This is a genomic window from Sphingomonas epibiotica (assembly GCF_039615155.1).
In the GTDB taxonomy this organism is placed as follows: Bacteria; Pseudomonadota; Alphaproteobacteria; order Sphingomonadales; family Sphingomonadaceae; genus Sphingomonas.
On record NZ_JBDGHY010000010.1, the window covers coordinates 1 to 87,671 of the forward strand.

The window sequence follows — 87,671 nt, forward strand, 5'->3', positions numbered from 1 at the left end:
GGTCTGAGCGTTATCTTCCGCGGGCTCCCGTCACTGCAGCGCCTCCGTCCAATCACTTCAGCCTGGAGCCACCGTCAGCATGCTCCTGTCGGGAAGGCTCTCAAGAAGGTCCGCTTCGGCTCGGTTCGGACCGCTTACGACGCTATTCACGCCTGCAACGCCGGTCCGAGCTTCCCGCATGCCTGCCCTGCCGCGCTGGTTCACGCAGCCCGCTCCTGCAAGCCGCAGGAGGTGCAGGCCGGGAGGTCGGCCATGAGCTCCAAACATTGATTGCGGTCTGATCGAGGAAGGACCGACGGAACAGAACGAAACGACGAGATTAGAATCCCTCACCGTGCCTGAACGAGGCACGGCAGGACGAGGACGAACCTGATGAACGAGAACAACCTGAAGAAGCTGGTCGCGCAAGGATTGTCCGCGATGCAGGCCGGCAGCGACGTCGCCGCCAAGGCGACCGACGAGATCAACAACGACGCGCGCCACCCGGCGCTGCGATCCGCGCTCGAAGAGGGCAACCGGACTTCCCGCCAATGGGCGGACCGCATCCGTCGCGCCGCCGAGCAGGCGGGCCCGGCCGATCAGCAGGACAACCCTGTGCTCGAAGCGCATTACGAGGTGAGCCGCAGGATCCGCGAAGCGGCACCGGACGATGCCTCACGCGACCTCGGCATCATCGCCAGCGGGCAGCTCGCGCTTCATTACTGGATCGCTTCGTTCGGGACCATGGCCAATTACTGCCGGCAGACCGGCATGGACGATGCGGCGCGCGACATGAAGGCGTGCGCGGACGAGGCCAAGCAGGCCGACGAAAAGCACAGCCAGCTCGCCGAGCAGTTGCTGTCTGAAGGCTGAACCGGTGCCGGCCCGCCTTGCTACCGACGACTGGCCAACCGGCATGATCTTACAACAGGAGATAATTGGTGCTTGAGCAACGAAAGCTGGGCGACGGGCTGCGCGTATCTGCGCTGGGCCTCGGTTGCATGGGCATGTCCGAATTCTATGGGCAGGCCGACGAAGCCGAGGCGGTCGCGACCATTCAGCGCGCGATCGATCTCGGCGTGACGTTTCTGGACACCGCCGACATGTACGGGGTAGGCCGTAACGAGGAGTTGGTCGGGCGTGCGATCCGCGATCGCCGCGACGCGGTGGTTCTCGCCACCAAGTTCGGCAACGTTCGCGGCGAGGACGGCACCTTCAAGGGCGTGTGCGGGCGCCCGGATTACGTCCGCTCCGCCTGCGAGGCGAGCCTGCGACGGCTCGGCGTCGAGACGATCGACCTCTACTATCAGCACCGCGTCGACCCCGACACGCCGATCGAGGACACGGTGGGCGCGATGGCCGGGCTGGTCCGCGAGGGCAAGGTGCGCCACCTCGGCCTCTCCGAAGCGGCGCCCGCCACGGTCAGGCGCGCGCACGCCGTGCATCCGATCGCGGCGCTGCAGACCGAATATTCGCTGTGGAGCCGCGATCCCGAGGGCGAGATCCTCGACACGATGCGCGAGCTCGGCATCGGCTTCGTGCCGTACAGCCCGCTCGGCCGCGGTTTCCTGACCGGCGCGATCCGGCGGGTGGAGGATCTCGCGCCTGACGACTATCGCCGGCACAGCCCCCGCTTCCAGGGCGAGAACTTCCAGCGCAATCTCGATCTCGTCGCGGCGGTCGAGGCGATGTCGCGGGAGAAGGGCTGCACCCCTTCCCAGCTGGCGCTCGCCTGGGTGCTGGCGCAGGGCGAAGACATCGTGCCGATCCCGGGCACCAAGCGCCGCGGCTACCTGGAGGAGAATGTCGGCGCGCTCGACGTGACGCTCACCCGAGGCGAACTGGAGCGGCTCGACCGCGCGGCGCCGAAGGGGGCAACGGCGGGCGAGCGCTACGCCGCGCCGCAGATGCAGGCGCTGAACCGATGAGCGGGAGCGACGGACACGGCCTTGCCGGCCGCGTCGCGATCGTGACGGGCGGCGGTCGCGGGCTGGGCCGCGCGATGACGCTCGGGCTGGCGCAGGCCGGCGTGCGGGTCGTCGCCACCGCCGCGCGCGAACTCGCCGAGGTCGAAGCGGTCGCACGGGAGGCAGAGCGGGCATGCGGCGACGATCGGGTGCGGCCGCTGCTCGCCGACGTGACGCGGGCGGAGGATTGTGCCGCAGTCGTGCGCGCGGCGCTCGTGCGCTTCGGCCGGCTCGACATCCTGGTCAACAATGCCGGGCGCGGCATGAAGTATGTGAGCGACACCTTCCTGACAGAACCGACCCGGTTTTGGGAGGTCGCCCCCGACACTTGGCGCATGGTGACCGACACCAACGTCAACGGCCCGTTCCTGATGGCGCGCGCCGCCGTCCCCGCCATGCTGGAGGCGGGATGGGGCCGAATCGTCAACATCTCGATGAACCGCGAGACGATGCGACGGCGCGGCTTCTCGCCCTACGGCCCGTCCAAGGCGGCGCTGGAATCGGAGACCGCGATCTGGGCGCAGGACCTTGCGGACAGCGGCATCACGGTGAACGCGCTCCTGCCGGGGGGCGCGACGCTGACCGGCATGATTCCCGAAGGACTGCCGGATAGTGCACGCGACGGACTGCTGTCGCCCGAGATCGTGGTGCCGCCCTTGCTCTGGCTCTGCTCTGACGCTGCCGCGGCGGTGACGGGTAAGCGCCTGGATGCCCGGCGGTGGATGGGAGAGCAGCCCGGAAGTCAGCGCACAAATGACACGCTGGAGGATGTAGGCTGTTAGGGCAGACCACAGGACATATCCGCTCGGCCAGCCGTGGTCTCTTCGTCCTTTTGTGCGATATCCCTAGCGACAGGTCTTCTGCTAACCGAGACGGTAAAGGACCTGAAATTGGCCGCACGAAGCCGGGATCAAGAGATCCCGGCCCACTCAGCCTACCAAACAGCGGTCGGCCGCACGCTTCGTCCGCCAGCTTTGCAGCAGCTCGATCTGTCTCTCGTGCACCTCGTCGATAACTGGTGGCTCGGCCTGACAGGTTGCACCGGCCGCCACGACCTGAGATTCCGTTTTGTATCCCTTATCGCTGTTCATGTGATCTAGGAGTGCGCGCAGCATCTGCCGCCCTCTTACCACGCGGCTCTTGATTGTGCCGACGGGAACCTGCTCGATAGTGGCTGTCTCCTCATAGCTCAATCCCTCGATCCCGATGAAATTGATGCACCGCTGCTGCTCAGGCGTCAGGCGCGGCCATAGACGGCGAACATCGCTCAGCGTCACAACGGATTCCTGGTTCGACGCCACCGGAATGTCGGCGAGTTCGGCGGTCTCGCTAACTTGTACCGTGCCTCGACGGCGTACCTGCGAAAGAAATGAGTTGCGAAGGATCCGGAAGGTCCACGCCTTCATATTTGTACCGGCTTCGAAGGATGCGCGGCTGCTCCAGGCTTTCAGCACGGTTTCCTGAACAAGGTCCTGTGCAGTATCGGGATTCCTGGCCAGCGATCGCGCATAGCGCGCCAGACTAGGCATAAGCGCGCTGAGCTCGGCACCGAAGTCCGACCAGCCCTCAGATGGCAGATGCGGCTCGTCAACCGTTTGTTCGGACACGCGGAACCCCTCGCTCAATCGAACCGGTCAGCTGCTTTGGTACCAACCGGTTTACTTTCGGAAAACGCCAAGCCGATTGGTTCGTTCCGCTCGTCGGAGATGAAATATCAGTAGCGAAACAATCGCGCGCGACTGGGTACATGAAAGGCTGACAACAAGAGGTCAGCGCCGCTGCCTGTTCGCGTACCAAGCGCAGCCGGCAAGGAGTATCGCAGAAGCCATCAGGATTGCTCCAACAACATCATGGTCGTGCTGGAGGATCGCGCCGGCGACCAGCAGGCCGGCGGACAGGACGTTGGGATCTGCGCCCCGGGGCAATGCCGGTGGTGAGGAGACGGCACCTTTCTGCAACTCGATCGGCAGCGCACCCGACCGCGCAACCCGCTCGGCGAAGGCCACCAGCTCGGGCGAGGCGGCGGCCAGACGGCCAAGGCTCGTCGCCAGCCGGCGTCCGCCACGCTTGAGGCCGGCCGGGCCGATCCGCTCCCGCAGCAGTTCGCGCGCGATCGGTGCGGCGCGCGCGGTGATGTCAAAGCCGGGATCGAGCCGTCGCACGAACCCTTCGGCGATCAGCAAGGTGCGCAGCAGCAGGGCGAGGTCCGGCGGCAGCGCCAGACGATAGGTTCGAAGCAGCGCGAACACGCGGCCGAAGATGTCGGCGAGCTCGATCTGCTGGAGTACCGCCCCGCGGAACTGGCCGATCAGCGCGTCGAGGTCGCGGGTCAGCGCCTGGCGATCGACATCGGTCTCGCCCGACCATTGCAGCAGTACGTCCGTCACCGATCGTGTGTCCTCACCCGCGATGGCAAGGACGAGCGTGACAACCTCGTTCCGCCGGGCGGGACTGAGCACGCCGACCGCCCCGAAGTCGATGAACGCCAGCGACCCGTCGGCCAGAACAAAGACGTTGCCGGGATGGGGGTCCGCGTGGAACCGACCGTTGAAGATGATCATCCGCAGCACCGCATCGGCATATCTGCCGGCGACGTCAGCACCGCCCTCACCCGCCACGTCAAGAACCTCGCGGACGGGCATGCCGTCAAGCCGCTCCTGCACGTTGATCCGGCGGCCGACCTGATCCCAGTAGAAGGCCGGCGTCCGGACGCCGAGCGGCTGCAGGAACGCGCCGATGCTCTCGCAGGCTGCCGCTTCTGCGCTGAGGTCCATTTCCTGCGACAAGCTCTCCGCGAAAAACCGCAGCAGTTCGTCGGGCTTGAGGCGGCGGATCTCCGGTGAGTGCCGGGCCGCGAGCCGCGCGATGCGGCGGAGCAGCCGTAGGTCGGCATCGACGCGTTCCGCGATCCCCGGCCGGCGTACCTTGACCACGACCTCGGTTCCGTCGCGCAAGGTTGCAGCATGAACCTGCGCAATCGACGCCGCCGCGATCGGCTCGCGGTTGAAGTTCGCGAACACATCAGCGATCGGGGAGCCGAGCGCGGCCAGGATCGTCGGCTCCAGCGCCTCGAACGGCAGCGGGGTCACGCGATCCTGCAGCGTCGACAGCGCCCGCACCCATTCCGGCCCGAGCAGGTCCTCGCGGGTGGCTAGCACTTGCCCCAGCTTGACTGCGACAGGTCCAAGGTCCCGCAGCAGCGCGACGACCCGCTCGGGCGTACCGACGTCCGCTGGCTGCTCCGAGCGACCGGGCAGCAGGCCCAGGCGCGAGGCGAGCCCGTTCAGCCCATGGCGCCCCATGATCTGCATGAGCTCGGCCAGCCGCGTGCGCTCACCGATCTGAGGCTCCTCGTCGGTGGTGGACATCAGTCGCTGCAACCATCCGCCTCGCGCGGACGGCAGCCATTGAGGAACAGGTCGATACCGCGCGAGATACGATCGCGTGCGGCATCGTCGTACGCGGGAGGAGAAAGCCCGAGCGCTGCACGGCGCATGGGTGCGACCACTACGAGGGTGACGAACTGCTCGGCAGCGAACACCGGGTCTGCCAGCGATAGCTCACCCTTTGCATCGGCATGGGCGAGGATCGACGCTACCCATTGGACGGCCCGCTGGTAACCGAAGTCGTGGATGTTCGCCGCAAGCGCTGGAAAGCGCACGGCTTGCGCGATGACGACGCGTTCCATGGAGGTGATCCGCGGCGTCAGCAGCCACTCGAGCAGGCGATCGGCGATTACGCGAAGCCGCTTTCGGATGTCGGGTTCGTCGCTGCCGGAAGGTTCGAGCGCGCGCAGCTGCGTATCGATCTCGTCGAGGATCACCGCCTCGAACACGCGCGCCTTGCTGCCGAAGCGGGCGTACAGGGTCCGCTTCGAGATGCGGGCCTGCTCGGCGATCATGTCGGCACTGGCGCCCTCGAAGCCGTGTTCGAAGAACAGCTCGCGAGCGCTTTTTAGGATGTGCGAGGTAAGGCGGAGCGCGTCCTCGGTGGTCGGTCTGCCCATTTTCCTGGGGCGCCGGCTCTTCTTTTCGTCATCGCTCAATCTCGTTCTCCTGGATCGAGAGTAGCGCGATCCGGACCGGTTGACGAGAAATCACGCCGAGAAGGTCGGTTGCTCGCCTGCCAGCTCGATCTCAGCCAAAGGCTGTTCTTTTGTATCGCCGTCGCTCAATCCTGTGACGTTGGCTTGTAGATGGGAAGGGACGGAGCCCCCACGCCCAGTCCCTCCTGATCGATGCGAACGGCCGCATCCCTGACAGCACCGACCTTGTTCCTCGCTGAACGAACCGTTTCACGCAGTTGGGCCTGTTTGGCGGCCGTGCCGCGTATCGTGGGTCGAATAGCCTCTAGCCGAGCCGTGAATCGATCGGCACCGTCTCGGGCTTTCAACAATGTTCGGTTCGCTCTCGCGAGGACGGTCGCGCGGCGTTCGTCCGCTGCCGCTCTCAGCTGTTGGGCGCTGTCGCCGGATCGCTGCAAGGCGTCTCCCACGGCAATCACGCGGCCGCGCGCACCGGTGAGAGCATCGGACGCTGCTCCGGCTTTGTCAGCCCAACCAGCGGAACTCTCCGCGAGCGCCGCCAGCCGATCGCTGGCCCGCTGCTGCTGAGCGGCGTCGAGGTTGCGCGAGACAGAGTCCACGGTGCGGCTGATCTTCTCGACCAGTGCGACGGGGTCCCCTCCGCCGCCAAGGAGCCCGCCTTCCTTGGTGGGGATGACGGGAAGCTCCCCGTCGTTCGCCGCAACGATCGGGGGCGCGCCAGAGGTTGCACCGTCGAGGCTGATGTTCGCGGTGCCGGCCAGTGCCGATCTTGCGATCGACGCTTTCACGCCTGCGACGATGGGGATCCGCGGTTCAAGGCTGACGGTGACGAGAACCGCTGACGGGTCCTGCTTGTCGAGCCGTATCGACGTGACATGACCGGCCGGCACGCCCGAGAAGGTCACCGACGATCCATTTTGGAGACCGGCAACGCTTCCGGTGAAGCGGATCATGTAGGGATTGCCGTCTCCATCGCGTGCATCGAACAGCCACAGGGTGAAGATCAGGAGCGTACCCAGCAGAACGCCTGTAACCGAGAGCACCAGAAATTTATTCGACCGCGTTTCCATGCGAGACCATAACCATTAGGAAGCCGGACCAGATTTGTAAACCGTACCGTTTCCAAGGTTGCAAGGCCTGATCAGGACGAGGATGGAATCGTGGCTGGAGACTGGAGCCTGCAACCAGGCGACATACCGTGGGGCAACAGGCTTGGCCTGGAGTTGGTTTCGATCGGCGATGGCCTCAGCTCGCTACGTGTCGGTTGGCGTGAGGAGCTGGCCGACGAGGACGAGACTTTAGCAACGGGCGTGTTGACGAGCCTTATCGATCAGGCCTGCGGCGTTGCCGTAATGTCCCGACTGGGAAGGCGATTGGCAATCTCGACCCTCAACCTGAAGGTGGACCATGTGCGGTCCCCCGAGGCGAGATGCTCCGCGACAGCGTGGGCGCATTGTTACGACGCTACCGAGCGCCGTGCGTTCGTACGGACCGAAGTCTGGGATACCGATCCTTCTCACCTGATCGCGACTGCCCAAGGCGTCTTTTCGATCAATCGGGCTGTCGGGCCATGACCGGCTTCGCGCAGCTGCTAGGCTCCATGATTTCAGAGAGCGGTGACGCCTTTGTTTTGACGCCAGTGGAATACATGATCGGCAACCCTCTCCTTCCCGCCTTGCATGGCGGAGCTGTGGCATCCTTTCTCGAAGTGGCAGCGAAGCGTGCCCTTGCACGCAAACTTCCCCCCGGGCACTTCCCGAAGCTCATCAGCGTGAACCTCCAGTTCCTTGCCTCTGCTCGGCTGGATGCACTTGTCACGACGCCGAAGGTCAGGCGTGTCGGACGTCGGATCGCAGTCGTTCACGCCGAAGCATTCCGCCGCGAAGATCCAGCGGCTGTTTGTTTCGCGCAGCTTGAGTTTGCTGTGCACGAGCCCATCAGAGTGGGTGGCAATGCCGATCGCCACATACTATGATACGGTCCGGTTTACATACGATAGCGTTGCTGAGTGGCTGACGAGCATGCTGAAGATCGAGGCGGCGATGCGCCGCATGACGACCGGAATGCGCATTCCCAGCCAGAAGCTAGGTCGAAGGACGGTGTCGAGGAGAACGACGGCGTAAGAAGCCCTCGCTTCTCGCGCGCTATCCGATCATCCGCTACGTCCTCATCGCCGCGCTCGTTGCGGGCATCGTCGCGGCGGTCGTCTGGTACATGAACTACCGCGCGAGCGGCCAATACCTGCAGTCGACCAACAACGCCTATGTGCGCGCGGACTTCGTGACGGTCTCTCCGAAGGTTGGCGGCTATGTCGAGCGTGTGCTCGTCGCTGACAACCAGCCTGTCCGCCGCGGCCAGCTGCTCGCCGTGCTCGATCCCCGCGACTACCGCGCCAACGTCGAACAGGCGCAAGCCCAGATCGCCGCGGCCGGCGCCAACATCACGACCGCGCGCCGGACGCTTGACGAGCAGCAGGCCACTGTCGCTCAGGCCGCCGCCCAGGTTGCGAGCGCCGAGGCTGCCGCGGCAGCGGCAGAAAACGAGGTAAGACGTTACGAACCGCTCACTCGGACAGGGGCGGAATCGCGTGAGCGCCTCGCAAACCTGGTCCTTCAGCGTGATCGAGCCGCCGCAGAGCTGCGCGCGCAGCGCGCCGCCTACCTCGCCGCCCGTCGCAGTGTCGCCACACAAGCGGCTCGCATCGGCCAGGCGGAGGCGGAGCGCGACACCGCGCAGGCGCAGCTTGCGCGCGCCTCGACCGACCTCGGCGCCGTCGAGATCCGCAGCAGCATCGACGGCGTTGTTGCCGACAAGGCGGTCCGGGCCGGGCAATATGTCCAGCCGGCGACCCGGCTGATGTCGGTGGTGCCGGTCGATCAACTCTACATCGAGGCCAATTTCAAGGAGACCCAGGTCGCGCTGATGCGCGTCGGGCAACCCGTGACCGTCAAGGTGGATGCACTGGACGGCGCCGAACTGCGCGGCCGGGTTGCGAGCTTCTCGCCAGGCACGGGCGCGCAGTTCTCGCTCATCCCGCCCGAGAACGCGACCGGGAACTTTACCAAGATCGTTCAGCGAGTGCCCGTGCGCATCAGCATTGAAGCGGGACCGGAGGCGCGCCGGGTGCTGCGTCCCGGCCTGTCGGTCGAGGTTACGGTCGACACGATCAGCGCAAAGGGAAGTCGTGACCGGATCGAGCAGGAAACCGAGCGGCTGAAGCGCGGCGAGACGCAGGGCGCGCGCTGATGGCGGCCGAACGCGCCGGCCTGCGCGACTGGCTCGCCGTCGCCGCGGGCACGATCGGGTCGTTCATGGCGCTGCTCGACATCTCGATCGTCAATGCGGCCTTGCCCACCATCCAGGGCGAGATCGGCGCGAGCGGAACGGAGGGCACCTGGGTCGCGACCTCCTATCTAGTGGCGGAGATCGTCATGATCCCGCTCAGCCCCTTTCTCGTGCGCCTGTTCGGCCTGCGCAACTTCCTTCTGGGTGCGGCGGTCAGCTTCACCGGTTTCTCGATCGTGTGCGGGATTTCGACGACGTTGCCGATGATGATCGCCGGGCGTGTAGGGCAAGGCTTCACCGGCGGTGCGCTGATCCCGACCGCGATGACCATCATCGCGACACGGCTGCCGCCATCGCAGCAGCCGATCGGCACCGCCGCGTTCGGCGGCACCGCGATCCTCGGTCCGGTGCTCGGGCCGATCATCGGCGGCTGGCTCACCGATAATTACAGCTGGCACTACGCCTTCTTCCTGAACGTGCCGGTCTGTGCCGGGCTCGTCCTGCTCCTGCTGTTCGGGCTCAAGCATGAGCGTCTGCGGCTCGACCAGCTGCGCCATGCCGACTGGTTCGGGATCGCAGGGCTCGCAATCGGCTTGGGTGCGCTCACCGTCATGCTCGAGGAGGGGCAGCGCGAGATGCGGTTCGAATCCGCCATGATCGTGAAACTCGCGATCGCCACGGTCTTCGGCTTCGCGCTCATCACGATCGGACAGGTCCGCTCCGCGCATCCGGTGCTCAAGCTGTCGCTGATCTTCAGCCGCTCCTTCGGCAGCGTTTTCGTCCTCAGCCTCATCATCGGCGTCGTGCTCTACGGGGTGACCTTCCTCATCCCCCAGTTTCTCTCGTCGATGGCGGATTACAGCGCGCTGCAATCGGGCAAGGTGGTCTTCGTCTCCGGCATCCCCGCCCTGATGCTGATGCCGTTTCTGCCGCTCGCGTTCAAATATCTCGACGTTCGCCTGGCGGTCTTTGCCGGCATGACGCTGATCGGCGTCAGTTGCGCCATGGACTGGCACCTGACCGCGCAGTCGGCCGGGGGCGACCTGACGGATTCACAGCTCGTCCGTGGCTTCGGGCAGATCTTCGCCATGATGTTCCTCAACCAGGCCGCGATCAGCGCTGTGGCACCCGAGGATGCCGGCGATGCGTCCGCGCTGTTCAACGCGGGGCGCAACCTCGGCGGATCGATCGGCCTCGCCCTGATGGCGACCCTCCAGGACCGGCAGACTTTCCTCCATTTCAACCGGCTGGGTGAGACGGTGTCGGCCAATGCGGCCACCACGCAGGAATGGTTCGCTAAAGCCATGGTCATGCCGTCCGGCGAAGCCGGCGCGTATCGGCAGCTCGCCGGTCAACTTCTCGAACAGGCTACCGTCATGGCCTATAACGACCTGTTTTTTGCGCTGGGCGTCGCGATCGCGATCACGACGCCGCTGGCGCTGTTCCTCCGCCCGATCTCCTCCGACACGCAGATGGCGATGCACTGATGAAGCGACTTGGCTGGGCCATTCTCCCCGCACTCCTGACCGGATGCGTCGTCGGCCCCAACTATGGAGGCCCGCCGGGCGTTGCGAGCGGCGAGCGCGCCGGATCGACATTTCGCCGCGCGGATCAGGCCGTCACGTCACCGCAGACCCCTGTCGCACGCTGGTGGGAAGGCATGGGCGACGCGCAGCTCACGATGCTGATCGACCGGGCGCTTGCCTCCAATCCGGACGTGGCGATCGCCGAGGCGCGCATCCGCAAGGCGCGCGCCAGCTTGCGCGAACAGCGCGCGAACCAGCTTCCCACCGTCTCGGCGTCAGGCACTGCGATCGTCGCCGATCTTCCCGCAGGCTCGCTGGCGCTGCCGACGCAAGGCGAGCAATCCGATCGTATCAGGGCCGAGTTCTATAACGCCGGCCTCGACGCATCGTGGGAGATCGATCTGTTCGGCGCGCGACGCCGCGCCGCCGAAGGTGCCGAGGCCCAGGCTCAGGCGGCCGAAGCCAATAGAGCTGATGCGCAGGTTCGTCTGTCGGCGGAGGTTGCCCAGAACTATGTGACGCTGCGCGAACTTCAGCAGCGCCTGATCCTGGCCCGCCGCTCCGCGCAGCTTCAACAGCGATCACTCGCCCTGCTTCAACAGCGTGAACAACGCGGTGCATCGTCGCGCGACGAGGTGGTTCGGCTGAAGACCGAGCTGACCCGCACGGAGGCCGGGCTGTTGCCGCTCGAGGGACAGATCGCGACCACGCTCGACCAGCTTGCCCTGCTCACCGGCGACGAGCCCGGAGCACACGATGTTTTGCTGTCCACCCCTGCTCCGATCCCGATGATCCCAAGGACGGTCGCGATAGGCGATCCGGCCGCCATGCTGCGACGCCGGCCTGACATTCGCGCGGCCGAGCGGCAGCTGGCGGCATCGAACGCGCAGATCGGAGTCAACGTCGCCCGGCAGTTCCCATCGGTCAGCATCATGGGCATCATCGGCCTGGGTGGTCCCAATATTGCCGATGTGGTCGATCCTGGCAGCGTCGCGGGCCTTCTCCTGCCGCGGATCAGCTGGAGTTTCCTCGACTTCGGTCGTAATCGTGCCCGGGTGGAGCAGGCGCGCGCCGACCGCGACGAGGCGGAAGCGCAATATCGCAAGGCTGTTCTCGGCGCGCTGTCGGATGCGGAAACCAGCCTGACCCGCTTCGGCAATCAGCGCCGTAACCTCGTTTCGAGTATTGCGAGCCGGGACGGTGCCAGGCAGTCGGCGATCTACGCCGAGCAGCGATACGAGCAGGGGGCGATACCGCTGACCACGTCCATTGATGCCGAACGCGCGGCGCTGGCTGCTGATCAGTCGGTACTGGAAGCGACGGGTGAACTTGATCGTGCGTTCATCGCCTTGCAGAAGACGATGGGACTTGGATGGAGCCAGCAGTGACGGTCTACCGGATCGTGATGCAGCATCTCATGCGCGGCGAAGCAGGGAAGCAATTCCGCCGGCTGCACTCCCGGCAATAATCGCCGCAAACAAGTGCCGGACCAGGTCGAAGGGGGGCTTCATCGACCTGGCCCGGCGGGTATCACCTATCCTGCAAGCCCGGAGGGGGTAAGCGACTTGCCGGTGGTGAGCTCGTTCTCCAGCACCGGGACCGCGGTACCGGCGACCTGCTGCAGCGCCGGATCGGTCCCGTCCTGCGCGTAACCCTTGTGCACAGCCCAGGCAGCCTGCTGGACCTGCGCGGACTGCGTCAGATACAAATTGTCGAAGGCGCTCTTGGGCGCCTTCTGGAGTAGCTTGAGCAGGGCAGCACGGTCGGCGGACAGGCTTGAGGAAGGGGCCTTGATCGTGCGCTGATCGTTCTTCAGCGCCGCCAGAAGCGCCTTGTGGCTGCTCTGAGTCTCGGCCAGCACCCGCTTCGCATAAGCCTTGACGTCATCCCGCTGCGCGCGCGTCGCGGCGAGCTGCGCGGCCTTGATCTGATAGAGGTTGGCGTCGGCCGCCGCGAGCACGTAATTGGGCCCGCTCTGGCTCGCGATCGGCGAGACGCCGACGTCGGCGCTGGTCATTGTTCCCGAAGTGGCGGGCGAAACGGCCTGCGCCAATACTGGAACCGGCGCCAAGGTGAGCAGCGCAGCGACAATCGCAATCTTCATCGAAATCCTCCGTTGGTGTTGTTAGGCATTGACCGAAATCAACGGGCCGAACGATAAAGAAACGGGACGGTTCCCTTTTGCGAAACTGATTTGGCAAACCTATGGGATGGTGGCCGCTCGGACGGCTGGAGGTGCGCGGCGATGAAGAACACGACCGCTCGGGCAACCGTCTCAACGCCGAGTCGGTCGATAGCTGAAGCGGCAGGCCAGATTGCCGGGGCTTTTTTTCGCGAGAACGAACTCTCGAGTGTCTCGATCGTGTCCGCCCTGCTCTGCGTTGCATGCCTTAGTGGCTGCGACCGGACTCCTCGCGAGGCGCCTCCGCGAGCGACGGACACCATCAGCGTGCCCCCGCAGACTTCTACCATGAATGTCCCGATTGTTGCAGACATGGACAAGCTGGCGGCCAGCCTCGAACAGGCGGTTCCGCGTCGCCTCTGGTCGATCGACAAGCCGGGGCAGACCTGCCTCCCGCCGAAAAAGGTCAAGATCCTCTTCGCGAAGATCAAGACGCCCGCCATCCAGTGCCGCATCACCGGCACCGTCGTCCGAGGGCCGCTGGTGCTGGAGGGCTCGGGCAAAACGATCATTGTCACCATGCCGCTTCACGCCGCGATCAGCGCCCGCGACGTGGGCGGCGTGCTCAGCCGGGAAACGGCGGAGGCGGACGCCCGCGTCCGGGCCGTGGTCAGGCTCGACATCGCCCGCGACTGGTCGCCGCGCGCAACGGTGTCGATCGCCTACGACTGGACCGACGAGCCGCACGTCGACTTCCTCGGCCAGCGAATCGAGTTCACCAGCAAGGCCGACGCCAAGCTCGCCGGCGTCGTCGAGCGCCTGGAGCGCTCGCTGCCGCAGGAGCTCGGCAGATTGCAGCTGCGCGAGCAGATCGCGCAGGTCTGGGGGTCGGCGTTCACCTCCGTCCAACTGAACCGGGCGAACCCGCCGGTGTGGATGCGGATCACGCCCCGGCAGTTGAGCTACGGAGGCTACACCATTTCGCGCAACCGGGTGAACCTGGCGCTAGGGATGACGGCGGGGACGGAGACTTTTGTCGGCGATCGGCCGCCTGATCCGCAGCGCCAGCCGCTCCCCGCCATGTCGCGCACGCAGCCCGGACCCGGCCGCATCCTGTTCGCCATCCCCGTCATCGCCGACTATCGTCAGCTGGAGCCGGTTCTCGCCAAGGCATTGGTGAAGCGTTCCCGCCGCCCCTTCGAGGTGCCTGGTGTCGGGGCCGTGCGCGCGCAGTTTCACCAGGTGACCGTCTACGGCACCACGGGTGACAAGATCGCGGTCGGGCTTCGCTTCAGTGCGGCAGCCGAAGGTGGGGAGCCTGCGCAAGGCACGATCTGGCTTACCGCCACGCCGCGCAACGCCGTCAACGATCGCCGTGTAGCGTTCGACGATCTCACTGTCGCCGGTGTGGCCGACTCGGTCGGGACAAGCCTGCTCCTGAAGCTCGCCAACACTCCCGGCATATCAGGCACTGTGTCAGCCGCGCTGACCCAGAACTTCGAAAAGGATTTCGACAAGCTAATCGGCAAGATCACCCGTGCGATCGACGAAAAGCGGATTGGCGACATAATCGTGCGTGCCCGTGTGACGGACGTGCGGACGGGCCAGTTGAAGGCGGCGGGGCAAGGCGTCTACCTACCGGTATGGGGGCGCGGCACGGCCACGATTAGCCTTGCGCCAGTACGGGCCAGAAATTGAGATCTCGCTGCAGCCTTCACGGCTGCTTGACCGTCCCAGCGGCAACGCTGCCGCCTCTTTCCATCCTAGCAGAATTATTCAGAGGTCGAATTGAGTCCGGCTCTATCTCACGGTATCGTCGGACACGCATCGCTCTGCTTGGTCGCCCGGTGGAGGGCTGTAACGCGCTTGACTTGTGCGATGCTGCAGCCCGCTAGCGCCGCCGTTTTCGCTATGCTCATCCCTGCCTCACGAAGTGAGACAATGCGGCGATGATGGGCCAAGTCTGGTTTTCGACCGGTATAGCGTCCCTCCCGCTTGGCGATCGCTATGCCCTCCCGCTGCCGCTCGCGGCGCAGTTCGTAATCATCGCGAGCGGTCTGAAGCGCAACCCTCAACAACATGTCTTGAACGGCCTCTAGGACGATGCGCGTCACCCCGCCATTGTCCTCAGCAAGATCGGTAAGGTCCACAATTCCTGGTACGGCTAGCCTCGCTCCCTTGTCGCGGATAGCGGTGACGAGCCTCTCCGCCTCAGCCAACGGCAGGCGGCTGATCCGATCGATCTTTTCGGCGATAACGACTTCGCCCATTTGCAGGTCGGCTATCATGCGAAGCAACTCGGGCCGGTCAGGACGCGCGCCGGAAGCCTTCTCGCGATAAACAGCTGCGACATAATACCCCGCGGTACGCGAGGACACGACCATCGCCTCTTGGCGTTCAAGATCCTGCTCATCGGTGCTGACGCGCAGGTACACGCGAGCAGCGCGGGTCGTACTCATGTTGGCTCCGTTGGGTACACCCATAGGAGCCACTGCTGGAGCAGCTGGCTCGGAATGGCAAGTTGCGATCCTGTCGAGCCTAGCTCAGCAAGCCAGGCCTAAGTAGCTATTGAGCACGGATATGAACGAGGACTGATCACCAACCGCGACGTAGTGCCGTCCTTGGCGCTAGGCATAAGCGGTGGAAGGCGGTACATTCCAGAGATTGGGTCAGCCAAGCGAGTTCAGTGCAGATGGAAGCGCAAAGGGTCAAGATCGTGGATGGTGGTAAGCTGGTGATCCCGGCGGCTATGCGCCGTGAGCTCGGGATCGCCACGGGTGACATCGTTCTCGTCGATGTGGACGATGGCGAGTTGCGGGTACGTTCCGTGCCTAGAGCACTTGAGCGTGCTCGTGCGATTCTGCGCAAGTATGTGCCCGAAGGCGTCGGCTTGGCTGACGAGCTGATCGCAGAGCGCCGGCGCGAGGCGGAGCGTGAGTAGCAAGGTCGTACTCGACGCCTCCGCCCTGCTCTGCCTGTTGAACGACGAGCCCGGGGCGGATCGGGTAGTCGACGTCCTGACCCGCAGCATTATCGGAACGACCAACCTCGCCGAGGTCGTCTCCAAGCTTCGGGACCGAGGATTGCCGCTCGACAAGGTGCGTGAGGCGCTTGGCGGGCTGCAGCTAGATGTCCGGCCGCTCTCTCCTGCCCAAGCGCTCATCATAGGGGACCTGCGACCGTCGACGAAGGCGCTTGGTCTTTCGCTTGGTGACCGAGCGTGTCTTGCCTTGGCGATCGACCTGCAAGCGGAGATGTTCACGACGGACGCTCCGCTGGCGAGCGCTGAGGTCGGCGTCACCATCACCAACGTGCGGCCGCTCGCGGAGTAGCCGCACATTCGTGCTTTTGGGTGCGGCAGGCTCAGGCGGATGGTGGGCGGCGGACCAGTGCGCCTGACGTCCACTGTTTCGGGCGCAGATCCACTCTTTCAGGGTGCTGCTGTAGGACGGATTGCGTCCACCATTTCAGGAAAACCTACAGATCATGCAACGGTTCGGACGGCCAACCTTCGTGGCCCAAATGTCGGTTTCTCTGAAATAGTGGACATTTCGCCTTCGTTGGAGTGTTCCTGAAATAGTAGCTTCGCAGCTTAAACATAGGACGGTCCGGCTCATGCTTGAGCCGGAAAAAGCCGGTGCGAGGGAGTGCTCAGGTCCGCACGCGGGAGAGCACTCGGGCCGCAACGCCGCTCTGGGCCTGAAGCCGGCGGCCATAGCGCAGCGCCGTGGATGGCGACGACCAGCGCAGTGTCAGCGCGATGCCGGCGCCGTCCTCACCCGCCGCGAACAGGTCCTGCGTCAGTCCGACCCGCAGCGAGTGCGTGGAAAGCGCCGCGATTGCCGCTTCGAGTTCGCCGGCCGGCAGTTCGACTAATCCCGCCCGGGCGGCCGCGAGTGCAATCCGCCGATAGATGCCGGTGATACCCTGGCGGCTGAGAGGCGCGTCCCCGACCGTGTAGGTCACCAGCAGCGCTGCAGCCTCGGCGTCCTCGTCGCCCCAGCGCGCGTCCGCCAGTTCCTTCGACCGCTGCCGACGCCGATCGACGCCAACGCGCCGAAACAGCACGCCGTCGCCAATCATCGCTTCGGCGCGCCATGCGGCGACGCGGCGCATCGTGTCGGCGGACAGCCACGCCCAGGCCCCGATCCCTTCCTGGTCGGTCTTGGAGCGCGGCAGGTGAAGCAACCCGGTGCCGTCCGACTGCGGTCTGAGGTCGGCAACCGCGACGGCGATCAGTTCGCTGACCCGCAGGCCGGCGTCGTAGCCGAGTGATAGCAGCGCTGCATCGCGCAGGCCCTGGGCATCGCCGGTACAGGCGGCGAGCAGCGCCGACAAAGTGAAGCCACCCGCCTCACCGAGCCCGCCGCCAAAGCGGAGCGGGGCGGCCTGGCGTTGCGCCGCGCCCTGGCGCCGGCGGTTGCCGCGCAGCGCGTTGCGGACCATCGGCGCCGACGTCGGCAAGGCGTCGCTGCCGAGGCCGAGCAGCCGGTGCACCGTCGCAAGGCTGGCGATGCGGCGAGATAGCGTTGCGGGCTTCTTGCCGTCGGCTTCGAGCGCGCGCAGGTAGCGCACCAAGTCCTCGGGATCGGCGGGACACGGGCGCCGGTGCTCGCCGGCGCACCAGTCGAGCCAGCAGTCGAGGTCGGCCGCGACCGCAAGCTTGGAGGCGTCGGCCATCGCCTCGAGCGCGGTCTCGACGCCGAGCGCGCTAACCGGGGGCAGGCCGGCGGGTGCGGCGCGGCCGAGCACGGTCAGCAACCGCGCGTCGGGTGTGGCGGCATCGTCGCCGCCGGCGCGCCGCGAGCGGCGCGTCGGCAGCACGGCGTGGGTCCGGACGAGCAGCAGCGTGGTCGGCACGGCTTGTTCGCTGGTGGCCGACATGATGGTGTCACTTGTGTCTTTAGATCCCGGTTGTGGCACGTCGCCGACCGTGAGACTCAAAGGATCTCGCTTGCCCTGATCGGGCGCGCTCGGCGCTGGTGTATTGCTACCTTCGTACACCACCCTGCCCCGCTATCCTGTTCTGAGCAATAACGCGCCTGTACATACCATAAGTCGCGATTATGGAAAGTGCCCGTGTGTGGCGTGGCGCAGGGAAGGGGGCGTGTCACGCTTCTGCACGTGTGGCACGGCATCACCGACGTTGAGGGTCGGCAATGATGCGCCTATACTGTCCCCAGCGACACACCGAGCAACAGGCTGCCACCATGACCGTCCAAGTCAACATCACGCCCAACGGCCGCATGAGCCTGCCGGCCGACATCCGCAAGCGGCTTGGGCTCACCGGCGGCGGTGCGGTTTATCTCGACGAGACGGCCGATGGCGTCGTGCTGCGCACCGTGCCGCAGATCGTGGCGCAGGCGCAGGCGCTCGCGCGCCGTTACCGCGACGCCCCCGGCTCCAGCGTCGACGACTTCCTCGCCACCCGCGCCGCGGAGAACGGCGAATGAGCGTCGTGCTCGACGCCTCGGCGCTGCTCGCGCTGCTGCGCGGCGAGGCTGGCGCCAAGAAGGTCGAGGGCGCGCTCGCCGGCGCGCGCATGTCGGTGGTCAACATGGCTGAGGTTGCCACTCACTACCACAAGCTCGGCATGCCCGACGAGGAGGTCGACGCCATGCTGCGGCCGCTGCCGGTCGAGCTCGTCCCGGCCGATGCGGCGCTTGCGCGCGAGGCCGCGCGGCTGCGGCGCCACACCGTCGAAGGCGGGCTGTCGCTCGGCGATCGCTTCTGCCTCGCGCTCGCCAAGCGCGAAGGTCTGCCCGCCTGGACCTCCGACCGTAAGTGGAAGGAGATCGCGGCTGCGGCCGAGGTCAAGGTGGTGGCGATCCGCTGACTGCACGAGTTCGTGCTATCGAGTAGGATATCGAGGACGCCCGCGTGCAGGACCTGATTGAACAGCCGGCGCGCTATCTCGCGACCGTCGAGGAAATGCTGATCGCCGAACGCATGACCCAGGCGGCCAACGTCGTGCGCGCGGCCACCCCGCGGATCGAGCGGACCGGCTACGACAACTGGAACGGCGGCACTGAGCAGTGGACGGTGTTCCTCTCGATTGATCCGGCCGAGTATGCGCTGCTAGGCGGCGCCAAGGACGGGGTCGAAGAGCAGATCACCCAACGCCTTAAGGCCGTGCTCGAACCCTTCACCCAGGATTGGTACAGCGCCAAGCTCGTGCCGCGGCTCGCGGCGCCAAGTGCTCCCGCCCGGCCGAACGACCGGGTCCGCCGACAGACGCGACAGAACATCATCGATGGCCTACGGATCGACCAGGTTGCGTGGTGCGGCACGCTAGACGACGTCGACTTTCTGGCCCGGCTCTACAGCCTCGACACGCTGCCGTCCTATGACTCGCGTTACAAGGATGCCGCCGGCGACATCTACCAGCACCGCGTTAACAATTTCGATTGGGGCGAGGACTGGGTCTATGACGACGCCCGCTTCGGGCTGTCGAGTGGACCGGACGAGGTCTTCCTGCGCTTCCTCTGCGAAACGGTCCACCCCGTGGTTCGTCCCGACAAGGACGAGGCGATCCGGCTGGTGGCGCAGTACAACGACCAGCTGCGCCAGGACGGCTGGGAGCTGGTTGAGGAGGAGCGGATCGCGGGGCGGCCGCGCTTCGTGGCCCGGCGCGCGGGGCTCGCCGGCGGTCGATCGGTCTCCCGCGCGCGAACGGTCGCGGACGCGCTCGATGCGGGCTGGATGCAGAAGGAGATCGAGCGGCTCGAAGTCGCGGTCGAGGCCGATCCCGCGCTTGCGATCGGCACCGCCAAGGATCTGGTCGAGACCTGCTGCAAGTCGATCCTCACCCGGCAGGGGGTCACCTTCTCCAAGACGGTGACGCTGCCCGAACTGACGAAACTGCTCACCAAGGAACTGAAGCTCGTTCCCGAGGGCATCCCTGACGAGGCCAAGGGCGCTGAGGCGATCCGGCTGCTGCTGCGCAATCTGACCACGATCACCCAGTACCTCTCGGAGATCCGCAGCCTGTACGGCTCAGGCCACGGCCGCGACGGCCGTCACCGCGGGCTCGAGCCGCGCCATGCCCGCCTCGCCGTCGGCGCGGCCGTCGCGTTTATCGACTTTGTCTCCGACACCTATCACCAGCGCATCCTGCCTGGTGCGGCCCCCTCACCATCGCTCACCGACGCGCGCAGCGCGCGGCAGGGCTGACGATCATTACTCAAGAGGCTTTCGCGTGTTCGATCATCCAATGAGCGACCAGGATCGACAATATCTGATCCGGCTCGCCCGTATCGCGGTCGCCAACTTCAACGCCGGCGACTGGAAGGAGCTCGGCGTTCATCTCGGCGCGCTCGACGTCATCACCGGCCACGATCGCCTACTGCGCAGCCTCAGCTTCGCGGATCCCGACTATTCGGGACACGCACATGGCGTGCTGTTCTCGCTGGCGGAGCGCAACCCGCACAACCTCGCCACGATCGCTTCCTTTATCCGCGATAAATACGGTGACGACGGCGAGCTGGTGTCGACCAGCGGCGGGCGGTCGCGCACCGTGGTGTTCACTCCCAGCGTGTTCGATCTGCCCGACGGCGGCGTCGAAGCGGACCTGATCGCGGTGATGACGCCGTTCGCGCCTGAGTTCGAGCCGGTGTTTCAGGCGATCGGCCATGCGGCCGCCCAAGCCGGCTATCGGACGCTGCGCGCCAAGGACATCTGGCAGCACTCAGCGGTGATCCAGGACGTGTTCGCACTGATCTTCCGGGCCCATATCGTCGTGTGCGACTTCACGGGGCGCAATCCGAACGTCTTCTACGAGGCCGGCATCGCGCACACCCTGGGCAAGCACGTTGTGCCGATCACGCAATCAGCAGGCGACATCCCGTTCGATCTGCAACACCATCGCTACCTCGCCTACCTCAACAACAACGAGGGGCGGCAGTCGCTCGCCGCTAGCCTGCAGACCCGTTTCGCCGCACTGCGAGGCTGACGACAACCATGACACGCGACATCCCTGCCAGATCAGCGCGGTGAGGACGATCGAACCTGCTCGCTACATGCGGCGTTGCGGACAGAGATGGCGCCGCGGAGGTGCCGATGGAAGGACGAGGCCGAGCCATGGCGAAAATGCCGCAGAAGGTGGATCGGGCCGCCTTCATCGCAAGTAACCCGCGGTGTTGCTACTGCGCCGGAAGGCGGCCGACGACGGAGATCGATCACGCCCCTGCTCGCATCGTCTTCATCAAGAAACATGGGCCCGAAGGCTTCCTGTTTCCGTCCTGCTCGGAGTGCAACCGGATCGCGGGGGTAAGCGAGCAAGTGATGGCGTTCTACATCCGCAGCTTCGACCGGTCCGCTTGCGGACTCGACGAAGCCGAGTTTGAGAAACTGGTATCAGGCCTAGTCAACAACGCGCCTGAAGCGGTGCCTCGCATGCCGCCCCGGCCGTCTTCGGGTCTGGCCCTACTTACCCATGGCATCTACGAAGCCGATCGAACGACGATCGTGCCCCCCGCCGCGAAGGCTCATATCGAACTGTTCGGCCTCAAGGTGCTCTACGCCCTGTACTACCGGGTGACGGACCGCTTTGCAGGCTCAAGCACTCGCTACCTCCTCAACTGGGCGCAGGACGGCACGGATGCAGCCCGCTTGATGCGCGCCACCGCCGACAAGTGGTTCGACGAGCACGAGGTCGGGCAGCGTCGCAATGTCGATCTGGGAGATCAGTTTAGCTTCCAATATGGCTACCATGAGGCCCACGGATTTTTTGGCGTGCGGATGAGCTTCGCAGGGGCGTTCGTGATGTTCGGCGTCATCGGTCCGGCTCGACCGATGGCAAAGCTCAAGAACCGCGATCCACTTTGCCCGTCGATTTACGAAATGGGAAAAAGGATCAAGAAACAATGGGGCAAGCGCCGCCGCGGCCCCGCGCCAGCGCTCTCCGGTTAGAAGTGGGTGCAGGGCTGCACGTCGACTGACGCATCCGCCCCGCTGATCCTTCTTTCTTCAATGCCCGACGATGGTCTGTACCCGCGCCTGGATCGCGGCAGCGAGGCCTTCTCGCCCCTCGCCGTTATTCAGGTACGGGATATAGCGTAGGTGGCGGAGGTCGAACGGAATGTCCTGGCCGTTCTGCGTGATCAGGATCACCTCGCGACCAAGCGTATGCGCAATCCCCGCCTCGTAGAAGACGTTCGGGTTGCGGCCGGTGCAGTCGCAGATCACCACCCGTGATCTGTCGATCAGCGATACCACGTCCTGGATAATGGCCGGGTTTTCCCAGATGTCATCGGCACGTCGGCACCGCAGTCCCGCTGCCTCGGTCGCCTGACGAATGCTTTCGTACACAGGCGTGAAAGCCGCATCGAACGGCATCATCGCGGAGGCGAGTTGCGGCTCGATGTTTTCGTGATCGGGAAGCTGGAAGACGCTCGGCCGCTGCCGTCCCGGGCGCACGTTGCGCATCAGAAAGCGGTAGAGGTCGACATCCTTGACCGCCCAGTGATTGCGCGAGAACTCGAAGTCGTGCGGCATGTCGAGCTGACGGCGACCGGCGAAGATCGTCGCGTTGGTGAGCGGCGGCACCTCGCGATCGAGAACGAAATCGAAATGGACCTCGCCGTTAGCCACACGGGCACGGGTAATTGTGCCAACGTGGCAGACCTCGTCGCCCGTGCCCTCGCCCATAAACAGGCAGGGGAGCCGGGATAGCCGATCCACGAGGGGTAGCCGCTCCTGCCGGAACTGCTCTGCTACGTGGTCCTCGGTGTACTCGAACATGCGGCCGACAGGCATGGTGCCGACGCCATCGGCCCAGTCGAACCAGCGCATGATAAGATTGAACATTCTGGCAGCACCTGGGTCTGTGTAATGGTTGCACCGGCGAGGACACCCTCGTCACGGGTTTAAAAATCGGAGAAGTCCAAAGCCACGAGCGGCTTGTTTAGATTGATGCCTTTCGCCTCGGCATAGTCGACAAAGATCATGTGAAAGTTCGTGCCCCAGCCTGGGATCATTAGGCGCCAGTAGGGCGCTTTACCGTCTCCCCAATCGGTATAGTCAATCAGGCCGGCGTGATCGAGCAACTGCAAGTCTTCGGGCAGATCCTCCCGAGGATAGATGCGGCGAAGGGTGGCGTCGTGAATGAAGAAGTGCTCCGAGTAGGCGGTGTCTGGGCGCCTCCTCTGGAGCATCAGTCGGAAGACCTCGCGTGTTTGCCGCGGCAGCGGTGACAGCATCTCCGACAGCGCCTTGATGCTGTCAGCCGCATCCTTCTGGTCGAAATCCAGTCTCGCCTGCACGTAGTAAGCATTCATTTTGGCTGCATCTGACAGGGTCGGCTTCGGCAGCGCTTCGACATAAGCGTCAATCGAGCTTTGCGTGATGCCGTTCTCGTCAGGTATTTCGAGCTCGACGATGACCCGCCGCAGTTCATCCCGGACGTACCTGGCAAGGCTCATCAGGGCGGGCAGCCCTAAGGGCATCAGCGCTGCGCAGAGATCATCGAAGTCGAGGATATTATCTTTGCTAAAGCCGAAGCCGGCGAACGGCTCGCCGTCGAGCGTGTAAGAGCCCTGCTTCTCACCGATGACGAAGACACGAATGGTGTCATAGGCCGCCTTGTCGGCAGCGGTGACCTTCTTCAGCGTCTCCTTCATCTTGTTTGTGGACCGATCCGCGGTGACCTGGAACGCGATCCGCTTAGCCTTGTCGCCCAGGTCGAGCCCGGGATGGTTCAAGCTGTCCTTGTTCAGGTTGACCAGTTCGAGCCCGTAGATGCGGTTGAGCACCTCGCAGACGAAATCCTCCACATAGGTGTGGATGTCGAACAGGTGGATCTTGCCACGTTGCCGCGCCTGTGCGGCAACGCTTGCAAAATCATCGACGAGCTGACCAATCAGATGCCCTCGCGTCAGCATGGTAATCCTTTGCGTCGATCGGCCTGTCATCCGGCCGGTGTTCGGATGTAGCGCTTGGCCGAGAGGCTTCGCGCTGGCGGCAGATCGCTCCGACCCTCATGGTCAGATTGGCGGTGGTTCGTACTCGTCGCGTCTTCGGGCTCGTTCGACATCGAAGACGAAGGACCTCCAAGCCTTAGTCGGCTGAACGACGCGGTCGCCGACGCGTCGGGCAAGCTCGTTCCGGATCTTAGCCGCGTCGGCTCGGAGGTCAGGCCCTGCCGACCTCCACGCCCACCAGCGCACGCCGAGCGCGATCGGCGCCGCGCCGAGGATTGCGGTCATGAAGAGGTGGCCGGATAGATGGCCGGCGCCGAAGATGAACGCCGACGCAAGGAAGGCGGGAACGCCCATCAGCAGGCTGGCGAGCGCGGTGGTGACCGGTCGCAGCCGGAACAGCATCGGCAGACGCCACAAGGCCACGATCGCCCCGTGGACGGGCCATAGCGCGACCAGCGCGATCAGCGCGGCCAGGATTAGACCGACCAGTTCGCTGAGGGCTATGCTCCAGGTCACGCGGCCGCCTCGCCGTCGCCTTCATCGGCGATCGCGTCGAGCAAGCTTTGCGCGATGCTATGGACGACCACGTTGGAGATCACGCGGGCGTCGAGCTGCACAACCCCGCCGACATACTCCTTCCCGTGCAGGGTGAATCCGGTCGCAGGGTCCGTTTCCCTCTCCTCGTCGTGCGACCAAGGGAGTCTGAAGCGCGGAGCCTTGGGGAAGGCACCGATCTCGAACAGAAAGCGCTCAGGACGAGCGAGAGTGATCGCAACCAGCTCGCCATTGGCACCCTGCCGAGCGTCGATCACCACGCCCTTGTACGCGACCCCGTGGCCGTTGTTCATCGTCGAAGTGAAGACGTGCCCAATGGGTGCGTACCCGTTCTCCGCTGGCCTAGTGATGTGCTGGAAGACCCAGCCTTGGCCGTTCCAGTCTAGACGGTCCATGATGAGCTCGAACGAGTCACCCGTCACGAAACCCAGGACAGCAAACACCTCGAGTGCCAGCAAGGCGGCGACGGCGATCGCGCTTGGCCCCGACAACGCGGTGCCGTTCGTCACCGCAGCGTAGTAGGCACCAACCGGGTTGGGGACGGCTGGGCCGAGATCGATCGCGGGATAGGCTTCGTGCACCGCCAATGCGGCGTCGATAGCGCCGGCCGCGACCAGCCAGCCCACATAGTGGGTCATCACCGAGATGATGACCGACGCGACCAGCGCATTGACCGCAGTCAGCTGCAGGTCCGGGCGGCGGGCGCCGGCGCGGCCGGTTCTGAAATTGAATGCTGCCAGTGCAACAAGGCCGGGCAACAGCACAAGGACGCTGGCCAGGAACCCCAGCGTCAACGGCATGGCTTACTTCTTCGGCGTCTTCGTCGGCGAGAAGGAGTAGCGACCGCTGGTCGTATCGCGAACGACGTGGCCCTGCCCCTTGGCCTTGCGACGCTCGGTCTCGAGCCGAATGAGCTCGGAATAGCCACCAACCTTCCGAGCCGCTTCTCCGGCGCGGCGCTGTTCGCCAATGGTCATGATCGTCGCCATGCGACCGATGTAGGATGTCGAGGTCGGCACGTCTAGCCGGGCGTTCTTGGCGCCCGTTGACGATCGTGACCGTCTAGGGCGCGCGACATCGAACTGGCCCAGACATACGCCAACGACTGACCGACCGAATCGCCTTGGTCGCGATCGTCTTGTTTGGGATCCGTTGGCGAGCAGACGCCGCTACGTTTGCGAGCCGCTACAACTAGGAGGCGCGCCGGCGCGGTCGATGGTTGCAGACAAAGCGTCGCTGCCATCTTCATCTCGCTGCCGATTGGTGCAGGAAAGCATACCCGTCGCCAGGGCTTGGCGAGGGGTCCATCGCCGGTTTAGGTCAGGTGCAACGGGGGAATGTATGGCGTCGCACGTGGGTGATGTTAAAGAATTGCGGGTCGGGACAAGTGATGCTGCGTCGCTGGTTGGTAACGCGTTCGCGCTGCTTGAAGTCTCGCCTCGCGCTGACGCCCGTAGCCTCAACGACGCATATGATCGGCTCTCGTTCGAACAGGGCCAGAACCCTCACTTGCTCGACGCCGCCCGCGCGCGGCTGTTAAATCCGCGCGACCGTCTCGGCGAAGAGCTACGCTGGCTCCCGGAGATGAACCCGACTTCTGCGCGCGAAGCAGCAGGCGCTGTTCAAGCGCACTCGCTCGTTGACTTACGGCGCTTGCGCGACGGTGCCTCAGGGCTGGCACGCGTTAACCTTGGACTAGCTCTAATTGAACTGTTGATGGAACCGGGACGAGAACCTGGGCGCGTGCTCGGCGACGCCCTCGGTTGGCGATCGGATATGACACGCAAGGCCGTTGACGAAGCGCGAGCTGTTGCGGGAGGCAAGCAGGTAGCGCCTGAAGCTTGGGAGCAGGCGCTGGCGGAACGCCGTTCCGCGATTGCAGGTACACTCGGTGCCGCGTTTGCCGGTTCACCCCAGGCGACAGCGGACCTGAGCGAGCGGGTGCGCGCCGATCCACCAACTCGCGAGGCCTCGCTACTTCTTGACGGCGTGGTCACCGCCTACGGTGAGCGCGTCGCCCCCGAGTTGTCCCGGGTCCGCGATGAGATCGCGAGGGCCGAACAGACGTTGCGCGCGCGGCCGCACTCCCCAAATGCGTTGGAGGCCATCACCACAGCGCTAGCGCGGTGGGTGCCACTTTATCGGCCGGTACAACGGCGTGAGATAGCTCGTGGGCTCGGGGATGCACAGGGAAGTTCACTGTTCTGGTTGGTGCGCGGCTTGGCAGTGGATCTCGCCAACGACCACGGGCGGTTTCAAGATGCCCAAGCCCTTTCGAAGGCGCTGGCAGATGCCTTTTCCGACACCCCCTCGCTTGCACAGAAAGCGACTGATGACCTCGCCCAGCTTGTCGATCTCGTCACACAGCAGCGGGACGAGCGAGCGCTAACTCCTCTACAGACCGCACGAGACGAAGCGCTCAACCGCTCGCGCCAGTTCAGCGATGGGGTGCTGGCAGGCGGACTAAACGGCGAGCGCGGCCCCGCCGGTGCCTTCGCTCGTGCCTTTCGCGCCGCACTTACCGCTCAATTAAGCGATAGCGACCTACCTTGGCGCATCGCGCGTAGCGCCGCCATCGATCTGCACAATGAGCATGACCTTTCTGATGCGGCAGCCCGGTTGATCGACTGGCTTCTTGCACAGGGACCATCGGTGTCGATCGCGTCGACTTTGGGTAACGATCTCCGCACGGTTAAAGGCGTGATCGCCGCACGCGACCTAACGCAGGCAATGAATGCAGGCCGACTGGATAAAGCGGCTGAGTTGCTCGACAGTGTGCCGATGGACGCGGTTGGCGGTGCTGATCGGCATGCGGCGCTGAAGCGCAAAGTCAATGAAAAGCTGGCATCGCGGCGAGCGGGCAGATTCGTGCTCGCTGGCATCGCCGCGGTCACCTTATTCGCGGTGGTCGCCGGTAGCGTTAACGAGGGAAGCAGTCCTTCTTACCCAACTGAAAGTGACGCTGTCACCGACTTGAACATGACAGACGGGATGGCTTCCCTGAGCGAACCGACGATGGCGGCTGACGGCCCTTCGGCGGTAGGTTCCGAACCGGTTGCGTCCGACGACGTGGGGATAGAGGAGCCCCCTCCGCCAAGCACTTATGCTCTCCTCACGCGCCCGCAGGTGCGCTGGTGCGCCTTCGAGTCCGCGCGTCTCGAAGCCGTCACCGGGCAGGTGCCGGACGCAGCAGTTTCAGGCTTCAACGAAGCTGTGCGCGACTACAACGCTCGTTGTTACATGGCACGTCATAACATGGACGACAAAGCGATGGTGGACGCTGAGGTCGCCGCTGCTGGCGCGGCGATCCGTCGCTCTGCCTTTACTCGGCTTCAAAGATGGAGCTCCACCTCTGCGTCTCAAGTTCCAACCTTCGGCGAGGTGCTTGGCGACTCACAGAGTAATGAACCTTTGCCGACTGCTTCGCCATCTCTGACCGAAGACGATAACGACGCCGAGGACCCATACGACAATGCAATGTGACCCAACACCCCAGCTCGCTGTCGAGTTCTGGAAGCTGGCTCAGGCATTTGAACGTCAGCTCGGCTTTCTTGACGAAAGCCGGCGTGCCGGTGGTCAGGCGCAACTTCGTTACGCGCGCCGACGGCTAGACGCTCTACTAGGCGACGCGGACCTACGCCTTGCTATCTATGACGGTGAGCCTTGGTCACCTGCCTTGCCCGCCAGCGCCGTGAACGCTGATGAAATTGGGGGTGAAGAGCATGTGGTGGAGACCACCCTTGAACCTGCGGTTATCGCCAGCGACGGACGTGTGGTTCTTCCTGGAAAACTAGTAATCAAGGAAGCGTAATGTATCTCGGTATTGATCTTGGCACTTCCAACTCCGCCGTTGTTGGCAACAGCGGTGGCGAACTCAGGCTGTTCAAGACCAAGGAGGACAAGGATACGCTGCCTTCCGTTGTAATGGCGGATCGAGGAGGCAGTCGCTACGTTGGCGAGCGGGCTTACCGCCAGCTTCAGACCGCACCGAGCCAAGTGGCCGCACGATTCAAGCGGCTGCTCGGGACAAGCTCGACGCTGCCGTTCGGTCGAGATGGCACGATCACGCCGGAGGAAGCGAGCACGGAGGTGCTGCGCGCGCTGCGCGGCCAAGTGAACGCTGCGCTCGGCGCCGTTGCCGTGGAGGGCGCGGTGGTCACGGTTCCGGCCGCGTTCAATCAGCTGCAGTCGGAGGCGACGGTGCGTGCCGCCCAAGCCGCCGGCCTTGACAGAGTGGCGCTGTTGCAGGAGCCGGTGGCCGCCGGTCTCGCCGCGATGGAGCGCTCGGACGCGAAGACCGGGCTCTTCCTGGTCTACGATCTTGGTGGCGGCACGTTCGATGTGGCGCTGGTTCGTGCGGTGGATGGCGCTGTGTCGATCGAGGCGCATGAGGGCATTAACATGCTGGGCGGCTCCGACTTCGATCGTATGCTGGTTGATGCGCATGTGCGACCTTGGCTCAGCCGCGAGTTCGAGTTGCCGAACGGGCAATCCGATCCAGCAGTGAGGCGTCTGTTGGCGCTTGCACGCGCAGCCGCCGAGCAGGCGAAGATCGAATTGTCTACGGCGAGCGAGGCGGTTATTTTCGTCGGTGAGGAAGAAGCGCGGTTGACTGACTCCGCAGGGAGGGACGTTTATATCGAGGTGTCCGTAGCTCGGGCCGATCTGGAGCGTTTGGTCGGGGCCAAAATCGACGAGTCAATTGCACTTTGCCGCAAGGTGCTGTCCGACAACGGCTACGGCCCCGATGATCTCGACCGTGTGGTACTCATCGGCGGCCCCTCCAAGATGCCAGTCGTTCGCGATCGGGTTCCGCGCGAATTGGGCGTGCCCGCTGACCTGTCGGTGGATCCCATGACGGCGGTGGCGCGCGGTGCGGCAATCTTCGCCGAGGGCCGTAACTGGTCTGCCGAGGGCGCGGGGGGGCGCAAGGACGCACGGCGACGCGAGAGGAGCGCGTCGGCGCGAATATCCTACGACTTCGAAGCAAGGACGGCCAAGGAACAGGCGCGCGTCCGCGTAGTGGGTGAAGGCGATACTTCCGGCCTTCGCGTTTCCGCAGTCGATGGTAACGGCCGTGACCAAGGTGAAAAACTTGTCGCCGACCAGCCGGTGTTCACTGTGCCGCTGCAGCCTGGTGAGAACCGCGTGCGGCTTGTCGTAACAGACGCAGACGGCTCTCATATGACGGATGCGGGCGCGGAGCTCGTAATCATGCAGGTCGCGGCAGTAGCTGCCGGCGCTCCCTGCACCCACACCATCGCCATCAAGGTGGTTGATGGCGATGGCGACCGTGCGAAGAACATCGTAGTCCCTCTAATTGAGAAGGGTGCGACCTTACCGAGCCGGAACGTGCTGCCGTTGCGTGCAGCAAAGCGCCTTATTCCTGACGGCGGTGATTGGATCGATTTCGAGCTTTACCAACAGGCTCCCGGCGTACCTGACCCGGAGTCAAATCAGCCGGTGGGTTCCTTCCGGCTCGAAGCTAGCGACCTGCCGTCTGGCCGAACCCTTTACGAAGGTGACGAGGTCAACTTGCATTGGTCAGTGGACGAAAGTCAACTTCTCAGCTGCTCGGTAGAGCTGCCACGCCAAGGGCTGCACCTTGATGACCGAAACTTCTATGTGGATCGGTTCGCCCTCGTAGATTTTGGGACTAGCGGCCCGGCGCTTGCCGATGAGGCTGTCGTATCCATAGATGCTGATATCGATCGCCTAAGCGATCTGCTCGATGGTCGCGCTGACGCTGAACTGAACCGTTTACGGACCCGCGCGAACGAACTGCTCGACCAGCGTCGTCTCGCCGACGATCCAGATGCGTATCGCCGCGTGGTGGAGGAAGCCCGCTTAATCCGCCAAGAAATGTCGCGCCTACGCCATGATCCCGTCAACCGCGCTGTGTTATTACGTGCGGAGCTCGACCGCGCGTTAAAACTTCACACCGCCCTCGCTGACCGGCTGACCGACACTGGTCGTCTTCAGTTCGGCCGCGCGCGTCACACGGCGGAGGAGGCACTACTGGGTCAGCCGATGCGTGTGGAGGCCGCTGAAGCAGCGATCGAGGCTATGGACGCAATCAACCGAGAGGGGCTGCGAAGCGATCCAGACTTCCTGATCCGCCAATTCCGCTTCTTGGCCGCGCGCCGCCACGCCGCAACCGATCCAGCAACCTTCGACCGGTTCGTGCGCGATGGCGCGTCCGCAGTGGAGGCCGGCGACACTGTTGCACTACTTCGGGCAAATCAAGAACTGTACCGTCTGGCGCCTTTCCCAGCTGACGAAGGCGATCAGGCCGCCGCCTTGGCCGGCTTGCGACGTTAATTGTCTAGCCTCAATCCCGCGCCCGAGCTGCTCACGGGAACGGCACTCGCCGAACGCGTCAAGGCGATCTCCCGGGGCGCCGGGGCGCGCTTGGCCGTCGCGTTCTGGGGCGGCGGCGCGGCGAAGGATCTGTTCGGCTCCGCTGACACTGCGCGACAGGCGCGGATCCTGTGCGACGTGACGCTCGGGGGCACGCAGGAGAAGGCGCTCCGGGAGCTCGGGGCGCCGGACAACAAGCGGCTGCGGCAGGTCAGGGCGCTGCATGCCAAGCTTTACCTGTCCGACCAGGGCGTGGTGATCGGCTCCGCGAATGCCTCAACCGCCGCGCTCGGCTTCGACGGGCGCGCACCCCGCCATGTCGAACTCGGCGCCTACCACCCGCCCGGCGCCGACATGTGGCAGGCGGCGAGGACGTGGTTCGACGATCTCTACCGGCCCGCGGCGAGGGTCGACGACGATGCGCTTGCCCGTGCTCGGATGAGTTGGCGACCGCCCCCGCCAGCACTCGACGCGCGACCAGGATCGCTGCTCGACGCGGTTCGCCTCCATCCTGACCGCTACCGCGCCCTCGGCTTCTTCCTGGAGAAGATACCGCTCACGGAACCGGAGGCCCGAACGGAACGTGCCGCCTCGATGGCCGTCGCGCGGTCGCGCCGAGAGCGAGATCTAATCGCGGCCTGCAGCGTCCACGACATGTTCACCGGGCTGACCGAGGCCGAGGTCCGCGACACCCCGCCGTTTTTTATCGAGTTCTGGCAGACAAGTGGCGAAGGCATCCGGGTGTTCGGCCGAAGAGTAGAGCATCGCGACCGTGAGAACGGAACCCTCTACACCTCCAAAGACGCGCGCGCGGTGGGCCGGCAGGTGCCGGGGGGCATGCCGTCCCTCGCCGAGGCCGCCCGGAACGACAACGCGACGGTGCGAGCTCTCCTCGCCCGGCGTCGATCCGGAGCGCGTTTCCTTGGCCCCGACGCACTGGTTAGGGCGATGGAGGAGCACTGACGCTGCGTCCGGCGACGGTGGCGCGTTGACGGGATCGCCGGCGCAGCTGGAGGTTAACCCCTGGGTTCTTACCCCTTTTTCAACAGCTCCGATCGTTACCCGGAAGGGCGGAGGCCCGCCTTCGCGGGGCTCCGGTCGGCTCTTGCCGACTAGAGCCCGGTCCCGACCCTGCCGAGATGCGTCCTGCCCCTACTCGGCGCGCGTAGGACGATGTGCTTGTCGCTGCTCTGCGCCGGACTGCAACCGGTGCGCACCTTATTCTGTCATTTCGAGATCGGACCGGCGCTGGTACAGCCGCTTGGGGCAAGGAGGGGTATGGTGATTAGAAGCGCGGTGGCGGCCGGTATCGGCCTGGTGGTGGGCAGCGCGGCCCTTGCCCAGACCGACCTCAGCATGTTCAGCGGCTCCCCCGTGCAGCCGGCCGAAGTGAAGAAGGTATGCGACGCTCGGATTGCGCTAAACCAGCCCGGCTACTTCCCCTTCTGCGGGACAGTGATTGCCACTCATCTTGGCGACGAACAATTCCGCGAGTTCTACGAGGGGGACGGCAACAACCCGTTCATCACCGCATCGCAAGCACAGGCCTTCGCCCGCCAGACAGATCGGGTGGCAGCGCTTCGGGGTACTCCGGCGACCTGCCTAGGTAGCAACCTCGATGCGTGCTTGGCGACGCTGAGCACGGCGCTCTTCGTCACATCCCATCCGTTCGAGCCGCAGTGGGTTCCTGGCGAACCCATGGTCGAGAACCAGTCGCTAGAGTTCATCGGGTTCAAGCCGCCTGTGTATGACGAGCTGGCACGCTTCGACCGGCAGCTGAACCGCGAGGTCGGGCTCGGCCTGATCGTGGCTCCGGGAGAGCGCGTGATAGCGGTCGCGATCCGCGCTTCGCTGAAAGAGGCCAATCTGACCTATGCCGTGAAGTCCGGCTTGCTTGAAGCGCTGCACGCGGCGAACCCGACATGCCAGCCTGCCGGCTCGGATGTTCAGGCCCTGAAGCAGGTTCTCGACCTCTCCCTCGAGGATGGCGACAGCGGAACTTTCGTTTCGGCGAAGTTGGTGTTGTGCAGTCGTCTGGCTGAGGTCTTCAGGTTCCAGCCGACCAGCTCTGGGATCGACACTCCAGCACAGCGCATCACCATCACGTTCCGCGAGGCGAAACCGCGAACCAAGCCGCAGCGGCCGGCAAGAAGCGTAAAGCGGTAATTGCCGCGCTGCTGATCCTAATCGTGCTGGTTCTGCTCAATCGCGACCGGTCTGCGTCACCTACCACGTAACGCTATCTATGCGCCGCAAACGGCGAGCCTCAGCGTACGTTTCCGGCTTTCTTCTCACCGGATTTCGAAACATCCACTATTTTAGGTGAAAATCCACTATTTCAGGTTGCGCCTCCCTTCAGCGACGGCGTCCACTGTTTCAGGAAATCCGACAGGGGGTTGTTAGGCTCACGCGATGATCGTCGACGCTCCCACTCCGGCCGAGTTTAACGCCGCAGGTCTGAACCAGCTCACACTCGCGTGGCAGATCGCGATTGGGGCGGTGATGGAGTACGATAACGCGCTCGCGCTCGGTGCCGAAGGCGATGCCGAGAGCACCGCTGAATATTGGCGCCGGACCCAGCCGGCGCTCGCCAACGCCTACAGCCTGGTCCAGCAAGGCATGGAACTTGCGCTTAAGGGGCGGATCGCGTCGGTGTCGCCGTTTCTGCTGATCGGCGATCCGAGCGACTGGCCAGGACGGGCGGCAAGCGAAGACGTCTCGTTTGGCGACCTGCGAACCCTCGACGCCGCCGACCTCGTCAAGGTTCACAACGGGGTTCGCGCCGACCGGCTTGATGAGACTTTCCGCGCCTTCTGGGACGAGGTCCGGCGCGAGCGGAACAAGATCATGCACTCGGTGGCACCGCGCACCTTCGATCCCGCCACGCTGGTGCGGACCATCTTGACCGCGGCCGAGGCGCTCTATGCCGACCTGCGCTGGCCCCAGCGGCTCCTGGACATGGAAGAGGACGGCCGGCTCGCGGCCTTCGGCTACATCGATGATGTGCAGAACAGCGTCATGCGGCAGGTCGATGATGCGATCCGCCACCTCCAGACGGCCGAAGCTAAACGGTTCTTCGGCTTCGACAAGGGACGGCGGAGCTACGTCTGCCCGCGCTGCTATCTCGCCGCGAACCGCGACTGGCAGGAGTGCTGGCCGCATCTTGCGCAGTTCCGATCGCGCCGCGCCGGCGACACCGCGTTACACTGCTGCCTGTGTGACGAGACGACGAATGTTTCGCGGCAGCCTTGCCTGCGGACGGAGTGCCAAGGCGACGTCATCGTTGAGGACCTGTGCCTGACCTGCACGCGCCGGCAGGACGAGAGCGACACAGAGGCCGACTACGAGTTTATCCTGGCGGTTCGTGACACCGACCAGCCGTATCAGGGAGAACCGTCCATCGAGCGCTGCCGCGGCGACGAAGCGGCGAAGCGCTTCGGTCGCGACGCGCTCTCCGTCGGCATTTTCACGACGGTCTCGATCACGCGCCTGAACCCGAACACTCTCTCCGATCCGGAGCCCCGCGACCCTGTGGTCGGCTCGTGGCGACGCGTTGGCGCCGATCTCGAGTGGCTCGAAGGGATCGACGCCGATCGGCTCACCCTTGAGCTGCGGCCGTCATGAGCGAGGACCAAAACGGGTCAGGCAAAGGCGCCGACAGCATGGACAGAAATGGTGGAGGGCATGAGGCAGGCGATTTAGCTGCAATCGTCGGCGGCGCGGTAGTGTTGCTGGATCAGGTCACCTCGTTAGAGCCATTTCTTCCTGACCTCACTCCCGGCGACCGCGAGCGGGTCGACGCTTATGTCGCGCGCGCTTCGGCCGAGGCAACGCTACGCGCCTACAAGTCCGATTGGCGATTGTTCTGCGCGTGGTGCGGTGAGAACGGCTATTGCCCGCTACCCGCCAGCCCCGCCACCGTCGCGGGCTTCCTCACTCTCCTCGCCGAGCGTGGATTCGTGCCAACCGAACCGCGCCGCACCAAGCGGGGAGTGGTGCTGCCACGCAAGGCGCCCGTCCCACTCGGCCGCGCCACGATCGGCCGGCGCCTTGCGGCGATCGTGTTCGCGCATCGCGCCGCGGATTTGGAGCCGCCGACCACCCAGCCCGATGCCGCGCGGCTCGAAAAAGCTATGCGCGGGATCCGCAAGGACAAAAAGGGCGAGCTGCCGGGCAAGAAGCGCGCTGCCGATGGCGACGTCCTGCGCGATATGCTCCGCAGCATCACCGGAGAGGACCTACGCGCCTATCGCGATCGGGCTCTGCTCGCCGTCGGCATGGCGGGGGCGTTCCGCCGGTCGGAGCTGGTCGCGGTCACCATCGCGCGCGTGTCCGAGGATAGCCGCGGTCTGCTTGTCCGGATTCCGTCGTCGAAGACAGACCAGGAGGGTCAGGGGCATACTGTTGCCATCCCTGATGGCAGGCGGCTCGAGCCGGTTCAGCACTATCGCGCCTAGCTGGAGAAGGCGAAAATTGGTGACGGACCCGTGTTCCGCAAGCTCACTCCGCAAGGCCGGCTCACCGACAAACCGATGAGCGCGCAAGGAGTGGCGTTGGTAGTAAAAGCGGCCGCGGTCGCTGCAGGCTATCCACCCGAGTTGTTCTCCGGCCACTCTCTGCGCGCGGGGTTCCTGACCGAGGCGGGTCGGCAGAACGCCAACCTGTTCAAAATGAAGGAGCACAGCCGCCACGCGTCGTTGGAGATGGTCGCCGAGTATGTGCGGGACCATGAGCGGTTTCGTGAGCATGCCGGTGAGGGATTTCTCTGATGATCCCCGTGCCGTCGGGTTCGCCGATTATTCGCGACCGTAAACTGAACGAAGCCGAACGTGAGGCACTCAGCGCTTACGGTGCCGATTCAACCTTTTTCCACCTGGTGGCGCAGGGCCATACCGAGTTGGTGACCGGTCGCCCGGACTTCGACATGTTTATGATGACCGGCAAAACAAGGCGCGACGCGATCGACGGTTTGTTCGAGGTGTCGCGCCTCGCGCGTGCCCTTTCGCTTTGGTCGGGTCACGGCCATGGCTGGAGTATCCGCGGCGCGCTGGAAGGCCCGCCGGATGCATTCCGGGGCCTGACCTACCGCTATCCTGGTTTTATATCCTCCTCGCTCGAGCGGAGTTGGTGCGTAGAATTCCTTAGTAAACGCCACCGATCTGGCAGCCATCCCACCCTGCTGCGCCTCGATCTGCCCGAGGGCTATCCCGCGATCGATATGCACGATGGCGGCCATGCCGGTGAGTTCGAGATCCTGCTGCCGCGAAGCCGCAGCTTTATCATCACCGATGCTGATCGGCTCGAGAACGATGTTCTGCTGCTCGGTCTCGCGCCGATCGCGTGAACTGCGGGCTCAAAGCAGGCCGAACTCGAAACAAGTCCGAATGAGCTCTGTCAAAGATGGGCTCACCAGTTGGCGTTCAGCTTATCCAACGTGTTACAAGCTCAACGTAACAGCCAAGGTGCGTTCGCTTCGTCCGACCCCGCTGTCCACCATTGGACCCTACCTGCCGCGCCACTCCGTGGTGAAGTCGAGCGCTTCAATCATGTCGAACAGCGGACAACACGGCACCCCGAAATCACGACACACGTCGGGCACCTTGCGATTCGCGCCCTGCTTGCCAGGCCTCGACACCTCGAAGCTGACGACTGTTCGCTGCCCTAGCTCAACCCGCGCATACGCGATTAAGAAGGGATCGCGCCCGACCAGATCGACGCCGTTTTCATCGAGAACGCCATAGCCGCCCAGAGTTGTGTCGGCGACCAAGCCAGGATCGAGATCCTCGTTCAGCATGAGGGCGTCACGGCTTTCCTGAGTGCAGAGCCAATCAACGATGTCACCGCGGCCGGATGTGACTTCCTCATATTGCTCGATCGGCACCTTCACGTTCCCGATCGTGCCCTGATGGCGCAGCCACTCCCAAAAGACTGGAAAACGCCGGAGCGGGTAGGCTCGGCGGTCACCAGTGATGAGCGTGTCGGCGTCGAGGAGGTAGAGCAATCGAACCCCTCTAAGCCATCTGTTCGGTCATGCGGCCGATCGCCGTAGGCTTCACGCCGAGCACCTTGCCTGCCTTGGTCGTCGTCAGCGCGCCGCCGGCAACCATCCGATCGACGAGGTTCAGCAACCCCTGGCCGACCCGATGCCGGCGTACGACGTAATAGTCCGGGGCGCCTTTGGCCGCCCTGCGCGGGAACTCAAGGCGATCCTCATCGAAGCGAGCCGCAAGCCGCCGATACTGACCCCCGTCGATCAGGCGCTCGCGGAGCATGTTGTAGGCCACCATCTTGCGGCTGACCTTCCGAGCATTGGCGAACGCGCCGATGTCGACGACCAGTTCCTCGAACTCCGCTTCGCGGGCGATCTCCTGCAGCTCCTCACGAGCGAGGAGAAAACGAGCGGCAGCATCATCGCACAAGCGCTCGATCGCCTGCTCGCTATCATAGCCGCTTATCCCGCTCTGTCCGAGCAGGATGTGTCCGAGTTCGTGCAGCAGCGTGAATGGCCAGGCGGCCTTAGAGTCCGTCTCATTGATCACGATGAAGGGCGCCACCTCGTCGGCGAGGGCCATGCCGCGGAACACGCCTGGGCTCAGGTTAGTCGTCCAATGGCCGAGATTGCCGATTAGCAGCACGTAGACGCCGACCTCTTCAACGGCATCGCGTAGAATGCGAAAGGCTTGTTCAATCGTGCGCGCCTGTCGATACACCGCGCGATCGAGCGCGAGCAAGTCAGCCATTGCGGCGGCGAGGCCGCCCGCCCCGGTTCGGGGATCGACTGAACCGACGAATGCTTTGGCTTCAGCCTCTTCGGCGTCCTCCAGCGCGCCACGAACGAGCGCCTGGCGGGTGCGGACATCGCGCACGAGCGCATCGATGGTCGCCTCAGCGCCCATCTCCCGATTGGGAAGCGTGCGAAAGTCATGAGCGCGTGGGGCCGCCGCCGGCGGCTCGGGCAGGTAGAAGGTGAGCAGCGGACGCCGGTAGCGATCCGCCATCTTGAGCAGCTGCGGCCGGCTCGGTTCGCGATCGCCCGCCTCCATTTCGGCCAGACGTGTAACCGCGTTTTCACCGCCAAGGCCGATCCCCTTGGCAGCATCCTCCAGTGTCAGGCCCGCGCTCTCGCGCGCCCATGACAAAATATGAGGATTGACTTTTGGCATTTGGGAGCAGGCTGAACTTTCTAAGGCGCTTCTCTCGAGTATATGCCCATGCCCAACGCCGCTGTCATCGACGTTGATGATTCTGCTCGCGAGAATCCGTTAGGCCGTTCCCGAATGGGAGAGCGACTGCGGGGTGAGCACCCGTACCGACAGCTCCCCGTGGGTGCCGAGCTGCTCGAGGAGGATCATGCTGTGTTCCTCGACGTCGGCGGGATGCTCGAACACCTCCATCGTGTAGCAACCCCGCGCCATGTCGCAGCCGGGCGTGTCCCTCGCAACGCGTGAGTATGGCTCCGGCCAGCGGCAGACTAGCACCCAGGGCCACCCCTCCTCCGGCGGCTCGTAGCGGGAGATCAGGACGTTGTCGCCGACCATTGCCGACGGGCGTCGATCAAAGAGGTCAGGTGCAACAGCGACCAAGCGTGGTTCATCGAGAAAGCGGTCAAGCTCGGCGCGTTCCTCATCTGTCTCCAGGATAATTGCATAGTAGCGGCCGAGTGCCAGCCCCTCCCCGCGGTTTCGGATCGGCATATCGATCAACATCACGCTCGGTGCGGCGATCATCGGCGAGGCGTAGAGCATGCGCTCGCGCGCGAGGGTTTGCGAGAGGCGGTACATGGTGCTGATCGGCCGTTTCCAGTTTACCTGTGCGGTCGGGACGATATGGTCGCATGATGACCGACGCCGAGCAACTCTCCCCGGAGCAATGGCGCGAGCGGCTTCAATCGCTTGGCGACCGTGAGGTGATCGCGCTGTACGAGCGGGAGGAAGGTTGCGGGCCGATCGCTGACGTCGCCGCCGGCGAGATGGAGCGACGCAACCTGGATTACTGAGCCGCGTAGCGGTTACCGTCCGAGTGCTGTGTGTCCTTCATAAGCACGCTCAGCCGAGAGTCGCATCGAACATTGGATCGGCGCGGCACTGCGTCGCTGCTGTTCGCAACACAGTTTCTTGTTGGCCTAGGGCACCTTACTTCCTAGAACCCCGGAAGCATGGGGCAAAATGGCCATCTCGAACTGCTCCGCCTGGTCGGAGAAGCGCTCTACGGCGAGCGATGGCAGGCGCCCATCGCCGGCGACCTCGGCGTGTCCGATCGCGCCGTGCGCTACTGGATCTCGGCCGCCAACCCGTGCCCCGAGGATCTGGGTCTCCGCCTGCTTGCCATCGTGGTCCGCAAGCGCGAGTCGCTCGGCGGACTGGAGAAGGTCGTACTCGAACGGCTTAAGCTCACCGGTGAGCCGTCATGATCGACCATCGAGCAGCAGCGCGGGACGCCAAGCGCCTGCTGGACGCCACGGGCATGTCCGGCGGGAAGCCGGTGCTACTCGTCGGCGACTATGACGACCGGCGCGTCACGCTCGAAGCGCTGTCCGAGCTCGTCGGCGTGCTGCCGATCAACCTGAACGTCGCGCTCGCGCAGGCGCTGATCGACTCGGCCGGCACACGGGCGGACGTGGGCGCGATCATCGCCGCGATGGAGCCGGCGTCCCCCATCCTCCTGCTCGACCGCATCCAGATCCTGATGCTGCCGCAGCTCAGGACCAACGCCACCGACGTGCTCTGCCGCATCGCCCGGCGGTGTGCGGTCTGCGCCTCCTGGCCGGGCCGCCTCGACCAGGGCCGTCTCCGCTACGCCGATCCCGACCATCCCGAATGTCTCGACGAGGACGCGACACGCGCGCTCGTCCTCGACCTGTCGACCAACGAAGGCACATACCGATGAAGTACAGCGATCTCGTCAAGTTCGAGCCGATCGAATCGGTCATCCAGCTGCTCGACGCCAACAAGGCGGATGAGGGCCGTCGTCTGGTCGCCAGCTACGTCATCTCGGATGCGATGGCCGACCGCATCGCCGACGTGATCTTCCCCCAGCTCGGCTTCGATCCCGCGGTCGACCACAAGGGGATCCTGGTCGTCGGCAACTACGGCACCGGCAAGTCGCACCTGATGTCGGTGATCTCCACCGTCGCCGAGGACGCCGAGGTGGTGCCGGAGGTCCGCAACGAGAAGGTGCGCGCCGCCGCCGCCGCGATCGGCGGACAATTCCAGGTGCTGCGCATCGAGATCTCCAGCCGCATGTCGCTGCGCGACATCCTGGTGCAGGAGCTTGCGGGCTTCCTCGCGGCCAGGGGCGTCACGTTCAAGTTCCCGCCCGAGGATAAGGTCACCCAGAACAAGACCGCGCTCATCGAGATGATGGACGCCTTCGAGCAGAGGTTCCCCGGCCAGGGCTTGCTCGTCGTCGTCGACGAGATGCTCGACTATCTGCGCTCCCGCAAGGACACCGAGCTCGTCCACGACCTGTCCTTCCTGCGCGAGATCGGCGAGATCGCGAAGAACACCCGCTTCCGCTTCGTCGGCGGCGTTCAGGAGGCAATCTTCGACAGCGCCCGGTTCGCCTCCACCGCGGACAGCCTGAGGCGCGTGAAGGATCGCTTCCAGCAGGTGCTGATCGACCGCCAGGACATCGGCTTCGTGGTGGCCGAGCGGCTGCTCCGCAAGGACGAGCATCAGCGCGAGGCGATCCGCAAGCACCTGGAGCCATTCGCCAAGTTCTATGGCAGCATGGGCGACAAGCTCGACCAGTTCGTCCGGCTCTTCCCGGTCCACCCCGACTACCTCGCTATCTTCGAGCGGATCGAGTTCGCCGAGAACCGGAACGCGCTGTCGACGCTGTCGGGGACGATGAGGAGGATGCTGGATCAGGACGTGCCGACCGACGGACCCGGCGTCATCACCTACGACAGCTTCTGGACCGACGTGCGCACCAACCCCGCATTCCGCGCGCAAGCCGGCGTCCGCGACGTCGTTCGTATCGCCGAAACTTTGCAGGAGAAGGTCGAGACGGCGTTCCCGAAGGGAAAGGCGCTGAGCCGCCCGACCGCGCACCGGATCATCGACGGTCTGGCGATCCAGCGCCTGACCACCCCCGACATCCACGTGCCGATGGGTCCGACCTCCGCCGAGCTCCGGGACCAGCTCCTGCTGATGAACCCCATGGCGGCCGACTTCCCCTCGGACGAGCCGGCGCAGGATCTGCTCACCTTCATTGACGCCACCATCGGCGACATCATGAAGGCCGTGAACGGGCAGTTCATCACGCGGGCGACGGGCAGCGACCAGGTCTTCCTCGATGTCGCCAAGGACGTCGACTACGACGCCGAGATCGACAAGCGCGGCGAGAGCCTCGACGACGAGGATCTCGACAACGCCTATTACCAGGCCATCGCTCACCTGATGGAGCGGACCGACGAGGCGACGCACCTGCCGGGCCACAAGATCTGGCAGTATCCGCTGGAATGGTTCGAGCGCCGGGTCCACCGCGACGGCTACCTGTTCTTCGGCTCGCCAAACGACCGGCCGACCGCCTATCCGGCACGCGACTTCTACCTCTACTTCGTCCAGCCCTACGACCCGCCGAAGTTCAAGGACGAGGAGAAATCCGACGAGGTGTTCCTGCGCCTGGCCAGCAAGGACGAGGCGCTGACCGCGATCCTGCGGCGCTTCTCGTCGGCATCGGCGTTAGCCGGGCTCAACAGCGGCAACGCCAAGACCGTCTACACCAACAAGGCTGAGGACGCGCTCAAGAGCATGCGCAAGTGGCTGCGCGACCAGCAGACTACCGCCTTCAACGTCACCTATCGGGGCAAGACCCGCACGCTCGGCGAATGGGCGAAGGGCTTCTCGGTACGCGAGCGCGCCGGCATCAAGGGCGACGAAACCGTCAACTTCCGCGAGTACATCAACGCGTCGACAGGCTTCCTGCTCGCGCCGCACTTCGCCGAGCAGTATCCGGAATACCCGTCCTTCGGCACGATCGTGACCGACGCCAACCGCCGGATGCTCTGCACGACCGCCGTGAAGGCGCTGTCCGGCCCGGCGCGGCCGAAGGACGCCGTCATGATCCTCGACGCGCTGAAGCTGCTCGACGGCGACAAGCTCGATCCGCGCCATTCCCCCTACGCCCAGGAGATCACCGCGCGTCTCGCCGCGAAGGGCGCCGGTCAGGTGCTCAACCGCGGGGAGATCTTCGAGGCGACCTCCATGGCGGAGTCGTTCGCGCCGGGCCGCTTCGGACTAGAGCCCGACCTCGTCGCCGTGGTCCTGGCGGCGCTGGTCCATTCGGGCGATGTGGTCGTGTCCGTCGCCGGCAGGAAGATCGACTCGTCGAACCTCGGGGACGGCTCGGCATCGCTCGTCGAGGAACTGGCGGCGTTCAAGCACGTCGAGGCGCCGAAGGACGTCAACGTGGCGGTCCTGCGCGACCTCTACGAGCTGTTCGGGCTGCCGGCCGGCCAGGCACAGGCGGCGGCCAAGGGCGACGACGCCGCGGTCCGCAATCTCCAGGACGCGCTGGAGAAGGTCATCGCCAGCACGCTCACCTTGGGAACGGGTCTCGAGAGCTCGCTTTCCTTCTGGGGTGCCTCGGTCATTTCGCCGGAGCAGGTTCAGGACGGGAGGACGCGGATCGATGCCGCAAGGAAGTTCGCCGAGTCCCACACCGCCTACAACAGCCCTGCCAAGCTGAAGAACCTGAGGACCACGCCTGCCGAGATCGCCGCGCGTGCCGACGACTTCGCCGGCTACCGCCGCGTCGCATCGCTGGTCGGCCAGATCGAAGGCGTCGCGAAGGACGCCACCTATCTGCAGCAGACCGAGATCGTCCTTCGAGATGACGATCCCTGGCTCGAGAAGGCCCGGAAGGCTCGGCACGAGATCGCCGGCCAGCTGAGCGATGTGCTGGACGCTGCAGCTATGACCGGGGTCCGCACGCGCCTCGCCACGCTCAAGAAGGATTACGTCACCCACTACATGTCGCTGCACGCGAAGGCTCGCCTCGGCGTCACGGAGAGCAAGACCAAGGGGACGTTGATGAACGATCAGCGGCTCAAGACCCTCGAGCAGCTCACCCGCGTGCCCATCCTTCCTGGCAACGAACTGGAGAGCTTTCGCAACACGCTGGCCGACCTGAAGACCTGCTCGGGGCTTGTCGAGAGCGAGCTGGCGGCGCGGGCGACGTGCCCGCACTGCTCCTACACGCCCAAGGCCGACCAGCTTCCGTTGACGGCACCAGCGTCGTCGGTCTTGGCGACGCTCGACGACAGGCTCGACAACCTGCTGGCCGCGTGGACCACTAGGCTGCGCGAGGAGCTCGACGATCCTATCACTCTTGCCGAAGGTCTTCAGCTGGTCGATGCAAAGGTGCGCGACCGCATCAAGGCGTTCGCGGCGGGCGGCGACCTGCCGGAGCCCCTCGACGGGGAGATCGTGGCCGGGATCCGAGACGCGCTCTCCGACCTCGCCAAGGTGGAGATCACGTCGGCCGACCTTCGCACCGCACTAACGAGCGGGGGTTCGCCGGTGACCCTCGACAACGATGCCGTCCGCGGCGTGATCGACGACCTTCCCGCAGAGCCGCCTGGTCGCCCGATCCCGCGCGTGTCGATGCCGCAGCTGCCGGCCGGTGTGGAGGGCGTCTGGTCGCTATGGCGGATTCGAATGGCCACCGTCCGGGGTGACGAGCAGCGCTACATGCCACTCTTCGTGCAGAACGGGCGAGCCTTCGCTCCCACGGCGCGCAGGCTGTGGGACATGATCGTCACAGGCGAACTCGCGACAGCCGGCGACTACGCCACCTGTGCGGCAGCGGACCTGGAAGGGTTCGCCGAGGCGCAGGCCGAGCCGATCTACCTGGAGCTTCGCGACGGACACCTCCAGCAGCTGGAACAGGAACGCCAGCGCGTAGCCGCGGCTTTTGACGCCCGCCGACGCGCGATAGGCCGGATCGGGCTCGAGAACGTCAGACGCGCCCGGCTGGGCCGCCTCGAAGAGGAGCACGAGCGTCGCGTCCGTGAGCTGCAGGAAGCGGCGGCGATGATGCCGAGCCTTGAGCCAGTCACCATCGTCGAGGTGCGATCGGCATGACGGCCCTGTCCGAGCACGTCACGGCTCCATTTCAGCGCGAGTTCGCTCACCTGTGGGTCGTTAGCGATCCCGACGAGATCCTGCTCGCTCCCACGATCGCTCCGATCCTCGCACAGAGGGGATTCGAGCTCGTCAGCTATCGGGACCCGCTCGCCTTCCGGTATCGCTACGAGACCGAGATGCGCGATGCGCCTGAAGGCGGCGCCTACATCGTCCACGTCCGTGGCGATGCTGGCACCACCGTGCCATGGGACGTACTTAACGAGGCGCGCGTCCATTCGCTGTCGATCCCGGAGCTGTTCGGCGCAATGGACGCGAACGCAGTGCGCGCGGTCGGGTCCGAACGCTACGACGATCTATGGCAGGTCACGGCGTCCAGGCCGAGCATGCCGGCGATGAGCACGGTCGCGACGAAGGACTTCCTGGCGGCCAACCTCTACCGCGTCGTGCCGGACCTGCTCCGCCGCCCCACCGATCTCTGGGAGCAGGCGTTCGACCTCTTCTTCCGCGGCTCGCCCCTACCGCATCCCATTGCCTGGCATGTGGCCGAGCGGGCCTGCCGTCCTGACGGAATGTCGGTCGAGGTGGCGGCATCAATCCTTTCCGACCGGGCGACCTTCATCGACCGCGTCCAGCGGGACTGGAACCTGTTCGCACGAGCATCGGCACATGGCGAAGAGCCGCCGGCGCACGTAATCCCCTTCGCGCTGCCCGGCATCCGCGTGAACCTAGACAGCATGGTGCTGGATGGCATCGTAGCGCCCGCAAAGGTCGACCTGATACCGCCCTCCACCCCGGGCTGGATGCTCGTCGGTATGGTGCGGGACGATGAGGCAGCTCGCGCCCTGGCCGCGCAGCGCATCGACCTGCTGCGACAGGACATCCCGAAGGACGGCGCCACGCACGGCGACTGGCTGCGGTTCGCGGAACGACACGCCGAGATCGTCGACGCCGCACGGAGCCTGGCCGCCGACGCCGCCGATCCGGACCCGGTGGTCGGAATCGCGCCAGCCATCGACGCCGCGCTGTTCGACTGGTTGGAAAGCGGCTTCGACGGCCTGAGCTTCAACAGCTACGCCACCGCTCCCTCCATCGTGCACCAGATCGCGCCGCACATGGCGCATCGTCGCCGCGCCGGTGAGCGGAGGCAGGCGCTGATCGTCGTTGACGGCATCGCGCTCGACCAGTGGCTCATCCTGGAGCGTCGCCTTCGCGCCAACCGGCCGGACGTCCTCGTCGACACCCGATCATGCTTCGCCTGGCTTCCGACGGTGACCGGGGTCTCGCGCCAGGCGATCTTCACCGGCGACCAACCACGGGCATTCGCAAAGACGATCGGCAGCACCTCGCCCGAACCCGCCGCATGGCGGCGCTTCTGGGTAAACGAGGGGCTCGCCGAGAACCAGGTGTCCTATGCCAAGGGGCTTGGTCACCCGGGCTCCTGCGACGGAGTCATCTCCGGCCCGATCGCTAGTAGTGTCGAGGTCATCGGGCTCGTGGTGGACACGGTCGACGAGCTCCTGCACGGCGAACTGTTCGGCAAGCAGGCGCTAGTCGGTCGCATCGAGCACTGGCTCGGGCTCGGCGAATGGGATCGGCTCGTCTCCTCGCTGATCGACGCCGGCTACCGGATTTACGTCACCGCGGATCACGGCAACGTGGACGTGGTCGGTATCGGCCGTCCGTCGGAAGGCAGCGCCGCGGAGGAGCGTGGCGAGCGTGCCCGCATATACGACAGCGAGGCGCTGCGGCAGAAGTCGCTCGCCACGATCGTCGGCAGCCGGATTCTGCAGCCCGGTGGTCTGCCCGACAGCTATAAACCGCTGTTCGCCCCGCATGGGCGGGCGTTCATCCCTGACGGTCGCCGAGCCGTCGTGCACGGGGGCACATCCCTGGAGGAGGTCATCGTCCCGTTCGTCAGGATCTCGAGGAAGGAAAAGACGTGAGTACCGCACCACCCCGGATCGGCATGGATCGCTTCGTCGCTGCCGAATGGATGGAGTTGGCCGCGTCCGTCGTCCGTGGCGAGATGCAGGCTGAAGGCTTGCACGCTCGCCTCGCCGCCGACATTCCCGGCGTCCAGGTGCAGCGCAAGACCCTCGGCATAATCAACCGCATGTGGTTTCCCGACGATCAGGGCGCACGCGAGCTTGCCCTGCAGGCGGCAAGCGTTGAGACGAGTGACGAAGCCGCCCGAACAGCCGCCTATGAAGCGGTTGCGATCAGCGCATACCCTTATTTCCGACAGGTGGTGGAGAACGTGGGGCGGCTGCTTCGCCTGCAGGAGACTTGCTCGGCAGGAGAGGTCCATCGGCGGATGTTTGAGCAGCACGGCAAGCGGACCACGATCGATCAGGCGACCAGCTACGCCTTCAAGACCATGGTGTCTTGGAAGATGATTCAGCGTTGCCCGGATAAGAGGATCGCGCGCGCTGCCGCTCTAAAACTAAGTCAGGCGTCCAAGCGTTTGCTCGACGATGCCGCCAACAGGTCACGGCGGAGTGTTTCCGCCCTAACCGCTACTGACCCCCTCCTCTTTCCATTCAGCTAACGGTGCCGGAAGTCCAGCGCGCCTCGCTTCATCTCGTCGGGTGAAGAGCGCGCCGGGCCTCGTCGGTGATGGTGTAGACCGCCTGCCGCTGGGCGCCCCGGTTGTGATGGTCAACCCGGTAGCCCTGATAGTGCCGCCGGACGAACCCCGCCCTGACCAGCTCGGAAACGGCACGGCTCACGTTCGTTCGACCGGATTGGCGGACACGCTTGCGAACCTGCGCGTCAACGACCCGATCGGCCGCATCGGGGTCGGTCGGGAGCGCGCGCTTGGCCTCGAGCTCCTGGCGCACCTTCTCCGCGATCGCCCGCCTGCGAGGATCGCGCTGCGCAACCGGCACCAGCGCATCGCAGAGCCAGTCGCGCACCGGGATGCGGCGGCTTCCCTCCCGGATGTACGGACCGGCCGAGCCGGTCTGCGCGCTCGCTTGGGCGATTAAGTTCAGGACCATGAAGCTGTAGCGCGGCCGCTCGCAGACGACGGTCAATCGTTCAAGGATCGCCGGCAGATCGAGCGGACGCTTCTGCATCTCCGGCTCGACCGGCCTAGCGCGCTCCTCGAGGGAGAAGAGGTCGGGCTGAAACATGGAACATTAAGAGCACAGACGACTCGACAAGTGAATCCTGCACGATGTCCCCGAATGAACTTTGACCGCTCGCGGCACTTCACCGGAGAGGCAAAGTGCCGCTCGCGAACTCTCTTACGATCGGTGCTGATTTCGGCTGGCGCATGGTCGAACCACCGACCCTGCCTCGGGTGAAGTGCCGCGAGTGATACGACGGTGAAGCGGCCAAAAGCTATGCCAGGTGCGTCGGTCGCGTCGGCGCTGAACGTGCGCTCGATGCGCTTCCGGCGAGCGAGCGGAGAGGCCGCCTCGCCGATGACGCTGTTGGTTGCAGTATTGGCATGCTGCGGCGATGTTGGAGGCATCGTCATGGCCTCCGTCACACTTTGCGCGGAGGTGTTCCGCCGTTGCTCGATGGCGAGTGGCTTCCTTTATCGTCAGGCCCCACCTCGTCGCGAACGGCTGTAGATCTGAAGGAAGGAGCCACATCGGCTGCTCGCAGTAGAAGCATAGGCCGTCCTGAGAACGAAAGCTGGCGGCTCGATGCATTTGAACGTCGGTCATCACCTTATTCCCTGCAGGGTTAAGGTGGTGCGCCGCGGCTCTCGCCGGTTGGGAGGTGAGCTTTTGCTCGCGCACAGACGGCCTTCGGCTCGTCCCACAGTCCCCTGAACGTGGCTGCTGCCTCCGGTCCCCGACAGAATGTCATGCGGGGCGGATCGCTGCAAGCCACTACTTTGCGCCAGTCCGATCAGCTACCCCGTTCACAAAATGTTCTCATGCGCGTTATGACGGGTCGATTGCCCGCACGAGATCCGATTCATGTATGCCGTTCGCCTGACAGAGATCCCCTATGAGATGGTCCCACGCGAGGTCCGTATCCTGCTTTGCCGGACGCCCGCTGGCTTCCCCTCCCCCGCGCAGGACGATCTTGAGGAGCCGATTGACCTGGGCGAATGGCTGATTGAGCAGCCAGCCGCGAGCTACGTGATGCGGGTGGACGGTCACTCCATGACCGGCGCCGGCATCAACGATGGTGATCTGATCGTTGTCAGCCGCGCTAAAGCGCCCCGGCCGGGGCACATCGTCGTCGCTCTGGTGCATGGCGACCGTACCCTGAAGCGGTTGAAGCGGATGGATGACCGGCTATGGCTAGTTCCCGAAGCCGAGGGGTATCCGCACACGGTTGTCGACGAATATGTCGAGATCTGGGGCGTGGTCGTCGGGCTCGCGCGTCGGTATATATGAGCACGCCGATCGCGCTCATCGACTGCAACTCCTATTATTGCTCGGCCGAGCGTGCCTTTGATCCAAGATTGAAGGGCGTGCCCGTGATTGTCGCCTCTAACAACGACGGCTGTGCTATTGCCCGATCTGACGAGGCCAAGGCACTCGGCATCAAGATGGGTGATCCCATCCACAAGATTAAGGACAGGATCAAAGCGCATGGTATTCATGTGCTTTCGTCCAACTACACGCTCTACGGCGACATGCAGCGCCGGGTGCTTGCAGCGGTCGAGCCGTTCGCCCGCGACATAGAGGTGTATAGTATCGACGAGAGCTTTTTGGATCTTGGGGGCTTCGAGGATCGCGATCTTGTGGCGCACGCGCAGGCGATGCGCGCTCAGGTGCTGCAGTGGACCACCATCCCGACCTGCGTGGGCATCGGTCCGACGAAAACGCTAGCGAAGCTCGGCAATGCGGCTGCCAAAAAGAACCCGCTGTTCGACGGTGTCGCCGACCTCCGCGACGAGCCGATCCGCGACTGGGTGCTCGAGCGGTTTCCGGTCGAGGACGTCTGGGGCGTGGGCAGCGCGACGGCGCGCAAGGTGAAGGATCTCGGCATCCACACCGCAGCCGCGCTTCGCGACATGCCCGTTAAGCAAGCAAGGAGCATGGGGACGGTCGTCTTGGAGCGCCTGGTGGCTGAGCTGCGCGGCGTGCCGGCCGCAGTGGTCGAGACGATCGAGCCCCAGCGGAAGGGGATGGCGGTGACGCGATCCTTTGGCCGGCCGGTCACGGACTTCGAAGTACTAATGGGCGCGATCGCTCAGTATGCGATGCGCGCCGGCGAGAAGCTGCGGTCGCATGGGTTGGTCGCTGGTCGACTCTCGGTCCTGTTCCACACCAACCGCTTCGCCGATCGGCCTCAATATGGCGCGTCGAGGACGCTGACCCTCCATCCTATGACGGCCGACGGGCTCGAGCTGGTCCGTGTCGCGCGGAAAGGTGCTGAGCATGCCTGGCGCGATGGCTACGCCTACACCAAGGCGGGCGTGATGTTGGAGGATCTCGTCTCGGCCGAGCTGCGCCCGCGCACGCTGTTTGAGGACGAGGCCGACACAGGGCGGCGCGAGCGGCTGATGGCGGCACTGGACGATATTAACGGCAAGTTCGGTCGCTTTACCGCCGTTCCGGGCACCCAAGGGTTCAAGCGGGAGTGGCGGATGCGGGCGGCCGCGAAGTCGCCGGCGTACACGACGCGGATCTCCGACGTGCCTGTGGTGCGCGCGTAGGCGCGGGAACGAGTCCGGCGGGCGAGCGATTCCGTCAAGTGAAGCGCTTCAATCCTTCTCCGAGCCGGGAAGAGCTCAACGCCCTTCCAGTGGTCGCGCCGGACCTGCCGGAGGCGATGCACTTCATGGACTGTCCGGCGTGCGGTCAGGCGCTCGATTGCCGCAACCTGGGCGACGTGCTCCACCATGATCAGCCCGGGCACGAGCCGATCCGGCACGGATCGCTGGGCGGGCATCCCCTCACCTTTGTCGAACCGATGTTGCCGACGCTCGTCGACGTGCCCCCTGCCGGCGACGATTGGCTGCATGAGGTGAAATACGACGGCTACCGGACTCAGATCGTGATCGATGGCGCAGCCCGGCGTGCGTTCACGCGTAACGGCCACGACTGGAGCGCCAAATATGCGCCGCTGCTGGGCGCGGCCGAGCTGCTGGGGTGCCGTCGCGCGATCATCGACGGCGAGATCATCGTTCAGGACGAGGAAGGGCGCTCGGATTTCCCCGCGCTCCGAACCGCGATCGGCCGCAGCCCCGAGCGCCTCGTGTTCATGGCCTTCGATCTGTTGCATCTCGATGGGCGAGACCTGCGCCCGTTCGCTGTCGAGCAGCGGCGTGAGCGCCTCGAGGAGCTGCTGGGCGGGTTCGATCCGGCGATTCCTATCCATTTCAGCGCCGACGTGCGCGGGGGCGGCGTGCAGTTCTTTGACGCTGTCGATGCCATGGGACTCGAGGGCATCGTGTCGAAGAAGCGCGGCACCCGCTACGCGAGCGGTCGGGCAAAGACGTGGTTGAAGACTAAGGCGTGGACCGAAGCCGAGTACCTGGTGGTCGGCACCGAGGCGACGCCGGGGGAGCCGGTCTCGGCGCTACTGGCGCGTGAAACGGAGGACGGGCTCGAATACGCGGGTGGCGCCGCTGTCACCCTGCCCGCCGATCGCCGCGAGCTGTTCTACGCCGCCGAGCAGCTGCAGCGCGATCGGCCGCCCTCCGGCATGCCGCGGTCGAAGCGCGCTCGGTGGATCGAGCCGAGGTTGCGCGTTCGCGTGCGCCACCTGAAAGGCAGTGAGAAGGTGCGGCATGCGACCGTGGTCGACGTGACGGAGCTGGCCGGTGTCAGACGTCTATCTCGATGAGATCGTCGGGCGGCGTCTCGACTTGGCGGACCATCTCGCCGGCGTAGGGCTGGACGAGCGCGAGAGCGTCGGCCGCGCTGCCGTCGAGCCATTGCAGCAGGTCGCAGGGCCGCAGGATCACCGGCATAGCCTTTGGATGCCACGGCTTCACGAACTCGTTGGGGTTCGTCGTGGCGAAGGCATAGGCCTCGCCTCGCTCGGTCGGGCGCCATAAGCCGGCGAAGAAGCCGATCGGCTCATCGGGAAGGGCGAACCACATCTGCCGCGGCTTGCCATCGTCGCCGGTGCCACCTTCAGGATGCGGCTCTGCGAACCAGGTGAACGGCACGATGCAGCGGCGCTCAGCGCTCGCGATGGATGGCTTCCACATGGACGAGGCAAGGTTCCGCGCGTTCGTGACGTACTTGTCGAGCTTGATTTCCGGGTTGCGCTTGCTCGGCACCTTGGTCGGAAAGCCCCATTCGAGCAGTACCATCTCTAGGGGCCGGTTGCCGGCCGCGCTCCGGCGCACGATCGGGCCATGTCTGGCCGTCTTCTTGCCGGTCGGGAAGATCTCGCGCGCTGGCGGGAACACCTCGTCGGGCGCATAGGGCGGCTCGAATCCACACGCGCGCATGACGGCGGCCTGTTTCGCGGAGATGCGGTAGATGGGGTGATTGCGGTTCACTCTCTTCGACGCGCACCGTGATCTGGGCCGGCATGGGGCCGGCAGACGCGGAGTAATGCCATGTTGCAGTATGTTGGGCTCGACGTCTCGCTGGCCGAGGTGGCGATCTGTGTGGTCGACGAGGATGGAACGATCGAGTTCGAGGGTACGGCACCGTCCGAGCCCGACGCCATCGCCGACTGGCTGCTTGAGCATGACGTTCATCCCGAGAAGGTCGGGTTGGAGATCGGCGGCTTGGCCCGGTGGCTGTACGCCGAGCTGGCCGAACGTGGACTGCCGATGATCTGCATCGATCCGCGCCGGCTGCGCGCGCTGACCAAGACCATGCCGGTGAAGACCGACCGGAACGACGCACGCGCTATTGCCCAAGTCATCCGGGTTGGCTGGTATCGGCCAGTCCACATCAAGAGCCCGGTCGGCCAGGAGCTGCGCATGCTGCTCGCCAACCGCAAGACGCTGCTCGTCAAGTACGGCGACATCGAGAACGAGGTGCGCGGCACGCTCCGCGCCTTCGGCCTCAAGCTCTCAGGCCGGATCGCATCCGGGCAGTTCGAGCAGCGCGCCATGGAGCTGGTCGAGAATCGACCAAGCCTCGCGGCCATGGTGAGGCCGATGCTCATCGCGCGGACCGCTCTTCGCGAACAATGCGCCGTGCTGCACAAGATGCTGCTCGATGCCGTCGCCCGTGACGACACCTGCCGACGCCTCATGACTGTTCCGGGCGTCGGCGCTGTCACGGCCGTCACCTTCCTCGCCGTCATCGATGATCCAAGCCGCTTCCAGCACTCGCGCGATGTCGGTGCCCACCTCGGCATGACACCGCGGAAGTACGCCAGCGGCGAGACGGATCGGAACGGCTCCATCTCCAAGACTGGCGATGCCCTGATGCGTACGACGCTCTACCAGGCATCGCTGGCGCTGCTGACGCGGTCGAAACGGTGGTCGACGCTGAAGGCGTGGGGCATGGCCGTCGCGAAGCGCCGCGGACTACGTAGGGCGATCGTCGCGGTAGCGCGCAAGCTGGCGATTGTCATGCACCGCATCTGGGCCGACGGGACCGAGTTCCGGTGGACGCGTGAGGAAGCAGTCGCATGACAGCCTGATCTCCGCACCACCTTCACCAGCTCCGCCGCACGGCGGGGGCAGCCCGAGAGAACGAGGTCGAGGCGACTGCGCTGTAACCGGAGTGCCACCAGAGCCCGTCCAAGGTAGATAGCAGCCCTCGATCAGCGATCGAACGACCCATGGTGAGGCGGCTCAGCGCCGACCTCGGACACAAGCTCGAACCTCGGTCATGTCCACTAATCTTCTCGCGCGGTGAGGCATACTGCACCATCGCGCCTCGCCTGCTGTGCTGTTGCGGCCGGCTCACGTAATTGGCTACCTTCGACGGATGAACCGGCTTCTGGCTATAGGCCTCCTTGTGCTTCCTTTGTCGAGTTGCGGCCCACCCGTGGTATGGGGCGGCGATGCTGCCACCAAGGCGAGGTTGTTAAAGATTCTGCCAACGGGCTCAACAACCGGCGATCTGCGGCGCGTCGTTGCAGCACGTGGGTGGCGAGTGTTAAATCACGATGATCGTCAGCTCCCGAAGGGAACAAGCCACTACTTTGACGGCGGATGCCAATACCAAGGTGGAGTAAGCACGAACACTGTGGTGGCTGAGTACGGCATTCTCACAACATCTGTCGAAGCGCTCTGGATGTTTGACGCAGCGGGCAAGCTGAGCGATCTCTGCATCCGAAGAACCACGGACGGTCCGTAAGCGCAACTCAGTAGCCGAGGGCTTTTCGCTTGTGGCGGGGACCGCAATCACACAAGCGGTTGCACATGCGCGAGGTTCTGCCACGTTCGAGCGGGACTGTCAGGCGACCGGCGGTAGGGAGAACGATGAAGCTGACCAGTGACGCCGTCGAGGTGGTGAACCGCAACGCCCTCATCACCGTGGCGCTCAATCAAGGCTACAACGCGTATCTGCCGGTGTTGTCAACGCCGGTTGAAAACTGACCCACTTGAGCCTGGGTCGCCGGTTGAAAACTGACCCACCTTCTTGCCCGGGGGTGGGGCGAGCCCCACCCCCGGGCAGCGTCTCTCGTCACCCCTTTTCCTTCGGCCGGGCGACCAGGCCAGCGCGGCGCTTGTCCTTCAGTCGGTAGCTCTCGCCCGAGATCTGGACGACGGTCGAATGATGGAGCAGCCGGTCGAGCATGGCGGCGGTGAGCACCGCCTCGCCCGCAAACGCCTGGTCCCAGCTCCCGAAGGTTAGGTTGGAGGTGAGGATCACCGAGCCGCGCTCGTAGCGCTTGGCGATCACCTGGAAAAACAGGTTCGCCTGCTCCCGGTCCATTGGCAGGTAGCCGATCTCGTCGATGATGAGGAGCTTGTGGACGTTCACCAGCCGGTGCAGCGCCTCCTTCCAGCGCCCCTGGCGCTGAGCCGCCGCCAGCAGCACGACCAAGTCGGCCGCGGTCGTGAATCGCACCTTCCACCCGCGCTGGGTCGCCAGGTAGCCCAGCGCGATGGCCAGGTGCGTCTTGCCGACCCCCGATGGTCCGAGCAGGACGACGTTCTCGGCGCGCTCCACGAAGGCGAGGCTGGCGAGTTCGGTGATGAGCTGGCGCGGCGCGCCGGTGGCGAAGCCGAAGTCGTATTGCTCCAGGGTCTTGATGACCGGAAAGCCGGCGACCCGCGCCTGCATCTCGCGGTTGCGCTGTCGGCGGGTGTCGACCTCGCCTCTGAGCGTATCCTCGAGGAAGTCGCTGAAGGACGCCTGCCGTGCGGCCGCGCCCTGCGCGGTCGCGCCGTACAGGCCCGGCACCGCGACCAGCTTCAGCTCGGCGCACAGCGCCTCGATGCGGTCGTGCTGGAGGTCGCTCACAGGCTCGCTCCGACCAGCATCTCGTAGGTGGACAGCGGGTGCTGCATGCCGACCAGCGGTCGCGGCGCCGGCGACGCCCTGCGCTCCGGCCGTCGCATGATCCGTCCTGCGTAGGGTGCGGGCACCGGCTGGAGAGCGCCTCGCTCCTCCTCCAGGCGCTCGGCCGGGATCTCGCCGGTGGTCGCGTGTACCCGGGCGTTGGCGACCTCGCGCAGCCAGCGCTTCGCGGCGACATTGGCCGCGTCACGGTCGACCACCAGGCCGTCCTGCGCGAAGCGGCTGGCGAGCGGGACCCAGAAGCTGCCCCGCAGATAGCGGATGAACCGCTCCACCTTGCCCTTCGTCTGGGGACGATAAGGCTGGCACAGCCTCGGTCGGAACCCGCACCCGCCGGCAAAGTCGAGAAGCGCCGGATGGAAGCGGTGACGGCCGCGACCATAAGCGTCGCGCTCGACCACCACCGTCTTTGCGTTGTCGTACAGCACCTCGCGCGGCACCCCGCCGAAGGCGAGAAAGGCATGCTCGTGGCAGGCGATGAGCGTCTCGACCCGCTCGTCGGTCACGAACTCCACGTACGCCGCCCGGCTCCAGCCGAGTGTCGCCACGAACACCGACAGCCGGTCGGGACCGCGCCGGATGGTCGCCCAGTCCACCTGCGCCTGCTCGCCCGGCTCCGTCTCGAAGCGTACCGCCGGCCCCGGCGTCGGCGACGCCTTCAACCCCGCAACGAACACCTTCACCATCGTATACCCGCCGGCATAGCCCCGCGCCCGGCACTCGGCGAGGAGCACGCTCGCCGGGATGACGTCCGGCGCCGCAGCGGTCACACGCTCGACGATGTAGCGCTTGTGCGGATCGAGCTTGCTCGCCTGCGGCGGACGCGCGCTGTACCGCGCCGCCTCCGGCTCACGCAGGTAGCGTCGCACCGTGTTGCGCGACACCCCCAGCTCCCGCGCGATCTCGCGCACTCCCTTGCCGTGCTTGGCCAATACCCGGATCTCCACCGCCATCTGCTCCCCAACCATCCGAGCCCTCCGCATCCGCGCGAGGACCCTAGCCTGGGTCAGATTTCAGTCGGCGACCGGGTCAGTTTTGCATCGGCGCTAACACAGGCGAGCAGAGACACCAACATCCCAACAATACCGATCCCGCCGGTGATCATCGCCGGTTCCTGCCGGTATATCCCAGCGGACCAAGCCCCTAAACTGAAGGTGACAACGACCAGGGATACAGAGAATATGTTGTCCATCGCTTGAACTCCGCAGGACGAGGTCAATGTAGCTATCGCCGTTGTATAGGATATAGTGTCGGCCCCATACTGTTAACCTTGCATACTAATGCAGCTTTTTGCGGCTGTGATCGGCGGTTACGAGCGAAGCCGGCGCATCGGCCGTCTACTGTTCCGGACCTGATCATCCGTTAGACCGTTGCCGCTGGAAGCACCGTCGATGTTCGGTATAACCGGGCTTCGACGCTACCGGGGTAGCTCCGCTTAACTGGATTGGACGAGGATCGAATGAGCGATCAGAACAACGTCGTCGAGCTCGCGACCGAGCTGACGATCGCCTGGCTGTCCAACCCGAACACGCGGGCCGACCAGAGCCAGGTGCCTGCGTTCCTCCAGTCGATGCACGAGGCGGTGACCGCGCTCGGAAGCCCGGCCAGCGAGCCGACAGAGCCGGCGGAGGTGTTCACGCCTGCGGTTTCCGTCAGGAAGTCTCTTGCCCGACCCGACGCCATCATCAGCCTGATCGATGGCAAGCCTTATAAGTCGCTGCGGCGGCACCTGTCCGGTCATGGCCTGACCCCGGATCAGTATCGTCAGCGATACGGTCTCAAGGCCGACTACCCGATGGTCGCACCCGAATACAGCGAGGCGCGGCGGTCGATGGCCAAGAAGATCGGTCTCGGCCGGAAGCCGAAGGACGCGCCGGCTGCACCGGCGCCTGCGGAGGCGGAGCAGCCCGCGCCTAAGCGTGGTCGCCGCAAAGCCGCTGCCAGCGAGAAGGCGGATTGAGCCTGACCGCAGCGCCGCGCGGTCTATCCCTCGCTACTGCATCTGCAGGACGACTGCCCGTCTGACAGGGACACTGGAGGCCTCTGGCGGCCATGCTCCCGGAGGTTCGGCGGAAACATTCTTCCGGATTTCGGAAAGAAGTTTCCATCCGAGCAGACCTGCGATCGGCCAGTAGCTGGTCGGATGCACCCCGTCCCGTGTGGGTAGCTGGGCGAGCGGGATGACCTTGTCCCCGAAGCGAAGCGCCACTCTCGTCACGATCAGAGCTGCAGTGCGGTTGTAGGGCGCGAGCCACGTCACGCGCGGCGCCCGGGTTCGCGCGCGCAAGGCGACCAATTGGCGTTCCAGGCGTGGATCTCCGACATCGTTCGAGCCCAACGCGATCAGGGCGACGGCGGGGGTAATGCGGCCTTGCCATGCCTCCAGCACTCCGCTCGAGCGCGCGCCGACGTGCGCGTGTATCTCGCATCGGATACCTTCGCGCGCGAGCGCTCCCGCGGTGCCGACGCCGGTGCTGTCGCCAAGGATGAGGCAGAAGGGGATCACATCCGCCCTGCCGCGATCTTCGGAGATGTCGTCCCCGGGCGCGGGCTTTCTGCCATCTCGTCGTACGCGAGCAGCCCGATGATCGCGACGGCCACGCCGGCAATGCCGAAGAGGCCACGTGCAAGGCCGATCGCGCGCGCCGCCTTTCCACGGCGTAGCGTTCGCCAGCCCCGATCGATCGACGTCCGCCACGACAACCAACCGTCCGCGATGTCGCAGGCCCCGAACATGGCGATCGGGATGGCGATCGCCGGGATGATGTGTCGCGTCTCGACGGGGTTGAAGGCGACCATGACCAACGTGATCAGGAGGACAACGAACGCGGCAGCGTAGATCACGGTGTAGACAGGCCGGAGGCGAAAGATGCGCGAGCTAGGCTGAGCCAGGTAGCGCACGATCGGCCGTCTGCATGTATCGCAGGCTAGGACCGCCTGCCCGAGCGGCCAGCGTCGCATCGTCGCATCGCAGTACGGGCAGGTCGGCCGGGGCAGGCTAATCATGTTCATGGCAGCTGCGCCAACTGCACAGCGTTCGGGAGGGCGGCGCGGATCTCGGTCGCGATCTCCGGCGGGCACACCCAGTTCGCGAACATCGGGTTCCACACCGCCCTGCCCTTGCAAAGCGCGGTTAGCGCCTCCCGGCCTATGTGATCGTCCTTGGCCGCCTGGAACGCGATGCGACCATCTGGCAGCGTGCGTTCCATGATGCCGGCGCAGACCTCGATCTGCGCTCCTGCCTTTCGAGGTTTTGGCGAGGGGGGCACCGCATCGGCGATCACCGGCGCGGGTCGCGGTGTCGCGGGTTGGCTGGTCGCGATTACTGGCTCTGGCGCGGGCTCCTCAGACGCGTCGACGATCGGCTCTGGCTCCGGATCGTCAGCTTGGCTGGTGTCCGGCTCGGCCGTCGTTCCGTCAGGGCCAGGATGGATCCCGAGCCGCACGTAGATGTCTTCCTCTTCGACGTGGTCTGCGATCAGCTGGTCGGCGATCGCCAGCATCTGCAGGCCGCTTACGCCTGTCGAGAAAAGACGCGACAAGGGGCTCGTTCCCCCAAACGGCATCCATCCCGCGACGAGGTTGTCGCATTTGTAGATCGGTTCGTCGTTGCCGACCTTTGAGCGGTCAATGTTGTTCGTAGCTGGCACGGATACGAACACGCCGATGCGCTCGAACGCCTTGCTGTGGCCCTTACGCTTCAGCCACGCGGCGAGGATGTCTCTCTGGCGCCGTACCTGCCGTCCAGCCGACAGCCCAGGCGAGAGTGAACATGCCCGTGATGGCCGACAGGACGCCCAACAGGCGCCTTCGGCGCTGACGGAGGCTGATGGACCGGAAAACTGGGAGCCGCGCTCCTGCCCCGCCTGCAGCAGGGTTGCAGACGGCGATGTTACTGCGTCGATCGCGTCCACTGGCGCCGTGGCGAGCCGCACCGTGCGTCTGGTCGGCTCCGCGCGCATGTAGTCGCGATCACCGGGTCCCATCTGCCTACTCCGTCACCGTGACGGGGGTGCCGGTCGCGGCCGGTTGCAGCTCTTTAAGTCCTGCGATCCCGAGCGTTACGGCGCCAGACAAGCCCAGCATTAGCAAGAGTGCATGGATGATCCTACAGGTCCAACTCAGCATCGTGCGGAGCCGGTGGGGCGTTGCCGACGATGATTGGAGATCGTCGCGGATGAGCCGTTCGGACATCATGCGGCCACGCCCACCGCTCGACGGGGCGCGCGCAGCGCCCGTGTCAGCGGCGCAAGCACTGCGTAGGTCAGCGCAAAAACGCTAGCCATCGCCAGGGTCTCAGCGCCCCATTCCAGCGCGTGGTCGTGCTTGGCGAGGCGGCTGCACTCGGCAAGCGTGTGCGTGTTGAGGTCGCACGGGTGCCAATGCTTGATAGCGAGCACCTGCTCGAGGGTAGGTCGTGCGGTGGGCATAGTCATAGCTCCAGTCCGATGTCTTTTTCGGGGAAAGGCAGCTCGATCGCGGGCGGCTCGACGCCGATGCGGAGCGACGCGGCCGACAGAGTGGGATCGTTCTTGAAGTCAGGAGCGGTGGTGGTGCTGCTCATCGCCGGCGAGGCGACCGAGCCCTCTTTCTCGCCGCCCAATTTTTCGGGGCCGCGATCGAGTTCGGGCGGCAGCGAGGGATTGAACGATCCCGACGAATCCATGCCGGTCTGGCTCCCCGTCGCACTCGGCGACGCGCCATTATCCGAGATGGAGCCTCGCCCTGGATCGATCGACAACTCGCCGGTGGTCTCGAGTGCGGAGGTCTTGTTACCCTCGTTGCGCTCGATCGCCTGGGTCAGCTTCTCGCGATTGTCGGTGAACAGCTGGATGTCGTCACGGACGCGTGTGACGGTCACGTTGAAGAGCCGCTGATTGGAGAGGTTGGACTCCTTGTGGCTCATCACCGCGATCGCGTTGTCGGCGGTGATGCCTTGAGCGGCGTGCATGTTGAGCGCGTAGGCGAGGCTGATGCGCTCCATCATCGGGTCGCCGGCTTTCAGTTCATGGATACGGCCGTCGCTTGCCTCCACCTTGAGCTGCGGCTGACCGTCGTCGTCGATCAACGGGCGCGAGCGCACCTCGCCAGTGTCGTCGCGGTAGTCCCGCATCTGCTGGACGGGAAACGCACGCGTCAGATAGTCGATAACCGCTTCGCGCGGTGACAAGTCGATATCGAGTTCGGCGCGCTCGTCGGGAGTGAGCTCACCCAGGCGACGGTTGAGGATCGGCGCCCGGAAGATGCGCGGCGCGGCAGCCGGGCGCGACTTCATCGCTCGCAGGAGCGACACCGCCCCTCCCCGCTTGACCGCCGAGGATGCGTTGTCCTCCTGCAGGGCAGCGCGATCGGGAATGACAAGCAGGTCGACCAGTTCAGCCACGTTCCGACGAGCGATCGTGACCCCTGCGATGTCGCCCACGATCTTGTCGATCACGTAGATCCGAACCGCGACGCCGGTGCCGTGCTTTCCGTAGCCGTTCGTGAGGCGGATGGAGGTGCGAAGGGCCGTTCCCGCAAGTGTCGTCGTCCAGATATCGGCCATCCGTGCGGAATGGGCGAACCAGTCCGGCATGATGGCAACGAGGCGCCCGCCTGGCCGCAACCGCTTCAGCGCGGCTTGAAGATGGCGGACCGCGGCGAGCGCGTCGGCACCGCGACCGACCGAACGCGAAAATGGCGGATTCATGAGGATGAGGCTGGGGCGCTGCAAAGCTGTGAGCGTACTGCCGATCGTTGCCCCGTCATGACCGAAGACGACGGCATGGGGAAATGTGGCGGAGAGCCGCGCCCGCCGCGCCGGATCGATCTCGTTGAGCTGCAGGGCGGCGATCGTCGACAGTTGAGCGACAAGCAGTCCGTTTCCGGCGCTGGGCTCGAGCACGACATCCGTCGGTCGTGCAGCCGCGAGCAGGACGGCCACGGCTGCGATGTCGACAGGTGTCGAGAACTGCTGCCAGTCGATCTGTTCCTCGCTGCGCACCGTTTGCGTCGGCAGGCGATCGAGCAAGCCGAGGGCGAGTGGGAGGTCGGCCGCGGTCTGGAGCGGCTGCGAACCGCTCACCAGATGGAGCGCCAGCGCATGCTCGAGCACCTCGAAGCTCTCGCGCTGCGTCCAGCGCCCCTCTGCGTCCGAACCACCGAAGGCGTGGACCATCGCCTCGTTGAGGTCGCGTCGGCTGAGCTTCGTCTGTCCGCCGAGTAGCGGCAAAAGCATGCGGGCAGCGTCGGTGCAGGCGGTTGCGCGGTCATGCTTGGGATCGAACAGGTCGGTCATGGGGTGGGTCTCCAGAACTGTCTGCGTGCTGCAGCTCAGTTCCCCCGCTCCCCCTCCCCTTCTCAGCTCCTCGGCCTAAGCACGTCGGCCCAGTCGCCGTACTGTTCCGGCGGTGGCATGCGGGCGAGCGCAAGCCCACGCTCCCGATAGGCTCGCCAGGCCTTGCTGCGCGCGCGCCGTCCTTCGGGATCGTTGTCTTCGGCGATAATCAGTCGTGTGACGTTGCTCGGGATCTGGATGCGATCAAGGCGGGCCGCCCCCAACGTCGCCCAGCATGGTATGCAATTGATCTGGGTGAACGCCGCAGCCGTCTCGAAGCCTTCGGCAATGGCGAGGGTCTCCCCCGCCCTGCCCCCCTGCCAGGCACCGGCAGCGGGAGCGCCGAGCATCACCTTGTCCAGGTAACCACCGTTCGTCGTGTCGAGGAAGATACGTTGGATCGCACGGAGGTGGGAGCCCTCTCGGACCGCTACGATGAGCGCCGGCAGGAAGCGCGTGGAAGGCTTTGGACCCCACGGGCAGCGTGGATGAAAGCGGATATCGTCGAGTGGCAGGCGCAGGCCCCGCCCGTCGAGATACTCAGCGGCTGCCGTACCGTCCGCGGGAAGGGCCTCCTCCCAGAGCCGTCCGACGTTGCTCCCGCCAGGGCGGTGCCGGGCGGGCGGTGGCTGATGGCTTCCGGAGGGTCGTAGGCGGGAGATTTCGCGCAGGACGTCCCCCGGATCGCAACCGGCAAAACAATGGACGAGAATGCCGTCGTGCCCCTGGCGCACGGACAGGCTGGGATCGCTGTCCTGGTGTGCTGGGCAGCGGCAGGTAGCGATATAGCCCCGCCAGGTGCCGCCGAGGGCACCCACGATATCGACAACGCGCTGGGTGGGTCTGAGAGCGATCAGGGACATTCCCGTCTCCTTTCACCCCCTCCCGCCCTCTTCCCTCCTACAGAAAAGCACATCGCAGGGTTTGCGAGTAGACGACGAAGCGGCAAGCCGATAAGACGGCTTTACGTTTTGCAGGTTTTACGATTACACGTTTCCACGGAAGGTCCCTCTCATGATCGTTGCGTTGCTCAACCAGAAAGGCGGCGTCGGAAAGACGACCCTGAGCGTGAACCTGGCCTCAAGCCTCGCACGCGACGGCTCGCGCGTGTTGCTGATCGACGCCGACCCCCAGGGCAGTTCGCTCGACTGGGCTGCGGCTCGCGAGGAGCAGCCGATGATCTCGGTGGTCGGCTTCCCTCGACCGACCATCCACAAAGAGTTGGATCAGATCGGCCAGGGCTACGATCATGTCGTCATCGACGGACCGCCTCGTGTGACCGAGCTGGCGCGATCGGCGATCATGGCGGCGGATGTGGTGCTGGTCCCTGTCCAGCCTTCGCCTTACGACATCTGGGCCGCGGACGAGGTGGTCAAGCTTATCGTCGAAGCGTCCGTTTTTAAGGAAAGCCTGAAGGCCACATTTGTGGTAAATCGCAAAGTCGCAAAAACGGCGATTGGGCGCGACGTGGTTGAGGCTTTGGCAGCATATCAGATCCCGACCATGACGGCGCAGATCGTCCAGCGCGTCGTGTTTGCCGAGGCAGCGGCCACTGGGCGCGCTGTTTTCGAGATCGACGGCAAGAGTGCGGCGGCAGCGGAAATCGAGGCCGTACGGGCCGAACTAATGGAGCTTGTGGCATGACCAAGAAAGTGACGATTGGCCGACGCCCAACGGCTGGCGCGCCTCCCGCCGCTGGCGCCGATGCCTGGGTGGGAGCCGGAGCAGAGAAGCTTGCCGAAACGCCCGCCGCGGACGTCAAGATGAAGCGTTTGACGATCGACATACCGGAGAGCCTTCATCGCACGATCAAGTCACAGTGCGCGATGCGGGGAACGAAGATCGCTGACGAGGTCCGAGATCTGTTGGTACAGAAATACGAAACGCCGTAATTCCGCCTTTGCGCGTCGGCGTGTCGCCGTAAAGCCGGCGATGTGTCTTTCTGTATCACCGCTTTTCCGTAAATGCGTTGTCTGAATGGCGTTCTTGGCTATCGCGATCCCCCTTTCCCCCGATCGCGGAATAGCATCCGGTTCGATGAAAGGTTCAAGCGAGTGGCAACAGGGCAGGGGTCCACCTTCTTCGTGCCGGGCGTTCCGGCCAAGGACCAAGAGCAAGCGTATAATGAGCTCGCGCTGGCCTGCGGGTGTGCACCGGCGCCGACAGGCAAACGCATCCGCTCGATCACGTTCCGATCGAACGGGGAGACGTGGACAGCCACGGTTGGCGAAAAGCTAAGCGGCTCGGCGACGAAGAAGAGCCGGGCAGGGGGGCAACGCATCGAACGCACCGTTCCTCTCTCAAACGGCTCGACCGTCCTCGCCATCTTCGCCGGCGTGCCCTTTCGGGTCTGGCATGACGGCGCGTCCAGGGTTTGGTCCAACCCATTCCTCGCTGGCGAGCCTTCCTCCGTCACTATGTTCGCGGACGGCGGAGCATAGCCACTTCGACAGTGATGTCGCCCGCATTTCAGTAGATGCGCTTCGTCGTAAATCTGTTTAAGCGCAAAGTCGGGTTCCCGATGCGCTCTCCTCCCGGGCAGGGTAATTTTTTTCCACGTTGACCATGCCTCCGTCCGATGGCTGTTTCGACAAATGAAGCACCCCGGCGCGCTGAGATTAGTCACAGGATTGGTCGCGGCTTCCGTCGCCCTCGGCCCTGCCGACGCGTCCCAGCGGCAAGCTGAACTGGTCGCATTCCGTGATTTGGCTGACGGTGTGGTGATTGATGTAGGCCGCACGGCGCCGAAGCCACTTCCACCATCAAGCGAGCAGCAGGGCGTTTCGCCGGAAGCCTTACAGGATGACTTCCGGAGCATCGCCCTGGCCGAGCAAGCACATACGACCACGGACGTTCCAAGCCCGCCGATTGCGATTCCGCTTTGGATGCAGACGGGGAGGGTGATGACGGGTGCGGCTCAGGTCGCTCAGAGCGTCGTCGCGCCTTACATGTACAGTCCGGCCGCTTGCTCGATGACGCCTTACCGTCCGCGAGGAGATTTGGCTCCGTGGCAGGAGGCACGCCGAGCGCGTTATTTCCCTCTCATCTCCGCCGTCGCCTGTGAGGCTGGCGTGCCTACCGGGCTACTCGATGCGCTCGTCGCCCAGGAAAGCCGCTACGATCCGCTGATCGTCTCAAACAAGGGCGCGGTAGGCCTGACACAGTTGATGCCCGACACGGCTCGCGGCCTGGGTGTTCTCGACTCCCGAGATCCGCTGGCCAATCTGAGGGGAGGGGCCAGATACCTTCGGTCTCACCTGGACGAGTTCAAGCGCGTCGATCTCGCACTGGCGGCCTACAACGCCGGCCCTGGCAGGGTACGAACCTTGGGAAGGATCCCACCCTTCAGGGAGACGATCGATTACGTTGCGGCGATCACCAAGGGGTGGAGCAGCGGTGCCTATCGAGCCGCATCCGTGCAAACCGCCGCGATGCCGAGTGCGGCAGGCTGGCGGGGCAGGGGGGTCCAGCTGCTGGCTTACACGTCGACGAGCGTGCCGAACCCGAGGTAATGGGCAAAGTAGATCGCGATCCCGAGTATAGCCGGTGCACCCAGGAGGTAGTTGAGCTGCCAACGAACCCACAGCCGCGGCGCGACGAGGACCTTGTCGAGCATGGTCGTGGTAGGGAGCCGGCTATTTCCCGTGCGATAGTCATAGGCGGTCTTGATGACCGCGAAGACGGCGCACATCGCGACCATGACGCCGACGGCGGCATAGAGGGAGAGCCAGGCCTGGAGTGTCGCTTGGGGCATATCGACCACCTAGCAGCAAGATGCTGACGATCGCTTAACCCTCTTGTGGGTGCAAAGTTACCAACCTGGCCGGACGCGTGAGTGCTCTACGTGGCCGACGGGATCGATGCGGGGCTCCCGTTTCAGACGAACTACCAGCGGATCGCCCAGGCGTGAACGTGGCCCATCGTTGTCACCGCAATGGCGACGATTGCCGCCGTACCGCTCGCGGCGTTCGTCCTTCTGGGTCGCCGAGAAGATGCCGAGAAGGACACTGCTTCGAGCTGAATGCGTCTCCGGCCACCTCACAGCCTGCCTGATTGGAAGAAGCAGGCGAGGGGCGGGAGGCCTCTCGTTGCTAGCTTGGCAGGGGTTGGCCATCAATGCGCAGCCATTCGCTCGGTCCTGAAACCCCATAGGCTCTTTTGAAGGTCGAGCTCGCCGCGCTTCGCCCGCGCGACCATCCCAGCGTAATAAGCCCCGGCTGTAAGGCGGATCTCATTGCGCGCCTCTCTCTCCGCGGTGATCATGACCGCGACAGCAGCGCCGTCCCGGCCCAGCGTATCGATTGCATCCACCCACGTTCCGGAACGGATGCCAAGGTCATGCCGCAGCCGCGCCGCGGCGTTATGGACGTCCGGCCACCGCGGTCGGGCCTCCGTCAGATACATCGAGGTTGTCGGGAACATCTCCGCGAGGTCGCAAGGCCGCACCTTGAGGCTGCTCTGAGAAGGGGAGGGGGGCAGCACCGCTTGATCGGGAAGGCTCACCTCCGGGTCAGAACTACATTCTCGCTTAGCATGTACGGTATTTTCAGAGGGAATGGTTTGTATGTGTATGTCGGGTGATACCGATGACCCCGACGGGTTATTTTCCTCTGTAAACATGAAGCGATCGATGGTCTCTCCGACGAGATCCTCAACGCCAGGAAGACGGTCGAGCGCGGCCTGGTAGCCTTCGCGGTCGCCCATAGTCCTGGCCTGCGCCGCAGCAAACGCGATCTCGTCAATCGCGTCCTGGAGTGCCATCCAGTGCGGTCCGGTGAGGCTCAGATCAGCGGCCTGCGCGAGTGCCTGTCCGACGATCCGGCGGACACGCGCGATCTCCTTCTTGCCGCTCTTGAAGAGCGCATAGAGGGCGTTGAGGCGATCGCCGGCTTCCTTCAGCTCGGCATAGCGCAGCCGGATGGGGGAGAGATCGAGGCCGTAGGCTTCGACGATGACGCCGTCACGGTTCCGGAAACCGCTTCGACGTCCCGAGGCGCTATCTCGCGCGAGGATCAAGCCTGCGGCGCGCAGCTCACGCAGCCGCGCCTTGATGCAGGCAACGGTTTTCCTGACCTCGTCCGCAAGATGTTGGTTGCTCGGCCAGACGACGAGCGGGCGGTCGGCGGCCCAGTCGGCCTCCCAGGTGAGCTGGACAAGATCCATTAGCGTCTCGATCGCGCCGTTGCTGACCGCGATCGCGCCTTTCAGCGCCTTCACGACCCTGCGAGCGTCTTGTTTGGATATCTGGACGGCGCTCTCGTCGACGACCTTCATCCTCCGGGTGAGCTCGCGCGTCAGTGCCGTGATCGGCCGCGCCCCGGTCCGGCCGGTGAAAGCCGTTTGCGTATAGTTCATCGTTCGCCCCCTCGGATGGAGGGACCGTCAGCAGGCATAACTCGTGCGTGGCGCGAATCGCGCTCCCTTGAACCAGGTGTCAGGATCGTCTAGATGGGAGGCCTATCGCGGACCGGTCAGCGTTTGGCGACGCTGCCCATCTTACGGTTCCAGGGTGCCCGGCCTTCGTGCCGGGCATTCGTTTATGTGGCCACGGTCATAGCTCCAGAAAATGCGACGGAAGGTCGCCCGAGCACAGTGCCGCAGATGCAAAGGTTAAGAAACCACGAGTATTCGTGGTATCGGCTACGCTCGCCGGAAAAGATTCGTGGTATCGACTACGCCCGCGGCGATAAGTTCGTGGTATCGACTACGCGGCAAGGCAAAGTTCGTGGTATCGGCTACGCCCCAGCGGATGGTAGTTGGCCTCCGACGCGGTCGGCAGTGCTGACAAGGTGGGCCGGGTGGAATGCGTCGCCTCTGCGACTGTCGAGATCAAATCCGATCAGTTCTCGGAAGCAGCTTTCGATCGCTTCATCGGCGCCAGGACAGTCGGAACCTCGCGAATGACAACAACCTCGTCCGAGACCTTGCTGCTTTTTGAGGCGCCTTCGGCCGCCTGGATAGAAAACTCGAAGCCCGGGACTGTGCCGTTTGCAGCCTCGACAACGTAAGGCTTGAAGAGCCGGGTCAGGCTTTGATGGCCGATCTGGTGTTGTAGATCACCCAACCTTATCGACGTCACGCCGGAGAAGCGCAGGAAGCAAGCGACTTCATAGAGCCGACGGTTGATCGGGCTCAGCTGGAAGTAGCTGGGTGCGTATTGCATGACACTTCGATCCTTGAGGATCGCCCGGAACAGCCAATCGCACAGACGAACATTCACGGCCTTGAGCCTGCGCTCGCCGGTTCGCGTCTTGGTATATTGAAGGCGGGCAGTCTCGACCCAGGAGAAGAATCCCGCTTCGCCCTCGCCACCAGTCTCGATGTCAGTCTTGATCTGCGTGCTCTGCAGTCGTTCCAATGCCTCGTACAATCTTGTGTACGCGTTGGATGACGGTGTAGCGCCGGTGACCCGGAAGAAGTCATTGGCAGTGAACTGGAAGTTTTGGCTTACTGGCTCGCCGTTCTCGATCTTCGCAGCCATAAGGCTGGCGATGTAGAGGATAACCTCTTTATCGTAGATGTTGGCGACACCCTTATGGCCAGGCTGCACCTCGATACTGATCTCGCCGGTGCTGTAGGCAAGCGGCTTCATCCATGCCTGCTTCGTAAGGGCGAAGAAGGGGTATGCCATCAGCGATAGCTCGCCATGAACACCACCGCGTAGTGGGCTGTCCATGGAGAAGAGGTCGCCCTGCATCGGAACCACTGCGTCTTTGGCAGTGCCGGCCGGCGCCCGATCTTTCGACAGGCCTGGTTCGGCCGCCTTACTCTTCGGCATGACCAACTCCGTCGTCATCCAGTCGGCTCACGCGCGTCCGAACCGCGGCGACACCATAGGCGTAGGCGATACCACGAGCCGGTCGACCCGTAAGGCCGGTCATGGGGTGAGGCGTAGGCGATACCACGAACTTCAGGCGGGTTTCGGGCGGAAAACGCAGCCTTCCGAGGGGAGGGTGCCTGCCAGTTCGGTCCAACTTCGTACTATCGACTACGCCTACGAGACCCGCACCGGGGTTGGTCGGCTTCGTCGCAAACGACCGGGCCTGTTGAAAAATGCCGGACATGCCGGGTTGCTCCTTCGTTTCACCCCTGCCGAAAGGAGCGTCGCTATGATGGGACCAGCCTGTCGCGGTAAGCGGGAAGGGGCGTCCCGCCGCACCATAGAAGCCATGTTGCCCGCAGACCACCTGCTGCGTCGCGTCGATCGATGTCTCGACATCGGCGAGTTGAGACAGGCACTGGCCGGTCACTACAGCGCAAGGGGACGGCCATCGATCGATCCCGAACTCCTCATCCGCATGGCCTTGGTCGGCCGCATTTACGCGATCACGTCCGAACGGCGCCTGTGTGAGGAGCTGCGCTACAATCTGGCCTATCGCTGGTTCTGCCGTCTCGCGCCGGGAGACAAGGTTCCGCACCACTCGACGTTCAGCAAGAACCGGCACGGTCGTTTCCGCGATGCCGACGTGTTCCGGATCCTGTTCGAAAGCACGGTCCGACGCTGCATCAGTGAAGGACTGATTGGCGGAAAAGACGCCGCGATCGATGCATCGTTCATAGCGGCTGATGCGAGCTGGCAGCGCAAGACCGTTCCTGGCTACCTGCCGTATGTCGCCAACGCGTCGCGCGCGGTTAGGGAGTGGGTGCACGACACTGGAGATGCCGTCTTTGAAATGGCGCGCTCGAAAAGCTGCCAAGGCGTCTCTCGAACGGACCCTGCCGCGGCTTGGTCGGCGCGAACGGTGCGTGGCCGGTTCGGCTACGCCCTGAATGCGCTGGTCGACACCCCGAGTGGCGTCGCTCTCGATGTGAAGGCGACACCGGCTCGGTTCGCGGAGGAAGTTGATGCGGGGCGCGTCATGCTCGAGCGATCGGCCGATCGCTTTGATTATCGTCCCAAGCGGGTTGCGGCCGACAAAGCCTATGGCAGCGCCAACTTCCTCGGCTTCGTAAGGGATCACGGCGCAATCCCGCACATTCCGGTAATCGACCGTACGCAACAGACCAAGGGCAAGCTGCCGCGAACGGCCTTCAGCTATGATCGTGACATTGACAGCTTTACCTGTCCGACCGGAAAGCCGCTCCGACATCATGCCTTCCATCTGCCCACCGGCGTACACCGTTATGCAGCCGATGCGCGTGACTGCGAGGCGTGCGTGCTTCGGAAGAAATGCACGACGGCGCGGCGTCGTACCCTGGTTCGGCTGGACGATGAGGACGTCCGCGATCTTGCCAGAGCCGAAGTGGAAACCGGGCTCTACAAGCGGTCTATGCGGTTGCGGCGCGGGGTTGAACGGTTCTTCGCTGACGCCAAGGGTAAGCATGGCATGAGGCGGCTTCACCTGCGCGGTATCCGCGGAGCGGAAGAAGAGTTCCTGATCGGCGCGGCGGTGATGAATCTGATGGTCCTGGCGCGACCCCAGCGGCTGACGGGCAAGCCGCGCCGGGGAGTATGCGTCCCCGCAGCGCTGACGCCGGCTGCGATCTCGGCCCGGTCGATTGAACACGACGTGATCGCCTCGCCTGCTCGACGATATGCCTGATCGCTGAGGCGCGGCGTGATCTATCACGCGGCTTGCAGCCGTTCTTTGCGGTATGGCACACCGTCGAGCAGTGCCTGGCCCGGCGCCTTGGGCGTGCCGTCACCGTTCACGTACATATAGAGTGTCGTCGTCGTCATCCCGAGACGGCGCGCGACATCGGCTGCGATCGCGTTGCGATCGGACATGGCGGCCATCGCTATCGCCAGCGTTGCCTTGTCCATCTTGCGGGGTCGCCCTCCCATGCGCCCCCGCGCGCGTGCCGCGGCAAGGCCGGCCTGTGTGCGCTCGGCGATCAACTCGCGCTCGAACTCTGCAAAAGCGGCGAAGATGCCAAAGGCCAGGCGGCCGTTGGCGGTGGTGGTGTCAATCTGCGCGCCGGCGCCGGTCAGCACCTTCAACCCAATGCCGCGCTCACGCAGCGCCTCGGCGGTGATGACCAAATGCCTCAGGTCGCGTCCGAGGCGATCCAGTTTCCAGAGCACCAGTGTATTGCCGGGCTGCAATGCCTTGAGACAGGCAGTCAGGCCGGGACGTGCATCATGACGACCCGACGCGAGATCCTCATAAATGCGCGAGGCATCGACGCCTGCGGCGAGCAGCGCATCGCGCTGCGGTGCCAGCGTCTGCGATCCGTCAGCCTTGGACACCCTCACATATCCGATGAGCATCGCCACCCTGCCAGAAAAGATATCTGACACCCTGCAATGTGCTGGTGGTTTCCGCAACGGGTATTCCGACCACAAGGCAGGGGGGACGAGGCAAAAACAGCAATCGCCAGAAAACCGGTCGTTTTTCTTGTTGCCCAGTGACAATCACGATGAGCGCCTGCGCGTCATTGCAATGCGCGGTTGGGGTCTGCTTCGGGAGTGCGTACCCGGACCGGAAGCAGCCTCCAACCGCTTCGGCTTGATCTGCGGGTTGCCCTGCTGCCATCCTGCCGTGGCACCGTGGACGAGGCAGACCCTGATCGTGAGTGACAAGTTGTCATATCCTGTCGGCCCTTCAGGCCGGGGACGTTCGGCGTCAGTTTCTCACAAGTGCGGCAAACACTTCACGCATCTGGGTCGAGGGAGAGGGATCGTGCACTTCTTGAAGGATCGAACCGGACCACTGCGAGAGAAGGATGCGCGCCAGTTGGATGCTCGGCATCGCTGGCGTCAGGCCGGTACGCCTCAACAGATGGGAGGTGACGTCGGCGAAGGCGGCCTCGTACGCGACCTTGACCGGTTCGAAGCGCGTGCGGAATGGCGCATTGCGTCGTGCGTGAAGGTGAAGCTCAACCATCAGTACGGAATGACGCGCATCAACGGACAGGGCATCCAGGCTGCGCCCGATCGTATCCAAGATGGATTCTGCGGTTTGATGACGGGTATCCGCCACCAACGTGTCGAGCTTTCGGGCCAGGCTCGCCATGTGCTCTTCGACCAGCGTGAAGAGAAGATCGTCCTTGCTGGCGAAATACGAATAGAATGCGCCCTGCGAGAAGCCAGCGCGTTCGCAGATGCCGCGGATCGAGGCGGCTGCGACCCCGCTCGCGACGATCAGCCCGATCGCGGCGTCTAGCAGTCGCGCCCGCGTCTCCATCCGCATCTCGGGACGCTTCCTGCGGCCTGGCATCCCCCGCGTCGTTAGGGTCAGGACCCATTGATGTGAGCGTCGCGATCTGATTCCGGCTCCGCAAGGAGACCGGGATGAGTGACCTGTTTTGGCTGACGAACGAGCAGATGGAGCGGCTGCGGCCGTTCTTTCCCAAGAGCCACGGGAGGCCGAGGGTAGACGATCGGCGGGTGCTGAGTGGCATCGTATTCGTCAATCGCAACGGGCTGCGCTGGCGAGATGCACCCGGCGAGTACGGCCCGCACAAGACGCTGTACAATCGGTGGAAGCGTTGGGGCGAGGCCGGTGTGTTCACGCGAATGATGGAAGGTCTGGCTGCAGCCGGCGCCGAGCCGCAGACGGTCATGATCGACGCAACCTACCTGAAGGCTCACCGCACGGCATCGAGCCTGCGGGTTAAAAAGGGGATCTTGGCCGCCTGATCGGCCGCACCAAAGGCGGCATGAACACCAAGCTTCACGCCATCGCCGATGCGAACGGGCGCCCCTTGAGCTTCTTCATGACCGCGGGCCAGGTCAGCGACTACACCGGCGCGGCAGCGCTACTCGATGACATGCCGAAGGCGCAGTGGCTGCTTGGTGATCGCGGCTACGACGTCGACTGGTTCAGGGACGCCCTCCAGGCCAAAGGCATCCAACCCTGCATCCCAGGCCGCAGGTCGCGCAACGAACCGATCCGGTACGACAAGCGCCGCTATCGGCGTCGCAGCCGCATCGAGATCATGTTCGGCCGCCTCAAGGACTGGCGCGGGGTCGCTACCCGCTACGACCGCTGCCCCACCGCCTTCTTCTCCGCAATCGCCCTCGCTGCCACCGTCATCTTCTGGCTGTGATCAACGAGTCCTGACCCTAAGCGCAAAGTCCCATTCGAACTTCCGCCGCGCAAACAGCTAATAAAAGGATTGTCGGGGGTCGGCTTCAACTTGACGACGCGACGATTGCACGCCGCCTGAGCCCGTCGATGTCGGCCGATTGGGATACTGGCTGTTTAGTCTTTGCATCTGGTGGGCTATGAGGTCCCGCGATAGCTTCGAATCCTATACTCATTGGAATATCTGTCAGATGGAACCGCCCCGTCGCTTCGGACGACCGACATTGGAGGAAGCGGCAGGCCTGCGTAACCGGGTCATGGAAGAGACGCTGGGCCTGTTGCGCGTCACCGGTATCAGCGGCCTGTCAGTTGATGAAGTCGCGAGACTGGCTGGCGTCACGAAACGCACGATATATCGCCAGTTCGGTAGCAAGTCCGAACTTGCCGACATTGTAGTAGATCAGGAAATAGATAGACTTCAGGACGGTATTCTTAGTTCAACTAACGAAGCATCGCCTATCGGAAAGTTGCAATGCTGGGCAAGGTCGTTTTTCGATTATGTTGTCGAGCCAGATAACGCATCCTTTCTCAATTATCTGTGCTTCGAATCAATCGATGATCCGTGCCTGCGCTCGAAATTGTCTGGATGGCATATGCGAATGATGGATATTGCGCTTCAGTTGATAGGCCGTGCTCAGAAGCTGGGCGAATTGCCGTTGCTGCCGCCCGAGCGACTTGCGGGTTTGCTCATCGATCTGATGAACGGAGCGATGCATCGGCGACGCCTGCACCTCGATGAATTGCTGGTGTTCGTCGGACAGACGCAGGAAGATCATTTCCGCTCGCGATGGAATTGCTTCCTCGCGCTGGCGAACGGCGGATGTCCCTCGGACACCGGTTAACGGCACCGCCTTCCAAGGCGGGTGGTAGCTTGTACCGTTTCTGAAAGTATCCTATCGTGTGTACATGTTGAACGGCATAGGCGTAGCGCCCGTGATCGCAGGGAATGTGCCAATGGGCGATCGGAAGGCAGGTCGGCCGGCATTCGACGCATTGTGTGCTGACCTTGCGAGCGTACACGGCAAGTCGGCAAAACCAACGATCTGCTTCTACGACCTCGACCGTACCGTAACCCGCTTTCCGACTTGGTCGTGGTTCCTCGCGAGGACCATACTACGGTATTGCCCATGGCGCATCGTGCTGGTCCCCTTCGTGATGCTGGTCGCGATCGGCAGGGCGGTTGGATGGGTTAGCCGCGACCGCATCAAGGAGGTGATGCACGGCGTGCTCATCGGACGCGATACGCGGCAGGCCGTAATCGATCGATGGGCCGGAAGCTTTGCCGATCATGTCGTGCGTAACGGCATCCGCCCCGGCGCGCTGCTGCAGATTGCGGCAGACCGCGCCGCCGGGCATCGCATCGTTCTGGCTACCGCCGCGCATCGTTTCTACGCCGAACCCATCGCGCGCAGACTGGGTATTAGCGATGTCATCGCGACCGAGGCGCGACGGCGCGGCAATCGCATCACCCATCGGCTTGCGGGTGCGAATGTATATGGTGAAGCGAAGCTGGCCGCGGTCAGCGCTTGGCTGTCGGGACAGGGTTTCGCGCGCGAGGATTTGCTGGTTCGTTTCTATTCCGATCATGCCAGCGACGCGCCTTGCCTAGCGTTCGCCGACCGAGGAATCGCGGTGAACGGCAACCGGTCGATGCGCGCCCTCGCCGGGCAACATGACTGGACATCGCTCGATTGGAACCTGACGACAGCGGTCGTGGCCTGACTCGTGCAGGCCGTCATCCTCAGTGCCGGGCGCGGCTCGCGCCTGTTGCCGCTCACGCAGGACATGCCGAAATCCATCGTCCCGATGGCGAACGGCACAATCCTCGACCAGCAACTCGCCGCGCTGGCGCAGGCAGGTATCGCGCGGGCGATGGTCGTGGTCGGCTATCGCGCCGACCAGATCAAACGCCACCTTGCGGCACGGCATCTACCCATCGAGGTCGAACTGCGCTTCAATCCGTTCTGGGCGGTGGCAAGCAGCATCGGCAGCGTTTGGGCGGCGCGTGACGTCCTGCACAATCCCTTCTGCTTGATGAACGGCGACAGCAGCTTCGCATCCGCCATTATCGAACGGGCGATCGCCGTTCCACCGCGCAGCGTCGGACTGGTGGTCGAGCCGTTGGGCGTGCCGGAAGAGGACGACATGCTCGTCCGGGTGGATGAGGGTGCCGTGATCCGCGTTTCGAAAAGCCTTGCAACCTCGTACGCAACCCATCGTTCATTGGGCATCATCGTTGGCGCTCGGGACAGCGGGTATGGCGATGCGCTGGCCCGTGTGATTGGAGAGGCGGATGGTTACGCCGCTTATCATCACGACGTGATCAGTGCGCTGGCGCAGACCGAACCGGTTGAGGCGCTCGTCGAAACCAGTGGCGACTGGATTGAGATTGATCGGCCCGATGATATCCTGCGGTGGACGGCGAGACGGGGGCAATGACGCGGCGTCGGTCAATTGCTTTCCTGTTCCTTGGCGAAACGTTGCTAATACCGCACCTGTATCCAATCGTGGAGGCGCTCGCCGCTGCCGATAGCACGGTGGCGATCGATCTGTGGGTATCGACGTCGGTGCATGAACGGCTGTTGCGGCGCTGGACGGCGCTGCTCGATGCCCCCGGTATCGTCATTCGTCGCGCGCCCGGCTTTCGAAGAGACGACGGCGACGAAGTCGGGCGCAATCCGGTGTTGCCGTCCAAGCTGCCGATGCTGTTCCGCCTTGCGCCGCGCCTTGCCAGGACGCCGGTGGTGGTCTGTGCCGAACAGACCAGTCTGTGGTTGCCGCGCCTGATGCCGTGGCGGGCAACCCGATACGTCAAGACATCGCACGGGGTCGGATCGATGAGCGCGCGAGACGATCCGCGTCGCCGCGCCGCGTTCCATACGCTGGTTCCCAGCGAGCAGGAACGCGAAACCTATCTCAAGCGGGGCATCGCGCCCGATCGCATCACCGCCACCGGCTATGTGAAGGCGGCGTTCACTCACCACGCCCCGGTGCGTACGCTGTTCGCACAGGATCGGCCGGTCCTCCTCTATACCCCGCACTGGCAGGCGCACCGCTCGTCATGGCCCGCCTGGGGGCGAGAGATCGTGGCGATGCTCGTCGCCCGAACCGACTGGAACGTGATCCTGGCGCCGCATCAGAGGCTGATCGAACAGGCACCCGACCTTCGCGAGGTGCTGGCGAAGGTCGCCGGATTGACGCATGTTCACTGCGATCTCGACAGCTTCGCCGGGGTCGACGGCAGCTATACCGCGATGGCCGACCTGTATCTGGGCGACACGTCGAGCCAGTTGATCGAATATCTCGTCCGTCCACGCCCGGCGGTGTTACTTGACCCGGCGGAGCGCGACTGGCGCGCGGATCCCGCGTTTGCGATGTGGCATGCGGGGGAAGTGGTACGCACGCTCGACGACCTGCCCGCCGCGATCGACGGCGCGCGGGCGGCCCATCCCCGCTTCGCCCCCGTCCAGCAGGCGATCGCGCAGGCGGCGGCGGGGGATGCGAGCGGGGCGGGCGCGGCGCGGGCGGCAGAGGTAATCCTCGCGATACTGAACGACGCCGTGCCGGAACGCGGGCGGCCAAACAGGTAGAATCATGCCGGATACCACCGACCTTCCTTTCCCCCGTGTCGAACCGGTCGGGGACAACCCGACCTTGTTGTGGGGGATGGACGCGCGGGAACGGCTGCGCCGCATCGCCAGCGCGCTCGGCCTGCCGGACAGCGGAACCGCAGGCGACACGGTCCTGCTCGCCAACCTCGAATATGCGTTCGATCCGGCATGGATGCGCCATCTGCGCGGTCGCCGCGACTGCGTACTGACGCGCGACGGCGTGGCCGTTCTCGCGCATGTCGCCGATGCGGACCGTATGGCTGTGCGCGATGCCATGACACAGGGCACGACGCTGCCGCCCCATCTGACGATCCTGCCCGCGGAGGACGAGGGCGGCATCTTCGACGAGGCGTTGCGCAAGCGCGAACGCCCGTTTGCCGAACGGCTGGTGCCAGCCAACGTCCCCGCGATCGAACGGGCGAGCTATGTCGGTGCTTACAAGGGCGTCACCGATGTGCTGACCAAATATCTGTGGCCCGAATGGGCGTTCGTCCTGACCTGCATCGCGGCGCGCATCGGCCTGTCCCCCAACGGAGTCACGGCGATCGGATCGGTGCTGTGCATCGTGGCGACGATCGCGTTCTGGCATGGCTGGTTCTGGACCGGCATGGCGACCGGACTGATCTTCATGGTGCTGGACACGGTCGACGGCAAGCTGGCACGCTGCACGATCACGTCCTCGAAACTGGGCAATGCGTGGGATCACGGCGTTGATCTCGTCCATCCGCCGATCTGGTGGTACGCATGGGGCGTTGGATGCGCGGCCTATGGGCGGCCGCTGACGGATGACGTGTTCTGGGGCGTGATGGCGGCGATGCTGTTCGGCTATGTCGCGCAACGCCTAATCGAAGGGGCGTTCATCGTCCGCTTCGGCATGCACATCCATATGTGGCGACCGTTCGACAGCCGTTTCCGGCTCGTCACCGCACGGCGCAATCCCAACATGGTCATCCTGTTCGCGGCGATACTGGTCGCGCGGCCCGATTGGGGAATCGTCGCGGTCGCATGGTGGACGATGACCTCGCTGTTGGTCCATCTGGTCCGACTGATGCAGGCGATGGCACGGGCGCGACGCGGCGATGCGATGGTCAGTTGGCTCGCATGACGCGGCTTGCGCGACGGCGTGTCGATCCCATGTAATGAATATGCCAGTCAAATCCGCACTCGTATCACTTGCCGCGCTCGTCACGATGGTGGGGATGCCCGGTATTGCGCAGGCGGAGGATTGTGCGGGCACCTCTGGTGCGGGAAAGATCAGGCTTACGCTGGTGGCGACGGCGATACGAAGCACAAAGGGCGAAGTCGTCTTCACTCTGTATCCCGACGATCGGAAGCGTTTCCTCGCCAAGGGCGGAAAACTGCTGCGTGTGCGGACGGCGGCGCGCCTGTCACGGACCACAGGCTGTTTCTGGGTCGCACCCGGCCATTATGCGGTCGCGACCTATCATGACGAGAATGGCGACCGCGATTTCAACCGGACGCTGTTCCGGCCGAAAGAAGGGTTCGGCTTCTCCAACGATGCGCCTGCGACGATGGGGCTGCCGGCATTTAGTGCGGCCCGCTTCGCGGCACCGGCCGACGGCCGAAGCATCTTCATACGGACGCGCTATCCGAACTGACCGTGCTGCCAGCCGGTCGGGATATAATTTCAGCCGTTCGTAATGCTTGCAGGTCCGCCGGAAGTATCGCAAAAGGAAACCCTGCCGTGTACTTTACGGCAATCGGGTCGAGATCCTGCTGAAAGTAACGTACATGCGCGATGCTACAGTTTTGCGACCCATGGTCGACATTCCGTCCGAGAATCGCTTCGCGCGGACGCTGGCCAATGACGATCTGCTGCCGCTGCTGTCCGGCCTGACCGGACGGATGATCCAGATGCCTGTGCGTCTCCGCCCGCAAGCCGTGCCGCTCGACGCGGCGCGTCCCCGCATTGCCGTCATCGCCAACCAGCGCAGTCATCGCAGCACCGCCCGACACGGGCACGACCACGGGCACAATCGGAACATCCTGTACGCTGCTCCCGACACGCGCGAACGGATGGTCGACGCGCTGGAAAGCTTCGCCCAGGCGCAGGTCGACCTGCTGGTCATCGACGGTGGCGACGGCACGGTGCGCGATGTGATGAGCGCCGCCCGGCCGATGTTCCGCGAACGGATGCCACCGATCGGCGTGATGCCGAATGGCAAGACCAACGCGCTGGCCAACGACCTGCGTATCCCGGCGGGATGGAATCTCGACGCGATCGTCGCGGCATTCCACAAAAGCACTATCGCCGAACGCGCGCCGATAGAAATCACCTATGACGGTACCGAGGTTCCGCTCAGCGGCTTCATCCTTGGTGCCGGTGCTTTCGTTCGTGCGACGATGCTGGCGCAGGGGGCCCACCGGATGGGGGTGTTCAACGGCACGGCCGTCGGGCTGTCGGTGCTAGGCGGGGTGTTGCAGACGTGTCTGGGCAAACGGAGCAATCCGTGGCGCGCGGGCGAGATGATGGCATGCCGGAACGAAGTGACCGGGGAGATGTGCGAACGGCGGTTCTACCTCATGCTGCTGTCCACGCTTCGGCGGTTTCCGCTCGGCCTGCGACCTTTGGGGCGGGACGGCGTGGGGTTGAACGGGCTGGCGATCGACGCGCCGCCCCGCTTGATGCCGGTCGTCGCCCCCGCCATCCTGATGGGCCGGGAGTCCGGGTGGCTCAACCGCATGGGATATCACCGCCTGAACGACCTCAAACCATCGCAGGTCACGTTGGAAAACGGGTTCATTCTCGACGGGGAATTGTTCCCGGGTGGCACCATGTCGGTCCGGGCCGGAACTCCGCTTCGTTTCGTCGTTCCGTGACGTCGCTGCGTGCCCTGATCGCGACCGAACTGTCCGAGCCGCAATCCGCTGTCATCACGACGGTGGCACGGGTGCTGATGGAACGGTTGCAAGGGGACGCGGTACTTTTCTACGGCTCGACGCTGCGCACCGGCGACCTCGACGGCGTACAGGATTTCTATGTCCTGCGCGCATCGCCATCGTCTTCCCGTCCCGGCTGGTCGATGTTGTGGCCGGATATCAGCTATCACGAGATCGACGTTGCGCGGCAGATCGTCCGGGCCAAGGTGGCGACCATGCCGCTGGACGTCTTTCGCAAGTCGGCATCGGGCGTCCTGCTCGACACGACGATCTGGACCCGGTTCGTGCAACCCTCCGCCCTGCTGTCGGCACGCGATGCGTCGGTGCGCGACCGGGTCGTCGATGCGATCGCGCTCGCCGCCGTCACCGCCGCGACCTTCGCCGCATTGCACGGCCCGGTGACGGCCCGGCCGCTCGACTATTGGCGGTCGCTGTTCAAGGCGACCTACGATACCGAATTGCGCGTCGAGGCGCCCGGTCGGCACGAACAGATCGTCGCCCATCAACCGGCACGCTACGAACGCCTGTTGCCGTTGGCATGGCAAAAGGCGGGTATCGCGTTCGAGGAACGTGACGGCTACATCTCTCCCCGGCTGCGGCAGGGCCAGATCGAGATCATTGCCGGGGCGTGGTGCGCCCGGGCGGGCTTCGGACGCTGGCTGAACGCTGCCCGGCTTATCAAGGCCGCGTTCACGTTCGACGGCGCGGCGCGCTATGCCTTGTGGAAGATCGAACGACATACCGGCGTCCGCGTGGCGCTGACCCCGTGGCGCGAACGCCACCCCATCCTGTCCGCGCCGGGTGTCCTGTGGCGCGTATGGCGCTCCGGGGCGGGACGATGAGCTGGTCGGCGCTTGTGCTCGCGGGATCGCGGGGGGAAGCGGACCCGGTGGCCGTGAGCGAAGGGCTGTCGGACAAGGCGCTGGTCGACGTCGGTGGAACGACGATGCTGGCGCGGGTCGTATCGGCGATCGGGGCCGCGGGCGGAACCCGTATCGCGGTATCGGCGAACGCCGCAGCCGTCGTCGCCGAAGCGCGACGGGCAGGTGCCCGACCGTTGCCTGCCGAAGCGGGACCGAGCGGCAGCACCGCCGTCGCCTTCGCCGAACTGGGCGCGCCGTTGCTGGTGACGACCGCCGATCACGCGCTGTTGCGCGGGGAATGGATAACGGCTTTTCTCGCCGCGACGCCGCCCGACGCGGATGTCGCCGTGCTGCTGGCCCGCCGCGACCTTATCGAGGAAGCTGCACCCGGGTCGCGCCGCACCTATCTCCGCTTCGCCGACGGCGACTGGTCGGGCTGCAACCTGTTCTATCTCGCCACCCCCAGGGCGGCGGGCATGATCGACCTTTGGCAAAGGGTGGAGCGTGATCGCAAGCGGCCATGGCGGATCGTGCTGCGGCTGGGGCCGGGATTGCTGATACGCTATCTGACGGGACGGCTGACGCTGGCGGCAGCCGTGGACGCGCTGGGCCGACGCGCCGGGATACGGGCGGTGGTGGTGCCGGCGATCGACGGACTGGCGGCGGTCGACGTCGATCGCCCGGACGACCTCGCCTTCGTGCGTGCACGGATCAGCGGCGCAGCAGCCGCGCGACCGACAGGCTCAGCAGCACCGCGCTGACCAGCGAACCGGCGAATACGCCGATGCTTGCCCCTTCCGCCGCCATCACGGGAAGCAGGACGATCATCGTTGCCATCTGCACCGCCGCGCCGACGATGCGCGACACCATCGCCGCAGTCGAACGGTGCGCCGCCATCAGCACCGGTTCGAACGTGACGACCGCCAGATCGATCGCGCCCGCCGCCACCATCCACACCAGCAACGGATAGGCCGCTGCATAGCGGGGATCGCCGCCCACCGCCGTCAGCAGCGGACGTCCCGTCAGCGCGATCAGGCCAAGGATGGCGAGGCCCGCCGCTCCCGATGCGACAAAGCCGCGTCGCAACGATCGGGCCATCGTCGCCGAGCGTGCCTGTCGCATCGCGCGCACCAGTTCGGGAAACGCCGCCCGCGACAATAGTTGCGAGAATTTCACCAGCGCCTGTGCCAACTGGATGGCGAGCCGAAATCCCCCGGCGGCGGCCGGTCCCACAAAGCCGCCGACGAACAGCAGCGGCACATGCTTGCTCGCCAGTCCCAGTGTCGAGCTGATATTGGTGTTGACCAGGAAACCGAACAATTGCGGATTTTCGCGCAGAAGCGCGTCTAGCGCGACCGGTCCCTCGCGGATGATCTTCAGATCGCCGTTCTTCGCCAACAGCCACCAATAGGCGGCGGCGGTGGCGACTTCGGCCACCGCCCATGTCACCAGGAACGCCTGCAACGTCGGATAGAATATCGTAGCGATCACCGCACCGGTCAGCCGGACGACCGGCGTCACGCTGTCCGCCGTCGCGCTTTCGCGGAAGCGGCTGGACAGGCGCAGGATGCCGACGGCGGCGGAACGGACGGTGATGATCTGCGCCACCGCGAAGATCACGGTGTCGCCCATCATGCTGCCCTCGATGCCCATCGCATCGCCAAAGAACACCAGGATCGCGACGGTGAGCGCGATCCCGACCACGGCGCTTGTCGCGTCGAGCAGGATACAGGCACGGTACAACCTGCCGAGCGCTGCACGGTCGCCACACCGCAAATGTTCGACGCCATACCGCACGACGACCTGCCACGTCTGAAACCCGACGAACAGAACCAGAGCCTGCGCGGCACCCGTTACCAGCGCGAAACGGCCAAAGTCCCTGACGCCGAGCGTCCGGGTCGCAAGGCCGAGATAGACGAGCGACAACAGTGCCAGCACGCCCCGGCTGGCGAGCAGCCAGCCGAGATTGCGTAACGCGGCGTGGATGAGGCTGCTTCCCGACCCCGCCTGCGCGCTTTCCGTTTCCTTCATGGCAATCGCCTAGAAGTCGCGATGGGGCGGAGCAAGTCGCATGGGTGACAGCGCCGATGCGCGGGCCTACAGACCGCGCGTTCGATCGAGGAGAAGCCCCATTTGCGGGATCGCGGGATATTATGCGCGCGGGCGTGGTCCAGTCGTCGCCGCGACGATACGTCGGCAATGCGATGCGATCCTGCACCGCGGCCCGGACAGCGACGGGGTGCTGGTTGACGGAGATTTCGGGTTCGGGATGCGGCGGCTGAGCATCGTCGATCTTGCCGGCAGCGATCAACCGATCCACAGCGCCGATCGTCGCCATGCGATCGTCTTCAACGGCGAAATCTATAACTACCGCCGCCTGCGCGACGAACTCGCCGCGCTCGGCCACCGTTTCGCCACCGATGGCGACACCGAAGTCGTGCTGGCCGCATGGCGGCAATGGGGGCGCGATGCGTGGGCACGTCTGGATGGCATGTTCGCCGTCGCGATCTGGGACCGGTCGTCGCGGCGTCTGACGCTGGCGCGCGACGCCATCGGGATCAAACCGCTATATTACGCGATCAACGGACATACGCTGGCGTTCGGGTCGGAACTGAAGGCAATACTGGCGCTGCCGGGGATGACGTTCGACATCGATTCCGATGCCGTCCACGGATATTTCACCTTCGGCCACATGCGTGGGCCATCGACGATCTATCGTCAGGTCCGGATGCTCGAACCGGGAGCGACGCTGGAACTTGGCGCGCAAGGATCAGCGGAACATCATCGATACTGGACCGCACGCTATACGCACGACGAATCGCGGACCGATGCCGGATGGATCGACGCCTTTCGCGATACGTGGCTGGCGACAATACGGGACCAGATGCTGAGTGCCGACGTCGAAGTCGGTGCGTTCCTGTCCGGTGGCGTGGATTCATCGGCGGTCGTCGCGTCGATGGCGCGCGTGTCCGATCGGCCTGTCCGCACCTTCACCATCGGCTTCGATGATCCGCGGTACGATGAATCGCGCTATGCCGAGGCGGTGGCGCATCATCTGGGCTGTCGGCATCGCACGATGCGACTGAACGCCGACGATGCACGAACGGTCCTGCCCGCGATCCAGCGCGTCTATGACGAACCCTTTGCCGACCCTTCCGCCGTGCCGACCTGGTATCTTTCCCGCCTGGCGGCACAGGACGTCAAGGTCGCCCTGTCGGGGGACGGCGGCGACGAGTTGTTCTTCGGCTACAAACGGCATCTGACCGAACGCCGGCTCGGGCGGCTGCCGGCCGTGGTGCGCGGCGCGGCCCGCCATGCAGCGCGAATCCCGCCCTTGCCGTGGGCGGGTGCGAACCGCCGGCTCCAGCGCTGGCAGAAGACCGCGGCGGGGCTGGGGCTGGCCGATGGCGTCGCACGCTTCTTTTCCAAGACGCAGATAACCACGCCCGAACTGCGACGGCGGCTCTTCGCCGGAACCGCGCTCGACGGACGCGACGGTCCAGCCGCGTTGTCGGACATGGCGCGATCCTTCTGTCCCGATCCCGACGCAATCTCCACCGATCCGCTCGATCAGTTCGCGATGTGCGATCTGCAGCTCAACCTGCCCGGTGCGATGCTGACCAAGGTGGACCGGGCGAGCATGGCACATTCCCTCGAAGTCCGAGTGCCGATGCTGTCGCACAGGATGGTGTCGCTCGCGCTGGCGATGCCGGGGCAGATCAAGCTGCGCGGCGGCTTGGGGAAATGGCCGGTGCGCGAGGCCGTGGCCCCGTGGCTGCCCGCCAATATCCTCGACCGCCGCAAACAGGGTTTCCAGATGCCGCTGGCTGAATGGTTCGCCGACGACTTCGGCGGCTATGTCGAGGAGATGTGGAACGATGGCGGCCTGCGATCGTCCGGCCTGCTGAACCCGGATGCGATCGATACCCTGTTTTTCGAACATCGCACCGGCCGCCGCGATCATGGCCGCATTCTCTACGCCATCGCAATTTTTGCACTCTGGTATGATCGTCGTATGCCCTGATCCCGGCTGATCCGTCACGGTCTTGCGCCGGAATGGGGAAGTGGCAGGAAGGTATGCGGGGTGCCGGAATGGGGTCGGCGATCGTCGAGGTGATGCTGGTGCTGGTCGGTCGGCCTAGTGAGTCCGTCGACTTTGAAGGCTTCGATCGTCCGGGTGAAGCCCGAACAAGCTCGCGGCGGCTAGGGTCAGGACCCATTGATGTGAGCGTCGCGATCTGATTCAGGCTCCGCAAGGAGACCGGGATGAGTGACCTGTTTTGGCTGACGAACGAGCAGATGGAGCGGCTGCGGCCGTTCTTTCCCAAGAGCCACGGGAGGCCGAGGGTAGACGATCGGCGGGTGCTGAGTGGCATCGTATTCGTCAATCGCAACGGGCTGCGCTGGCGAGATGCACCCGGCGAGTACGGCCCGCACAAGACGCTGTACAATCGGTGGAAGCGTTGGGGCGAGGCCGGTGTGTTCACGCGAATGATGGAAGGTCTGGCTGCAGCCGGCGCCGAGCCGCAGACGGTCATGATCGACGCAACCTACCTGAAGGCTCACCGCACGGCATCGAGCCTGCGGGTTAAAAAGGGGATCTTGGCCGCCTGATCGGCCGCACCAAAGGCGGCATGAACACCAAGCTTCACGCCATCGCCGATGCGAACGGGCGCCCCTTGAGCTTCTTCATGACCGCGGGCCAGGTCAGCGACTACACCGGCGCGGCAGCGCTACTCGATGACATGCCGAAGGCGCAGTGGCTGCTTGGTGATCGCGGCTACGACGTCGACTGGTTCAGGGACGCCCTCCAGGCCAAAGGCATCCAACCCTGCATCCCAGGCCGCAGGTCGCGCAACGAACCGATCCGGTACGACAAGCGCCGCTATCGGCGTCGCAGCCGCATCGAGATCATGTTCGGCCGCCTCAAGGACTGGCGCGGGGTCGCTACCCGCTACGACCGCTGCCCCACCGCCTTCTTCTCCGCAATCGCCCTCGCTGCCACCGTCATCTTCTGGCTGTGATCAACGAGTCCTGACCCTAGTGTCCCGTTAACCTAAGGCATTCTACCTTGTTAGCGCGGCGAGAAAGGGCGCAACAGATGTTCGACGCCTTCTTCTGTCTGACCCATCAGCATAACAAGTGGCTGGTCGCGCTCGCGGCCCTGGTCTGCATCGCGGCGACCGGCAGCGTCGTGTTCCTTCTGCGCCATCTTGGCGCCGCGCCGGCGCGCGAGCGGTCCCGCTGGCTGCTCGGCGCGGCCTTCGCGTCGGGGACGGGTATCTGGGCGACCCACTTCATCGCGATGCTCGGCTACGATCCCGGCATCGTGGTCGGCTACCTGCCGGGACGTACCCTGGCGTCGCTGGCCATCGCCATCGTCATGACCTGGGCCGGGCTGCGGACGTGCGTCCTCAGGCACGACCGCATCGGCTATGTCGCCGGTGCGGCGATGGTCGGCACGGGCATCTCGGCCATGCACTATCTGGGCATGAGCGCCGTCCTGTTTCCGGGCACCTTCCGCTTCTCGTCCGTCCTGGTCGTCGCCTCGGTCTTCCTCGCGGTGCTGCCGGTCGCCCCGGCGCTGTACCTCGCCATCGCTCGCCGCGGCGCCGCCACGGGAACTGCCGCTGCCGCCTTGTTGACGCTAGCGATCCTGCTGCTGCATTTCACCGGCATGGCCGCGATCAGCGCCGTGATCTCCGGGTCTGCGGCCGGCACGGGCGGGATCGTGCTGGCGCCCGACCTCATGGCGCCGCTCATCGCTGTTGCAGCGCTGGCGGTCCTGGTCGTGACGGTCGGCGCCGCCAAGGCGCGCGCCGTGCTCGCCTTGCGGGCGCGCGGGACAACGGATGCGGGTTGGGCGGCGCTGGTCCGCTCCAGCCTCGTTGCCGAGTTCGACCTCGACGGCACCGTCCGCTGGGCGAACGAACGCTTCCTCGATACGCTGGGCTACCGGCTGGACGAAATTGCAGGGTTCCCCGACCGCTCGCACGAAACAAGTGGCACCGCATCGAGATCGAGCGATCCGGCGTTCTGGGCAAAACTCGCTGCCGGCGAGCACCAGACGGGTGAGTACCGGCGCATCGCGAAGGACGGCCGTGTGGTCTGGCTGCAATCGACCTACACCCCGGTGCTCGATGAGAAGGGGCGGCCGATCCGGGTTCTGGAGGTCGCGACCGACGTGACCGTGAGCAAGCTGGCGGCTGCCGATTCCGCGGCGAGGCTCGCGGCGCTCGATCGCAGCCAGGCGGTGATCGAGTTCGCGACCGACGGCATCATCCTCGACGCCAACGACGTCTTTCTTCGCCTGACGGGCTATACGCGCGACGAGGTGGTCGGGCGGCACCACCGGATGTTCTGCGACCCCGCTTACGCCGGCACAGCCGACTATGCCGCCTTCTGGGCGAAGCTCGGCCGCGGCGAGTTCGATGCCGGGACCTACCGCCGCGTCGGCAAGGATGCCCGCGAGCTGTGGCTCCGCGCCACCTACAATCCGGTGCTCGACCCGGATGGTTGCCCGGTGCGGATCGTAAAGTTCGCGTCCGACGTGACGGAGAGCCGACAGCGCAATGCCGAGTTCGAAGCGCTCACGCTGGCGATGCGGCGCTCGGCCCTGACGATCGAGCTTGCCCCTGAAGGCATCATCCTCGCGACCAGTAACGGCTATCTCAAGGCACTGGGCTATGCACCGGAGGATGTCGCGGGCGAGCACCACAGGATTTTGTGTCCTCCCGAACTCGCCTCGAGTGACGTCTATGCGGCAGCCTGGGAGACGCTTTGCCGCGGCGAGCATATGACGGGCATCTTCAAGCGGCGCGACCGTGAGGGCCGCGACCTGTGGTTCCAGGCAACCTACAACCCGGTTCTCGATCCGAACGGCCGGGTCGTGAAGATCGTCGGCTTCGCCACCGACGTGACGGACGCGAAGCTGCGCAGCGCCGAGTTTGAGGCGCGATCAAAGGCGATGGACCGCAGCCAGGCGGTCGTCGAGCTTGGGCTCGACGGGACGATCCTGGAGGCCAACCAGAACTTCCTCAACGCGCTGGGCTATAGCCGGGCCGAGGTCATCGGCCGTCACCATCGCCTCCTGTGCGACCCTGACTATGCGCGCTCGCCCGACTATGCCGCGTTCTGGCGCAAGCTGGCCGGCGGTGCCTTCGACGCAGGTCTATACCGCCGGATCAGCAAGGACGGCCGCGACGTGTGGCTGCAGGCGACCTACAATCCCATTCTCGATCCGGACGGACGGCCGCTGAAGATCGTCAAGTTCGCGACCAACATTACCGAGGCGCGTGAGCGCGATGCGGAGTTCAGCGGCCGCGATGCGGCCGTCGATCGCAGCCAGGCCGTGATCGAGTTCGATCTGAACGGGCTGATCCTGTCCGCCAACCGGAACGCGCAGATCATGCTGGGTTATGGCAGCGAGGCGCTCGTGGGCCAGCACCACCGCATGTTGTGCGACGCTGCCGAGGCGCGCTCGACCGATTACACGAGGCTTTGGGAGCGGCTGTCGCGGGGTGAGTTTGATGCGGGACGGTATCGCCGGATCGGGCATGACGGCCGCGAGATCTGGATCCAGGCCTCCTACAACCCGATCCTCGATGCCGATGGACGGCCGAGAAAGGTTGTTAAGATCGCCGCCGACATCACGCGCCAGGTGCTGCTGGAGCGGGAAGCCGAGCACCGCCTTGCCGAAAGCGAGGCGCTGCAGCGATCGCTCGACCTGCGCCGACAGGCATTGCAGGACACGGTGGCCGAGCTGGACACGATCGTGACCGCGATCGGCGGCATCGCTGCACAAACCAACCTGCTCGCGCTCAACGCAACGATCGAGGCGGCGCGGGCGGGCGAGGCAGGCCGGGGGTTCACGGTGGTCGCGTCGGAGGTCAAGAAGCTGGCCAACGACACGCGCGCGGCGACCGAGCGTGCGACGGCCATGATCGGCGCGCGGCGCGCCAGCAACGACGGCTAGTAAGAGGATGGCGAGCAGGACGAGATGATGATGCCAGATGATAGCAGGCGCGCCCATGAGGCGATCCGCGCCGCTGCCTACGCGCTTCGCGACTGCGTCAAGGCTGGACCTCCGCTTACCGACCTCGGCCGGCTACGCATGAACCTGGCCAATGCGGTACGGGAGTATCTGCCTACACAGCAGGGCTGGAACAAGGAGGCCCGAGGCTATTTCGCCGATCGGATGCCGACTTACGAGCGGATCATGGAAGAGGATCGCGAGCTTCGACTGCGCTACTCCGACCACATACGGCGTTGGAGCGGCAACGCGATCGCTTCGGACGTCCCGACCTATGCTGCGGACGTCGCAGCGCTGGTCGACCGCCTCGACCGCTACCTGCGCTCGCTCGAGCACGAGCTATACAAGCCGATGTTCGAGGCAGGGATCGAGGCGTGATTGGTGGTCAGTTGCCCCGGTAGGTGGAGTAGCCGTAGGGGCTGACCACGACGGGGACATGGTAGTGCGCGGCAGGGTCGATGACGCGGAACACGAGATCGATCTCGGGGAAGAATGGCGCCGCTTTCGCGTCCGGGTAGCCCGACATGTCGAACTGCAGCTTGTAGATGCCCGGCGCGAACCGCGACGGCTACCTACCCGAGGCCGATCTCTCGGTCGAGATCGGGCAAACCTGTAGTCCTGCATGACGATCTGGCATCTTGCATCACCGCGAGCAGCTATCGAAACCGGCCTCGATCACCTATCGTTCCTCAAGGCAGGGTCGTT

Annotated in this window: 86 protein-coding genes and 1 pseudogene; 53 read left to right on the forward strand and 34 right to left on the reverse strand. The window is 64.7% G+C overall.

Annotated elements, in window-relative coordinates:
* Positions 1–372: 372 nt before the first annotated feature.
* From AAIO73_RS17400 to AAIO73_RS17410, 3 genes are all read left to right on the forward strand, one after another.
* Positions 373–852, forward strand: a complete 480-nt coding sequence (locus AAIO73_RS17400) for a YciE/YciF ferroxidase family protein (protein WP_066690551.1) — start codon at positions 373–375, stop codon at positions 850–852.
* Positions 853–920: 68 nt separating this feature from the next.
* Positions 921–1,907 (forward strand): aldo/keto reductase, encoded by a 987-nt coding sequence (locus tag AAIO73_RS17405; RefSeq protein WP_269746908.1) that lies wholly within the window; start codon positions 921–923, stop codon positions 1,905–1,907.
* The gene (locus AAIO73_RS17410; RefSeq protein ID WP_066690557.1) at positions 1,904–2,728 is read left to right on the forward strand and encodes an SDR family NAD(P)-dependent oxidoreductase; all 825 of its coding nucleotides are present in this window, start codon (positions 1,904–1,906) and stop codon (positions 2,726–2,728) included. Before AAIO73_RS17405 ends, AAIO73_RS17410 begins: the two co-directional genes overlap by 4 nt.
* 147 nt (positions 2,729–2,875) lie before the next feature.
* Here the strand turns inward: AAIO73_RS17410 and AAIO73_RS17415 are convergent, their stop codons facing one another.
* The 4 genes from AAIO73_RS17415 to AAIO73_RS17430 all read right to left on the reverse strand — a co-directional run bounded on the left by AAIO73_RS17415 (position 2,876) and on the right by AAIO73_RS17430 (position 7,061).
* Positions 2,876–3,553 carry a sigma-70 family RNA polymerase sigma factor gene (locus AAIO73_RS17415; RefSeq protein WP_232307957.1) on the reverse strand — a complete coding sequence of 226 codons (678 nt, stop codon included), beginning with the start codon at positions 3,551–3,553 and terminating at the stop codon, positions 2,876–2,878.
* Between the two features lie 162 nt (positions 3,554–3,715).
* Positions 3,716–5,314: an ABC1 kinase family protein gene (locus tag AAIO73_RS17420; protein WP_066690562.1), complete on the reverse strand. Its 1,599-nt coding sequence runs from the start codon at positions 5,312–5,314 to the stop codon at positions 3,716–3,718.
* On the reverse strand, positions 5,314–5,991 hold the full coding sequence (locus tag AAIO73_RS17425) for a TetR/AcrR family transcriptional regulator (RefSeq protein ID WP_232307958.1): 678 nt from the start codon (positions 5,989–5,991) through the stop codon (positions 5,314–5,316). The genes AAIO73_RS17420 and AAIO73_RS17425 overlap by 1 nt, the downstream gene beginning before the upstream one ends.
* 125 nt (positions 5,992–6,116) lie before the next feature.
* Positions 6,117–7,061, reverse strand: coding sequence for an MlaD family protein (locus tag AAIO73_RS17430; protein WP_066690566.1), 945 nt, complete (start codon positions 7,059–7,061; stop codon positions 6,117–6,119).
* A gap of 240 nt (positions 7,062–7,301) precedes the next feature.
* Between AAIO73_RS17430 and AAIO73_RS20325 the strand changes: the two genes are divergently transcribed.
* The 5 genes from AAIO73_RS20325 (at position 7,302) to AAIO73_RS17450 (ending at position 12,190) form a co-directional block, all read left to right on the forward strand.
* The gene (locus AAIO73_RS20325) at positions 7,302–7,565 is read left to right on the forward strand and encodes a PaaI family thioesterase (protein ID WP_350027542.1); all 264 of its coding nucleotides are present in this window, start codon (positions 7,302–7,304) and stop codon (positions 7,563–7,565) included.
* On the forward strand, positions 7,562–7,966 hold the full coding sequence (locus tag AAIO73_RS17435) for a PaaI family thioesterase (protein WP_177179222.1): 405 nt from the start codon (positions 7,562–7,564) through the stop codon (positions 7,964–7,966). Before AAIO73_RS20325 ends, AAIO73_RS17435 begins: the two co-directional genes overlap by 4 nt.
* A gap of 239 nt (positions 7,967–8,205) precedes the next feature.
* The gene (locus AAIO73_RS17440; RefSeq protein WP_232307959.1) at positions 8,206–9,237 is read left to right on the forward strand and encodes an HlyD family secretion protein; all 1,032 of its coding nucleotides are present in this window, start codon (positions 8,206–8,208) and stop codon (positions 9,235–9,237) included.
* A complete protein-coding gene (locus AAIO73_RS17445) occupies positions 9,237–10,763 on the forward strand; it encodes a DHA2 family efflux MFS transporter permease subunit (RefSeq protein WP_066690572.1) in 1,527 nt (508 codons plus the stop codon). The genes AAIO73_RS17440 and AAIO73_RS17445 overlap by 1 nt, the downstream gene beginning before the upstream one ends.
* Positions 10,763–12,190 (forward strand): efflux transporter outer membrane subunit, encoded by a 1,428-nt coding sequence (locus tag AAIO73_RS17450; RefSeq protein ID WP_084401571.1) that lies wholly within the window; start codon positions 10,763–10,765, stop codon positions 12,188–12,190. Before AAIO73_RS17445 ends, AAIO73_RS17450 begins: the two co-directional genes overlap by 1 nt.
* A 146-nt stretch (positions 12,191–12,336) precedes the next feature.
* Here AAIO73_RS17450 and AAIO73_RS17455 read toward each other — a convergent pair whose 3' ends face one another.
* Positions 12,337–12,906 carry a DUF4142 domain-containing protein gene (locus AAIO73_RS17455; RefSeq protein WP_066516399.1) on the reverse strand — a complete coding sequence of 190 codons (570 nt, stop codon included), beginning with the start codon at positions 12,904–12,906 and terminating at the stop codon, positions 12,337–12,339.
* Between the two features lie 258 nt (positions 12,907–13,164).
* Here AAIO73_RS17455 and AAIO73_RS17460 point away from each other — a divergent pair, with 258 nt between their 5' ends.
* Positions 13,165–14,622: a DUF4403 family protein gene (locus AAIO73_RS17460; protein WP_269746909.1), complete on the forward strand. Its 1,458-nt coding sequence runs from the start codon at positions 13,165–13,167 to the stop codon at positions 14,620–14,622.
* A gap of 107 nt (positions 14,623–14,729) precedes the next feature.
* Here AAIO73_RS17460 and AAIO73_RS17465 read toward each other — a convergent pair whose 3' ends face one another.
* Positions 14,730–15,383, reverse strand: a complete 654-nt coding sequence (locus AAIO73_RS17465; protein ID WP_066690575.1) for a recombinase family protein — start codon at positions 15,381–15,383, stop codon at positions 14,730–14,732.
* Between the two features lie 233 nt (positions 15,384–15,616).
* On the opposite strand from AAIO73_RS17465, the gene AAIO73_RS17470 reads away from it, so the two are divergent.
* Positions 15,617–15,865: an AbrB/MazE/SpoVT family DNA-binding domain-containing protein gene (locus AAIO73_RS17470; protein WP_066690582.1), complete on the forward strand. Its 249-nt coding sequence runs from the start codon at positions 15,617–15,619 to the stop codon at positions 15,863–15,865.
* Entirely contained in the window at positions 15,858–16,256 is a 399-nt protein-coding gene (locus tag AAIO73_RS17475; RefSeq protein WP_066690585.1) for a type II toxin-antitoxin system VapC family toxin, read from the forward strand. Before AAIO73_RS17470 ends, AAIO73_RS17475 begins: the two co-directional genes overlap by 8 nt.
* A 319-nt stretch (positions 16,257–16,575) precedes the next feature.
* Here AAIO73_RS17475 and AAIO73_RS17480 read toward each other — a convergent pair whose 3' ends face one another.
* Entirely contained in the window at positions 16,576–17,808 is a 1,233-nt protein-coding gene (locus AAIO73_RS17480) for a tyrosine-type recombinase/integrase (RefSeq protein ID WP_066690588.1), read from the reverse strand.
* Between the two features lie 326 nt (positions 17,809–18,134).
* Between AAIO73_RS17480 and AAIO73_RS17485 the strand changes: the two genes are divergently transcribed.
* The 5 genes from AAIO73_RS17485 to AAIO73_RS17505 all read left to right on the forward strand — a co-directional run bounded on the left by AAIO73_RS17485 (position 18,135) and on the right by AAIO73_RS17505 (position 21,834).
* A complete protein-coding gene (locus tag AAIO73_RS17485; RefSeq protein ID WP_066690591.1) occupies positions 18,135–18,377 on the forward strand; it encodes an AbrB/MazE/SpoVT family DNA-binding domain-containing protein in 243 nt (80 codons plus the stop codon).
* Complete coding sequence (locus tag AAIO73_RS17490) at positions 18,374–18,760, forward strand: PIN domain-containing protein (RefSeq protein ID WP_066690594.1); 387 nt, start codon at positions 18,374–18,376, stop codon at positions 18,758–18,760. The genes AAIO73_RS17485 and AAIO73_RS17490 overlap by 4 nt, the downstream gene beginning before the upstream one ends.
* Before the next feature lie 44 nt (positions 18,761–18,804).
* Positions 18,805–20,097, forward strand: coding sequence for an abortive infection family protein (locus AAIO73_RS17495; RefSeq protein ID WP_232307961.1), 1,293 nt, complete (start codon positions 18,805–18,807; stop codon positions 20,095–20,097).
* A gap of 40 nt (positions 20,098–20,137) precedes the next feature.
* Positions 20,138–20,875, forward strand: a complete 738-nt coding sequence (locus AAIO73_RS17500) for a hypothetical protein (RefSeq protein WP_066690597.1) — start codon at positions 20,138–20,140, stop codon at positions 20,873–20,875.
* Positions 20,876–21,003: 128 nt separating this feature from the next.
* The gene (locus AAIO73_RS17505) at positions 21,004–21,834 is read left to right on the forward strand and encodes an HNH endonuclease (RefSeq protein WP_345879749.1); all 831 of its coding nucleotides are present in this window, start codon (positions 21,004–21,006) and stop codon (positions 21,832–21,834) included.
* Between the two features lie 57 nt (positions 21,835–21,891).
* Here AAIO73_RS17505 and AAIO73_RS17510 read toward each other — a convergent pair whose 3' ends face one another.
* The 5 genes from AAIO73_RS17510 to AAIO73_RS17530 all read right to left on the reverse strand — a co-directional run bounded on the left by AAIO73_RS17510 (position 21,892) and on the right by AAIO73_RS17530 (position 25,387).
* Positions 21,892–22,731 carry a hypothetical protein gene (locus AAIO73_RS17510; RefSeq protein ID WP_345879750.1) on the reverse strand — a complete coding sequence of 280 codons (840 nt, stop codon included), beginning with the start codon at positions 22,729–22,731 and terminating at the stop codon, positions 21,892–21,894.
* Between the two features lie 59 nt (positions 22,732–22,790).
* Entirely contained in the window at positions 22,791–23,804 is a 1,014-nt protein-coding gene (locus AAIO73_RS17515) for an SMEK domain-containing protein (protein ID WP_345879752.1), read from the reverse strand.
* A 102-nt stretch (positions 23,805–23,906) separates the two neighbouring features.
* A complete protein-coding gene (locus tag AAIO73_RS17520; protein WP_345879755.1) occupies positions 23,907–24,359 on the reverse strand; it encodes a hypothetical protein in 453 nt (150 codons plus the stop codon).
* A complete protein-coding gene (locus tag AAIO73_RS17525) occupies positions 24,356–25,198 on the reverse strand; it encodes a hypothetical protein (RefSeq protein WP_345879757.1) in 843 nt (280 codons plus the stop codon). Before AAIO73_RS17525 ends, AAIO73_RS17520 begins: the two co-directional genes overlap by 4 nt.
* 3 nt (positions 25,199–25,201) lie before the next feature.
* Positions 25,202–25,387: a hypothetical protein gene (locus AAIO73_RS17530; protein ID WP_345879759.1), complete on the reverse strand. Its 186-nt coding sequence runs from the start codon at positions 25,385–25,387 to the stop codon at positions 25,202–25,204.
* A gap of 352 nt (positions 25,388–25,739) precedes the next feature.
* Between AAIO73_RS17530 and AAIO73_RS17535 the strand changes: the two genes are divergently transcribed.
* The 8 genes from AAIO73_RS17535 (at position 25,740) to AAIO73_RS17570 (ending at position 36,102) form a co-directional block, all read left to right on the forward strand.
* Positions 25,740–27,881: a hypothetical protein gene (locus AAIO73_RS17535; RefSeq protein WP_345879760.1), complete on the forward strand. Its 2,142-nt coding sequence runs from the start codon at positions 25,740–25,742 to the stop codon at positions 27,879–27,881.
* A 327-nt stretch (positions 27,882–28,208) separates the two neighbouring features.
* On the forward strand, positions 28,209–30,719 hold the full coding sequence (locus tag AAIO73_RS17540; protein WP_345879761.1) for an Hsp70 family protein: 2,511 nt from the start codon (positions 28,209–28,211) through the stop codon (positions 30,717–30,719).
* Complete coding sequence (locus AAIO73_RS17545; RefSeq protein WP_345879762.1) at positions 30,720–31,721, forward strand: phospholipase D family protein; 1,002 nt, start codon at positions 30,720–30,722, stop codon at positions 31,719–31,721.
* Between the two features lie 216 nt (positions 31,722–31,937).
* Positions 31,938–32,924, forward strand: a complete 987-nt coding sequence (locus AAIO73_RS17550; RefSeq protein ID WP_345879763.1) for a hypothetical protein — start codon at positions 31,938–31,940, stop codon at positions 32,922–32,924.
* 246 nt (positions 32,925–33,170) lie between these two features.
* Positions 33,171–34,382, forward strand: a complete 1,212-nt coding sequence (locus tag AAIO73_RS17555) for a hypothetical protein (RefSeq protein WP_345879764.1) — start codon at positions 33,171–33,173, stop codon at positions 34,380–34,382.
* On the forward strand, positions 34,379–35,215 hold the full coding sequence (locus AAIO73_RS17560; protein WP_345879767.1) for a site-specific integrase: 837 nt from the start codon (positions 34,379–34,381) through the stop codon (positions 35,213–35,215). The genes AAIO73_RS17555 and AAIO73_RS17560 overlap by 4 nt, the downstream gene beginning before the upstream one ends.
* 30 nt (positions 35,216–35,245) lie before the next feature.
* The gene (locus tag AAIO73_RS17565; RefSeq protein ID WP_345879769.1) at positions 35,246–35,527 is read left to right on the forward strand and encodes a tyrosine-type recombinase/integrase; all 282 of its coding nucleotides are present in this window, start codon (positions 35,246–35,248) and stop codon (positions 35,525–35,527) included.
* Complete coding sequence (locus tag AAIO73_RS17570; RefSeq protein WP_345879771.1) at positions 35,527–36,102, forward strand: ADP-ribosyltransferase; 576 nt, start codon at positions 35,527–35,529, stop codon at positions 36,100–36,102. The genes AAIO73_RS17565 and AAIO73_RS17570 overlap by 1 nt, the downstream gene beginning before the upstream one ends.
* A gap of 159 nt (positions 36,103–36,261) precedes the next feature.
* Here the strand turns inward: AAIO73_RS17570 and AAIO73_RS17575 are convergent, their stop codons facing one another.
* From AAIO73_RS17575 to AAIO73_RS17585, 3 genes are all read right to left on the reverse strand, one after another.
* Positions 36,262–36,759, reverse strand: a complete 498-nt coding sequence (locus tag AAIO73_RS17575; protein ID WP_345879772.1) for a DUF4411 family protein — start codon at positions 36,757–36,759, stop codon at positions 36,262–36,264.
* Between the two features lie 10 nt (positions 36,760–36,769).
* Entirely contained in the window at positions 36,770–37,921 is a 1,152-nt protein-coding gene (locus AAIO73_RS17580; protein WP_345879774.1) for an ImmA/IrrE family metallo-endopeptidase, read from the reverse strand.
* Between the two features lie 99 nt (positions 37,922–38,020).
* The gene (locus AAIO73_RS17585) at positions 38,021–38,539 is read right to left on the reverse strand and encodes a hypothetical protein (RefSeq protein ID WP_345879776.1); all 519 of its coding nucleotides are present in this window, start codon (positions 38,537–38,539) and stop codon (positions 38,021–38,023) included.
* Positions 38,540–38,592: 53 nt separating this feature from the next.
* Between AAIO73_RS17585 and AAIO73_RS17590 the strand changes: the two genes are divergently transcribed.
* The 6 genes from AAIO73_RS17590 to AAIO73_RS17615 all read left to right on the forward strand — a co-directional run bounded on the left by AAIO73_RS17590 (position 38,593) and on the right by AAIO73_RS17615 (position 46,397).
* Positions 38,593–38,754, forward strand: coding sequence for a hypothetical protein (locus AAIO73_RS17590; RefSeq protein WP_345879778.1), 162 nt, complete (start codon positions 38,593–38,595; stop codon positions 38,752–38,754).
* A gap of 159 nt (positions 38,755–38,913) precedes the next feature.
* Complete coding sequence (locus AAIO73_RS17595) at positions 38,914–39,168, forward strand: hypothetical protein (RefSeq protein WP_345879779.1); 255 nt, start codon at positions 38,914–38,916, stop codon at positions 39,166–39,168.
* Positions 39,165–39,644 carry a BREX-3 system P-loop-containing protein BrxF gene (gene brxF / locus AAIO73_RS17600; RefSeq protein ID WP_345879781.1) on the forward strand — a complete coding sequence of 160 codons (480 nt, stop codon included), beginning with the start codon at positions 39,165–39,167 and terminating at the stop codon, positions 39,642–39,644. The genes AAIO73_RS17595 and brxF overlap by 4 nt, the downstream gene beginning before the upstream one ends.
* Positions 39,641–43,846, forward strand: a complete 4,206-nt coding sequence (locus tag AAIO73_RS17605; protein WP_345879782.1) for a DUF6079 family protein — start codon at positions 39,641–39,643, stop codon at positions 43,844–43,846. Before brxF ends, AAIO73_RS17605 begins: the two co-directional genes overlap by 4 nt.
* Positions 43,843–45,792: a BREX-3 system phosphatase PglZ gene (gene pglZ / locus AAIO73_RS17610; RefSeq protein ID WP_345879784.1), complete on the forward strand. Its 1,950-nt coding sequence runs from the start codon at positions 43,843–43,845 to the stop codon at positions 45,790–45,792. The genes AAIO73_RS17605 and pglZ overlap by 4 nt, the downstream gene beginning before the upstream one ends.
* A complete protein-coding gene (locus tag AAIO73_RS17615; RefSeq protein WP_345879785.1) occupies positions 45,789–46,397 on the forward strand; it encodes a hypothetical protein in 609 nt (202 codons plus the stop codon). Before pglZ ends, AAIO73_RS17615 begins: the two co-directional genes overlap by 4 nt.
* A 28-nt stretch (positions 46,398–46,425) precedes the next feature.
* Here the strand turns inward: AAIO73_RS17615 and AAIO73_RS17620 are convergent, their stop codons facing one another.
* A complete protein-coding gene (locus AAIO73_RS17620; RefSeq protein ID WP_345879786.1) occupies positions 46,426–46,983 on the reverse strand; it encodes a hypothetical protein in 558 nt (185 codons plus the stop codon).
* Between the two features lie 114 nt (positions 46,984–47,097).
* On the reverse strand, positions 47,098–47,526 hold the full coding sequence (locus tag AAIO73_RS20330; RefSeq protein WP_526023823.1) for an HNH endonuclease: 429 nt from the start codon (positions 47,524–47,526) through the stop codon (positions 47,098–47,100).
* Positions 47,527–47,784: 258 nt separating this feature from the next.
* Here AAIO73_RS20330 and AAIO73_RS17625 point away from each other — a divergent pair, with 258 nt between their 5' ends.
* The 3 genes from AAIO73_RS17625 to AAIO73_RS17635 are packed head-to-tail and all read left to right on the forward strand — an operon-like array spanning position 47,785 to position 50,611.
* A complete protein-coding gene (locus AAIO73_RS17625) occupies positions 47,785–48,210 on the forward strand; it encodes a LexA family protein (protein ID WP_345879788.1) in 426 nt (141 codons plus the stop codon).
* The gene (locus tag AAIO73_RS17630; protein WP_345879790.1) at positions 48,207–49,478 is read left to right on the forward strand and encodes a Y-family DNA polymerase; all 1,272 of its coding nucleotides are present in this window, start codon (positions 48,207–48,209) and stop codon (positions 49,476–49,478) included. Before AAIO73_RS17625 ends, AAIO73_RS17630 begins: the two co-directional genes overlap by 4 nt.
* Positions 49,479–49,516: 38 nt before the next feature.
* Complete coding sequence (locus tag AAIO73_RS17635; protein WP_345879792.1) at positions 49,517–50,611, forward strand: ATP-dependent DNA ligase; 1,095 nt, start codon at positions 49,517–49,519, stop codon at positions 50,609–50,611.
* Here the strand turns inward: AAIO73_RS17635 and AAIO73_RS17640 are convergent.
* Complete coding sequence (locus AAIO73_RS17640; RefSeq protein WP_345879795.1) at positions 50,592–51,278, reverse strand: SOS response-associated peptidase family protein; 687 nt, start codon at positions 51,276–51,278, stop codon at positions 50,592–50,594. The two genes, AAIO73_RS17635 and AAIO73_RS17640, sit on opposite strands and share 20 nt — an antisense overlap.
* 60 nt (positions 51,279–51,338) lie before the next feature.
* On the opposite strand from AAIO73_RS17640, the gene AAIO73_RS17645 reads away from it, so the two are divergent.
* Entirely contained in the window at positions 51,339–52,373 is a 1,035-nt protein-coding gene (locus AAIO73_RS17645; protein ID WP_345879798.1) for an IS110 family RNA-guided transposase, read from the forward strand.
* A 1,000-nt stretch (positions 52,374–53,373) separates the two neighbouring features.
* Here AAIO73_RS17645 and istB read toward each other — a convergent pair.
* Genes istB through AAIO73_RS17660 form a run of 3 tightly spaced genes read right to left on the reverse strand, consistent with a single transcriptional unit; the run spans position 53,374 to position 55,405 of the window.
* On the reverse strand, positions 53,374–54,156 hold the full coding sequence (gene istB, locus AAIO73_RS17650) for an IS21-like element helper ATPase IstB (protein ID WP_066759996.1): 783 nt from the start codon (positions 54,154–54,156) through the stop codon (positions 53,374–53,376).
* The gene (istA, locus tag AAIO73_RS17655; protein WP_066759995.1) at positions 54,153–55,181 is read right to left on the reverse strand and encodes an IS21 family transposase; all 1,029 of its coding nucleotides are present in this window, start codon (positions 55,179–55,181) and stop codon (positions 54,153–54,155) included. The genes istB and istA overlap by 4 nt, the downstream gene beginning before the upstream one ends.
* 38 nt (positions 55,182–55,219) lie before the next feature.
* Positions 55,220–55,405 carry a hypothetical protein gene (locus AAIO73_RS17660; protein ID WP_345879802.1) on the reverse strand — a complete coding sequence of 62 codons (186 nt, stop codon included), beginning with the start codon at positions 55,403–55,405 and terminating at the stop codon, positions 55,220–55,222.
* Between the two features lie 267 nt (positions 55,406–55,672).
* Here AAIO73_RS17660 and AAIO73_RS17665 point away from each other — a divergent pair, with 267 nt between their 5' ends.
* On the forward strand, positions 55,673–56,173 hold the full coding sequence (locus AAIO73_RS17665) for a Ros/MucR family transcriptional regulator (protein ID WP_345879804.1): 501 nt from the start codon (positions 55,673–55,675) through the stop codon (positions 56,171–56,173).
* A 33-nt stretch (positions 56,174–56,206) separates the two neighbouring features.
* Here the strand turns inward: AAIO73_RS17665 and AAIO73_RS17670 are convergent, their stop codons facing one another.
* The 6 genes from AAIO73_RS17670 to AAIO73_RS17695 all read right to left on the reverse strand — a co-directional run bounded on the left by AAIO73_RS17670 (position 56,207) and on the right by AAIO73_RS17695 (position 61,392).
* Complete coding sequence (locus AAIO73_RS17670; RefSeq protein WP_345879805.1) at positions 56,207–56,719, reverse strand: SGNH/GDSL hydrolase family protein; 513 nt, start codon at positions 56,717–56,719, stop codon at positions 56,207–56,209.
* Complete coding sequence (locus AAIO73_RS17675) at positions 56,716–57,225, reverse strand: hypothetical protein (RefSeq protein WP_345879807.1); 510 nt, start codon at positions 57,223–57,225, stop codon at positions 56,716–56,718. The genes AAIO73_RS17670 and AAIO73_RS17675 overlap by 4 nt, the downstream gene beginning before the upstream one ends.
* Positions 57,222–58,199: a hypothetical protein gene (locus tag AAIO73_RS17680; protein WP_345879809.1), complete on the reverse strand. Its 978-nt coding sequence runs from the start codon at positions 58,197–58,199 to the stop codon at positions 57,222–57,224. Before AAIO73_RS17680 ends, AAIO73_RS17675 begins: the two co-directional genes overlap by 4 nt.
* Before the next feature lie 207 nt (positions 58,200–58,406).
* Positions 58,407–58,649, reverse strand: coding sequence for a hypothetical protein (locus AAIO73_RS17685; RefSeq protein ID WP_174195131.1), 243 nt, complete (start codon positions 58,647–58,649; stop codon positions 58,407–58,409).
* Entirely contained in the window at positions 58,646–60,490 is a 1,845-nt protein-coding gene (locus AAIO73_RS17690) for a hypothetical protein (protein WP_345879811.1), read from the reverse strand. Before AAIO73_RS17690 ends, AAIO73_RS17685 begins: the two co-directional genes overlap by 4 nt.
* A gap of 62 nt (positions 60,491–60,552) precedes the next feature.
* Positions 60,553–61,392, reverse strand: a complete 840-nt coding sequence (locus AAIO73_RS17695) for a DUF7146 domain-containing protein (protein ID WP_116462936.1) — start codon at positions 61,390–61,392, stop codon at positions 60,553–60,555.
* A 151-nt stretch (positions 61,393–61,543) separates the two neighbouring features.
* Here AAIO73_RS17695 and parA point away from each other — a divergent pair, with 151 nt between their 5' ends.
* From parA to AAIO73_RS17710, 3 genes are all read left to right on the forward strand, one after another.
* A complete protein-coding gene (gene parA, locus AAIO73_RS17700; RefSeq protein ID WP_056433696.1) occupies positions 61,544–62,173 on the forward strand; it encodes a ParA family partition ATPase in 630 nt (209 codons plus the stop codon).
* Positions 62,170–62,421, forward strand: coding sequence for a plasmid partition protein ParG (locus AAIO73_RS17705; RefSeq protein WP_056433695.1), 252 nt, complete (start codon positions 62,170–62,172; stop codon positions 62,419–62,421). Before parA ends, AAIO73_RS17705 begins: the two co-directional genes overlap by 4 nt.
* A gap of 702 nt (positions 62,422–63,123) precedes the next feature.
* Positions 63,124–64,041 carry a lytic transglycosylase domain-containing protein gene (locus AAIO73_RS17710; RefSeq protein ID WP_066689898.1) on the forward strand — a complete coding sequence of 306 codons (918 nt, stop codon included), beginning with the start codon at positions 63,124–63,126 and terminating at the stop codon, positions 64,039–64,041.
* On the opposite strand, the gene AAIO73_RS17715 is transcribed toward AAIO73_RS17710, so the two are convergent.
* From AAIO73_RS17715 to AAIO73_RS17725, 3 genes are all read right to left on the reverse strand, one after another.
* Positions 64,008–64,292, reverse strand: coding sequence for a hypothetical protein (locus AAIO73_RS17715; RefSeq protein ID WP_526023824.1), 285 nt, complete (start codon positions 64,290–64,292; stop codon positions 64,008–64,010). The two genes, AAIO73_RS17710 and AAIO73_RS17715, sit on opposite strands and share 34 nt — an antisense overlap.
* A gap of 350 nt (positions 64,293–64,642) precedes the next feature.
* A complete protein-coding gene (gene repC / locus AAIO73_RS17720) occupies positions 64,643–65,884 on the reverse strand; it encodes a plasmid replication protein RepC (RefSeq protein WP_066689897.1) in 1,242 nt (413 codons plus the stop codon).
* A 484-nt stretch (positions 65,885–66,368) separates the two neighbouring features.
* Positions 66,369–67,307, reverse strand: a complete 939-nt coding sequence (locus AAIO73_RS17725; RefSeq protein WP_286165232.1) for a replication initiator protein A — start codon at positions 67,305–67,307, stop codon at positions 66,369–66,371.
* A 331-nt stretch (positions 67,308–67,638) separates the two neighbouring features.
* On the opposite strand from AAIO73_RS17725, the gene AAIO73_RS17730 reads away from it, so the two are divergent.
* Positions 67,639–69,072 carry a transposase gene (locus AAIO73_RS17730; protein ID WP_226341918.1) on the forward strand — a complete coding sequence of 478 codons (1,434 nt, stop codon included), beginning with the start codon at positions 67,639–67,641 and terminating at the stop codon, positions 69,070–69,072.
* Between the two features lie 23 nt (positions 69,073–69,095).
* Here the strand turns inward: AAIO73_RS17730 and AAIO73_RS17735 are convergent, their stop codons facing one another.
* The gene (locus tag AAIO73_RS17735) at positions 69,096–69,740 is read right to left on the reverse strand and encodes a recombinase family protein (protein WP_038069700.1); all 645 of its coding nucleotides are present in this window, start codon (positions 69,738–69,740) and stop codon (positions 69,096–69,098) included.
* 355 nt (positions 69,741–70,095) lie between these two features.
* Positions 70,096–70,662, reverse strand: coding sequence for a TetR/AcrR family transcriptional regulator (locus AAIO73_RS17740; RefSeq protein WP_066689896.1), 567 nt, complete (start codon positions 70,660–70,662; stop codon positions 70,096–70,098).
* A 101-nt stretch (positions 70,663–70,763) separates the two neighbouring features.
* On the opposite strand from AAIO73_RS17740, the gene AAIO73_RS17745 reads away from it, so the two are divergent.
* The 10 genes from AAIO73_RS17745 (at position 70,764) to AAIO73_RS17790 (ending at position 79,695) form a co-directional block, all read left to right on the forward strand.
* A protein-coding gene (locus AAIO73_RS17745) for an IS5 family transposase (RefSeq protein ID WP_157092785.1) occupies positions 70,764–71,521 on the forward strand; the annotation gives its coding sequence in 2 pieces (ribosomal slippage) (positions 70,764–71,097 and positions 71,097–71,521; 759 coding nt in all).
* A 229-nt stretch (positions 71,522–71,750) separates the two neighbouring features.
* A complete protein-coding gene (locus AAIO73_RS17750) occupies positions 71,751–72,401 on the forward strand; it encodes a TetR/AcrR family transcriptional regulator (protein ID WP_198158567.1) in 651 nt (216 codons plus the stop codon).
* A gap of 151 nt (positions 72,402–72,552) precedes the next feature.
* Positions 72,553–73,281, forward strand: a complete 729-nt coding sequence (locus AAIO73_RS17755) for an HAD family hydrolase (protein WP_285139231.1) — start codon at positions 72,553–72,555, stop codon at positions 73,279–73,281.
* 3 nt (positions 73,282–73,284) lie between these two features.
* The gene (locus AAIO73_RS17760; protein ID WP_066691192.1) at positions 73,285–73,998 is read left to right on the forward strand and encodes a phosphocholine cytidylyltransferase family protein; all 714 of its coding nucleotides are present in this window, start codon (positions 73,285–73,287) and stop codon (positions 73,996–73,998) included.
* Entirely contained in the window at positions 73,995–75,149 is a 1,155-nt protein-coding gene (locus AAIO73_RS17765) for a hypothetical protein (protein WP_066691189.1), read from the forward strand. Before AAIO73_RS17760 ends, AAIO73_RS17765 begins: the two co-directional genes overlap by 4 nt.
* A gap of 4 nt (positions 75,150–75,153) precedes the next feature.
* A complete protein-coding gene (locus AAIO73_RS17770) occupies positions 75,154–76,275 on the forward strand; it encodes a CDP-alcohol phosphatidyltransferase family protein (protein ID WP_157092758.1) in 1,122 nt (373 codons plus the stop codon).
* A 40-nt stretch (positions 76,276–76,315) separates the two neighbouring features.
* The gene (locus AAIO73_RS17775) at positions 76,316–76,789 is read left to right on the forward strand and encodes a DUF2141 domain-containing protein (protein ID WP_232307986.1); all 474 of its coding nucleotides are present in this window, start codon (positions 76,316–76,318) and stop codon (positions 76,787–76,789) included.
* A 160-nt stretch (positions 76,790–76,949) separates the two neighbouring features.
* A complete protein-coding gene (locus AAIO73_RS17780) occupies positions 76,950–78,011 on the forward strand; it encodes a diacylglycerol/lipid kinase family protein (protein ID WP_066691173.1) in 1,062 nt (353 codons plus the stop codon).
* A complete protein-coding gene (locus tag AAIO73_RS17785) occupies positions 78,008–78,913 on the forward strand; it encodes a hypothetical protein (protein WP_066691170.1) in 906 nt (301 codons plus the stop codon). The genes AAIO73_RS17780 and AAIO73_RS17785 overlap by 4 nt, the downstream gene beginning before the upstream one ends.
* Complete coding sequence (locus AAIO73_RS17790) at positions 78,910–79,695, forward strand: NTP transferase domain-containing protein (RefSeq protein ID WP_285139226.1); 786 nt, start codon at positions 78,910–78,912, stop codon at positions 79,693–79,695. Before AAIO73_RS17785 ends, AAIO73_RS17790 begins: the two co-directional genes overlap by 4 nt.
* Here the strand turns inward: AAIO73_RS17790 and AAIO73_RS17795 are convergent.
* A complete protein-coding gene (locus tag AAIO73_RS17795; protein ID WP_066691164.1) occupies positions 79,646–80,965 on the reverse strand; it encodes a lipopolysaccharide biosynthesis protein in 1,320 nt (439 codons plus the stop codon). The two genes, AAIO73_RS17790 and AAIO73_RS17795, sit on opposite strands and share 50 nt — an antisense overlap.
* 40 nt (positions 80,966–81,005) lie before the next feature.
* On the opposite strand from AAIO73_RS17795, the gene asnB reads away from it, so the two are divergent.
* The 4 genes from asnB to AAIO73_RS17815 all read left to right on the forward strand — a co-directional run bounded on the left by asnB (position 81,006) and on the right by AAIO73_RS17815 (position 87,344).
* On the forward strand, positions 81,006–82,958 hold the full coding sequence (gene asnB / locus AAIO73_RS17800; RefSeq protein ID WP_084401619.1) for an asparagine synthase (glutamine-hydrolyzing): 1,953 nt from the start codon (positions 81,006–81,008) through the stop codon (positions 82,956–82,958).
* A 242-nt stretch (positions 82,959–83,200) separates the two neighbouring features.
* Positions 83,201–83,958, forward strand: a protein-coding gene (locus AAIO73_RS17805) for an IS5 family transposase (protein WP_157092785.1) whose coding sequence is annotated in 2 segments (ribosomal slippage) — positions 83,201–83,534 and positions 83,534–83,958 — 759 coding nt in all. Because the reading frame shifts where the segments join, the coding sequence is not laid out codon by codon here.
* Between the two features lie 77 nt (positions 83,959–84,035).
* Positions 84,036–86,909 carry a PAS domain S-box protein gene (locus tag AAIO73_RS17810; protein WP_066690629.1) on the forward strand — a complete coding sequence of 958 codons (2,874 nt, stop codon included), beginning with the start codon at positions 84,036–84,038 and terminating at the stop codon, positions 86,907–86,909.
* Between the two features lie 24 nt (positions 86,910–86,933).
* Positions 86,934–87,344 carry a hypothetical protein gene (locus AAIO73_RS17815; RefSeq protein ID WP_066690626.1) on the forward strand — a complete coding sequence of 137 codons (411 nt, stop codon included), beginning with the start codon at positions 86,934–86,936 and terminating at the stop codon, positions 87,342–87,344.
* A 7-nt stretch (positions 87,345–87,351) separates the two neighbouring features.
* Here AAIO73_RS17815 and AAIO73_RS17820 read toward each other — a convergent pair.
* Positions 87,352–87,516, reverse strand: a pseudogene (locus tag AAIO73_RS17820) (hydroxyisourate hydrolase); the annotation flags it as partial.
* Positions 87,517–87,671: the final 155 nt, after the last annotated feature.

What these genes read in the sequence shown, in the direction of transcription:
- AAIO73_RS17400 (WP_066690551.1), top strand. Translation starts at nt 373, where the DNA reads ATGAACGAGAACAACCTGAAGAAGCTGGTCGCGCAAGGATTGTCCGCG.
- AAIO73_RS17410 (WP_066690557.1), top strand. Translation starts at nt 1,904, where the DNA reads ATGAGCGGGAGCGACGGACACGGCCTTGCCGGCCGCGTCGCGATCGTG.
- AAIO73_RS17420 (WP_066690562.1), bottom strand. Translation starts at nt 5,314, where the DNA reads ATGTCCACCACCGACGAGGAGCCTCAGATCGGTGAGCGCACGCGGCTG.
- AAIO73_RS17430 (WP_066690566.1), bottom strand. Translation starts at nt 7,061, where the DNA reads ATGGAAACGCGGTCGAATAAATTTCTGGTGCTCTCGGTTACAGGCGTT.
- AAIO73_RS17435 (WP_177179222.1), top strand. Translation starts at nt 7,562, where the DNA reads ATGACCGGCTTCGCGCAGCTGCTAGGCTCCATGATTTCAGAGAGCGGT.
- AAIO73_RS17440 (WP_232307959.1), top strand. Translation starts at nt 8,206, where the DNA reads ATGAACTACCGCGCGAGCGGCCAATACCTGCAGTCGACCAACAACGCC.
- AAIO73_RS17445 (WP_066690572.1), top strand. Translation starts at nt 9,237, where the DNA reads ATGGCGGCCGAACGCGCCGGCCTGCGCGACTGGCTCGCCGTCGCCGCG.
- AAIO73_RS17450 (WP_084401571.1), top strand. Translation starts at nt 10,763, where the DNA reads ATGAAGCGACTTGGCTGGGCCATTCTCCCCGCACTCCTGACCGGATGC.
- AAIO73_RS17455 (WP_066516399.1), bottom strand. Translation starts at nt 12,906, where the DNA reads ATGAAGATTGCGATTGTCGCTGCGCTGCTCACCTTGGCGCCGGTTCCA.
- AAIO73_RS17465 (WP_066690575.1), bottom strand. Translation starts at nt 15,383, where the DNA reads ATGAGTACGACCCGCGCTGCTCGCGTGTACCTGCGCGTCAGCACCGAT.
- AAIO73_RS17470 (WP_066690582.1), top strand. Translation starts at nt 15,617, where the DNA reads ATGGAAGCGCAAAGGGTCAAGATCGTGGATGGTGGTAAGCTGGTGATC.
- AAIO73_RS17480 (WP_066690588.1), bottom strand. Translation starts at nt 17,808, where the DNA reads ATGTCGGCCACCAGCGAACAAGCCGTGCCGACCACGCTGCTGCTCGTC.
- AAIO73_RS17485 (WP_066690591.1), top strand. Translation starts at nt 18,135, where the DNA reads ATGACCGTCCAAGTCAACATCACGCCCAACGGCCGCATGAGCCTGCCG.
- AAIO73_RS17490 (WP_066690594.1), top strand. Translation starts at nt 18,374, where the DNA reads ATGAGCGTCGTGCTCGACGCCTCGGCGCTGCTCGCGCTGCTGCGCGGC.
- AAIO73_RS17500 (WP_066690597.1), top strand. Translation starts at nt 20,138, where the DNA reads ATGAGCGACCAGGATCGACAATATCTGATCCGGCTCGCCCGTATCGCG.
- AAIO73_RS17505 (WP_345879749.1), top strand. Translation starts at nt 21,004, where the DNA reads ATGGCGAAAATGCCGCAGAAGGTGGATCGGGCCGCCTTCATCGCAAGT.
- AAIO73_RS17510 (WP_345879750.1), bottom strand. Translation starts at nt 22,731, where the DNA reads ATGTTCAATCTTATCATGCGCTGGTTCGACTGGGCCGATGGCGTCGGC.
- AAIO73_RS17515 (WP_345879752.1), bottom strand. Translation starts at nt 23,804, where the DNA reads ATGCTGACGCGAGGGCATCTGATTGGTCAGCTCGTCGATGATTTTGCA.
- AAIO73_RS17525 (WP_345879757.1), bottom strand. Translation starts at nt 25,198, where the DNA reads ATGCCGTTGACGCTGGGGTTCCTGGCCAGCGTCCTTGTGCTGTTGCCC.
- AAIO73_RS17530 (WP_345879759.1), bottom strand. Translation starts at nt 25,387, where the DNA reads ATGGCGACGATCATGACCATTGGCGAACAGCGCCGCGCCGGAGAAGCG.
- AAIO73_RS17535 (WP_345879760.1), top strand. Translation starts at nt 25,740, where the DNA reads ATGGCGTCGCACGTGGGTGATGTTAAAGAATTGCGGGTCGGGACAAGT.
- AAIO73_RS17540 (WP_345879761.1), top strand. Translation starts at nt 28,209, where the DNA reads ATGTATCTCGGTATTGATCTTGGCACTTCCAACTCCGCCGTTGTTGGC.
- AAIO73_RS17555 (WP_345879764.1), top strand. Translation starts at nt 33,171, where the DNA reads ATGATCGTCGACGCTCCCACTCCGGCCGAGTTTAACGCCGCAGGTCTG.
- AAIO73_RS17560 (WP_345879767.1), top strand. Translation starts at nt 34,379, where the DNA reads ATGAGCGAGGACCAAAACGGGTCAGGCAAAGGCGCCGACAGCATGGAC.
- AAIO73_RS17570 (WP_345879771.1), top strand. Translation starts at nt 35,527, where the DNA reads ATGATCCCCGTGCCGTCGGGTTCGCCGATTATTCGCGACCGTAAACTG.
- AAIO73_RS17580 (WP_345879774.1), bottom strand. Translation starts at nt 37,921, where the DNA reads ATGCCAAAAGTCAATCCTCATATTTTGTCATGGGCGCGCGAGAGCGCG.
- AAIO73_RS17585 (WP_345879776.1), bottom strand. Translation starts at nt 38,539, where the DNA reads ATGTACCGCCTCTCGCAAACCCTCGCGCGCGAGCGCATGCTCTACGCC.
- AAIO73_RS17590 (WP_345879778.1), top strand. Translation starts at nt 38,593, where the DNA reads ATGATGACCGACGCCGAGCAACTCTCCCCGGAGCAATGGCGCGAGCGG.
- AAIO73_RS17595 (WP_345879779.1), top strand. Translation starts at nt 38,914, where the DNA reads ATGGGGCAAAATGGCCATCTCGAACTGCTCCGCCTGGTCGGAGAAGCG.
- brxF (WP_345879781.1), top strand. Translation starts at nt 39,165, where the DNA reads ATGATCGACCATCGAGCAGCAGCGCGGGACGCCAAGCGCCTGCTGGAC.
- AAIO73_RS17605 (WP_345879782.1), top strand. Translation starts at nt 39,641, where the DNA reads ATGAAGTACAGCGATCTCGTCAAGTTCGAGCCGATCGAATCGGTCATC.
- pglZ (WP_345879784.1), top strand. Translation starts at nt 43,843, where the DNA reads ATGACGGCCCTGTCCGAGCACGTCACGGCTCCATTTCAGCGCGAGTTC.
- AAIO73_RS17620 (WP_345879786.1), bottom strand. Translation starts at nt 46,983, where the DNA reads ATGTTTCAGCCCGACCTCTTCTCCCTCGAGGAGCGCGCTAGGCCGGTC.
- AAIO73_RS20330 (WP_526023823.1), bottom strand. Translation starts at nt 47,526, where the DNA reads ATGACCGACGTTCAAATGCATCGAGCCGCCAGCTTTCGTTCTCAGGAC.
- AAIO73_RS17625 (WP_345879788.1), top strand. Translation starts at nt 47,785, where the DNA reads ATGTATGCCGTTCGCCTGACAGAGATCCCCTATGAGATGGTCCCACGC.
- AAIO73_RS17630 (WP_345879790.1), top strand. Translation starts at nt 48,207, where the DNA reads ATGAGCACGCCGATCGCGCTCATCGACTGCAACTCCTATTATTGCTCG.
- AAIO73_RS17645 (WP_345879798.1), top strand. Translation starts at nt 51,339, where the DNA reads ATGTTGCAGTATGTTGGGCTCGACGTCTCGCTGGCCGAGGTGGCGATC.
- istA (WP_066759995.1), bottom strand. Translation starts at nt 55,181, where the DNA reads ATGGTTGGGGAGCAGATGGCGGTGGAGATCCGGGTATTGGCCAAGCAC.
- AAIO73_RS17660 (WP_345879802.1), bottom strand. Translation starts at nt 55,405, where the DNA reads ATGGACAACATATTCTCTGTATCCCTGGTCGTTGTCACCTTCAGTTTA.
- AAIO73_RS17665 (WP_345879804.1), top strand. Translation starts at nt 55,673, where the DNA reads ATGAGCGATCAGAACAACGTCGTCGAGCTCGCGACCGAGCTGACGATC.
- AAIO73_RS17675 (WP_345879807.1), bottom strand. Translation starts at nt 57,225, where the DNA reads ATGAACATGATTAGCCTGCCCCGGCCGACCTGCCCGTACTGCGATGCG.
- AAIO73_RS17680 (WP_345879809.1), bottom strand. Translation starts at nt 58,199, where the DNA reads ATGGGACCCGGTGATCGCGACTACATGCGCGCGGAGCCGACCAGACGC.
- AAIO73_RS17685 (WP_174195131.1), bottom strand. Translation starts at nt 58,649, where the DNA reads ATGACTATGCCCACCGCACGACCTACCCTCGAGCAGGTGCTCGCTATC.
- AAIO73_RS17690 (WP_345879811.1), bottom strand. Translation starts at nt 60,490, where the DNA reads ATGACCGACCTGTTCGATCCCAAGCATGACCGCGCAACCGCCTGCACC.
- AAIO73_RS17695 (WP_116462936.1), bottom strand. Translation starts at nt 61,392, where the DNA reads ATGTCCCTGATCGCTCTCAGACCCACCCAGCGCGTTGTCGATATCGTG.
- parA (WP_056433696.1), top strand. Translation starts at nt 61,544, where the DNA reads ATGATCGTTGCGTTGCTCAACCAGAAAGGCGGCGTCGGAAAGACGACC.
- AAIO73_RS17705 (WP_056433695.1), top strand. Translation starts at nt 62,170, where the DNA reads ATGACCAAGAAAGTGACGATTGGCCGACGCCCAACGGCTGGCGCGCCT.
- AAIO73_RS17710 (WP_066689898.1), top strand. Translation starts at nt 63,124, where the DNA reads ATGAAGCACCCCGGCGCGCTGAGATTAGTCACAGGATTGGTCGCGGCT.
- repC (WP_066689897.1), bottom strand. Translation starts at nt 65,884, where the DNA reads ATGAACTATACGCAAACGGCTTTCACCGGCCGGACCGGGGCGCGGCCG.
- AAIO73_RS17725 (WP_286165232.1), bottom strand. Translation starts at nt 67,307, where the DNA reads ATGCCGAAGAGTAAGGCGGCCGAACCAGGCCTGTCGAAAGATCGGGCG.
- AAIO73_RS17730 (WP_226341918.1), top strand. Translation starts at nt 67,639, where the DNA reads ATGATGGGACCAGCCTGTCGCGGTAAGCGGGAAGGGGCGTCCCGCCGC.
- AAIO73_RS17735 (WP_038069700.1), bottom strand. Translation starts at nt 69,740, where the DNA reads ATGCTCATCGGATATGTGAGGGTGTCCAAGGCTGACGGATCGCAGACG.
- AAIO73_RS17740 (WP_066689896.1), bottom strand. Translation starts at nt 70,662, where the DNA reads ATGCGGATGGAGACGCGGGCGCGACTGCTAGACGCCGCGATCGGGCTG.
- AAIO73_RS17750 (WP_198158567.1), top strand. Translation starts at nt 71,751, where the DNA reads ATGGAACCGCCCCGTCGCTTCGGACGACCGACATTGGAGGAAGCGGCA.
- AAIO73_RS17765 (WP_066691189.1), top strand. Translation starts at nt 73,995, where the DNA reads ATGACGCGGCGTCGGTCAATTGCTTTCCTGTTCCTTGGCGAAACGTTG.
- AAIO73_RS17770 (WP_157092758.1), top strand. Translation starts at nt 75,154, where the DNA reads ATGCCGGATACCACCGACCTTCCTTTCCCCCGTGTCGAACCGGTCGGG.
- AAIO73_RS17775 (WP_232307986.1), top strand. Translation starts at nt 76,316, where the DNA reads ATGCCAGTCAAATCCGCACTCGTATCACTTGCCGCGCTCGTCACGATG.
- AAIO73_RS17780 (WP_066691173.1), top strand. Translation starts at nt 76,950, where the DNA reads ATGGTCGACATTCCGTCCGAGAATCGCTTCGCGCGGACGCTGGCCAAT.
- AAIO73_RS17790 (WP_285139226.1), top strand. Translation starts at nt 78,910, where the DNA reads ATGAGCTGGTCGGCGCTTGTGCTCGCGGGATCGCGGGGGGAAGCGGAC.
- AAIO73_RS17795 (WP_066691164.1), bottom strand. Translation starts at nt 80,965, where the DNA reads ATGAAGGAAACGGAAAGCGCGCAGGCGGGGTCGGGAAGCAGCCTCATC.
- asnB (WP_084401619.1), top strand. Translation starts at nt 81,006, where the DNA reads ATGGGTGACAGCGCCGATGCGCGGGCCTACAGACCGCGCGTTCGATCG.
- AAIO73_RS17810 (WP_066690629.1), top strand. Translation starts at nt 84,036, where the DNA reads ATGTTCGACGCCTTCTTCTGTCTGACCCATCAGCATAACAAGTGGCTG.
- AAIO73_RS17815 (WP_066690626.1), top strand. Translation starts at nt 86,934, where the DNA reads ATGATGATGCCAGATGATAGCAGGCGCGCCCATGAGGCGATCCGCGCC.